General features: G+C 72.5%; 99 protein-coding genes, 4 tRNA genes, 24 pseudogenes and 1 riboswitch (2 of these 128 cut by a window edge). Of the genes and pseudogenes, 53 read left to right on the top strand and 74 right to left on the bottom strand.

Going from position 1 to position 110,046, the window contains the following annotated elements; translation table 11 throughout:
* The 7 genes and pseudogenes from ACQ86J_RS29475 to ACQ86J_RS29445 all read left to right on the top strand — a co-directional run.
* A protein-coding gene (locus ACQ86J_RS29475; RefSeq protein WP_431272578.1) for a transglutaminase family protein crosses the window boundary here: on the top strand, positions 1-80 show its 3' portion. Its footprint begins 1,600 nt before the window's first position; the window shows 80 of its 1,680 coding nt (coding positions 1,601-1,680); its start codon lies off the left edge, out of view; its stop codon occupies positions 78-80.
* Complete coding sequence (locus ACQ86J_RS29470; RefSeq protein WP_431268311.1) at positions 64-1,299, top strand: transglutaminase family protein; 1,236 nt, start codon at positions 64-66, stop codon at positions 1,297-1,299. The genes ACQ86J_RS29475 and ACQ86J_RS29470 overlap by 17 nt, the downstream gene beginning before the upstream one ends.
* Positions 1,197-1,484 carry a transglutaminase family protein gene (locus ACQ86J_RS29465; RefSeq protein WP_431272577.1) on the top strand — a complete coding sequence of 96 codons (288 nt, stop codon included), beginning with the start codon at positions 1,197-1,199 and terminating at the stop codon, positions 1,482-1,484. The genes ACQ86J_RS29470 and ACQ86J_RS29465 overlap by 103 nt, the downstream gene beginning before the upstream one ends.
* Before the next feature lie 121 nt (positions 1,485-1,605).
* A pseudogene (locus ACQ86J_RS29460) lies at positions 1,606-2,387 on the top strand (circularly permuted type 2 ATP-grasp protein).
* A 25-nt stretch (positions 2,388-2,412) separates the two neighbouring features.
* Complete coding sequence (locus tag ACQ86J_RS29455) at positions 2,413-2,889, top strand: circularly permuted type 2 ATP-grasp protein (RefSeq protein ID WP_431268310.1); 477 nt, start codon at positions 2,413-2,415, stop codon at positions 2,887-2,889.
* On the top strand, positions 2,886-3,242 hold the full coding sequence (locus ACQ86J_RS29450) for a hypothetical protein (RefSeq protein ID WP_431268309.1): 357 nt from the start codon (positions 2,886-2,888) through the stop codon (positions 3,240-3,242). The genes ACQ86J_RS29455 and ACQ86J_RS29450 overlap by 4 nt, the downstream gene beginning before the upstream one ends.
* Positions 3,125-5,023 (top strand): alpha-E domain-containing protein, encoded by a 1,899-nt coding sequence (locus ACQ86J_RS29445; protein WP_431272576.1) that lies wholly within the window; start codon positions 3,125-3,127, stop codon positions 5,021-5,023. The genes ACQ86J_RS29450 and ACQ86J_RS29445 overlap by 118 nt, the downstream gene beginning before the upstream one ends.
* A 415-nt stretch (positions 5,024-5,438) precedes the next feature.
* Here the strand turns inward: ACQ86J_RS29445 and ACQ86J_RS29440 are convergent, their stop codons facing one another.
* Positions 5,439-6,956, bottom strand: a complete 1,518-nt coding sequence (locus ACQ86J_RS29440) for a DHA2 family efflux MFS transporter permease subunit (RefSeq protein WP_431268308.1) — start codon at positions 6,954-6,956, stop codon at positions 5,439-5,441.
* An 82-nt stretch (positions 6,957-7,038) separates the two neighbouring features.
* Here ACQ86J_RS29440 and ACQ86J_RS29435 point away from each other — a divergent pair, with 82 nt between their 5' ends.
* From ACQ86J_RS29435 to ACQ86J_RS29425, 3 genes are all read left to right on the top strand, one after another.
* On the top strand, positions 7,039-7,554 hold the full coding sequence (locus tag ACQ86J_RS29435; protein WP_431268307.1) for a MarR family winged helix-turn-helix transcriptional regulator: 516 nt from the start codon (positions 7,039-7,041) through the stop codon (positions 7,552-7,554).
* On the top strand, positions 7,551-8,657 hold the full coding sequence (locus ACQ86J_RS29430; protein ID WP_431268306.1) for an HlyD family efflux transporter periplasmic adaptor subunit: 1,107 nt from the start codon (positions 7,551-7,553) through the stop codon (positions 8,655-8,657). The genes ACQ86J_RS29435 and ACQ86J_RS29430 overlap by 4 nt, the downstream gene beginning before the upstream one ends.
* A 103-nt stretch (positions 8,658-8,760) precedes the next feature.
* Entirely contained in the window at positions 8,761-10,113 is a 1,353-nt protein-coding gene (locus ACQ86J_RS29425; RefSeq protein WP_431268305.1) for a zinc-binding metallopeptidase family protein, read from the top strand.
* Here the strand turns inward: ACQ86J_RS29425 and ACQ86J_RS29420 are convergent.
* The 6 genes and pseudogenes from ACQ86J_RS29420 to pdxH form a co-directional block, all read right to left on the bottom strand.
* Positions 10,089-11,026: pseudogene (locus ACQ86J_RS29420) on the bottom strand (Ldh family oxidoreductase); the annotation flags it as partial. The gene ACQ86J_RS29425 and the pseudogene ACQ86J_RS29420 overlap by 25 nt on opposite strands.
* A 108-nt stretch (positions 11,027-11,134) precedes the next feature.
* Positions 11,135-11,846, bottom strand: a pseudogene (locus tag ACQ86J_RS29415) (pirin family protein).
* A 140-nt stretch (positions 11,847-11,986) separates the two neighbouring features.
* Positions 11,987-12,865: a universal stress protein gene (locus tag ACQ86J_RS29410; protein ID WP_431268304.1), complete on the bottom strand. Its 879-nt coding sequence runs from the start codon at positions 12,863-12,865 to the stop codon at positions 11,987-11,989.
* Between the two features lie 37 nt (positions 12,866-12,902).
* The gene (locus ACQ86J_RS29405; protein WP_431268303.1) at positions 12,903-13,766 is read right to left on the bottom strand and encodes an AAA family ATPase; all 864 of its coding nucleotides are present in this window, start codon (positions 13,764-13,766) and stop codon (positions 12,903-12,905) included.
* Positions 13,690-14,379 (bottom strand): phosphotransferase, encoded by a 690-nt coding sequence (locus tag ACQ86J_RS29400; protein WP_431268302.1) that lies wholly within the window; start codon positions 14,377-14,379, stop codon positions 13,690-13,692. Before ACQ86J_RS29400 ends, ACQ86J_RS29405 begins: the two co-directional genes overlap by 77 nt.
* Positions 14,380-14,523: 144 nt before the next feature.
* A complete protein-coding gene (gene pdxH, locus ACQ86J_RS29395) occupies positions 14,524-15,111 on the bottom strand; it encodes a pyridoxamine 5'-phosphate oxidase (RefSeq protein WP_431268301.1) in 588 nt (195 codons plus the stop codon).
* Positions 15,112-15,215: 104 nt separating this feature from the next.
* Here pdxH and fabI point away from each other — a divergent pair.
* The 4 genes and pseudogenes from fabI (at position 15,216) to aroC (ending at position 18,613) form a co-directional block, all read left to right on the top strand.
* Positions 15,216-16,050 (top strand): annotated as a pseudogene (gene fabI / locus ACQ86J_RS29390) (enoyl-ACP reductase FabI).
* Positions 16,051-16,216: 166 nt separating this feature from the next.
* On the top strand, positions 16,217-16,774 hold the full coding sequence (locus ACQ86J_RS29385) for a hypothetical protein (protein WP_431268300.1): 558 nt from the start codon (positions 16,217-16,219) through the stop codon (positions 16,772-16,774).
* Positions 16,686-17,474: a hypothetical protein gene (locus ACQ86J_RS29380; RefSeq protein WP_431268299.1), complete on the top strand. Its 789-nt coding sequence runs from the start codon at positions 16,686-16,688 to the stop codon at positions 17,472-17,474. The genes ACQ86J_RS29385 and ACQ86J_RS29380 overlap by 89 nt, the downstream gene beginning before the upstream one ends.
* 29 nt (positions 17,475-17,503) lie before the next feature.
* Positions 17,504-18,613: pseudogene (gene aroC, locus ACQ86J_RS29375) on the top strand (chorismate synthase).
* 12 nt (positions 18,614-18,625) lie between these two features.
* On the opposite strand, the gene ACQ86J_RS29370 reads toward aroC, so the two are convergent.
* Positions 18,626-18,967 carry a hypothetical protein gene (locus ACQ86J_RS29370; RefSeq protein ID WP_431268298.1) on the bottom strand — a complete coding sequence of 114 codons (342 nt, stop codon included), beginning with the start codon at positions 18,965-18,967 and terminating at the stop codon, positions 18,626-18,628.
* Positions 18,968-19,041: 74 nt separating this feature from the next.
* A complete protein-coding gene (locus ACQ86J_RS29365; RefSeq protein WP_431268297.1) occupies positions 19,042-19,575 on the bottom strand; it encodes a hypothetical protein in 534 nt (177 codons plus the stop codon).
* Between the two features lie 459 nt (positions 19,576-20,034).
* Between ACQ86J_RS29365 and ACQ86J_RS29360 the strand changes: the two genes are divergently transcribed.
* The 3 genes from ACQ86J_RS29360 (at position 20,035) to ACQ86J_RS29350 (ending at position 21,507) form a co-directional block, all read left to right on the top strand.
* Positions 20,035-20,364 (top strand): hypothetical protein, encoded by a 330-nt coding sequence (locus tag ACQ86J_RS29360; RefSeq protein ID WP_431268296.1) that lies wholly within the window; start codon positions 20,035-20,037, stop codon positions 20,362-20,364.
* Positions 20,349-21,257, top strand: coding sequence for a hypothetical protein (locus ACQ86J_RS29355; protein WP_431268295.1), 909 nt, complete (start codon positions 20,349-20,351; stop codon positions 21,255-21,257). Before ACQ86J_RS29360 ends, ACQ86J_RS29355 begins: the two co-directional genes overlap by 16 nt.
* A 106-nt stretch (positions 21,258-21,363) precedes the next feature.
* A complete protein-coding gene (locus ACQ86J_RS29350) occupies positions 21,364-21,507 on the top strand; it encodes a peptide chain release factor 1 (protein ID WP_431268294.1) in 144 nt (47 codons plus the stop codon).
* 75 nt (positions 21,508-21,582) lie between these two features.
* Here the strand turns inward: ACQ86J_RS29350 and ACQ86J_RS29345 are convergent, their stop codons facing one another.
* The 5 genes from ACQ86J_RS29345 to ACQ86J_RS29325 form a co-directional block, all read right to left on the bottom strand.
* On the bottom strand, positions 21,583-22,785 hold the full coding sequence (locus ACQ86J_RS29345) for an acetyl-CoA C-acyltransferase (RefSeq protein ID WP_431268293.1): 1,203 nt from the start codon (positions 22,783-22,785) through the stop codon (positions 21,583-21,585).
* Positions 22,786-22,986: 201 nt separating this feature from the next.
* The gene (locus tag ACQ86J_RS29340) at positions 22,987-23,454 is read right to left on the bottom strand and encodes a PaaI family thioesterase (RefSeq protein WP_431268292.1); all 468 of its coding nucleotides are present in this window, start codon (positions 23,452-23,454) and stop codon (positions 22,987-22,989) included.
* Positions 23,455-23,485: 31 nt separating this feature from the next.
* On the bottom strand, positions 23,486-23,881 hold the full coding sequence (locus ACQ86J_RS29335; protein ID WP_431268291.1) for an SAM-dependent methyltransferase: 396 nt from the start codon (positions 23,879-23,881) through the stop codon (positions 23,486-23,488).
* Positions 23,850-24,038, bottom strand: coding sequence for an SAM-dependent methyltransferase (locus ACQ86J_RS29330; protein ID WP_431268290.1), 189 nt, complete (start codon positions 24,036-24,038; stop codon positions 23,850-23,852). The genes ACQ86J_RS29335 and ACQ86J_RS29330 overlap by 32 nt, the downstream gene beginning before the upstream one ends.
* A complete protein-coding gene (locus ACQ86J_RS29325) occupies positions 24,020-24,217 on the bottom strand; it encodes a S4 domain-containing protein (protein ID WP_431268289.1) in 198 nt (65 codons plus the stop codon). Before ACQ86J_RS29325 ends, ACQ86J_RS29330 begins: the two co-directional genes overlap by 19 nt.
* Before the next feature lie 230 nt (positions 24,218-24,447).
* Positions 24,448-24,663, top strand: a riboswitch (cobalamin riboswitch).
* Between the two features lie 55 nt (positions 24,664-24,718).
* Between ACQ86J_RS29325 and metE the strand changes: the two are divergent.
* Positions 24,719-27,036 (top strand): annotated as a pseudogene (gene metE / locus ACQ86J_RS29320) (5-methyltetrahydropteroyltriglutamate--homocysteine S-methyltransferase).
* Positions 27,037-27,212: 176 nt separating this feature from the next.
* Here the strand turns inward: metE and dxs are convergent.
* From dxs to ACQ86J_RS29305, 3 pseudogenes are all read right to left on the bottom strand, one after another.
* Positions 27,213-29,048 (bottom strand): annotated as a pseudogene (dxs, locus tag ACQ86J_RS29315) (1-deoxy-D-xylulose-5-phosphate synthase); the annotation flags it as partial.
* Between the two features lie 53 nt (positions 29,049-29,101).
* Positions 29,102-30,015 (bottom strand): annotated as a pseudogene (locus ACQ86J_RS29310) (polyprenyl synthetase family protein).
* Positions 30,016-30,028: 13 nt separating this feature from the next.
* Positions 30,029-30,261 (bottom strand): annotated as a pseudogene (locus tag ACQ86J_RS29305) (exodeoxyribonuclease VII small subunit).
* Between the two features lie 379 nt (positions 30,262-30,640).
* On the opposite strand from ACQ86J_RS29305, the pseudogene ACQ86J_RS29300 reads away from it, so the two are divergent.
* From ACQ86J_RS29300 to ACQ86J_RS29280, 5 genes and pseudogenes are all read left to right on the top strand, one after another.
* Positions 30,641-31,009, top strand: a pseudogene (locus ACQ86J_RS29300) (Bug family tripartite tricarboxylate transporter substrate binding protein); the annotation flags it as partial.
* Between the two features lie 70 nt (positions 31,010-31,079).
* Complete coding sequence (locus ACQ86J_RS29295; RefSeq protein WP_431268288.1) at positions 31,080-31,610, top strand: Bug family tripartite tricarboxylate transporter substrate binding protein; 531 nt, start codon at positions 31,080-31,082, stop codon at positions 31,608-31,610.
* Between the two features lie 652 nt (positions 31,611-32,262).
* Positions 32,263-32,433 (top strand): annotated as a pseudogene (locus ACQ86J_RS29290) (MFS transporter); the annotation flags it as partial.
* A 94-nt stretch (positions 32,434-32,527) separates the two neighbouring features.
* Positions 32,528-33,097 carry an MFS transporter gene (locus ACQ86J_RS29285; RefSeq protein ID WP_431268287.1) on the top strand — a complete coding sequence of 190 codons (570 nt, stop codon included), beginning with the start codon at positions 32,528-32,530 and terminating at the stop codon, positions 33,095-33,097.
* Positions 33,028-33,186, top strand: a complete 159-nt coding sequence (locus tag ACQ86J_RS29280; RefSeq protein ID WP_431268286.1) for a hypothetical protein — start codon at positions 33,028-33,030, stop codon at positions 33,184-33,186. Before ACQ86J_RS29285 ends, ACQ86J_RS29280 begins: the two co-directional genes overlap by 70 nt.
* A gap of 145 nt (positions 33,187-33,331) precedes the next feature.
* Here the strand turns inward: ACQ86J_RS29280 and ACQ86J_RS29275 are convergent, their stop codons facing one another.
* Complete coding sequence (locus ACQ86J_RS29275) at positions 33,332-33,712, bottom strand: NAD-binding protein (protein WP_431268285.1); 381 nt, start codon at positions 33,710-33,712, stop codon at positions 33,332-33,334.
* Between the two features lie 28 nt (positions 33,713-33,740).
* Positions 33,741-34,214, bottom strand: a complete 474-nt coding sequence (locus tag ACQ86J_RS29270) for an NAD(P)-binding domain-containing protein (RefSeq protein ID WP_431268284.1) — start codon at positions 34,212-34,214, stop codon at positions 33,741-33,743.
* Between the two features lie 104 nt (positions 34,215-34,318).
* On the opposite strand from ACQ86J_RS29270, the gene maiA reads away from it, so the two are divergent.
* Together maiA and ACQ86J_RS29260 are read left to right on the top strand one after the other, a co-directional pair.
* The gene (gene maiA, locus ACQ86J_RS29265) at positions 34,319-34,969 is read left to right on the top strand and encodes a maleylacetoacetate isomerase (RefSeq protein WP_431268283.1); all 651 of its coding nucleotides are present in this window, start codon (positions 34,319-34,321) and stop codon (positions 34,967-34,969) included.
* A 14-nt stretch (positions 34,970-34,983) separates the two neighbouring features.
* Positions 34,984-36,351, top strand: coding sequence for an alpha/beta fold hydrolase (locus ACQ86J_RS29260; RefSeq protein WP_431268282.1), 1,368 nt, complete (start codon positions 34,984-34,986; stop codon positions 36,349-36,351).
* On the opposite strand, the gene ACQ86J_RS29255 is transcribed toward ACQ86J_RS29260, so the two are convergent.
* From ACQ86J_RS29255 to ACQ86J_RS29230, 6 genes and pseudogenes are all read right to left on the bottom strand, one after another.
* Positions 36,285-37,049 (bottom strand): hypothetical protein, encoded by a 765-nt coding sequence (locus ACQ86J_RS29255; protein ID WP_431268281.1) that lies wholly within the window; start codon positions 37,047-37,049, stop codon positions 36,285-36,287. The genes ACQ86J_RS29260 and ACQ86J_RS29255 overlap by 67 nt on opposite strands.
* Complete coding sequence (locus ACQ86J_RS29250; RefSeq protein ID WP_431268280.1) at positions 36,950-38,101, bottom strand: FAD-dependent monooxygenase; 1,152 nt, start codon at positions 38,099-38,101, stop codon at positions 36,950-36,952. The genes ACQ86J_RS29255 and ACQ86J_RS29250 overlap by 100 nt, the downstream gene beginning before the upstream one ends.
* 349 nt (positions 38,102-38,450) lie before the next feature.
* Positions 38,451-38,849 (bottom strand): annotated as a pseudogene (locus ACQ86J_RS29245) (ATP-binding cassette domain-containing protein); the annotation flags it as partial.
* Positions 38,797-39,288 (bottom strand): annotated as a pseudogene (locus ACQ86J_RS29240) (ABC transporter transmembrane domain-containing protein); the annotation flags it as partial. The pseudogenes ACQ86J_RS29245 and ACQ86J_RS29240, both read right to left, overlap by 53 nt.
* Positions 39,174-39,605: an ABC transporter transmembrane domain-containing protein gene (locus ACQ86J_RS29235; RefSeq protein ID WP_431268279.1), complete on the bottom strand. Its 432-nt coding sequence runs from the start codon at positions 39,603-39,605 to the stop codon at positions 39,174-39,176. The pseudogene ACQ86J_RS29240 and the gene ACQ86J_RS29235, both read right to left, overlap by 115 nt.
* Before the next feature lie 25 nt (positions 39,606-39,630).
* Positions 39,631-39,939: a hypothetical protein gene (locus ACQ86J_RS29230; protein WP_431268278.1), complete on the bottom strand. Its 309-nt coding sequence runs from the start codon at positions 39,937-39,939 to the stop codon at positions 39,631-39,633.
* 136 nt (positions 39,940-40,075) lie between these two features.
* On the opposite strand from ACQ86J_RS29230, the gene ACQ86J_RS29225 reads away from it, so the two are divergent.
* From ACQ86J_RS29225 to ACQ86J_RS29200, 6 genes and pseudogenes are all read left to right on the top strand, one after another.
* Positions 40,076-41,074: an isopenicillin N synthase family dioxygenase gene (locus tag ACQ86J_RS29225; protein WP_431268277.1), complete on the top strand. Its 999-nt coding sequence runs from the start codon at positions 40,076-40,078 to the stop codon at positions 41,072-41,074.
* A 185-nt stretch (positions 41,075-41,259) separates the two neighbouring features.
* Complete coding sequence (locus ACQ86J_RS29220) at positions 41,260-41,847, top strand: hypothetical protein (protein WP_431268276.1); 588 nt, start codon at positions 41,260-41,262, stop codon at positions 41,845-41,847.
* Positions 41,844-42,356 carry a hypothetical protein gene (locus ACQ86J_RS29215; protein ID WP_431268275.1) on the top strand — a complete coding sequence of 171 codons (513 nt, stop codon included), beginning with the start codon at positions 41,844-41,846 and terminating at the stop codon, positions 42,354-42,356. Before ACQ86J_RS29220 ends, ACQ86J_RS29215 begins: the two co-directional genes overlap by 4 nt.
* A gap of 3 nt (positions 42,357-42,359) precedes the next feature.
* Positions 42,360-44,356 (top strand): annotated as a pseudogene (locus tag ACQ86J_RS29210) (PAS-domain containing protein); the annotation flags it as partial.
* 129 nt (positions 44,357-44,485) lie between these two features.
* Complete coding sequence (locus ACQ86J_RS29205; RefSeq protein WP_431272575.1) at positions 44,486-45,379, top strand: response regulator; 894 nt, start codon at positions 44,486-44,488, stop codon at positions 45,377-45,379.
* 45 nt (positions 45,380-45,424) lie between these two features.
* Complete coding sequence (locus tag ACQ86J_RS29200; protein ID WP_431268274.1) at positions 45,425-46,348, top strand: polysaccharide deacetylase family protein; 924 nt, start codon at positions 45,425-45,427, stop codon at positions 46,346-46,348.
* Between the two features lie 35 nt (positions 46,349-46,383).
* Here the strand turns inward: ACQ86J_RS29200 and ACQ86J_RS29195 are convergent, their stop codons facing one another.
* The 6 genes and pseudogenes from ACQ86J_RS29195 to ACQ86J_RS29170 all read right to left on the bottom strand — a co-directional run bounded on the left by ACQ86J_RS29195 (position 46,384) and on the right by ACQ86J_RS29170 (position 52,472).
* Positions 46,384-46,680 (bottom strand): hypothetical protein, encoded by a 297-nt coding sequence (locus ACQ86J_RS29195; protein ID WP_431268273.1) that lies wholly within the window; start codon positions 46,678-46,680, stop codon positions 46,384-46,386.
* Positions 46,681-46,851: 171 nt separating this feature from the next.
* A pseudogene (locus ACQ86J_RS29190) lies at positions 46,852-46,956 on the bottom strand (hypothetical protein); the annotation flags it as partial.
* Between the two features lie 483 nt (positions 46,957-47,439).
* Complete coding sequence (locus ACQ86J_RS29185; RefSeq protein ID WP_431268272.1) at positions 47,440-48,702, bottom strand: hydantoinase/carbamoylase family amidase; 1,263 nt, start codon at positions 48,700-48,702, stop codon at positions 47,440-47,442.
* Between the two features lie 194 nt (positions 48,703-48,896).
* Entirely contained in the window at positions 48,897-49,640 is a 744-nt protein-coding gene (locus ACQ86J_RS29180; protein WP_431268271.1) for an enoyl-CoA hydratase/isomerase family protein, read from the bottom strand.
* The gene (locus ACQ86J_RS29175; RefSeq protein ID WP_431268270.1) at positions 49,637-50,497 is read right to left on the bottom strand and encodes a tripartite tricarboxylate transporter substrate binding protein; all 861 of its coding nucleotides are present in this window, start codon (positions 50,495-50,497) and stop codon (positions 49,637-49,639) included. Before ACQ86J_RS29175 ends, ACQ86J_RS29180 begins: the two co-directional genes overlap by 4 nt.
* Before the next feature lie 100 nt (positions 50,498-50,597).
* Positions 50,598-52,472, bottom strand: coding sequence for an acetate--CoA ligase family protein (locus tag ACQ86J_RS29170; protein ID WP_431268269.1), 1,875 nt, complete (start codon positions 52,470-52,472; stop codon positions 50,598-50,600).
* A gap of 437 nt (positions 52,473-52,909) precedes the next feature.
* On the opposite strand from ACQ86J_RS29170, the pseudogene cysK reads away from it, so the two are divergent.
* Positions 52,910-53,845, top strand: a pseudogene (gene cysK, locus ACQ86J_RS29165) (cysteine synthase A); the annotation flags it as partial.
* Between the two features lie 188 nt (positions 53,846-54,033).
* Entirely contained in the window at positions 54,034-54,417 is a 384-nt protein-coding gene (locus ACQ86J_RS29160; RefSeq protein WP_431268268.1) for a cupin domain-containing protein, read from the top strand.
* A 251-nt stretch (positions 54,418-54,668) separates the two neighbouring features.
* On the opposite strand, the gene ACQ86J_RS29155 is transcribed toward ACQ86J_RS29160, so the two are convergent.
* From ACQ86J_RS29155 to ACQ86J_RS29125, 7 genes are all read right to left on the bottom strand, one after another.
* Entirely contained in the window at positions 54,669-54,884 is a 216-nt protein-coding gene (locus tag ACQ86J_RS29155; RefSeq protein ID WP_431268267.1) for a hypothetical protein, read from the bottom strand.
* A complete protein-coding gene (locus ACQ86J_RS29150) occupies positions 54,881-55,492 on the bottom strand; it encodes a tripartite tricarboxylate transporter substrate-binding protein (RefSeq protein ID WP_431268266.1) in 612 nt (203 codons plus the stop codon). The genes ACQ86J_RS29155 and ACQ86J_RS29150 overlap by 4 nt, the downstream gene beginning before the upstream one ends.
* A 270-nt stretch (positions 55,493-55,762) precedes the next feature.
* Positions 55,763-55,945 (bottom strand): hypothetical protein, encoded by a 183-nt coding sequence (locus ACQ86J_RS29145; protein WP_431268265.1) that lies wholly within the window; start codon positions 55,943-55,945, stop codon positions 55,763-55,765.
* Between the two features lie 93 nt (positions 55,946-56,038).
* Complete coding sequence (locus ACQ86J_RS29140) at positions 56,039-56,854, bottom strand: uroporphyrinogen-III synthase (RefSeq protein ID WP_431268264.1); 816 nt, start codon at positions 56,852-56,854, stop codon at positions 56,039-56,041.
* Entirely contained in the window at positions 56,851-57,660 is an 810-nt protein-coding gene (locus ACQ86J_RS29135) for a class II glutamine amidotransferase (RefSeq protein WP_431268263.1), read from the bottom strand. Before ACQ86J_RS29135 ends, ACQ86J_RS29140 begins: the two co-directional genes overlap by 4 nt.
* A 166-nt stretch (positions 57,661-57,826) precedes the next feature.
* Positions 57,827-58,933: a hypothetical protein gene (locus ACQ86J_RS29130; protein WP_431268262.1), complete on the bottom strand. Its 1,107-nt coding sequence runs from the start codon at positions 58,931-58,933 to the stop codon at positions 57,827-57,829.
* A gap of 47 nt (positions 58,934-58,980) precedes the next feature.
* Positions 58,981-59,469: an MgtC/SapB family protein gene (locus ACQ86J_RS29125; protein WP_431268261.1), complete on the bottom strand. Its 489-nt coding sequence runs from the start codon at positions 59,467-59,469 to the stop codon at positions 58,981-58,983.
* 287 nt (positions 59,470-59,756) lie between these two features.
* On the opposite strand from ACQ86J_RS29125, the pseudogene ACQ86J_RS29120 reads away from it, so the two are divergent.
* The 5 genes and pseudogenes from ACQ86J_RS29120 to ACQ86J_RS29100 all read left to right on the top strand — a co-directional run.
* Positions 59,757-60,200: pseudogene (locus tag ACQ86J_RS29120) on the top strand (glycine betaine ABC transporter substrate-binding protein); the annotation flags it as partial.
* 109 nt (positions 60,201-60,309) lie between these two features.
* Positions 60,310-60,657, top strand: coding sequence for a glycine betaine ABC transporter substrate-binding protein (locus ACQ86J_RS29115; RefSeq protein WP_431268260.1), 348 nt, complete (start codon positions 60,310-60,312; stop codon positions 60,655-60,657).
* A 147-nt stretch (positions 60,658-60,804) separates the two neighbouring features.
* Positions 60,805-61,275, top strand: coding sequence for an ABC transporter permease (locus tag ACQ86J_RS29110; RefSeq protein WP_431268259.1), 471 nt, complete (start codon positions 60,805-60,807; stop codon positions 61,273-61,275).
* Complete coding sequence (locus ACQ86J_RS29105; RefSeq protein ID WP_431272574.1) at positions 61,275-61,922, top strand: ABC transporter permease; 648 nt, start codon at positions 61,275-61,277, stop codon at positions 61,920-61,922. Before ACQ86J_RS29110 ends, ACQ86J_RS29105 begins: the two co-directional genes overlap by 1 nt.
* Positions 61,919-62,353: pseudogene (locus ACQ86J_RS29100) on the top strand (ATP-binding cassette domain-containing protein); the annotation flags it as partial. The gene ACQ86J_RS29105 and the pseudogene ACQ86J_RS29100, both read left to right, overlap by 4 nt.
* A gap of 515 nt (positions 62,354-62,868) precedes the next feature.
* Here the strand turns inward: ACQ86J_RS29100 and ACQ86J_RS29095 are convergent.
* The 13 genes and pseudogenes from ACQ86J_RS29095 to thrS all read right to left on the bottom strand — a co-directional run bounded on the left by ACQ86J_RS29095 (position 62,869) and on the right by thrS (position 72,790).
* A tRNA-Arg gene (locus ACQ86J_RS29095) sits at positions 62,869-62,945 on the bottom strand.
* A gap of 47 nt (positions 62,946-62,992) precedes the next feature.
* A tRNA-Arg gene (locus ACQ86J_RS29090) sits at positions 62,993-63,069 on the bottom strand.
* Positions 63,070-63,097: 28 nt separating this feature from the next.
* Positions 63,098-63,174: transfer RNA gene (locus ACQ86J_RS29085), tRNA-Arg, on the bottom strand.
* 111 nt (positions 63,175-63,285) lie between these two features.
* The gene (leuB, locus tag ACQ86J_RS29080; protein WP_431268258.1) at positions 63,286-64,401 is read right to left on the bottom strand and encodes a 3-isopropylmalate dehydrogenase; all 1,116 of its coding nucleotides are present in this window, start codon (positions 64,399-64,401) and stop codon (positions 63,286-63,288) included.
* A 23-nt stretch (positions 64,402-64,424) separates the two neighbouring features.
* Positions 64,425-65,039 (bottom strand): 3-isopropylmalate dehydratase small subunit, encoded by a 615-nt coding sequence (gene leuD, locus ACQ86J_RS29075; protein ID WP_431268257.1) that lies wholly within the window; start codon positions 65,037-65,039, stop codon positions 64,425-64,427.
* Positions 65,039-66,484: a 3-isopropylmalate dehydratase large subunit gene (gene leuC, locus ACQ86J_RS29070; RefSeq protein ID WP_431268256.1), complete on the bottom strand. Its 1,446-nt coding sequence runs from the start codon at positions 66,482-66,484 to the stop codon at positions 65,039-65,041. The genes leuD and leuC overlap by 1 nt, the downstream gene beginning before the upstream one ends.
* Before the next feature lie 56 nt (positions 66,485-66,540).
* Positions 66,541-66,951, bottom strand: a complete 411-nt coding sequence (gene rplS, locus ACQ86J_RS29065; RefSeq protein WP_431268255.1) for a 50S ribosomal protein L19 — start codon at positions 66,949-66,951, stop codon at positions 66,541-66,543.
* Positions 66,952-66,974: 23 nt separating this feature from the next.
* Positions 66,975-67,712: a tRNA (guanosine(37)-N1)-methyltransferase TrmD gene (gene trmD, locus ACQ86J_RS29060; RefSeq protein WP_431268254.1), complete on the bottom strand. Its 738-nt coding sequence runs from the start codon at positions 67,710-67,712 to the stop codon at positions 66,975-66,977.
* A complete protein-coding gene (rimM, locus tag ACQ86J_RS29055; protein WP_431268253.1) occupies positions 67,709-68,230 on the bottom strand; it encodes a ribosome maturation factor RimM in 522 nt (173 codons plus the stop codon). Before rimM ends, trmD begins: the two co-directional genes overlap by 4 nt.
* 27 nt (positions 68,231-68,257) lie before the next feature.
* A complete protein-coding gene (gene rpsP / locus ACQ86J_RS29050) occupies positions 68,258-68,590 on the bottom strand; it encodes a 30S ribosomal protein S16 (RefSeq protein ID WP_431268252.1) in 333 nt (110 codons plus the stop codon).
* A 28-nt stretch (positions 68,591-68,618) separates the two neighbouring features.
* Positions 68,619-70,015 (bottom strand): annotated as a pseudogene (gene ffh / locus ACQ86J_RS29045) (signal recognition particle protein).
* A gap of 226 nt (positions 70,016-70,241) precedes the next feature.
* Positions 70,242-70,766, bottom strand: coding sequence for a translation initiation factor IF-3 (gene infC / locus ACQ86J_RS29040; RefSeq protein WP_431272573.1), 525 nt, complete (start codon positions 70,764-70,766; stop codon positions 70,242-70,244).
* Positions 70,767-70,834: 68 nt separating this feature from the next.
* Entirely contained in the window at positions 70,835-72,790 is a 1,956-nt protein-coding gene (gene thrS, locus ACQ86J_RS29035; RefSeq protein ID WP_431268251.1) for a threonine--tRNA ligase, read from the bottom strand.
* 139 nt (positions 72,791-72,929) lie between these two features.
* Between thrS and ACQ86J_RS29030 the strand changes: the two genes are divergently transcribed.
* Positions 72,930-74,432: an NYN domain-containing protein gene (locus ACQ86J_RS29030; RefSeq protein WP_431268250.1), complete on the top strand. Its 1,503-nt coding sequence runs from the start codon at positions 72,930-72,932 to the stop codon at positions 74,430-74,432.
* Positions 74,433-74,555: 123 nt separating this feature from the next.
* Complete coding sequence (locus ACQ86J_RS29025) at positions 74,556-76,445, top strand: PAS domain-containing protein (RefSeq protein WP_431268249.1); 1,890 nt, start codon at positions 74,556-74,558, stop codon at positions 76,443-76,445.
* Positions 76,446-76,572: 127 nt separating this feature from the next.
* On the opposite strand, the gene ACQ86J_RS29020 is transcribed toward ACQ86J_RS29025, so the two are convergent.
* The 11 genes from ACQ86J_RS29020 to ACQ86J_RS28970 all read right to left on the bottom strand — a co-directional run bounded on the left by ACQ86J_RS29020 (position 76,573) and on the right by ACQ86J_RS28970 (position 84,815).
* Positions 76,573-77,229: a glycosyltransferase family 9 protein gene (locus ACQ86J_RS29020; protein ID WP_431272572.1), complete on the bottom strand. Its 657-nt coding sequence runs from the start codon at positions 77,227-77,229 to the stop codon at positions 76,573-76,575.
* Positions 77,115-77,489 carry a glycosyltransferase family 9 protein gene (locus ACQ86J_RS29015; RefSeq protein WP_431272755.1) on the bottom strand — a complete coding sequence of 125 codons (375 nt, stop codon included), beginning with the start codon at positions 77,487-77,489 and terminating at the stop codon, positions 77,115-77,117. The genes ACQ86J_RS29020 and ACQ86J_RS29015 overlap by 115 nt, the downstream gene beginning before the upstream one ends.
* Positions 77,486-78,610: a glycosyltransferase family 4 protein gene (locus tag ACQ86J_RS29010; protein WP_431268248.1), complete on the bottom strand. Its 1,125-nt coding sequence runs from the start codon at positions 78,608-78,610 to the stop codon at positions 77,486-77,488. The genes ACQ86J_RS29015 and ACQ86J_RS29010 overlap by 4 nt, the downstream gene beginning before the upstream one ends.
* A 31-nt stretch (positions 78,611-78,641) precedes the next feature.
* Positions 78,642-79,727 (bottom strand): Ldh family oxidoreductase, encoded by a 1,086-nt coding sequence (locus tag ACQ86J_RS29005; RefSeq protein WP_431268247.1) that lies wholly within the window; start codon positions 79,725-79,727, stop codon positions 78,642-78,644.
* On the bottom strand, positions 79,724-80,449 hold the full coding sequence (locus ACQ86J_RS29000; protein ID WP_431268246.1) for a hypothetical protein: 726 nt from the start codon (positions 80,447-80,449) through the stop codon (positions 79,724-79,726). The genes ACQ86J_RS29005 and ACQ86J_RS29000 overlap by 4 nt, the downstream gene beginning before the upstream one ends.
* Before the next feature lie 101 nt (positions 80,450-80,550).
* A complete protein-coding gene (locus tag ACQ86J_RS28995; RefSeq protein WP_431268245.1) occupies positions 80,551-81,288 on the bottom strand; it encodes a hypothetical protein in 738 nt (245 codons plus the stop codon).
* Between the two features lie 120 nt (positions 81,289-81,408).
* Positions 81,409-81,549 carry a hypothetical protein gene (locus tag ACQ86J_RS28990; protein WP_431268244.1) on the bottom strand — a complete coding sequence of 47 codons (141 nt, stop codon included), beginning with the start codon at positions 81,547-81,549 and terminating at the stop codon, positions 81,409-81,411.
* The gene (locus tag ACQ86J_RS28985; RefSeq protein WP_431268243.1) at positions 81,543-82,235 is read right to left on the bottom strand and encodes a carbohydrate ABC transporter permease; all 693 of its coding nucleotides are present in this window, start codon (positions 82,233-82,235) and stop codon (positions 81,543-81,545) included. The genes ACQ86J_RS28990 and ACQ86J_RS28985 overlap by 7 nt, the downstream gene beginning before the upstream one ends.
* On the bottom strand, positions 82,232-83,149 hold the full coding sequence (locus ACQ86J_RS28980; RefSeq protein WP_431268242.1) for a carbohydrate ABC transporter permease: 918 nt from the start codon (positions 83,147-83,149) through the stop codon (positions 82,232-82,234). The genes ACQ86J_RS28985 and ACQ86J_RS28980 overlap by 4 nt, the downstream gene beginning before the upstream one ends.
* Positions 83,149-83,559 (bottom strand): GFA family protein, encoded by a 411-nt coding sequence (locus ACQ86J_RS28975; RefSeq protein WP_431268241.1) that lies wholly within the window; start codon positions 83,557-83,559, stop codon positions 83,149-83,151. Before ACQ86J_RS28975 ends, ACQ86J_RS28980 begins: the two co-directional genes overlap by 1 nt.
* Positions 83,559-84,815, bottom strand: coding sequence for an extracellular solute-binding protein (locus tag ACQ86J_RS28970; protein ID WP_431268240.1), 1,257 nt, complete (start codon positions 84,813-84,815; stop codon positions 83,559-83,561). Before ACQ86J_RS28970 ends, ACQ86J_RS28975 begins: the two co-directional genes overlap by 1 nt.
* A 246-nt stretch (positions 84,816-85,061) precedes the next feature.
* On the opposite strand from ACQ86J_RS28970, the gene ACQ86J_RS28965 reads away from it, so the two are divergent.
* Positions 85,062-86,231: a fumarylacetoacetate hydrolase family protein gene (locus tag ACQ86J_RS28965; RefSeq protein WP_431268239.1), complete on the top strand. Its 1,170-nt coding sequence runs from the start codon at positions 85,062-85,064 to the stop codon at positions 86,229-86,231.
* Positions 86,232-86,290: 59 nt separating this feature from the next.
* Positions 86,291-87,097, top strand: a complete 807-nt coding sequence (locus ACQ86J_RS28960) for an alpha/beta hydrolase (RefSeq protein WP_431268238.1) — start codon at positions 86,291-86,293, stop codon at positions 87,095-87,097.
* Here ACQ86J_RS28960 and ACQ86J_RS28955 read toward each other — a convergent pair.
* Together ACQ86J_RS28955 and ACQ86J_RS28950 are read right to left on the bottom strand one after the other, a co-directional pair.
* Positions 87,053-87,700: an SDR family NAD(P)-dependent oxidoreductase gene (locus tag ACQ86J_RS28955; RefSeq protein ID WP_431268237.1), complete on the bottom strand. Its 648-nt coding sequence runs from the start codon at positions 87,698-87,700 to the stop codon at positions 87,053-87,055. The two genes, ACQ86J_RS28960 and ACQ86J_RS28955, sit on opposite strands and share 45 nt — an antisense overlap.
* Positions 87,697-87,918, bottom strand: coding sequence for a hypothetical protein (locus ACQ86J_RS28950; RefSeq protein WP_431268236.1), 222 nt, complete (start codon positions 87,916-87,918; stop codon positions 87,697-87,699). The genes ACQ86J_RS28955 and ACQ86J_RS28950 overlap by 4 nt, the downstream gene beginning before the upstream one ends.
* 60 nt (positions 87,919-87,978) lie before the next feature.
* Here ACQ86J_RS28950 and ACQ86J_RS28945 point away from each other — a divergent pair, with 60 nt between their 5' ends.
* Positions 87,979-88,809, top strand: a complete 831-nt coding sequence (locus ACQ86J_RS28945) for a tetratricopeptide repeat protein (RefSeq protein WP_431268235.1) — start codon at positions 87,979-87,981, stop codon at positions 88,807-88,809.
* Positions 88,810-88,878: 69 nt separating this feature from the next.
* On the opposite strand, the gene ACQ86J_RS28940 is transcribed toward ACQ86J_RS28945, so the two are convergent.
* The 4 genes and pseudogenes from ACQ86J_RS28940 to ACQ86J_RS28925 all read right to left on the bottom strand — a co-directional run bounded on the left by ACQ86J_RS28940 (position 88,879) and on the right by ACQ86J_RS28925 (position 96,812).
* Positions 88,879-89,547, bottom strand: a complete 669-nt coding sequence (locus ACQ86J_RS28940) for a glutathione S-transferase family protein (protein ID WP_431268234.1) — start codon at positions 89,545-89,547, stop codon at positions 88,879-88,881.
* A gap of 71 nt (positions 89,548-89,618) precedes the next feature.
* Positions 89,619-94,163: pseudogene (gltB, locus tag ACQ86J_RS28935) on the bottom strand (glutamate synthase large subunit).
* A pseudogene (locus ACQ86J_RS28930) lies at positions 94,163-95,612 on the bottom strand (NAD(P)-dependent oxidoreductase). The pseudogenes gltB and ACQ86J_RS28930 overlap by 1 nt, the downstream one beginning before the upstream one ends.
* Before the next feature lie 239 nt (positions 95,613-95,851).
* Positions 95,852-96,812, bottom strand: a pseudogene (locus tag ACQ86J_RS28925) (complex I NDUFA9 subunit family protein).
* 181 nt (positions 96,813-96,993) lie between these two features.
* Between ACQ86J_RS28925 and ACQ86J_RS28920 the strand changes: the two are divergent.
* The 7 genes from ACQ86J_RS28920 (at position 96,994) to hpf (ending at position 102,799) form a co-directional block, all read left to right on the top strand.
* Positions 96,994-97,080: transfer RNA gene (locus ACQ86J_RS28920), tRNA-Leu, on the top strand.
* 161 nt (positions 97,081-97,241) lie between these two features.
* Positions 97,242-97,814, top strand: coding sequence for a ribonuclease D (locus tag ACQ86J_RS28915; protein WP_431272571.1), 573 nt, complete (start codon positions 97,242-97,244; stop codon positions 97,812-97,814).
* 206 nt (positions 97,815-98,020) lie between these two features.
* Positions 98,021-98,731, top strand: a complete 711-nt coding sequence (lptC, locus tag ACQ86J_RS28910) for an LPS export ABC transporter periplasmic protein LptC (protein WP_431268233.1) — start codon at positions 98,021-98,023, stop codon at positions 98,729-98,731.
* Positions 98,731-99,726, top strand: coding sequence for an LptA/OstA family protein (locus tag ACQ86J_RS28905; RefSeq protein WP_431268232.1), 996 nt, complete (start codon positions 98,731-98,733; stop codon positions 99,724-99,726). Before lptC ends, ACQ86J_RS28905 begins: the two co-directional genes overlap by 1 nt.
* Entirely contained in the window at positions 99,723-100,502 is a 780-nt protein-coding gene (gene lptB, locus ACQ86J_RS28900; RefSeq protein ID WP_431268231.1) for an LPS export ABC transporter ATP-binding protein, read from the top strand. The genes ACQ86J_RS28905 and lptB overlap by 4 nt, the downstream gene beginning before the upstream one ends.
* A gap of 76 nt (positions 100,503-100,578) precedes the next feature.
* Positions 100,579-102,063: an RNA polymerase factor sigma-54 gene (rpoN, locus tag ACQ86J_RS28895; RefSeq protein WP_431268230.1), complete on the top strand. Its 1,485-nt coding sequence runs from the start codon at positions 100,579-100,581 to the stop codon at positions 102,061-102,063.
* Positions 102,064-102,184: 121 nt separating this feature from the next.
* On the top strand, positions 102,185-102,799 hold the full coding sequence (gene hpf, locus ACQ86J_RS28890) for a ribosome hibernation-promoting factor, HPF/YfiA family (protein WP_431268229.1): 615 nt from the start codon (positions 102,185-102,187) through the stop codon (positions 102,797-102,799).
* 56 nt (positions 102,800-102,855) lie between these two features.
* Here hpf and ACQ86J_RS28885 read toward each other — a convergent pair whose 3' ends face one another.
* On the bottom strand, positions 102,856-103,110 hold the full coding sequence (locus ACQ86J_RS28885) for a DUF1150 family protein (RefSeq protein WP_431268228.1): 255 nt from the start codon (positions 103,108-103,110) through the stop codon (positions 102,856-102,858).
* Positions 103,111-103,243: 133 nt separating this feature from the next.
* Entirely contained in the window at positions 103,244-103,744 is a 501-nt protein-coding gene (locus ACQ86J_RS28880) for an Hsp20 family protein (protein WP_431268227.1), read from the bottom strand.
* 122 nt (positions 103,745-103,866) lie between these two features.
* Between ACQ86J_RS28880 and def the strand changes: the two are divergent.
* The 3 genes and pseudogenes from def (at position 103,867) to truA (ending at position 106,252) form a co-directional block, all read left to right on the top strand.
* A pseudogene (gene def, locus ACQ86J_RS28875) lies at positions 103,867-104,411 on the top strand (peptide deformylase).
* Positions 104,411-105,316, top strand: coding sequence for a methionyl-tRNA formyltransferase (gene fmt / locus ACQ86J_RS28870; RefSeq protein ID WP_431268226.1), 906 nt, complete (start codon positions 104,411-104,413; stop codon positions 105,314-105,316). The pseudogene def and the gene fmt overlap by 1 nt, the downstream one beginning before the upstream one ends.
* A 174-nt stretch (positions 105,317-105,490) precedes the next feature.
* Entirely contained in the window at positions 105,491-106,252 is a 762-nt protein-coding gene (truA, locus tag ACQ86J_RS28865; protein WP_431268225.1) for a tRNA pseudouridine(38-40) synthase TruA, read from the top strand.
* A 114-nt stretch (positions 106,253-106,366) separates the two neighbouring features.
* Here truA and ACQ86J_RS28860 read toward each other — a convergent pair whose 3' ends face one another.
* The 4 genes and pseudogenes from ACQ86J_RS28860 to dapD form a co-directional block, all read right to left on the bottom strand.
* Positions 106,367-107,653 (bottom strand): leucine-rich repeat-containing protein kinase family protein, encoded by a 1,287-nt coding sequence (locus ACQ86J_RS28860; protein ID WP_431268224.1) that lies wholly within the window; start codon positions 107,651-107,653, stop codon positions 106,367-106,369.
* The gene (locus tag ACQ86J_RS28855) at positions 107,650-108,012 is read right to left on the bottom strand and encodes a hypothetical protein (protein WP_431268223.1); all 363 of its coding nucleotides are present in this window, start codon (positions 108,010-108,012) and stop codon (positions 107,650-107,652) included. The genes ACQ86J_RS28860 and ACQ86J_RS28855 overlap by 4 nt, the downstream gene beginning before the upstream one ends.
* Positions 108,013-108,233: 221 nt before the next feature.
* Positions 108,234-109,371 (bottom strand): annotated as a pseudogene (gene dapE, locus ACQ86J_RS28850) (succinyl-diaminopimelate desuccinylase).
* Between the two features lie 64 nt (positions 109,372-109,435).
* Positions 109,436-110,046 carry the 3' portion of a 2,3,4,5-tetrahydropyridine-2,6-dicarboxylate N-succinyltransferase gene (gene dapD / locus ACQ86J_RS28845; RefSeq protein ID WP_431268222.1) on the bottom strand. It continues 229 nt past the right edge of the window, so only the last 611 of its 840 coding nucleotides appear in the window; its start codon lies beyond the right edge, outside the window; it ends in the stop codon at positions 109,436-109,438.

Here is a 110,046-nt window from a genome sequence, read left to right as displayed (position 1 = left end):
CCCGCGGCGGCCTGATCCATGTCTTCTTCCCACCGCTGCAGGCGGCCGAGGACTGGCTCGACCTTGCCGCCGCGGCTTGAGGCGACGGCAGCCGAGACGGGCCGCAAGGTCATCCTGGAAGGCTACCTGCCGCCGCGCGACGAGCGGCTGCTGAGCTTCTCCGTCACCCCCGACCCCGGCGTGATCGAGGTGAACATCCACCCCGCCGCCTCCTGGCCGGAGATGGTGGAGCGCACCGGACAGCTCTACGAGGAAGCCCGGCAGACCGGGCTCTCGGCCGAGAAGTTCATGCTGGACGGCCGGCATGTCGGCACCGGCGGCGGCAACCACGTGGTGATGGGGGCGGCCAGCCCGAAGGACAGCCCCTTCCTGCGCCGGCCCGACCTGCTGAAGAGCATGCTCGGCTTCTGGCACAACCACCCCAGCCTGTCCTACCTGTTCAGCGGGCTGTTCATCGGCCCGACCAGCCAGCACCCGCGCGTCGACGAGGCGCGGCAGGACAGCCTGGCCGAAGCTCGAGATCGCCTTCGGCAAGATCAGCGCCGGGGAGGAGACGCCGCCCTGGATGGTCGACCGGCTCTTCCGCAACATCCTGGCCGACATGACCGGCAACACCCACCGGACCGAGTTCTGCATCGACAAGATGTATGCGCCGGAGAGCAGCAGCGGGCGGCTCGGGCTGGTGGAGTACCGCGCGCTGGAGATGCCCCCCATCCGCAGATGGCTGCGGCGCAGATGCTGCTGATGCGGAGCGCCATCGCCGCCTTCTGGAAGACCCCCTACGACCGCCGCCTGGTCCGCTGGGGTACGCGGCTGCACGACGAGTTCATGCTGCCGCACTATGTCGCGCAGGATTTCGGCGACGTGCTGCGGGAGATGGCCGATCTCGGCTTCCCGCTGGCCGAGGACTGGTTCCGCGCCGCACCTCGAATTCCGCTTCCCGCTGATCGGCGAGGTGACGCTGCGCGGCGCCAAGCTCGAACTGCGCCACGCGCTCGAGCCCTGGCACGTGCTGGGCGAGGAGCCGGGCGGCGGCGGCGCACGGTGCGCTACGTCGACAGCAGCACCGAGCGCCTCCAGGCCAAGCTCCGCGGCTGGGTGGAGGAGCGCTATGCGCTGGCCTGCAACGGCTACGAGGTGCCGCTGACCCGGACCGAGACCGAGGGCGAGTACGTCGCCGGCATCCGCTTCAAGGCCTGGGACCCGCTCCTCCGCCCTGCACCCGACGATCCGGGCGCCAGACGCCGCTGGTCTTCGATATCTACGACCGCTGGACCGGGCGGAGCCTCGGCGGGCTGACCCACCATGTCTCCCACCCCGGCGGGCGGAGCTACGAGACGCTGCCGGTCAATGCCAACGAGGCCGAGGCGCGGCGCCGCACCCGGTTCCAGCCCTTCGGCCATACCCCGGGGCCGATGCCGCCGCCGCGGCCTTTGCCGGCGCGGGAATCGACCCGCTCGCTCGACCTGCGGCGCGCCGGCTGACGCGGCGGGAGGGCCGCAGTCCCGCTTCCCTTACGGGCCGCGGAACGACCCCGATGGTTGCGCCCGCGGCGCGCGCGGCCCCCTCGCCGCCGGACGCCGATCGCGGCATCACGGCCGGGACATGATCGATTCCGCCCCGCTCGATGAGATGGTCGACGGCGCCGGAGGCTTCCGCCCGCATTGGGGCGGGCTGCTCGGCGCCCTCTCCTCGCTCGGCAGGGGCGAGCTGGCGGAGCGCGCCCGGCTGCTCGACCGCCACTTCATCGAGGAAGGCGCCACCAGCCTGCTGCCGGGCGGCTCCAGCATCCCGGCCTGGCGCTGCGATCCGGTGCCGCTGATCATGCCGCCGGGCGAATTCGATGCGCTCGCCGCCGGCCTCGCGCAGCGCGCGACCCTGCTCGAGGCGATCCTGCAGGATGTCTACGGGCCGCAGGCGCTGCTGGCGGAAGGCCTGTTGCCGCCCGCCCTGGTCTATGCCAATCCCGCCTTCCTGCGCTCCTGCCGCGACGCCGCCGGGCATCGCCAGGGACCGCTGCTGCACCTCTACGCCGCCGACCTGCTGCGGGCGCCGGATGGAAGCTGGCGCGTGCTGTCGGACCGCACCGCGGGCGCCACCGGCCTCGCGCATGTGCTGGAGAACCGGCGCGCCCTGTCGCGCTACGTGCCGGAGCTGGTGCGGGCGCGCGAGCTCAGGCGGCACGGCCCTTCTTCGACATCTGGCAGGATGCCCTGCAACGGCTGGCGCCGCCCGCCGCCGATGGCCGCAACCCCGGCGTCGCCATGCTCACCGCCGGGCATTCCAGTCCGCATTGGTACGAGCACGTCATCCTCTCCCGCCGGCTGTCCTGCGCCCTGGTCGAGGGCGGCGACCTGACGCGGTGCGGGACGGCGCACTCTACCTGAAGACCCTGCGCGGGCTGCAGCTTCGGTGGACGTGCTGCTGCGCCGGGGTCGACGGCAGGCAGATGGACCCGCTGGAGGGCGACCAGAGCCCGGCGCGCATGGCGTCGCCGGCCTGCTGGACGCAGTTCGCAGCGGCACCGTCCGCATCGTCAACGACCCCGGCGCCGGCTTCGCCGAGGCCCCGGCGCTGGCCGCCTTTCTGCCCGCGCTGGCCGAGCGGCTGCTGGACGAGGAATTGCGCCTCGCCGGCGCGCGCACCCTTTGGCTCGGCGACCCGGCGGCCCGGGCCCTGGTCGGCGCCGATCTCGGCCGCTGGATGGTGCGCCGCGCGGTGGACGGCACCGTGCGCTCCATCACCGCCGCCGCCCTGCCGGAGACCGCGCGGGCCGAGCTGGCCCAGCGGATCCTGGCGGCGCCCGAGGACTATGCCGTCTCCGAGCGGATGCCGGCCTCGGTCGCGCCCTGTGTGCGGGGCCGGAGGGGCTGGAGCCGCGGCCAGTGATCCTGCGGCTCTTCCTGGTGCATGACGGCCGTGGCTGGCAGGCGCTGCAGGGCGGGCTCGCCCGCGCCTTCCCGGCGCCCGACCCGGGCACCGGCGCGCGTCCCGCCATGGGTTTCAGCAAGGATGTCTGGGTCCCCTTCGAGGACATGGCCGAGCTCCAGGGCCCGCGCCAGCTCAGCATCCCTCCTGCCGATCCGACGCGGCACCGGCGACATCCCGAGCCGGGTCGCCGACAATTTCTTCTGGCTGGGGGCGCTACCTCGAGCGGCTGGAAAGCGCGGCGCGGCTGCTGCGCGCCAGCGCCGCCCGCCTCGCCACCACCAGCCCCAGCCCGCGCGAGCTGGCCGAGCTGAAGAGCCTGGCCGCCTGCCTGGTGCGGGCCGACCTGCTGGACCCGGAGACCGCGCAGGAGATCGGTACCGTCCCGGTGACCCGCGCCCTCCTGCGCGCGGTGCGGGAGCGGGGCCGGGTGCAGTCGCTGCTGAACCAGGTCGGCCGCCTCGCCGGCCTGCTGCGCGACCGGCTGACCGGGGAGATGCACCTGGCGCTGAACCGCGGCCTGCGGCAGCTGGCCGAGGAGTTCAACGCGGTGCCGGCGGGGCGCGACGAGGCGCATGGGCTGGAGGCGCTCGGCAATGCCAGCGCCGGCGTCCTCGCCTTCGCCGCCACGGTTGCCGGCCTTGCCGCCGAGAACATGGTGCGCGGCGGCGGCCGGCTGTTCCTCGACCTCGGTCGCCGGGTGGAGCGCGCCCAGGCGATCGTCGCCGAGCTGACCCGGGCGCTGGACCAGCCCGGCGCCGCCAGCCAGCCGGCGCGGCTCGAGCCCGGCCTGCGGCTCGCGCTCGAGCTGCGCGATTCGGTCATCACCTATCGCAGCCGGTATCTCACCGTGCTGCAGGCCGGGCCGGTGCTGGACCTGGTGCTGGCCGACGAGGGCAATCCGCGCGGCCTCGCCTTCCAGCTGGTCGCGGCGCGCGACATGCTGGCGGACCTGGAGGGCAAGGCGGGATCGCCCCTGGCGCTGATGGCGGAATCGCTGATCGAGGAAGCCCAGGCGATGGTGCGGCAGGTGGCGGGGCGCCGGCCCAGGCCGAGGCGGCGGTCGGGTTGCGGCCGCGGCTGGTGGCGATGGAACGGTCGGTCGCCACGCTGTCGGACGGCATCACCCGGCGCTGGTTCGCGCTGCTGCCGGCCCCCACAGCCTGGGCCCCGCCCCGGCGATCCGGCTGCGGGGCGCCGCGTGATCTACCGGGTCCGGCACACCACCCGCTATGCCTATGGCAGCACGGTGGACCTGGCGGCGCATATGCTGCACCTGCGGCCGCGCGACCTGCCCTGGCAGCGGGTGGTCTCGGCGGCGATCTCGACGCTGCCGGAGGCGGCGCGCCGGCAGGACCGGCTGGACCATTTCGGCAATGCGGTCACCTGGCTGTTCATCGACGCGCCGCACGCGGCCTTCGAGGTGACGGCCGAGGCCGAGGTCGAGGTCTGCTACCCCGACCCGCCGGCGGCGGAGGCGACGCTGCCCTGGGAGGAGGTCGCGGCGCTGGCCCGGGCCGGCGGGCCGGGTGCCTGGCAGGCCGCCGAATTCCGCTTCGACAGCCCGATGTGCGCGGCGGTGCCGGCGGCCGGCGCCTATGCCGCCGAGAGCTTCCCCGCCGGCCGGCCGGTGCTGGCCGGGCTGGTCGAGCTCAACCGCCGCATCCGCGCCGATTTCCGCTTCCGCGCCGGCGTCACCGACCTGCACACCCCGGTCGCCGAGATCCTGCGGCGGCGGGAGGGGGTCTGCCAGGACTTCACCAACCTGATGATCAGCGGGCTGCGCGCGATCGGCCTGCCGGCCCGCTACATGTCCGGCTATATCCGCACCCGGCCGCCACCGGGCCAGCCGCGCCGGCGCGGCGCCGACCAGAGCCATGCCTGGGTCGGCGCCTGGCTGGGCCTGGAGGATGGTTGGGTCGAACTCGACCCAACCAACAACGTGGTGGTGAAGGACGAGCACGTGGTGCTCGGCTGGGGCCGCGACTACGGCGACATCAGCCCGGTGCGCGGGGTGATGCTGGGCGGTGGCGACCACGGGCTGGAGATCGGCGTGGACCTGGAGCCGGTGGGCGAGGACGCCGCCCCCGGCTGACCCGGCGCGGACCGCCTCTTCAGCGCGGCTGCGGCCTGTCGTGCGACGGCGTGGGCAGCGGCGGCGGAGCGGGCGCGCCCGGGGGCCTTCCAGCACCGCACCACCGCCGCGATGCGCCTGGTTGACCTCCGGGCTCGAGGGACCGCGGTCGAGCGGCGGCCCGGGCGAGCGGGCCTCGGCGTCGGCGCGCGACGCGCCGGCGGCGCCGCTCTCCCTGCCGGCCGACGGCGCCGGCCGCTCCGTCTCGCGGGTAGTCTGGGCGAGGGCGGGGCAGGCCAGCATGGAGGCGCCGAGGGCGAGGAGCGTCCTTTTTGCATGGCGATCTCCGGGGAGAGGATGATCCGGCCTCCAAACGTCGCTGTCGCGGGCCGGTTGCAGCCCGGCCCACGCGGCGGTCGTCCCCGCCCCGATCGGCTCAGCCCGTCGCCCGCTTCTTCCCCTTGGCCAGCAGCACGAAGAGGATGGCGATCGCCGAGGCCGCCATGTAGAGGCCGAAGGCGTTGAGATAGCCGATCATCGCCGCCTGCCGGTCGATCTCCTTCGCCAGCCGCGCCAGGCCCTGCAGCGTCTCCGTGCTCCAGCCGCCCATCAGGTTCGGCACCGAGAGCGCGCGGTTGTAGGGCGAGACCAGCTCGGTCATCCGGCTGTAGTTCATGGTGGTGGACCGCACGATCTCGGTCACGCTGAGCGAGATGAAGAGGCTCGACCCCAGGTTCCGCAGCAGGTGGAACAGCGACATCGCCTCGGCGGTGTAGCGGCTGTCCAGCGTCCGGAAGGTCAGCACCGTCAGCGGCACCCAGATGATCCCGACCGCCACACCCTGCAGCACCGCGTTCAGCAGCAGCGTGTCCACATCGACGTTGAGGTCGAGGCTCATCAGCCAGAGCCCCGAGACCACCAGCAGGCCGAAGCCGATCGTCATGCCGAGCCGCGGGTCCCAGCGGCCGATCAACAGCGTACTTCCAAAGCCGATGACGCCGCCGATGCCGCGGTAGCCGACGATCTGGCCGATGATGCTGTCGGGATAGCCGGCATAGGATTGCAGCAGGGTCGGCAGCAGCACGATGGGGGTGAAGTTCACCATCCCGTAGATCAGCACCAGCACCAGTCCGAGGGCGTAGTTGCGGTCCAGCAGCAGCCGCAGGTTCAGGAAGGGGCGCTCGGTGGTCAGCGAATGCGCCAGGAAGACATAGAAGGCGAGCGCGGCGATGCCGATCTCGACGATGATCTCGCTGCTCTCCAGCCAGTCCAGCCGCTGCCCGCGGGAGAAGACCAGCTGCAGGCCGGCGATGGCGGTGGCCAGCGCCAGGAAGCCGGTCCAGTCCATCGGCACCCGCTGGCCGGGCCGGTCCGCCGGCAGGATGACCGCGACCGCGGCGGCGGCCAGGGCGCCGGCCGGGACGATCATGTAGAAGGCCCAGCGCCAGTTGTAGGTCTCGGCCAGCATGCCGCCGAAGACCGGGCCGATCACCGGGCCGAGCACGACAGTCATCCCGAAGATCGAGCTGACCAGCCCGGCCTGCCGGCGGGGGAAGCTGTCCAGCACGATCGCATTGGCCAGCGGCACCACCGGGGCGCCGATGCCGCCCTGCAGGATGCGCCAGAGCACCAGCGTCTCCAGGCTCTCGGCCTGGCCGCAGAGCCAGGTCGCCAGGGTCGAGCCGATGACGGCGGTGAGCAGGATACGCTTCCGGCCGAAGCGGGCGGCTAGGAAGCCGCTGGTCGGGGTGGCGATGGCGGTGGCCAGGATGTTGAAGGTGGTGGTCCAGGCGATCTCGTCCGGCGTTGCCGCCATGCTGCCCTGCATCTGCGGCAGCAGGGTCGACGCCACCAGCAGGGTGGTGGCGTAGAGGGTCGAGCACAGCACCACTGCGGCCAGGATCAGGACCCGGCGGGCGACCGGCAATTCCTGGCCTTCGGCTGAATCGGACATTTCCCGGTGTGGACACCTCGTAACCTTGACGAAAGTGTGCCGGGCGATGATGACTTAGGCAACAAACGAGGGCGAGCCCCCGATGCCGCGTCCATCACCCGCCCAGGCGACGCATGCCCCGCCGGAGGACCGCCGCCATATCGGCTTCCTGATCGCCGACGTGGCAAGGCTGATGCGCTCCTCCTTCGACCGCCGGGTGAAGCGGATGGGGCTGACCCGGGCGCAATGGCTGGTGCTCAGCCGGCTGCACCGGCACCCCGGGATCAGCCAGTCCGAACTGGCCGAGATGCTGGAGGTGGAGCGCGCCACCGCCGGGCGGATGATCGACCGGATGGAGCGGCGCAACTGGCTGACCCGCCGCCCCGACCCCGGCGACCGCCGCATCAACCGGCTCTTCCTGACCGCCGAGGCAGAGGCGGTGCAGGTCGAGATGGGGCTGATCGCCGAGGGGCTGCTCGACGACGCCATGGCCTCGCTCGACGAGGGCGAGCGCGAGGCGCTGACCGACATGATGGAGCGGGTGAAGGCCCAGCTGATCGGCATGGGCGCGAGGCGCCCGGGCGTGGCGGCCGAGGACCGGCCGGGAGCCGCGGCATGAGCGCCAGCCCGGCCCGAAGACGCCTGCTGCGCGCCGTGCTCCTGCTCGGCGTCCCCGTGCTGGCCCTGGCCGGGGCGGCGCTGATCTGGGAGCGCGGCGGGCGCTACGTCACCACCGAGAATGCCTATGTGAAGGCCGACATCGTCCAGGTGGCGCCCGAGATCGCCGGCCGGATCCTCGAGGTCGCGGTGCGCGACCACAGCCATGTCGCCGCCGGCGACGTGCTGCTGCGGCTGGACCCGGAGCCCTTCCGCCTGGCGGTCGAGAAGGCGGAGGCCGAGCTCGACGCCGCCCGCACCCTGGTCGAGACCGCCCGCGCCACCTACCGCGAGACCCAGAGCGAGCTGGGCGAGTTGCAGGCCCGCTTCGACTACCTGCAGCGCCAGGCGCGGCGGCAGCAGGATCTCGCCGCCCGCGGCGTGGCGCCGGCCACCAAGCTGGAGGAGACCCAGAACGACGCGGACGTGGCGCGCGAGCGCATCAACGTGGTGCGCCAGCGCCTGGTGCGGCTGCTGGCGACGCTGAAGGGCGACCCCGACCTGCCGCTCGACGAGCACCCGACGGTGAAGCAGCGGCTGGCGGAGCGCGACCAGGCGCTGCTCGACCTGCGGCGCACCACCCTCACCGCGCCGGTCGGCGGCACCATTGTCAATATGCGGCTGCAGCGGGGCGAACAGGTGAAGGCGGCGACGCCGGTCTTCGCCCTGGTCTCGGAACGCCGGCCCTGGGTGGAGGCGAACCTGAAGGAGACCACCCTCACCCATATCGTCCCGGGCCAGACGGTGGACGTGGTGCTCGACCTCTACCCCGAGGTGACCTGGGTCGGCGTGGTCGAGAGCATCAGCCCGGCGACGGGCGCCGAGTTCGCCATCCTGCCGCCGCAGAACGCCTCGGGAAACTGGGTCAAGGTGGTGCAGCGGCTGCCGGTGAAGATCCAGCTTCGGCCCTTCGCCGGGGAGCCGCCGCTGCGCGCCGGCATCACCGCCACGGTCGCCATCGACACCGGCCGGCAGCGGCACCTGGAGGATCTCGCCACCGCCGTCGCCGGCTGGTTCCGCGGCAGTGCCAGCGCCGCCGACCGGCCGGCGGTGGCCAGCAAGTAGCGCCGGTCCGGCAACAACCCTTCGCACCTGCGAAACCAAGCAGGTCCTCGCGCGTCCTGCCGATGCCCGCGACCTGCCGCCGGGCACGTCCCGGAGGCTTCGCATGAGACTCTTCCGCTGCCAGCACTGCGACCAGGTGCTGTATTTCGAGAACACCAAGTGCGAGCGCTGCGGCCATCGGCTCGGCTTCCTGCCGGAGGTGACGCGGTTGTCGGCGCTTGAGCCTGGCGACAACAACGAATGGCAGCCTCTGGCCAAGCCCGAGCAGCGCCGGCTCTTCTGCACCAATGCGCAATACGATGCCTGCAACTGGCTGGTGCCCGAGGGCACCACGGATGCCTATTGCGTCGCCTGCCGGCACAACCGCACCGTGCCCGACCTGGGCGACCCGGCGAACCTGATCCCCTGGCGAAAGATCCAGGATGCCGAGCGGCGGCTGGTCTATGCCCTGCTCCGCCTTGGCCTGCCGCTGCAGGACCGGGTGCAGGACCCGCAGCACGGCCTCGCCTTCGACGTGCTGGCCGACCCGCCGGAGGGCGGCACCTCCCGCGTCATGACCGGGCATGACGAGGGGCTGATCACCATCGCCCTCGTCGAGGCCGACGATGCCGAGCGGGAGAAGCGCCGCACCGCCATGGGCGAGCCCTACCGCACTTTGCTGGGGCATTTCCGGCACGAGAGCGGGCATCACTACTGGGACCTGCTGGTGCGCGACGGCGGTCGGCTGGACGCCTGCCGCGCGGTCTTCGGGGACGACAGCCAGGACTACAACGCCGCCCTGCAACGCCACTACAAGGAAGGCCCGCCGGCCGACTGGCAGGCCTCCTTCGTCAGCGCCTATGCGACGACCCACCCTTGGGAGGATTTCGCCGAGACCTGGGCGCACTACCTGCACATCATCGACACGCTGGAGATGGCGGACGCTTTCGGGCTGCAGGTCTCGCCCAAGGTGGCGAAGACCGACGACCTGGATGCGGCGATCGACTTCGACCCCTATGCGCAGGAGTCGATCCAGCCGCTGGTGGAGGCCTGGCTGCCGCTGACCTTCGCGGTGAACAGCCTGAACCGCTGCATGGGCGCGCCGGACCTGTATCCCTTCGTGCTGTCGCCGCCGGCGATCGAGGAAGCTGGACTTCGTGCACCGGATGGTGCGCGAGTTCAGCCGGGACCGGGCCAAGCCGTAAGAAAGAAAGGCTGGGGAGAAAGTATTCTCCCCAGACCCCTCATCCATTTCTGTGGGTTGGCAGCCGCGCGCGCGGCGGCACCCGGACTCACAAAAAGGAAGGGTGGGGCTTGGGGAGGGAATACTTTTCCCTCCCCAACCTTTTCTTACTCCGGCATCGCCACGCCACCCGCCGCGGCCAGCTCGCCGAGCTTCTTCCAGGTCGCCGCCTCGATCTCGATGCCCTGGCTGCCGCGCGCCTGCTCGGCCCGGTGCTCCACCTCGCCCGGATAGAGCACGCCGCTGCTGCCCTTGGCCGGCGGCGTGTCCTTCAGGTAGTGGGCAAAATCGGCGACCTCCTTGCGGAAGGTCAGCAGCGGCCGGAAGGCCTCCACCTTGATGGCGATCAGGAAGCAGCCGTCATTGTGGCGCCCGCTCGGCTCCACGCCGAAGCCCAAGCCCGTGAGGATGCCGCAGAAGATCTCCCCCATCGCCGCCAGGGCGGTGCCCTTGTAGCCCTCGGTCCCGCCGAGCGGCATCAGCGCGCCGCCCTTGATCCCGGCAGGGTCGGTGGTCAGCTCGCCATCCTTGTCCACCACCCAGCCGAGCGGGATCTCCTGCCCGCGCGCCTCGGCCAGCTTGATCTTGCCCATGGCGACGGCGGAGGTGGCGAAGTCCATGCAGAAGGGCCCGTCCAGGTCGGAGGGAACCGCGATCGCCCAAGGATTGGTGCCGAGCCGCGCCTCCCGCCCGCCGAAGGGGGCGACGCCCTTGGGCGAGCGGCCGCTGTCGGCCCAGGCCATGCCGATCATCCCGCCTTCGCCGCCATCAGCGGGTAGCTCGCCAGGCGGCCGACATGGCCCTGGCGGAAGACGGTGGTGGCCGCGATGTTGTTCTTCTCGGCCTTCTCGATGGTCAGTGCCATCGCCTGCTCATTGATGACGTAGCCGAAGCCCCGATTGCCGTCGACCACGGTGGTGGTCGGGCTTTCCTGCACGATGGTGAAGGGCGCGCCGGGAACGATATGCCCGGCCTTCACCCGCTCGATGTAGTTGGGCAGCATGATCATGCCGTGGCTGTCATGGCCGGCCAGGTTGGCATTGACCACATGCCGCGCGACGGTCGCCGCCTCGCTCTCCGGCACGCCATTGGCGACCAGCAGCGCGCGGCCGAGCTCGCGCAGCGCCTCGGCCTGGATCTTCGGCATGGTGTCCTCCCGCATCTTGGTGGAGGCAGCGTCGCGCCAAAGCGGCGCGCAAGGAAGGGGGCGCCAAAGCGGACGCGACGAAAGAGGGCGGTCGCCCGCCCCTCCCCGCTACTCCTTGGCGACCTCGACCAGCACCAGCTTCGGCATCCTCCGAGGCGGTGATCTCGATCACCGGCTCGTCGACGATGCCGGCGCCGTCGCGGGCGCCCAGCGCCTGGCCGTTCACCGTCACCGCGCCCTTGGCCGGCACCAGGTAGGCGGCGCGGCCCTCGGCCAGCGGCTGGCGCAGGGTCTGGCCGGCCTTCAGCGTGGCGGCGAGCACCGCGCCGTTGACGTTCAGCGGCAGCGCGCCGGTCCCGGCATCCTGCTCGCGGCCGCTGGCCAGCACCTCGAACCCTGCCTCGCGGGTCGCCTTGGGAATTCCCTTGGCGCCCCAGTTCGGCTGCACGCCGCGGCGGTCGGGGATGATCCAGATCTGGAAGATCTTGGTCGTCTCCGGCTCCAGGTTGTACTCGCTGTGCACCACGCCGGTGCCGGCGGACATGATCTGCACGTCGCCGGCCTCGGTCCGGCCGGTATTGCCCAGGCTGTCCTTGTGGGTGATCGCACCCTCCCGGACATAGGTGATGATCTCCATGTCGCGGTGCGGATGCGGGTCGAAGCCGGTGCCGGCGGCGATCTCGTCGTCGTTCCAGACGCGCAGGCGGCCCCAGTTCATCCGGGCGTCGTCATGGTAGCTGGCGAAGGAGAAGTGGTGCTTCGCCTTCAACCAGCCATGGTTGGCGCCACCGAGGCTCTTGAAGGGGCGGACATCGATCATTGGATCCTCATGCCGGACGGGCTTGTCGTCCGTTGAGGCGGAAGATGGTCCAGCCGGCCCGCCGTCGCCATGGGGCGGCGGTGATCGCCATCATCAGGGACGGCTATGGCGGCCTGGCCGGGGCCAGACCGCCGGCAGCCTCACCGGCACATCAGCACGGGCATGTCGCTGTTCTCCAGGATGTGGCGGGTCACGCCGCCCAGGATCAGCTGCCGCAGCCGGGAATGGCTGTAGGCCCCCATGCAGAGCAGGTCGGCGCGGAAGTCGCGCGCCGCCCCCAGCAGCCCGGCGCCGACATCCTTGGTCAGCGGCTTGAACAGCTTCGGCTCGGCCTCGATCTCGTGCCAGCGCAGGTAGCTCCGAATGCCGTCCACGGTCGGGCCGCGCCGCTGGTACTCGTCGGCATAGAGGAGCTGGACCGCGTTCGCCCGGTGCAGCCAGGGCAGCGCCGCGGCGACCGCGGCGGCGCTCTCGGCCGAGCCGTTCCAGGCGCAGCAGACCCGGGTGCCGATGGTCGAGGGCGCCTCGCGCGGGGCGATCAGCACCGGCCGGCCGCTGTCGAACAGCACGGCATGCAGCGCGTCGCTCGAGGAGACGTCCTCATCCGCCTCCGGATGCGGCACCACCGCCATGTCGTAGAGGCGCGACTGCTGCGCGACCACGTCCTCCTCGCGCCCTGCGATGCTCTCGAAGGACAGGGTCGGGCCGTCGGTCTTCAGCGCGGTCTCGGCGCTGTTGGCGAGCGCCACGCCGCCGGCATGGCCGGTGAAGCGCTCGAACAGGGCGCGGACGCGGTTGGCCCGCTCGCCGCTCTCGCGCTCGGTCGCCGCCATCATCTCCTCGATCATCGCGCCCGACAGCCCCTCGCCGGCCAGCGGCGCCACGTCACGCGCATCCACCCGGACATGCAGGCAGTGGACATGGGCGTTCCAGATCTGCGCCACGCTGAGCGCGGTGGCGAGCGCGGCCTCCCCGGCGGCGGTGCCGGTCAGCGGCAGAAGCAGGCGACGGTAGGCCATGGCGCATCTCCCCAAAGGCGCATCGGAGACATGTCTATCACGGATCGTCCGGGTTCAAGCCCAGGGCGCGACGCGCTGCCGGAATGGGGTCGGCTGCGGCATCCAGCCGCTGCCAGCCGACCGGGCCGGGGTCGCGCGCCGCGGCCGCCGCCAGCACCGCGGCATCGGCGTCCGAGGCATCGCCGCGCCGGGCCTCGACCCGGGCGCGCAGCACCGCGATCGGCGCCTCCAGCCAGAAGCCCTGGAAGGGCGCGTTGCCGCGCGCCGCCTCGATCGCCGCGCGTTCCTCCGGCCGCAGGAAGGCGGCATCGGCGATCACGGCATGGCCGCCGCGCAGCGCCTCAGCGGCCAGGGCGGCGAGCTCGGCGAAGACCGCGGCGCTGGCCTCCCGCGCATAGGCAGCGGAGGGCAATCTTTCCTCGGGCGCCAGCCCGGCCAGGCGCTTCCTGATCTCGTCGCTGCGCAGCACCAGCGCGCCGGGCGCGGCGCCGAGCGAGGGCGCCAGGGCGCGGGCCAGGCGCGACTTGCCGGTGCCCTGCAGCCCGCCGACTGCGACGAGGCGGGGCGGCGGCGGCGCCAGCATCGCCTCGGCCAGGCCGAGATAGGGCAGGCCCTGCGCCACGCCTTTCGCCTTGGCCAGGGCATGCGCCCGGATCATCGCCCGCAGCGAGAGCCAGAGCGGCAGGGCGGCGACCAGCCCGGCATCGCCGGAACGCGCGACATAGCGGTTCAGCACCCGGTTGGCGGCCGGCCGGCCGACGCGGTGGTCGAGGTCCATCAGCAGGAAGGCGAGGTCGTAGCCGGTGTCGATGGTCGCCAGCGCCTCATCGAGATTCCAGCGCGTCGAAGGGCGTGACGCGCCCGTCCAGCAGGCAGAGATTGCCGAGGTGCAGGTCGCCATGGCAGCGCCGCACCCGGCCAGATGCCGCGCGGGCCGCCAGGATGGGCGCGAGGCGGGCGATCCAGCCACGGGTCGCCGTGGCCAGGGCCTCGACCCGCGCGGCCGGCAGGCCGGCGGCGAGCGCCGCGGCCGCATTGCCCTCCAGCACACGGCGCAGCGCCGCCGGCGCGTCGGGGCCGGGCAGCGGCGGCAGGGCGGCGTGCAGGGCGAAGGCGGCATCGGCAATGGCGTCCAGCAGCCGCTCGTCCAGCCCGCCGCGGGACGCGACGGCGTCGAGGAAGTCGCCGGCCGGGACCGGCGCCATGCGCAGCACCCAGTCGACCGGCTCGCCCGGCCCTTCCAGCGCCAGGCCGCCGTCCGGCGCCCGGGTCACCGGCACCACGTCGCGGTAGAGGGCCGGTGCCACGGGCTGGTTGAGCGCCAGCTCCCGCCGCAGGAAGTGCTCCCGTGCCGCCAGGCCGGAAAAATCGAGGAAGCCGAGCGCCACCGCCTTCTTCAGCTTCCACACCGTGTCCGGCCCGACGAAGACGGCGGAGATGTGGGTCTCCACCGGATCGGTGCCGGCCAGGCGGCGGAGCAGCGCCGCGACCTCGGCCTGCCCCGGCGGTATCATGCGGCCGCGCCCCTTCGGCAAAGCATCCCCGAGCGCCCCCGGCTGTGCATCCACGCGCGCCTCCGGCAGTGCGTCTCCGCGCGCCTCCGGCAGTGCGTCTCCCGCGCCTCCGGCAGTGCGTCTCCGCGCGCCTCCGGCGCGACATCACGGGTACAGCGCTTCGATCCGCCAGCCGGCGCCGTCGCGGTGGAAGACCTGCCGGTCGTGCAGGCGGAAGGGCATGTCGCGCCAGAACTCGATCCGCTCCGGCAGCACGCGGAAGCCGGACCAGGATTCCGGCCGGGGGATCTCGCCGATGCCGAACTTCATCGTGTATTCCGCCACCGCCTTCTCCAGCGCGAAGCGGCCTTCCAAAGGGCGCGACTGCCGGCTGGCCCAGGCGCCGATGCGTGAGCCCCGGGCGCGGGAGGCGTAGTAGGCATCCGCCTCGGCATCGGAGACGCGCTCGACCGCGCCCTCCACCCGCACGCTGCGCTGCAGGGTCTTCCAGTGGAAGCAGAGCGCGGCGAAGGGGTTGCCCAGCAACTCGCCACCCTTGCGGCTCTCGAGATTGGTGTAGAAGACGAACCCTTTTGGATCGACGCCCTTCAGCAGCACCATGCGGGCGGAGGGACGGCCCTCCTTCGTGCAGGTCGCCAGGCAGACGGCGTTCGGATCGTTCGGCTCGGATTTCGCGGCTTCCGCCATCCAGGCCTCGAAACGGGCGATCGGCTCGGCGGCGGTGCTGTCCATGGCGGTAATCCCGGGTCACGAAGCGTGCGGCCGGAATCCCTTGCCCGGCGTCCGGGGTGTGCCACCACGCCTGCCCATCCGCAACAAGCCGGTACTCCCTCCGTATGTCAGATGCGCCCCTCGCCGAAGCTCCCACCGGCACTCTGATGGCCGGCAAGCGGGGCCTCATCATGGGCGTCGCCAATGACCGTTCGATCGCCTGGGGCATCGCCCGGGCGCTGGCGGCGCAGGGCGCGGAGGTCGCCTTCACCTATCAGGGGAAGCGCTGGAGAAGCGCGTCCGCCCGCTGGCCGAAAGCCTCGGCTCCTCCCTGGTGCTGCCCTGCGACGTGACCGACGATGCCAGCGTCGACGCCGCCTTCGCCGCCATCAAGGACGCCTGGGGCGGGATGGACTTCCTGGTCCACGCCATCGGCTTCGCCAACAAGGACTACCTGCGCGGCCGCTACCTCGATACGCCGCGCGACGCTGTTCCCTGCAGGCGCTCGACATCTCTGCCTATTCCTTCGTCTCGGTGAGCCAGCGTGCGGTACCGCTCATGAAGCCGGGCGGATCGCTGCTGACGATGAGCTACCTGGGCGCGGAGCGCGTCACGCCTCATTACAACGTGATGGGCGTGGCCAAGGCGGCGCTCGAGGCCAGCGTGCGCTACCTCGCGGTCGATCTCGGCGGCGTAGGCATCCGGGTGAATGCCATTTCGGCCGGTCCGATCCGCACCCTGGCGGCCAGCGGCATCGGCGACTTCCGCTACATCCTCAAGTGGAACCAGTACAACGCGCCGCTGAAGCGGAACGTGACCATCGAGGAGGTCGGCGGCGCCGGGCTCTATCTGCTGAGCGACCTGTCCGCCGGCGTGACCGGGGAGGTGCACCATGTGGATAGCGGCTTCCACGTGGTCGGCATGAAGGCGGTCGACGCGCCCGACATCAGCACGGTCTGAGGCAGGGAGGCTTGGACCGGCCAGCGGCAGAGCCCGGCCGGCCTCGCGCTGGGCGCGGTGTCGCTCGCCGTCATCGCCGCCCATGGCCTGCTGCTGCCGCTCGGCGGCTGGCGGCCGGACGAGTTCCTGCAGTCTGCGCAGCACGGCCAGCTGGGCTGGGCTCAGGTTGCCGAACGCATCCTCGGCTGGAGCCCCCGGCCGGTATCGGAGGTGCTGCTCTTCGCCTATTGGCGCCTCGTCGCCTGGCAGGACGCGCCGGGCATCGTACCCGGGCTGGCCGCCGCCTGGGGCGCGCACGCTGCTGCTGCTGCTGACCGCGGCGCGACACGCGCGGCTGGGGCTGGCCATCCCGCTGGCCCTCTTCGCCGCCGCCCTGCTGCTCGCCCGGCCCGGGGAGATGTGGTTCTGGCCGGCGGCCAGCCTGGCCTACCTGCCCGCCTTCGCCGGCATCGGCGCGGCCGCCTTGCTGTCGATCGGCCGCGGCCATCCCGCCGCGCTCTGCGCCGTGCTGCTGCTGGCCGCCGGCAGCGTCGAGACGGGGGCGGTCTTCGTGCTGCTGTTCGGCACCCGCGCAGCTCGGCCGGCTGGGCGCGGCGCGGCTTTGGCCCGCATCGGCCGACTGGCTCGCGCCGGAGATGCCCGCCTGGGCCTGGCTCCTGCCGGCGCTGCTGGCCGGTGGCCTGCTGCTCGTCCTGGCGCTGAATCGCGCGGCGGCGACGCATGAGGTCCTGCTGCCCGGCCCGGCCGCCGGCAGCACCGCGGCGAGCTTGCTGGCGGGCCTGCCGGACTGGGCCCGGTCGGCGCTCGGCCTGCAGCGGCAGAATGGCAGGGTCGGCAACCTGCCGCTCGGTCTCACGCTCAAGCTCGTCCTGCTGGTCGGCTTCTGGGCATCGCTGCCGGTGCCGGCCTCGCGCTCCGCGCGGCTCTCGGCCTTGCTCGCCGCGCTGGCACTGCTCGGCACCAGCCTGCTGTCGGTCGCCATGGCGTATCGGCAATCCGGCATGCTCTGCTGCGACCGGCACGAGGCGCTGCGCCAGGGCATGTTCGCCGTCGCGCTGCTCTGCCTCGCGGCAGCCCTGCCGCCGCCCGCGCGCACCGCCGGCCCGGCCCGGCGGCTCGGCCCGCTGCTCGCCGCCATCGGGCTCGGCACGGCGCTCTGGCTGCGCCCGCCTGCGCTGCGCGCCGACCTCGCCCTGATCGATCCGGCGGTGCGGACCCGCGCCGCCAACTGGCATGCCGGCCGTGCCGCGGGCGATGCCATGGACTACCTGAACGAGCCGGTCGCCCGCCTCGCCGGCGGCTGGACCCTTGCCCCCGGCCTGCATGTCCGGCCCGGCCATGGTGGCGCGCTGCCGGCCGGCCTGCACTGGCACGCCTTCGCCATCCTGCTGTTCTTCGATAAACTCGAGTTGCGCAGCCCGTGAGGGTTCCGCCCCTCCGGCATCAGGCTTCCATGTCCCACAACAGCTTCGGCCACCTCTTCCGTGTCACCACCTGGGGCGAGGTCGCACGGCCCGGCCATCGGCTGCGTCGTCGACGGCTGCCCGCCCCGCCTGGCGCTGACCGAGGCCGACATCCAGCCCTTCCTCGACCGCCGCCGCCCCGGCCAGTCGAAATTCGTGACGCAACGGCAGGAGGCCGACGAGGTCCGCATTCTCTCCGGCACCTTCGAGGGGGTGACCACCGGCACGCCGATCGCCCTGCTGATCGAGAACACCGACCAGCGCAGCAAGGATTACGGCGAGATCAAGGACCGCTACCGGCCCGGCCATGCCGACCTGACCTACGACCTGAAATACGGCATCCGCGACTACCGCGGCGGCGGCCGCAGCAGCGCGCGGGGAGACCGCGATGCGGGTCGCCGCCGGCGCCGTCGCCCGCAAGGTGCTGGGGCCGGAGGTGACCGTCCGCGGCGCCCTGGTGCAGATGGGCCCCGACCGCATCGACCGCGCCGCCTGGGACTGGGCGGCGGCGGCGGGAGAACGCCTTCTTCTGCCCCGACCGCGCCGCCGCCGCCCGCTGGGAGGCGATGCTGACCGAGGCGCGGAAGTCCGGCTCCTCGCTCGGCGCCGTCATCGAGGTGGTGGCGGAGGGCATCCCGCCCGGCCTCGGCGCGCCGATCTACGGCAAGCTCGATGCCGATATCGCCGCGGCGCTGATGGGCATCAATGCGGTGAAGGGCGTCGAGATCGGCGAGGGCTTCGCCGCCGCCGCCCTGACCGGCGAGGGCAATGCCGACGAGATGCGGATGGGCCCCGACGGCCGGGTGGCCTTCGGCGACAACCATGCGGGCGGCGTGCTCGGCGGCATCTCCACCGGCCAGCCGGTCGTCGCCCGCTTCGCGGTGAAGCCGACTTCCTCGATCCTGACGCCACGCCGCTCGGTGGACCGCTTCGGGCAGGAGGTGGAGGTGCTCACCAAGGGCCGGCACGACCCCTGCGTCGGCATCCGCGCCGTCCCGGTGGGGGAGGCGATGGTGGCGCTGGTGCTGGCCGACCACCTGCTGCGGCACCGGGCGCAGAACCCGGATGCGCCGGCCGAGGCAAGGCTGCCGCGCAACTGAGGCCCGGCGCCGTCAGGCCATCCAGTCCGGCGGCGCGATCGGCACCGCGCCGTCGTCGAACAGCACCGCCTCGACCTTGACCAGAAGATCGCCCCCGCCCGGCCCGAAGGCGCACCAGCTCCCATTCGCCTGAGGCAGCAGCAGCGTCTCCGCCCGGGTTCCCGGCAGCGTGACGGTGTCCCAGCCGCCGCCGCCGAAAAGGATGTCGTTGCCCGGCCCGCCGGTCAGGCCGTTGTCGGCGGCATTGCCGATCAGCGTGTCGTCGCCGGCGCCGCCGACGGCGCCTTCGATCCCCACCCCCCAGGCGATCCAGAGATTGTCCCGCCCGTCATAGCTCGGCGTCGGCGCTGCCACCGCCCAGTCGGGCAGCTCCGCCCGCCGCTCCGCCTCCGTCGCGCGGATGCCGATGCTGCTGGAATGGCCCTCGTTCAGGTCGATGACGCAGGCCAGCCCCTGATTGCCCGCATCGATGACATCGCTGCCGCCGGCATCCCAGATGGTCTGCAGGAAGCGCTCCCCCGCCCCCAGGCGTAATGGGTGTCCCCGGAATTGGTCGTCAGGTTCGGGCCGTACAGGTACTGCGCCGCGGCGATGTCCACCTGCATCGGGCCGGCGGGATACAGGCTGGTCCCGATCCAGCGATAGGCCTCGGGCGTCCCTTCCACCGTCACCACCCCGAAATTGGCCGGGACGGCATAGGCCATGACGCTCAGCGCCGATGTGGCCTCGGCCGGTGGCAGGGTGTCGACGCCCTCGAAGGGATGCTTCAGCCCGATCGCATGGCCGATCTCGTGCACCATGGCGTAGCGGCCATAGGCGCCCGGCGCCTGCGCATCCAGCGACGGATCGGTCGAGAGCCGGACATCGCCGCCGCGGGCATAGGGCTCGGCCGCGGCGATCCGCCCCGCGGCATCGACCGAATAGGCGTAGTCGGGGAGCCAGGTGAAGCCGCCATAGGACATGTCGCTGCGGCCGAAGCGGATCGCGCCCCCTCCCCGGCATCCGGCACCAAGGCGAAGCCGATGCCGCAGACCGCGGACCAAGCCGCCAGCGCCGCCTGCGCCGCCGTCTGCAGCGCCGGGTCGAAGGGCTGGAAGCCGGGATGCTCGGTCGCGGTCTCATAGGCCGGCAGCGCCTGCATGAAGCTGTAGGTGACCACCACCGGGTCGCCGATGCCGCCCGGCGCCGCGGCCGGGCTGCCGATCGCATCTGGGAAATTCCAGCGCGCCGCCGCCCCGCCCGGCTCCGCGACGCGCAACAACGCGGTCATTCCTGCCATGCAACGCCCCACAGCTCTACGGCGAAACCGCCACGCCTGCACAACCTAGGCCAGCAGAGCGCGTTGCGCCGGTATCTGTGCCCTTGACGCCTGGTAAGAAGGTCGGGAAAGGTGCCAGCAACGAGGAGTGTGAGACGCGGCCATGCCCTTCGCCGACCCACCGACATCCGGCCGGCCCGGCGAGAGCCCGGCGCTCGACGCCTTCATCGCGCTGTGTGGCGAAGGCCCGTGGCAATCCCGCGTCGCCGAGCTCGGCCTGCGCATGCAGCCCGGCTCGCTCAGCGGCCGCGCCGCGCAGCAGCGGCACGCGCTGGAGCTCGCGCTTTCCCGCCTGTCGGACCCGCGCGCGCTGGCCAAGGCCGGCCCGGCCGAACGCCGCTTCTGCGCCCTGGCGCAGGATGCCGTGGCACTGGCCGCCAGCCTGCCCCCGCCGGCCGCGCCCGGCTGCAGGACCGGGTGCTGGCCGGGCTGACCGGCCCGGCGACGCTGATCCCCTTCTTCCACCTGCTGCGCACCGCGGCGCTGCTGCGTGAGCGTGGCTTCAGCGTGGCCTTTGACGGACTGGCCGAGGATGCCCCCTACGACCTGCTGGTCGAACGCGGCGGCGCCCGCGCCGAGGTGGTCTGCGAGAGCGTCTCGGCCGAGGAGGGCCGGCCGGTGAATCGCGGCGACTGGTGGGCGCTGGTCGATGCCATCAACCCGGGATTGCAGACCTGGCTGGCCGCCCATCCCGGCCGCTACCTGCTGAAGATGACCCTGCCGGAAGGCATCTCCGGCCCCGACCAGCTGGCCGAGCTGCAGCAGCGGATCAGCGCCATGCTGGTTGCCGAGAAGCGGCAGGACAGCGGCGCCCAGGCGGTGCTGAAGCTCGATCCGCTGATGCTGGCCGGCGCCCAGGCGCAGGACCACGTCGGCAGCGGCCTGCCCGCCCGGCTGCGGGCGCATTCGGCCCGGAAGCGCACCTGGCCGTCACTACCCAGCCCGGCAGCGGCAGTGTCTTCGCCATGGCGGCGCGGGCGGGGCGGGAGAACGAGATCGCCGCCGCGGTCTGCCGCCGCGCCAAGCTGGCCGCCGAGACCCGGCTTTCCGGCCGGCATCCGGGATCCTGGCGATCTTCCTCGACGATCTCGACCGGCTGGACTGGCGCGCCCTGCGCGGCGAGCAGCTGGAGCTCGAAGGGGCCATCCGCCGCTTCCTCACCACGCCGCCGGCGCGGCGAGGTCGTCGCGGTCGCCTGCACCTCCCGATCTCGAGATGTTCGGCGGACCCGATGCGGTGCCGGAAGGCGAGCTGCGCTTCCGCAACCCGGGCCATGCCGCGGCCAAGCATTCCGGGCTGGCGCCGGCGATCCTCTCCTCCGTTTGATCGAGGTTTCGGCGGATTGCGCAACGCAACCCGCGTGTTTCAGCCACGTTCCTCCGCAGCTTCGATGGATGCTGCTGCCGCAGCCGAACCGGGAGGACGGGGTTGCATGACCGAGCGTGAGTTCCAGGCCAAGCTTGCCGAGCTGGACCGGCTGCTGAACGACCCGGAGATCCGCATGGACCCGGACCGGGTCTGGGCCCTGCTGGCCGAGTTGAGCGCCCAGGAACTGCAGGGCGCCGCACGCGCCTGAACCGGCCCGCCCACCGCTGCGCCAGCAGGCGCGAAGGCCTGATGCGGGGCGCCGGGATGGCGCCCCACCCGATGGTCAGGCGACCTCGAACAACCCGGCGGCGCCCTGGCCGCCGCCGATGCACATCGTGATCACCACATACTTCGCGCCGCGCCGCTTGCCCTCGATCAGGGCATGGCCGGTCATCCGCGCGCCGCTCATCCCGTAGGGGTGGCCGACCGAGATGGCGCCGCCATCGACGTTCAGCAGCTCGCCGGGAATGCCGAGCTTGTCGCGGCAATAGATCACTTGACAGGCGAAGGCCTCGTTCAACTCCCAGAGCCCGATATCGCCGACCTTGAGCCCGTGCTGCTTCAGCAGCTTCGGAATGGCGAAGACCGGGCCGATGCCCATCTCGTCCGGGTCGGTGCCGGCCACCGCCATGCCACGATAGATGCCCAAGGGGTGCAGCCCGCGGCGGGAGGCCTCCCCCTCCTCCATCACCACGCAGGCGCTGGCGCCGTCCGAGAGCTGCGAGGCATTGCCGGCGGTGATGAAGCGGCCTTCCTTGACCCGCTGGCCGTCCTTGAAGACCGGCTTCAGCGACTTCAGCCCGTCCAGCGTGGTGTCGGCGCGGTTGCCCTCGTCCTTGGTGAGGGTGACCTCCTTCCGGGTGATCTCGCCGGTGGTCTTGTCCTGCACCGCCATGGTGCTGGGCAGCGGGACGATCTCGGCCTCGAACCGCCCGGCGGCCTGGGCGGCGGCGGTGCGCTGCTGCGACTGCAGGGCGTACTCGTCCTGCGCGTCGCGGCTGATGCCGTAGCGGTCGGCGACGATCTCCGCCGTCTCCAGCATGGTCATGTAGAGCTGCGGGACATGCTGCTCGAGCCAGGGGTCGCGGGTGCGGAAGCGGTTCACCTTGTCGTTCTGCACCAGCGAGATGGATTCCAGCCCGCCGCCGACCGCCACCTGCATGCCGTCCGCGATCACCTGCTTCGCCGCGGTGGCGATCGCCATCAGGCCCGAGGAGCATTGCCGGTCCAGCGACATGCCGGGGACGCTGTGCGGCAGCCCGGCCCGCAACGCGCATTGCCGGGCGAAATTGCTGCCCTGGCTGCCCTGCTGCAGGGCGGCGCCCATGACCACGTCCTCGACCTCGGCCGGGTCGAGCTTCGCCCGCTGCACTGCGGCCGCGATCACGTGCCCGCCCAGCGCCTGGGCCTGGGTGTCGTTGAAGGCGCCGCGATAGGCCCGCCCGATCGGCGTGCGCGCGGTGGAGACGATGACGGCGGTGCGCATGTCTGGTGTTCTCCCTTTTGTTCTTCCGAAGGCAGGCTGGGGGAGAAAGTATTCTCCCCCAGGCCCCCTCATCTATTTCTGTGAGGCGGCACCCTCCCTCGGCGGCACCGGACCCACAAAAAGGAAGGGTGGGGTTCGGGGAGGGAATACTTTTCCCTCCCCAATCTTGCCTTCCCTTCTCCCCGGACGGACCCCAACGCCTCAGGCGCTGCCGAGAATCTTCCACACCCCGTCGGCATGCGTCAGGACCTTGTCGCCCTGGGTCAGCATGCCACGGATGAAGACCACGCTGCGCGTCGCCCGCAGCACCTCGCCCCGGCCGATGATCAGCTCGCCAAGCTTACCGGGGGCGATGAAGTGGTTGTTGAGCTGCACGGTAGTCACCGGCTTGCGGCCGGCGGCTTCCCAGACCGTCATCCCCAGCACGTCGTCGACGAAGCTCATCAGCATGCCGCCATGCACGACGCCGCCGATATTGAGGTGCCGCTGCTCCGGCTGGAAGGCGTATTCCCAGCCCTCCCCGGCGCGGCGGGCCAGGAAGGGGCCGATCATGGCCGGGTAGTCGCGGGCCGGCACGGGCTTCCAGCCGGCCGCCTTCAGGTCGGGCGGGATGGCGTGGTCGGCCTTCAGGTCGGGGAAGCGGCGTTCGGGCGGGGCGATGTCGTTCATGCCGCCGGTATAGCGGCAGCGACGGGATGCGTCAGGCGGGCTTGCGGGCGGCGATCAGGAACTCGCGGTTGCCCTCCGGACCCAGCAGCGGGCTGGGCTCGACCCCAGCACCTGCCAGCCCGGCAGCCCGGCCCACCACTCCGATACCCGGTTGCAGACCTGGTGATGGACATTGGCATCCCGCACCACGCCGCCCTTGGCGATGGCCGGCCCGACCTCGAACTGCGTGCTTGATCAGCGCCACCGCCCAGCCGCCCGGCACGACCAGCCCGAGCGGCGCCGGCAGCACGGTGCCGAGGCCGATGAAGCTGGCATCGCAGACCAGCACCGCGGGCGGCTCGGCCAGGCTGTCGAGGTAGCGGGCGTTCACCCGTTCCATCACCACCACCCGGGGGTCATTCCGCAGCTTCCAAGCCACGCTGGCCATGGCCGACATCGACGGCGAAGACCTTGGCCGCGCCATGGTGCAGCAGCACGTCGGTGAAGCCGCCGGTCGAGGCGCCAACATCGATGCAGACGCGGCCCTCGGGCGAGAGCCCGAAATGATGGATGGCATGCGCCAGCTTCACCCCGCCGCGGGACACCCAGGGTGGTCCTGGCCGCGCACCTCGAGCGGCGCGCCGGCATCCAGCACCTGGCCCGCCTTGTCGATCCGCCGCGTGTCGGAGAAGACCTTGCCGGCCATGATCAGCGCCTGGGCGCGAGTCCGGCTTTCGACGAGGCCGCGATCGACCAGCAACTGGTCGGCACGGGCCCTGCCCACGGCACGCGGTTCCTTTTGATCCGGCATGGCCGCGCTTCTAGACCGCGATGGTCTCGAGTGGAAACACGAAGGAGGTGAATCGCCGGCTCAGCGACATGATCAGGGCAGGGTCGGTCAGGTGCAGGCATGGCACGCGGCGACTCGCGCCCTTGGCAGAGATCGTCGGGCGGGGGGCGGCCGGTGTCGCGGCAGCGTGACCCAACGGCGATTGCCAGTTACATCACATGCACATATCTTTATGTCATGTCGGTCCCGCGCGAGCGGGTGAAGAGGAACACCGTGCGGCGCACTCCGCCCAGTCGGTGGCTGCCCCAGCAACTGTCGGCGGTGAGCCGCCGGTCCCACGCCCTTCGGGGGCAGGCCACTGCGCGGGCGACCGCGCGGGAAGGCCGGGCCGGCGGCGGCGACCCGCGAGCCAGGAGACCTGCCGGCATCGGCGACCCCGGAGGGGCGCCGCAACCCTACCGCGGCTGGGTGCACCGGGGGCGGAGTGCATGACGCATGACCATCGCCGCCAATCTCGGCTTCCCCGGATCGGGCCCCGCCGCGAGCTCAAGACCGCCCTCGAGGCCTTCTGGGCCGGGCGCGGCACGGAGGACGACCTCCTGCGCAGCGCGGCCGGGCTGCGCGCCGCCAGCCGCCGGCTGCAGCAGGGCGCCGGCATCTCGCACATCCCGTCGGGCGACTTCGCGCTCTATGACCATGTGCTGGACACCGCCTGCGCCTTCGGCGCCATCCGCCGGGCTATGGCTGGTCCGGCGAGGGCCCGGCCTCGCTCGCCACCCGCTTCGCCCTGGCGCGCGGCGCCCGCGGCAGCGCGGCCGAGCAGGCCGCCGGGATCGCACCCGACGCGCCGGCGCTCGAGATGACCAAGTGGTTCGACACCAACTACCACTATCTCGTCCCGCCCATCGCGCCCGGCACGCGCTTCCACCTGGCCGAGAACCCCTGGGCCGAGGCGGTGCGGGAAGGCCTGGCGACGGGCTGCCGCACCCGGCCGGTGCTGCTCGGGCCGGTCTCCTTCCTGTTGCTGGCCAAGCCGGTGGATGGCAGCGACCCGCTGCGCCAGCTGCCGGCCTTGCTGCCGGCCTATGCCGAGCGCGCTGCGCGGCATCGCCGAGGCCGGCGCCTGCTGGGTGCAGCTCGACGAGCCCTGCCTTGCCACCGACCTGCCCGCCGGCGGCGCCGCCGCCTACCGGCTCGCCTATCGCCACCTCGCCGACGCCACGCCGGGGCTTCACCTGCTGATCGCCACCTATTTCGGCGGGCTCGGCGACAATCTCGGCCTGGCCTGCGGGCTGCCGGTGGATGGCCTGCACCTCGACATGGTCCGCGCGCCGGAGCAGCTAACGCCGGCGCTGGCGGCGCTGCGGCCGGAGCAGTGGCTCTCGCTCGGCCTGATCGACGGCCGCAATGTCTGGCGCCGCGACCTGCGCGCCGCCTTCGCCCTGGCGCAGCAGGCGGCGGGGCGGCCGGGTGGCGCAAGGCGGCTGATGATCGCCCCCTCCTGCTCCCTGCTGCACGTACCGCACGGCCTGCGCGGCGAGACCGCGCTGCCGCCGGTGCTGCGCAAGGCGCTCGCCTTCGCCGAGGAGAAGCTGGCCGAGGTGGCGCTGCTGGCCCGGGCGCTGGACGAGGGCGAGGCCGTGGCGCAGGCGGCCTTCGCCGAGAGCGCCGCGGCGTTGGAAGCGCTGCGGGCGGGCGGCGCCGACCCGGTGGTCGCCGCGCGCCTCGCCGCGGCGACACCGGCGATGGAGCGGCGCGCCAGCCCCTATCCCGCGCGGGCGGCGCGGCAGCAGGCGCGGCTCGGCCTACCGCCGCTGCCGGTGACCACCATCGGCTCCCTGCCGCAGACTGCCGAGGTGCGGCAGGCGCGCGCCCGCCTCGCCCGTGGCGAGACCGCCGTCGCCGATTACGAGGCGACGATGCGCCGGCTGATCGCCGAGGCGGTGCGCTGGCAGGAGGAAGCCGGGGTGGACGTGCCGGTGCATGGCGAGTTCGAGCGAAACGACATGGTCAAGTACTTCGCCGAGCAGCTGGCCGGCTATGCCTTCACCCGGCATGGCTGGGTGCAGTCCTATGGCAGTCGCTGCGTCGCACCGCCCATCCTCTGGGGCGACGTCTCCCGCCCCGCGCCGATGACGCTGGACTGGACCAGCTATGCGCAGTCGCTCACCGCGCGCCCGGTGAAGGGCATGCTGACCGGGCCGGTCACCATGCTGCAATGGTCCTTCGTGCGGGAGGACATCCCGCGCGAGACGGCCTGCCGGCAGATCGCCCTGGCGATCCGCGACGAGGTTCTGGCGCTGGAGGCGGCGGGGATCGCCATCATCCAGATCGACGAGCCCGCCTTCCGCGAGGGCCTACCGCTGCGCCGGGCGGCGCATGCGGACTACCTGCGCTGGGCGGTCGGCTGCTTCCGCCTGGCCGCCGCCGGGGTGCGGGACGAGACGCAGATCCATACCCACATGTGCTACGCGGGATTCGGCGACATCATCGCGGCGATCGCCGCGATGGATGCCGATGTCATCTCGATCGAGACGACGCGGAGCCGGATGGAGCTGCTGGCGAGCTTCGAGGGCTTCGCCTATCCGAACGGGATCGGCCCGGGGGTCTGGGACATCCACAGCCCGCGCGTGCCGCCGGCCGAGGAGATGGCGGGGCTGTTCCGCCGCGCGATGCGGCACCTGCCGACGGAGCGGCTCTGGCTGAACCCGGATTGCGGCTGCAAGACGCGGGCCTGGGCGGAAGTGAAGCCGGCCATCGCCAACCTGGTGCAGGCCGCGCGCAGGCTGCGGGCGAAGCTGGTGCAGCCGTAAGAAAGATTGGGGAGGGAAACAGGTATTCCCTCCCCCAGACCCCACCCTTCCCTTTTGTGAGTCTGGCGCTCGCCGCGCGGCGAGCGCCGGACTCGGAGAAATAGAGGAGGGTCCAGGGAGGATACTTCCTCCCTGGCCTTGCTACTGCCCGGGCCGGCGCCGCCGCGGAGGAGGGAGCCCAGCGCCCCGACCGCCATGGCGACGATCTGCGCCGCGTTCAGCCCGGCCTCGTCGTACTGCTTCTTCGGGTTGTCGTGGTCGAGGAAGCGGTCCGGCAGGCACATCGGCCGCACCTTCAGCCCGTGGTCCAGCATCCCGCGCAGCGCCAAGTGCTGCAGCACGAAGCTGCCGAAGCCGCCGACCGAGCCTTCCTCGATGGTGATCAGCACCTCGTGCTCGCGCGCCAGACGCTCGACCAGCTCGGTGTCCAGCGGCTTGGCGAAGCGGGCATCGGCGACGGTGGTGGACAGGCCGCGGGCGCCGAGTCTCCTCGGCCGCCTTCAGGCATTCCTGCAGGCGCGTGCCATAGGACAGGATGGCAACCGAGGTGCGCTTCCTTGATGATCCGCCCGCGGCCGATCTCGAGCGGCATGCCGCGCTTCGGCAGCTCGAGCCCGAGCCTCGCCGCGGGGTGGCGGAAGGCGGAGGGCCGGTCGTCGATGGCGGCCGAGGTCGCCACCATGTGCATCAGCTCGAGCTCGTCGCTGGCCGCCATCAGGACGATGTCCGGCAGGCAGCCGAGATAGGCGATGTCGAAGCTGCCGGCATGGGTCGCGCCATCGGCGCCGACCAGGCCGGCCCGGTCGATGGCGAAGCGCACCGGCAGCTTCTGCAGCACCACGTCATGCACGACCTGGTCGTAGCCGCGCTGCAGGAAGGTCGAGTAGATCGCGCAGAAGGGCTTCATCCCCTCGGTCGCCATGCCGGCGGCGAAGGTCACCGCATGCTGCTCGGCGATGCCGACATCGAAGCTGCGGCGCGGGAATTTCTTGGCGAAGGCATCGAGGCCCGTGCCGGAGGGCATCGCCGCGTTGATCGCCACGATCCGCTCATCGGCCTCGGCCTCGGCGATCAGGGCGTTGGAGAAGACCTTGGTGTAACTCGGCGGGCCGGGCGGGGCCTTCTGCTGCTCGCCGGTGATGACGTTGAACTTGACCACGCCGTGATACTTGTCGGCGCTCGCCTCGGCCGGGGCATAGCCCTTGCCCTTCTGCGTCACGACATGCAGCAGCATGGGGCCCGGCATCTCCGCGTCGCGCAGGTTGCGCAGCACGGGCAGCAGGTGCTCCAGGTCGTGGCCGTCGATCGGCCCGACATAGTAGAAGCCCAGCTCCTCGAACAGCGTCCCGCCGGTCAGCAGGCCGCGGGCATATTCGTCTGCCCGCTTGGCGGCGCGCTCGATCGGCCCGGGGAAGTGCCGCGCCAGCTTCGCCATCATCTCGCGCACCGAGATGAAGGGACGGGAGGAGACGACCTTCGACAGGTAGGCGCTCATCGCCCCGACCGGCGGCGCGATCGACATGTCGTTGTCGTTCAGCACCACGATCAGGCGCGACTTGTTGGCGCCGGCATTGTTCATGGCCTCGATAGGCCATGCCCGCGCTCATCGCGCCGTCGCCGATAACGGCGACGACGTTGCGCGGGTCGCCCTGCAGGTCGCTGGCCACCGCCATGCCGAGCCCGGAGGAGATCGAGGTGCTGGAATGCGCCGCGCCGAAGGGGTCGTATTCGCTCTCGGACCGCCGGGTGAAGCCGGACAGCCCGCCGCCGGTCCGCAGCGTGCGGATGCGGTCGCGCCGCCCGGTCAGGATCTTGTGCGGGTAGGCCTGGTGGCCGACATCCCAGATCAGCCGGTCGCGCGGCGTCTCGAAGACCGCATGGATGGCGACCGTGAGCTCGACCACGCCGAGCGAGGCGCCGAGATGCCCGCCGGTCTGGCTGACCGCATGGATGGTCTCGGCCCGCAGCTCATCCGCCAGCTGCTTGAGCTGGTCGGTCGAGAAATTGCGCATGTCGGCCGGGACGCGAACCCGGTCGAGGAGCGGAGTGGAGGGGGTACGGACATTCAGCTCCTCCGCTCGATCGTGAAATCTGCCAGCATCCGCAAGAGGTCGCCCCTCTCGCCGAAGCCGTCAAGGTGATCCTTGGCCTGGGCGACCAGGCGCTCCGCCTGCAGCCGGGCCCGTTCCAGGCCGAGCAGGCTGACCAGCGTGGCCTTGCCGGCTGCGGCGTCCTTGCCGGTCGCCTTGCCGGTCTCCTCGGCGCTGGCGGTGGCGTCCAGCAGGTCGTCGGCGATCTGGAAGGCGGCGCCGAGGTCGCGGCCATAGGCCAGCAGCGCGTGCCGCTGCGCCGTCGGCGCCTTGCCGAGCACCGCGCCGGCCTCGGCGGAGGATCTCGATCAGCTTGCCGGTCTTCAGCGTCTGCAGCCGGCCGACCGCCATCTCGTCCATCTGGCCGCCGGACTGCTCGGCCAGCATGTCGATCATCTGGCCGCCGCACATGCCGCGGGGACCCGCTGCCTTCGACAGGCAGCGCACAAGCTCGACCCGCACGGCGGGGTCGGGATGCGTCGCCTCCTCGGCCAGCACGGTGAAGGCGTGGGACTGGAGGGCATCGCCGGCGAGGATCGCGGTCGCCCTCGTCCCAGGCCTTGTGCACGGTGGGCTTGCCGCGGCGCAGGTCGTCGTCGTCCATCGCCGGCAGGTCGTCATGCACCAGGGAATAGGCGTGCACCATCTCGATCGCCGCCGCGACCCTGAGCGCCGCCTGGCGGGAGACGCTGAACTGCCGCGCCCCTTCCAGCACCAGGAAGCCGCGCAGCCGCTTGCCGCCACCGATCGCGGCATAGCGCATGGCAGCAAACAGCGGCGCCTCCGGCCCCTCGGCGGCCGGCAGCAGGATGTCGAGGGCCTGGTCGATCTCGGCGGCAGCCTCCGCCATGGCACGCGCCAGGCTGGGCGCGTCGGTCATCGTCGTCATCGCTCAGGAAACCTCATTCGACATCGCGCAAGGCCGGTCCGCCGGGCCCCTCGACGATGGCCTGCACCTTCGCCTCGGCCTCCGCCAGCTTGCGCTCGCAATGCTGCCGAAGGGCGGCGCCACGCTCGTAGTCCGCGATGGCCTGGGCGAGGCTGCCCTTGCCCCCTCCAGCGACCGCACGATCTCCTCCAGCTCCTGCAGCGCGTCCTCGAAGGACATGCCGGCCAGCTCGCGCTGCGCCGTCATCTCTCCCCTGCGGCACCGGGCTGGGCCCGCCCCTCTCCCATACGGGTCTCCTGGCTCGAACGCCCATCATACATCCGGCGGCGCCGGGGCCAAATCCCGGCCGGCACCGCCCCGAGCGGCCGCCGCGCAATCCTCCCCCGCGTGGCCCCAGCGTGACAGTCCAGCGGGGTGAAAAATCGATCCCCCGCAGAGACTTGCGGCGGATTCCGGGGAACCGTTCCGCATCGTGCCGGGGCCACCACCCGGCCCGGCGGCGGCGAGTCGCCAGCGCCCTCCCCAAAGGGGGGTAGGCCGGTTTCGGGACAGCGGGACCGCAGTGCCGCGTTCACCTCGGGGCAGGATCCGCTGTAGCCTCCGCGCAACGAAGCGGAGACCGTCCATGCCAGCCCTACCACGCCGCGCCCTGCTGGGTGCCGCTGCCGCCCTGCCGGCCGCCCGGGGCGCCCATGGCCAGGGCGAGCCCGGCCGGCCGATCCGCATGGTGGTGCCCTTTGCCCCTGGCGGCTCGGCCGATGTCGTCGCCCGGATCACCGCGCTCGGGCTGCAGGAGGCGCTGGGGCAGCCGGTCGTGGTGGAGAGCCGCGGCGGCTCCGGCGGGGTCATCGGCTCCGAGGCCGTGCTGGCCGCGCCGCCGGACGGCAATACCATCGCCTTCCACACCCTGTCCTCGGCGGTGCTGAATGCCGGGCTCTACCGCAACCTGTCCTTCGACGTGCGGCGCGCCTTCGCCCCGGTCGCGCTGGTCGGCACCCTGCCGAACGTGGTCATGGTGAACCCCAGGGTGCCGGCGCGGACGCTGGCGGAGCTTTCTGGCGCTGATGCGGCAGCGGCCGGGGCGGATTACCTACGCCTCCTCCGGCGCCGGGACGATCACTCATCTCTCGGCGCATCTGCTGGCCGGCATGGCAGGGGCGGAGGCGACGCATGTGCCCTATCGCGGCTCCGGCCCCGCCTTCGCCGACCTGCTGGCCGGCACGGTGGACATGATGGTGGACACCATGGCCAGCGTGATACCGCCCATCCGTGCCGGCCAGGTCCGCGCGCTCGCGGTCACCACCGGCACGCGTAGCGCCGCCCTGCCGGAGATTCCGACCGCCGCCGAGGCCGGGCTGCCGGGCTACGAGACGTACAACTGGCACGCCGTCTTTGCCCATGCGGCGACGCCCGCCCCGGCGCTGGCCCGGCTGGAGGCGGCGAGCCTCGCCGCGGTGAAGGCCCAGGCGGCGCGGCTGGAGGCCGCCGGGGTGGAGCCGCGGCCGGAGGCCGGCGCGGCGCTCGGCGCCTTCTGGGACCGGCAACTGGCACTGTGGATCCCCATCATCCGCGCCTCGGGCGCGACGGCGGACTGAATACTGCATTCTTGCGGCCGGCTTCCCTCCCGGCGCAGCATGGACCCAGGGCGGCGGCAGACCGCCCTGAACGACTGGAACCGATCCGCACGGCACGCCGTGCGGCCAAGCGTGAACACGCAAGCCGGGACCAAGGAGGGAACAGGTTCATCGAGCTCGACCGCAATCGGCGGCCGTCCGGCCAAACCGTTAGCCGGCGAATTATTTGCTGGCGATCCACCGCCGCTGACCGCTGGCGGCCCGCTGGAGGCCAGGCACCTCCGCTCCGCCGCCTACCGCAACGCCGCGCAGCAGGAGAAGCTGACCAGCACCCACTGGCACATCGCCTGGGCAAATGGCCTGGGCTGGGGGTTCGATGGCATGGATGGGGCGATCTTCTCGCTCGTCGCGCCGATGGTGATGCAGGAATTCACGGTGTCGCTGCCCGAGTACCGCACCGGCGTGCAGGTCGCCATGCTGGTCGGCATCGTCGGCCTCTATCTCTGGCCCTGGCTGGCCGACAAGTACGGCCGGCGGACGCTGCTGGCGCTCAACATCGCCATGTTCTCGCTGATGATGCCGCTGGTGGCGCTGGCCCCGACCTGGGGCTTCTTCGTCGCCGCCTACGCCAGTGGTGCGCTTCGCGCTGAACGGCGAATGGGCGATCGGCTCGATGCTGGTGGCGGAGACCTGGCCGGCCCGGCTGCGCGCCCGCATCGTCTGCTCGGATCGCGCCGCCTGGGGCGTCGGCGCCGCGCTGGCCGGGACCATCACCGCCATCGTGGTGCAGAACTGGGGATGGCGCGCCGCCTTCGTGCTGCCGGCGGTCGTGGCGCTGCTGGCGGTCTATGTGCGGTTCCTCTGCCCCGAATCACCCTATTGGGTGCGCACCACCGACCGCAGGCGCCGCATCCGGTGCGGACCTCGCCGCCGGCCGGGTGCTGAGCACGGAGGACCGCGCCTGGTTCGACAAGGCCGACAAGGTCGGCGTGCGGCAGCTCTTCCTGCCGGATATGCGGCGCAACACCATCCTCGCCACCTTCGTCGCGGTGACCAACCTGATCGCCTTCTCCACCGTCGGTCTCTGGATGCCGCTCTTCCTGAAGGAGGCGCATGGCTGGTCGGCGGCGGAATACGGCAGCTTCTACGTCGCATGGGGGCTGATCGGCGTGGTCGGCATCGCCGGCGCGGGCTGGATCGCCGATCTGCTCGGGCGGCGGCTCGGCTTCGTGCTGATGCTGGCGCAGGGCGCGCTGTTCCTGACGCTGTGGATCTACGCCGAGGGCCGCACTGAACTGTGGGTCTATGGCCTGCTCTGGAGCATCGGCTTCCTCGGCGTCTGGGGCCGGCGACGACCTACACGGCCGAGATGTACCCGACCCGCATCCGCGGCACCGGCAACGGCTTCTCCTGGGCAATCGGCTTCTTCATCGGCTACGTGCTCTGGCCCTTCGTCTCGGTCTGGATCCGCGAGGCGACCGGCAGCTTCCACCTGGCCTTCCTGCTGATCCCGGTGGTGATGCTGTTCCAGGCGGCGGTGGTGTGGTTCTGGAGCCCGGAGAATGCCGGCAAGGATCTCGACGGCATCCATGTGTGAGGCAGGAAGGCTGGGGAGGAAAAGCATTTCCCTCCCCGAACCCCACCTTTGCATTCCCGTGAGTCCGGCACTCGCCGCGCGGCGAATGCCAGACTCACAGAAATAGATGAGAGGTCCGGGGAGAATACCTTCTCCCCGGTCTTTCCTACTTTGTCTCCAGCCCGGCCATCCGCGCCAGCACGGCATGGATCGCCGCGGTATCCTCCCCGCCAAGCCCGGCGGCGAGCGTCGCCGCATGCAGCGGCAGCACGGCGCTGAACAAGGGTGTCGGGCATTCCAGCGCGGCGGCGAATTCACCGATCACCGCCAGGTCCTTCGACCACATGGCGTTGCGCATGGTCGGCGGCGCGTAGTGCTTCGCCGCCATCATCGGCGCCCGCAACTCGAAGACGCGGGAGGTGCCGACGCCGCTGGCCACAAGCCCGACCACCTGCGCCGGGTCGAGCCCCGCCTTCTCCGCCAGCACCATCGCCTCGGCCGCCGCCAGGTTGTGGATGGCGACCAGCAGGTTGGCGACGAACTTCATCCGCGTGCCGTTGCCGAAGGCGCCGAGGTTAGCGCGCGGCGCGGGCGAAGCCGGCGAAGAAGGGCCCGAGCGCCTCGATCGCCGCGGCCTCGCCGCTGGCATAGACGACGAGGTCGCGCGTGACCGCCTGCGACCCGGTGCCCGACAGCGGGCAGTCCAGCAGGGTGTGGCCGGCGGCGCGCAGCACGCGCCTCCGCCGCCTGCTTGTCCTCCAGCGTGAAGGTGCTGGTCTCGACCACGGTGCGCGGCGCCAGGCCGGCGCCGGCGATCGCCGCGGCGGTGGCGGCCAGCGCCGCCGGCTTCGGCAGGCTGCAGAGCAGCAGCGGCGCCGCCCGCGCCACCGCGGCGGCGTCCTCCGCGATGCCGATCCCCGCCTGGCCAGCGCGGCGCAGCGCGCCGCATCCGTATCGAAGCCGACCACCCGCCAGCCCGCATCCCGCAGGTTCCGCGCCATGGCCCCGCCCATGATGCCGAGACCGATGATGCCCACCACCTGGTCCATGCCGAGATCCCCTCCCCGCTGCGGTCCGACTGTGCCCCGGCCGCGCCGGCTTGGCGATCCCGCCGCCAGGCGCCACCCCTGGCCGGCCATGCGGGAGAAAGTGCATGATGCGGCTCTACGGGAATCGGCGGTCCCTGGCGGCGATGCGGGTGCGGATCGCGCTCGCGCTCAAGGGACTGGCCTATGAGGAAGTGGGCGTCGACATCTTCGGCGGCGAGCAGTTCTCGCCGGAATCCCTGGCGGTCAATCCGCAGGCCGCGGTGCCGGCGCTGGAGGACGGCAGCGGCCCGCCGCTGTTCCAGTCCATGGCGATCCTCGAATGGCTGGAGGAGACGCACCCGGCCCCTGCCCTGCTGCCCGGCGATCTGCGCGGCCGGGCCCGGGTGCGCGCCCTGGCGCTGATCGCCGCGGCGGACAGCCACCCGCTGCTGGTCCCCCGTGTCAGGGCGCGGCTCGGCGCTCAATTCGGCGCCGGGGAGCCGCAGCTCGTCGACTGGTCGCGGCATTTCATGCAGCTTGGCCTGCTGGCCGCGGAGGCGCACCTGGCGCGCGACGCGGTGCCCGGCGCCTGGTGCCACGGCGACGCACCGGGCCTGGCCGATATCGTGCTGTACAGCCTGCGCGCCGGGCACGAGCAGCGCGGCGGCACGCTGGACGGGATGCCGAACCTGGCGCGGGTCTTCGCGCTGTGCGAGGCCGATCCGCGCTTCGCCGCGGCACACCCGCTGCGCCAGCCCCGCGCGCCGAAACCCTGACCGGGGACGCCGAGATGCGCGCTGCGATCCGCGACACCGAGCTCTATTTCGACATCGACGGCCCGGGACTGGTGCCCGACGGCCCGGTGATGCGCGAGCGGCCCGTCGGCTTCGCCATCCATGGCGGGCCGGGCGGCGACCACAGCGGCTTCAAGCCGGGCTACGCGGCGCTGACCCAGGCGATGCAGGTGGTCTATTTCGACCATCGCGGCCAGGGCCGGTCGGCGCGCGGCGACCCGGACCGCTGGACGCTCGACGAGAACGTCGAGGACATGGAGGCGCTGCGCCGGCATCTTGGCTGCGGGCCCATCGTCTCCATCGGCACCAGCTATGGCGGCATGGTCGCCATGGCGCATGCGGCGCGCTACCCGGACGCCGTCTCGCACCTCGTGCTGGTGGTCACCGCCGCGCATGGCGGCTTCATCCCGCGCGCGCAGCAGATCCTGGCGGAGCGCGGCACGCCGGAACAGCAGGCGATCTGCGCCAAGGTCTGGTCGGGCGGCTTCGAGGACGAGGCGGAGCTCAAGCGCTACTACCGCATCATGGGCCCGCTCTACGCAGCCAGGCACGATCCGGCAAAGGCGGAGGACGGGCTGGCGCGGGCGATCCACAGCCCGGAAGCGCTGAACCGCGCTCTTCAAGCCGGACGGCTTCCTCCGCCGCTTCGACCTGCGGCCGGAACTGGCGCGGATCGCAGCGCCGACGCTGATCCTGGCCGGCGCCAGGGACTGGATCTGCCCGCCGGGATTCTCCGCGGAGATCCATGCGCTGATCCCCGGCTCGCGTCTCGTGGTCGTCGAGGAATCGAGCCATTCGATGCGCGTCGATGCGCCGGAGCGGCTGTTCGGCGAGATCATCGCCTTCGTGGCCGGGGGCTGAGCGCCATGGCCACCGAGATCGAGCGGAAATCCCTGGTCGCCGGCGAGGGCTGGCGCAGCGCGGCGCTCGGCCCCGGCCTGCGGCTGCGCCAGGGCTACCTGCCGAATGGCGGGGACGCGGCGACGCCGGTGGTGCGGGTGCGGCTGGCCGGGGCGGACGGCTTCCTCACCATCAAGGGCCCCGGCCTGCTGAGCCGGGCCGAGTTCGAATACCCGATCCCGGCAGCCGAAGCCGAGGCGATGCTGGCGACGCTCTGCGCCCAGCCGGTGCTGGAGAAGACCCGCACCCGCGTGGCGCATGGCGGGCTGGTCTGGGAGGTGGACGTCTTCGCCGGCCACCTCGCCGGGCTGGTGCTGGCCGAGGTCGAGCTGGCCTCGGCCGACCAGCCCTTCGCCCGGCCGGACTGGGCAGGGGCGGAGGTGACGGGCGACAAGCGCTACCAGAACAATGCCCTGGCCCGCGCCTCGGCTATGCCTGGACCAGGCCCAGCTCCGTCGCCTTGACCTGCATCGCCAGGTATTTCCGAGTACATCCGGCACTGCGCGAAGGACCCGCCGGTGAACCAGAGCCCGGGCTGCGGCGTGCGCATCCACATGTTGCGCAGTTCCTGCGCCTCGTCAAAGCCCCAGACCTTGCCGACCCGCGCCGCGACCTCCCCGCCGAACAGCGTGCCGACCAGGTGGTCCTGGCCCTTGTAGCCGGTGGCGAGCACGACCAGCCCGGCCTCCAGCACCCGGCCGTCCTTCATGCGCGGGCCGGCCGGGGTGGATTCCTCGATGTCCTGGTACTGCGCCAGGCCGATGGCGCCGGCGGCGACCAGGTCGGAGCAGCCGACGTTGAAGTAGTAGCCGCCGCCGCGCGTGCGGTACTTCAGCGGCCAACCCGTGCCGTCCTCGCCGAAGTCGAGCCGGAAGCCGACGCGCTCCAGCGCCGACAGCAGCGGCGCGTCGTATTCCCGCGCCTTGTCGGTCAGCAGCCGGTGCGCCCGCTTCATCACCGGCACGGGGAAGGAGGTATTGATCAGGTCGCGGTCGTCGAGCGTCGGGCCGCGGCCGTAATAGACCCCGTCATAGAGCTGCGCGCTCGGCTCGACATTGACGATCAGGGTCGGGCTGCGCTGCACCATGGTGACCTGGGCGCCGTTGCCGTGCAGGTCCTGGGCGATGTCGTGCGCGCTGGTGCCGGTGCCGAAGACCAGCACCGGCTTGCCGCGCGCCAGGCCGCGCCGTCCCTGAAGCCGCTGGAATGCACCACCTGCCCGGCGAAGCGGTCGAGGGTCGGGATCTCCGGGATGTTCGGCGTGCCGCTGACGCTGGTCGCCATGACGATGTGGCGCGGCCGCAGCACGCGTTCGCTGCCGTCGGCCAGCCGCAGCCGCGCGTTCCAGCAGCCCGCGGCCTCGTCCCGGGTCGCGCCCTCGAAGGAGGTCCGCGTCCAGAAGTCGATCTCCATGGCCTCGACGTAGAACTCGATCCAGTTGGCGATCTTGTCCTTCGGGATGTAGTGCGGCCAGGTCTTCGGGAAGGGCAGGTAGGGGAAGTGGTTGCTGTGCACCTGGTTGTGCAGCTTCAGCCCGCGGTAGCGCAGCCGCCAATTGTCGCCGATGCGGGCCATGCGGTCGACGACCAGCGCCTCCACCCCCAGCGCGCCGAGCGCGGCGGCGGCGGTGACGCCGGCATGGCCGCCGCCGACGATCAGCACCGCCGGGTCGCGGTCGGCATAGCGGGCGGAGTCGCGCCGGCGGTCGAGCCAATTAGGGCCCTCGAAGTCGCGCTCGAAGGCCGGCTCCTCCCGGGCGTCGCGGATCGTGGCCTCGTCGTGCCCGGCGATCGACTGCAGCGCGGTCAGCAGCGTCCAGGCCTGCGGCGGGCCAGCGGCGGCATCGGCGCACTGGATGCGCAGCAGCCCGGCGCCCTGCCCCACCGCGGTGCGGAACATCAGGATCGCCTCGATGCAGCGCTCGCCGGCGCGCTCCACCAGCCGCGGCGGGCAGCGGTCGGGGTCGATGGCGAAGTCGGCCGCGCCGGCGGCGACCGCGGCCTGCAGCAGGGCCGGCGCGACCGCGTCCCGCCCGCTGGTGGTGGCGATGGTCCAGCGCAGGCCGATGATGTCGCGCCAGTGCCCGTCCGGGCGGAACAGCGCGCCGAGCCGCGCCGTATCGCGCGCCTCGAGCGCCGCGGCGAAGCGGCCAAGCCAGTCGGCGGTGATCCGGCCGGGGTCTGGTTCCTGCATGGCAAGCGTGTCTGCGGTCATGGGCCTGTTGCTTGTCCTGGACTTGCCGCAGCCTAACGGAGGCGCCGGCGGCCCGGCAAATCAGGCCTCGATGCCGACATTGCAGCGCGGCCAGCCGGCCGTAGAGCCCGCCCTCCCGCACCAGCGCCTCGTGCCGCCCGCTGGCGACGATCCGCCCGGCCTCCATCACCACGATGCGATCCGCCCGCCGCACCGTCGCCAGCCGATGCGCCACCACCAGCGTGGTCCGGCCACGGGAGGCCACCGCCAGCGCCTGCTGCACCGCCTGCTCGCTCTCGGCATCGAGCGCGCTGGTCGCCTCGTCCAGCAGCAGCACCGCGGGGTCGCGCAGGATGGCCCGGGCGATCGCCAGCCGCTGCCTTTGCCCGCCCGACAGCATCACCCCCTTGCTGCCGAGGAAGGTCGAGAAGCCCTGCGGCAGGACGTCGAGGAAGCGGTCGGCCGCCGCGGCGGCCGCCGCCGCGCGCACCTCCGCCTCGCTCGCCCCGGGCCGGCCGAAGCGGATGTTCTCGAAGGCATCGGCGCTGAAGACGATCGGGTCCTGCGGCACCAGGCCGAGCCGCGCCCGCAGGTCGGCCGGGTCGACGCGCCGGATGTCGACGCCGTCCAGCGTCACCCGCCCCGATTGCGGGTCGTAGAAGCGCAGCAGCACATTGCAGCACCGTGGTCTTGCCGGCGCCGGAGGGCCCGACCAGCGCCACCGTCTCCCCCGGCTCCACCACGAGGGAAAAGCCGTCGAGCGCCGCATGTCCGGGCCGCGTCGGGTACTCGAAGCGGACATCCTCGAAGGCGATCCGCCCGCGCGCCGGGCTCGGCAGCAGGGCGGGCGCGGCCGGCGCGGCGATGGCCGGCGGCACCTCCAGCAGGTCGAAGATCCGCTCGGCGGCGCCGGCGGCGCGCTGGATCTCGCCCCAGACCTCGCTCAGCGAGGCGCCGGAGGAGGCCAGCATCACCGCATAGAGCACGAAGGCGGCGAGCTCCCCGCCGGTCATCCGCCCCGCGACCACGTCCCGCCCGCCGACCCAGAGGCTGAAGGTGATGGCGCCGAAGCCGAGCAGGATCACCATCAGGATCAGCAGGGAGCGGCTGTTGATCCGCCGCACCGCGGCGGCGACCGAGCCCTCGACCCGCGCGGCGAAGCGGGCGCGGTCGACCGGCTCATGCGTGAAGGCCTGCACGGTGCGCAGCCCGGCCAGCGTCTCCTCCGCCAGGTCGCCGAGATCGGCGATGCGCTCCTGCGCCGCGCGCAGAGGCGCTTCTCCCGCCGGCCGAACAGCACCAGCGGGGCGACCACGAAGGGCACCACCAGCGCGACGATGCCGGCCAGCTTCGGGCTGGTCACCAGCAGCATGCCGAAGGCGCCGATGCCGGTCAGCACGTTGCGGAGGCCCATCGAGAGGGCGGAGCCGATCAGCGACTGCAGCAGGGTCACGTCGGCGGTCAGGCGGGACAGGATGTCGCCGGTCCGCGCCGTCTCGAACCAGGCCTGCGACAGGCCGAGCACATGGTCGAAGACCTGCCGCCGCAGGTCACCCCGCCACCCGCTCCCCGAGCCAGGAGACCAGCCAGAACCGCGCGCAGGTGGCGCCGGCCAGGGCCGCCACCACGCCGAACAGGACCAGCGCGGTGCGGTCGAGCGCCGCGGCGCTGCCGGCGGCGAAGCCCTCGTCCACCAGGTGCCGCACCCCCTGGCCGAGGCCGAGCACCAGCCCGGCGGCCAGCAGCAGCGCGACGGCCGCCAGCAGAACCCGGCCGCGATAGGGCGCGAGATAGGGCAGCAGCCGGCGGAGCGCGGTGATCCTGGGCGGCGTGTCGTGTCGTTCCGTTGCCGCTGCCACCCCGATGCCCCTGCCCGCTTCGCTGCCACACTGGACCGCAGCCGGGCGGCGCGGCAACCGCCGCCGCAACGGGGTGGTTGGCCGAGGCGCGATCCCCGCCTAGGCTTCGCGCACCGCGCCGTCAGGGAACCCGACCATGGCCGACGAGATCCCCGTCCTCGACCTCGCCCTGCTGCTGCGCGGCACCCCGGGCGCGCTCGACGCGCTGGGCGCCCAGCTGCGCCGGGCCTTCACCGAGGTAGGCTTCTACTTCGTCCGCAACACCGGGGTGCCCGAGGCGCTGGTGCAGGCGGCCTTCGACGCCGCCGCGCGCTTCCATGCCCAGCCGCTCGAGGCCAAGCTGGCGCTGCCCTTCAATGGCAACAACCAGGGCTACCTGCCCTTCCGCGGCAACACCACGCGGATGAATGCGGTGGACGGCATCAAGCCGCCCAACGCCAACGAGGCGGTCTTCTTCAAGCGCGAGCTGCCGCCGGACCACCCGGACGTGCTGGCCGGCAAGCGCTTCCGCGGCCTCAACCGCTGGCCCGCTGGCCTGCCCGGTTTCCGCGACGTGGCGCTCGACTATGCCGCGGCGATGGAGGGGCTGGGCCGCCGGCTGGTGCCGATCTACGCCGCCGCGCTCGGCCTGCCGGCCGACTGGTTCGACGACAAGTTCCAGGAGCCGATGTTCACCCTGCGGATGACGCACTACCCGCAGCAGGAGCCGACCGCGCCGGCCGACGAGTGGGGGCTGGCGCCGCATGCGGATACCTCCTTCATGACCATCCTGGCGCAGAACAAGGTGCCCGGCCTGTCGATCCGCCTGCCGGACGGGCGCTGGATCGACGCCCCGGCGCTGGACGGGCATTTCCTGGTGAATGGCGGCATGATGCTGCGGCGCTGGACCAACCACGCCTTCCTGGCGACGCCGCACCGGGTCACCAACCGGTCCGGCCAGGAACGCTATGCGATCCCCTTCTTCATGGACTGCTCCTATGACGCGGTGATGGCGCCGGTTCCCACCTGCGTGGCCCCGGACAACCCGCCGCGCTACCCGCCCTTCACCTATCCGGAGTTCATGAGCCAGTATTCCGGCGCGAGATACGGGCAGCGGGGCCAGGCGGCGGCGGGGGTGGCGCTGCAGGGGGCCTGAGGCAGGCTGCCCCCATCGGCGCAACGGACATAGTGTGGAAACCCCTTTTTGTAACCAATCGCCCGTGTCCTGGCGATTTGTTTCTATATCTCCTCATCAATATAACCCTAAGTTTATCTTCGGCTCGAAGCTCATGGTGGATGGACGCGGCCCCCCAGCGCGTCCGGCCAGAACGGATGACAGGCATGCTCGCTCACCTCCTGCACCGGCGCGGCCGTCGCGCCCCGGGCGTCCGCGGCCTTCTCTGGGCGGCCTGCCTGCTCGCCGGCCTTCCCGGCGCCCGCCCCGCCGCAGCCGAGGGCCCGCCGCCGATCCAGATCAAGGTGGTCGGCGGCCTCGCCTCCATCAGCCAGTATGTCCGCTACGAGGCCCCCTTCTGGACCGACAAGGTCGCCGGCCTGACCCAGGGCCGCATCCGCGCCGAGATCGCCCCCTTCGACCGCAGCGGCATCCGCGGCCAGGAGATGCTGCAGCTGATGCGGCTCGGCGTGGTGCCCTTCGGCACCGTGCTGCTGGCGCTCGCCGCGGCCGACGAGCCGAAGCTGAACGCCATCGACCTGCCGATGCTGAACCCCGATATCGACAGCCTGCGGCAGACCGTGTCGCTCTGGCGCCCGCGGCTCGAGACGCTGCTGCGCGAGCGCTACGGCGTCAGGATGCTGGCGGTCTATACCTATCCGTCGCAGGTGATGTTCTGCCAGCGGGCCTTCACCGGCCTCGGCGACCTGGCAGGCCGCCGGGTGCGGGTCTCCTCGGTCGGCCAGGGGAGTTGATCGAGGCGCTGGGCGCGACGCCGGTGGTCACCCCCTTCGCCGAGATCGTCCCCGCGGTGCGCGACAATGTCGTGCAGTGCGCCGTCACCGGCACGCTGTCCGGCAACGCGATCGGGCTGCACGAGGTGACGACGCATGTCTCCCGCGTGGCGATCAGCTGGGGCGTGTCGATCTTCGGCGCCAACGAGCGCGCCTGGGCGGCGCTGCCGGCGGAGGCGCGCACCGCCATCACCGACGGCCTCGCCACCCTGCAGGAGGACATCTGGCGCGCCGCCCAGCAGGAGACCGAGGACGGGCTGAACTGCAATGCCGGCCGGCCGAACTGCATCGCCGGCACGCGCGGGCGGATGACGGTGGTCGAGGACCGGCCGCAGGACCGCACCCGCCGCCAGCAATTGCTCACCGACGTCGTGCTGCCGGCCTGGGTCCAGCGCTGCGGCGGCGACTGCGCCGAAACCTGGAACGCGATCATGGCGCAGCCCCGGGGCATCCAGGCCAAGGCGGACTGAGGCATGCAGGTCCGCCGGCTCCGCCTGGCCGTCACCCTCGCCTGCGGGCTGGTCCTGCTGACGATCGCCGGCGGCACCACCCTGCTACTGGACCGGCTGCGCGATACCGCGCGCACCAGCGCGGTGCAGCTGGTCCAGCGCGCCGCGCGGGTGGCCGAAGGCACGGTGAACCGGCATTTCCTCTCGGTCGACGGGACGCTGGCCGGGCTGGGCCAGGTGGTCGGCCAGATCGCCCGCGACGGAACGGTCGACCGCGGCGCCGCCAGCCGGATGCTGCGCGACCTGAATTTCCAGAACCTCAACTTCCGCGACCTCATCATCCTGCGCGCGGATGGCCGGCCCTGGGCCAGCGCCCTGGCCGGATCGCGCAGCCGGCCGCCGCCGATCGACCCGGCCCGGCTGGCCGAAGCGCGCGGCAACGGCGCGGCGGTGATCAGCGGGCCGGTCCGCAACAGCCAGACAGGCGAGTGGACGCTGTTCTTCCTGCGCAGCATCGACCTGCCGGGCACGGAGCCCCTGGTGGTGGCGGCGGAGGTCCCGGTCGCCCTGCTCGCCACCATGCTCTCGCCGCTCGGCGAGGTGCCCGGCCTGCGGCTTTCGGTCGAGCGCGCCGACGCCCAGCTGCTGGCCAGCCTGCCGCACGACGAGACGCGGATCGGCCGGCCCCTGGCGCGCAGCGCGGCGACCCTGCCGCAGGACGGCAGCGCGACCCAGATCCCCGGCCGGATCGCCCCGGTACCGGTCTTCGCCGCGGCGCGGCCGATGCTCTACCGCGACATCCTGGTGGTCGCCAGCCTCGAGACCGCGGCCGCCTATGCGGCCTATGAGCAGGACCAAGGCCGGCTGCTGGCGGTGGCGCTCGGCTCCGCCCTGCTGATCGGCGCGCTCGGCATGGCGCTGAACGCCGCGCTGCGCCAGCGCGAGCGGATCGAGGCCGAGCGCTCCGCCGCCCGCGGCGTGCTGGAGAGCGCGATCGAGAGCCTGCCGGACGGCTTCGTCATGTTCGACGCCGAGGACCGGCTGGTGATCTGCAACCAGCGCTACCGCGACTTCTACGGGGTCAGCGCGCCCTTCATCGTGCCCGGCGCGCTGTTCGAGGACATCATCCGCGAGGGCGCCTTGCGCGGCCAGTATCCGCAGGCCGGCGCGGACATCGAGGCCTTCGTCGCCGCGACCAAGGCCTGGCACCGCGGCGACCACCCGAGCATGGAGCGGCTGCTGCCGGATGGCCGCTGGGTGCTGGTGACCGAGCGCCGCACGCCGGATGGCGGCACCGTCGGCATCCGCACCGACATCACCGCGCTGAAGCGCGCCATGGCCGACCTGGCCCAGGCGCGCGACGCCGCGGCGGCGGCGACCGAGGCGAAGTCGCGCTTCCTGGCACGAATGAGCCACGAGCTGCGCACGCCGCTGAACGGCGTGCTCGGCCTGGCCCAGGTCCTGGCGCGCGACCCGGCGCTCTCGGGCCAGCAGCGGAGCCAGGCGGAGACGCTGGAATCCGCCGGCCGCCACCTTGTCGCCGTCGCCAATGACGTGCTCGACCTGGCCAAGGTCGAGGCCGGGCGGCTCGAGCTGCGCCTCACCCCGGTGGACCTCGCCGCCCTGCTCGGCGACTGCGCGACGCTGGTGCGCCCGGCCGCCGAGGACAAGTCGGTGGCGGTGGCGCTCGACCTCGCCGCCGGCTTGCCGAAGCTGCTGGAGACCGACCAGACCCGGATGCGCCAGCTGGTGCTCAACCTGCTTTCCAACGCGGTGAAGTTCACCCCGCATGGCGGCCAGGTCGCGCTCGCGGCACGGCCGCTCGGCCCGCCCGATGCCGGCGGCCTGGTGCCGTTGCGGATCGAGGTGCGGGATACCGGCCCCGGCGTGCCGGAGGCGCAGCGCCAGGCCATCTTCGGCGACTTCGTGCAGCTCGACCGCGGCCAGGCGGGGGCACCGGCCTTGGCCTGGCGATCGCCGCCGGCATCGCCGAGCAGATGGGCGGCCGGATCGGCTGCGAGGCCAATGCGCGGTCGCGCGACAGCCAGGGCGCCACCTTCTGGGTCGAGCTGGCGCTGCGCCCGGCGGCGGCGGCCACGCCGGCGCAGCCGGCCGCGGCCGATGCGCCGCGCCGGTCGCTGCACGTGCTGGTGGCGGACGACGTGCCGGCCAACCTGGCGGTGGCGCGGGCGCTGCTGGAAGCGGCCGGCCACCGGGTGCACTGCGTCGCCGACGGCGCGCTGGCGGTCCGCGCCGTGCAGGAGGCACAGGAGGCGTTGCCCTTCGACGTGGTGCTGATGGACGTGATGATGCCGAACCTCGACGGGATGGAGGCGACGCGCCAGATCCGCGCCCTGCCCGGCCCCGGCGCCCGCGTGCCGATCCTGGCGGTGACCGCCAGCGCCTTCGTCGAGGACATCGCCGCCTGCAGCGAGGCGGGGATGGACGCGCACCTTGCCAAGCCGATCGAGCGCGAGGCGCTGATCGCGGCGCTCGGCCGGCTGACCGGCGCGCCGCCGCCTGGCGCCGTGGCCCCGTCGCCCGGGCACGAGAGCTTCGCCCGCCTGCCCCTGCTGAGCCGCCGCGCCGGCGAGGCGCCGGCGGTGCCGGGCCTCGACCCCGAGGCGGCGCGCAGCCTGGCGGGCGAGTTCGTCCGCGAGATGCGCGACGCGGCGGAGCAGCTGCGGGGGATCGACCAGGCCATGCCGGACCGCATGGTGCCGGCGGCGCACCGGCTGGCCGGCGCCGCGGCGACCCTCGGCGCGACGCGGCTGGCCGCGGCGGCGCGGCAGTTCCAGGCCGATGCGCGCCGCCTGCCGCCGGAGGCGATGCTGCGGCAGCGCGAGGGTGCTGCTGGAGATCGCGGCCGACTCGATCGCGGCGCTGGAGGTCCCGGCCGGCGATGCGCCGGATGGCGGGGCCGAGGTGGCGATGGCCGGCTGAGCCCTGCCCGCCGCCCGCGCAGCCTGGGCAGGGATGCGCCAGGGCGGGCGACCTGGCCGGGTGCGGCGCCGCGCACCGGTGGTCCTCACCCGCTGGCATGACGATTGCTGCCTCCGGGACAAGCAACCGGCCAGCGGAGACGCCACGTGACCCCATTGCCCGGCGGGATGCCGCCGCAGGACCGTGACCTTGCGGGCTATGGCCGCAACCCGCCCGATCCGCGCTGGCCGGAGGGCGCGCGGCTCGCGCTGTCCTTCGTCGTCAATGTCGAGGAGGGCGCGGAGCTGTCGATCGCCAGCGGCGACGAACGCAACGAGGCGGTGCCGGAGACGAAGCAGCTGGTCGAGCATGCGCCCGACCCCTGCATGGAGACGCATTTCGCCTATGGCTCGCGCGTCGCGCTCTGGCGGGTGCTCGACCTGCTCGACCGCTTCGGGGTGAAGGCGACCTTTTCCTGCTGCGGCCGGGCCGTGGCGGCGACGCCGGCCCTGGCCGCGGCGCCGGCGGCCTCCGGGCATGAGGTCAGCGCGCATGGCTGGCGCTGGGAGATGCATGCCAACATGCCGGAAGCGACCGAGCGCGCGGTGATCGCCCGGACCGTCGCGGTGCTGGGCGAGGCCGCCGGCACCCGGCCGGTCGGCTGGCACACCAAGTCGGCGCCCTCGGTCAACACGCGGCGGCTGCTGCGGGAGGAAGGCGGGTTCCTGTACGATTCGGATGCCTATGACGACGACCTGCCGCGGCTGGTGCAGGTGGCGGGGCGGCCGCACGTCATCCTGCCCTATGCCTTCGACACCAACGACATGCGCTTCGCCCCGGGCCAGGGCTTCGTGCAGGCCGAGGATTTCTCCACCTACTGCATCGGCGCCTTCGACCAGCTGATGCGCGAAGGGCGGACGACGCCGAAGATGATGTCGGTCGGGCTGCACCTGCGGACCATCGGCCGGCCCGGCCGCATCCGCGGGCTGGAGCTGCTGCTGCAGCACGTCACGCGGCATCCCGGCGTCTGGATCGCCCGCAGGATGGACATCGCGCGGCACTGGCGGGCGATCTCGGGCCTGCCGGCATGAGCCAGGACAACCCGGTGGCGCGCTGGCTCGCGCGGCTAACCCACGGGTAGCGCCGCGCGGGCATGCGCGGCGATATCCTTCCGGCGCGCCACCCAGACCTTGCCGCCGCGCGCCGCCAGCACGCGCAGGATGCCCTCCACAGCGCGGAACCGCGCCGGGCGGCCGCAGATCCGCAGGTGCAGGCCGATGTTCAGCAGCTTCGGCACGCCCCTCTCGCCCTCCTCGATCAACTGGTCGATCGCCGCCTCGGCATAGTCGACGAAGTGCTGCGGCACGACGAATCCGTTGGGGTGGAAGAACTTCATGTCGTTGCAGTCGAGCGCGTAGGGCATCACCAGCAGCGGCCCGCCCGGGACGTCCCTGTCCCAATAGGGCAGATCGTCGTCGAAGGCGTTGCTATCGTAGAGGTACCCGTGCGCGGCGAGCAATCCGCGGGTCCAGGGGCTCTGGCTGCCGCGGCAGAAGAAGCCGACCGGACGCTCGCCGGTCGCCGCCTCGATCGCCGCGGCGCTGCGCAGCAGGCTCGCCTCCTCCTCCGCCCGGCTGGTGAAGTCGGCATGCGGCCGCCAGACCCAGCCATGGTTCGCCGCCTCATGCCCCGCGGCGATGCAGGCGCGCGCGCAAGCTCAGGCGAGCGTTCCGCCGCCCGGCCGCACATGAACCAGGTGACCTGCACGCGGTGGCGGTCGAAGGCCTCGAGGAACCGGCCGACTCCGGCGCGTGTGCCGTAGGAGAAGATGCCCTCCTGCCCGAAATCGCGGCGGCCAGGGGGTACGACGCTGATCACCTCGCCGATCCGCTCGTTCTCCGCATCGCCGGCTTCCAGCGCCATCTCGGCACCTTCCTCGTAGTTCACCACGATGGAGACGGCGAGCTTCGCGCCGCCGGGCCAGGCGATGCGGGGCGGGTTCAGGCCATAGCCCATCAGGTCGCGACGCATGGCAAGGCTCCTCCCGGTTCGGCACCGATCCTGCGCCGCAGTCTGGAACCGCACCATGGGCGCGGCGCGCGGCCACGCGATGTCCTGACCGCAATGGCCCGCCGATCCAGGCCTGCGCGCCGGTCGGCGCGCCGGCCGTCGGCGGGCGCCGTCAGGCGGCGATCTCCCCGATCGCCGCCGTCAGCACGTCCAGCGCCGCGGCGAAGTCGGCCAGCTCCATCGCCTCCTCCGGGTTGTGGCTGCCGTGCTCGTTCCGGATGAACAGCATTGCCGTCGGCACGCCAAGCCCGGCGAAGGTCAGCGCGTCATGCCCGGCGCCGGAGGCCATCTCCAGCACCGGCACGCCGGCCGCCTCGGCCCCCTGCCGCAGCGCGGCGCGCAGCCGCGCATCCATCGACGCGGGCGGCACCGGCAGCGGCGTGCCGTAGTCGATCGCGACGCCCCGCTCCGCCTCGATGCGCGCGGCCTGGTCGCGCAGCAGCGCCTCGGCCGCCTGCAGCACCGCCGGGTCCTCGCTGCGGATATCGAGGCTGAAGCCGACGGCGCCGGGGATCTTGGTCGGGCCGTGCATCACCGGGTCGGTCGAGAACTCGCCCATGGTCAGCACCAGGTCGCGCCCGCCCGATTCCGCGACCTTCCAGAACTCCTCCAGCGCATGCGCGAGGGCTGCGACCGCCAGCACGGCATCCTTGCGGCCCTGCCGCGGCACCGCCCCGGCATGCGCCCAGGCGCCCGTGGCGGTGCAGGCGCGGTAGCGCAGGCTGCCGCGGATGCCGGTGACCACGGCGGCCGGCAGCCCGGCCTCGACCAGCACCGGCCCCTGCTCGATATGCGGCTCGATGAAGGCGTGGATATAGGCGGGGTCGAGCAAGCTGCGGCCCTGGCGGATGAAGTCCGGATCGAACCCCTCCTCCGCCATGTGCTCGGCCAGCGTGCGGCCGCTGTCGGTCCGCCGCAGCGTGTCCGGCGCATCCGGCGCCAGCAGGCCGAAGGCGGCGCGGCTGCCGAGATAGAGCATCGGGAACCAGCACATCTCCTCTGCCCGGATGCCGAGGATGACCAGGTCGCGCCGCAGCACCTGCCCCGCCGCCTTCAGCCGCGCCGCGAGCGCCAGGCCCATCACCACGCCCGCCGCGCCGTCGTAATTGCCACCATGCGGCACGGCGTCGAGATGCGAGCCGATGACCACCGGCGAGGCGCCGCGATCGACGCCGGGCAGCGTCATCGACAGGGTGCCGACCGGATCGGTCTCGACCTCGAGCCCCACCTCCTCGGCCGCCGCGCGCAGGATGGCATGCGCCGCCCGCTCGCCGGGGCCGTAGCTGGCGCGGCTGACGCCCGGCGGGTCCAGCGAGGCCTCGCGCAGCGCCGCGAAGACCAGCCCCGCCATCCGCACCGCCGCATCCTCGCCCATGCCCCGCCCCCTCGCTGCCCGTCCCTTCTGGCGCGGCGGCGGGCGCCGGGCAATCGGCCGCGGCGGTCACGTTTGTGCCGCGGCGTGCGGGGCCTAGACCGAGGTTGCCCTGACCCTGTCAGGACAACCTCGGTCTGGCTTTCGTTGAGCCAGCGATTCACGCCCTGAGTGTTTCCACTCAGGACGATCGCAGGCTACCGCCCCTTGAAGACCGGCGGCCGCTTCTCGCGGAAGGCCGCGCCGCCCTCCCGGAAATCCTCGGACTCGCGGATCGCCGCCAGCCGCTGGCCCTGCAGCGCCCATTGCTCGGACGGGCCGCGCGGCAGGATGTCGTCCAGCACCATGCGCTTGATGCCGCCGAGCACCATCGGCGCGTAGCCCGCCATCTCCTTGCCCCACTCGATCGCCCTCGCCAGCGCCTCGCCTTCCGGCACCACCTCGTTCACCAGGCCGACGCGCTCCGACCGCTCGGCGTCGAAGACGCGGCAGAGCAGCATCAGCTCCATGGCGATCTTGTGCGGGATGCGCGACGGAAGTGCTGCGATCATCCCGCCGGTCAGGCCGATCTTGGCCTCGGGGTAGTAGAGCCGCGCCTTGGCGCCGCAGACCGCGAGGTCGGCCATCATCGCCAGCACCAGCGCGCCGCCGATGCACCAGCCCTCGAGCGCCGCGATCAGCGGCTTGTCGCACTGCCAGCCGACATTGGGCACGGCGCGCCAGAGCTCCGGCGGCTCGGTGACATCGGCGCCGAAGGAGAAGGCCTTGGTGCCCATCGCGGTCAGCACGGCGCATTTCTGCTCCGACGCGGCGAAGGCGGTCATCGCCGCCTGGATCTCCTCCGCCATCCGCTTCGAGATGGCATTGCCCTTGTCCGGCCGGTTCAGCGCGACGATCGTGACCGGGCCGTCCTCCCAGACCTTGATGTGCTCGTAGCTCATTCGACTCTTGCTCCCGTCCTGCGCACGGCCTCGGCGAAGATGGCGCGGTCCTGCGTGATTCGCCGGGCGAAGGCCGCGCCGGTCTCGAATTGCGGGCGGAGGCCCACCGGCGCCATGGCGCGCGCGACCTCCGGCAGCGCCAGCACCTGGCGGAGGGCCTCGGCCAGCCGCGCGACGATCTCGGGCGGCAGGCCGGCGGGACCGGCCAGGCCGAAGAAGGACAGGCCGCCCGGCCCGTACATGCCGAGCTCGCGCAGGGTCGGCAGGTCCGGCAATCCCGGGCTGCGCGTTTCGCCGGTGGTCGCCAGGCCGATCAGCCTGCCGTCCTTGATCGCGGGGATGGCGATGGGGTCGGATCGCAGCTCCACGTCGCCGGCCATGACGGCGGTCAGCGCCGGCGCCGAGCCGCGATAGGGCACGTGCTCCAGCCGGATGCCGACGCTGCTCGCAAAGATCTCCCCGGTCATCTGGGTGATGGTGCCGTTGCCGGCGCTGCTGAAGCGCAGCTTGCCGGGATCCGCCTTGGCATAGGCGACCAGCTCCTGGATCGTCCGCACCGGCACGGAGGGGTGCATCGCCACCGCGCCGTCCGAGATGCCGAGCAGCGCGACGGGGGTGAAATCCTGCGCCGGGTCGTAGGGCAGCCGCATCATGTGCGGGCTGATGGTCATGATCGCGGTCGGGAAGACCAGCAGCGTGTAGCCGTCGGGCCTCGCCTGGGCGACCGCGGCGGCGCCGATCGACCCGCCGGCGCCGCCGCGGTTCTCGATCAGCACGTTCTGCCCGAGCAGCGCCGAGAGCGGCTGCTGGATGGGGCGGGAGACGTTGTCGGTGCTGCCACCCGGCGGATAGGGCACGATCAGCGTGACCGGCCGCTGCGGCCATGCCCCGGATGCTCCCCCTGGGCCCGCACCACCGCCGGCAAGGCCAGCGCGCCCAGCACCGCGCGCCGCGGGATCATCGCAGCACCGCCCGCGCATCGACGGCGATGCAGCCCTCGCCGACGGCGCGCAGCAGGATCGGATTGAGGTCCATCTCCACCAGCCCTTCCCCGAGCTCGGCCGCCAGCCAGGACAGCCGCACCAGCGCATCCACCGCCGCGGCCACGTCCAGCGCCGGCCGCCCGCGCACGCCCTCCAGCACCGGCCACAAGGCCAGGCGTTGCAGCATCATCAGCGCATCCTCCGGCCGCAGCGGCGCGGGCGCGAGCTGCACGTCCCGCAGTACCTCCACCAGCACGCCGCCGAGGCCTGCCAGGACGAAGGGGCCGAGGCCCGGCTCGAAGCGGGCGCCGAGGATCAGCTCCGCCTCGCCCCGCGCCATCTCCTGTACCAGCACGCCGTCCAGCGGCACCGGCCCGGCCAGCAGCGCGGCCTGCGCGGCGCGGACCGCCTCGGCGTCGCGCAAGCCGAGCTTCACCAGGCCGAGGTCGCTCTTGTGCACAACCGCGCGGCTGACGCCCTTCAGCACCACCGGGAAGCCGATCGCCTCGGCGGCGGCCACCGCCTCCGCCGCGGTCGCGGCGAAGGCCTCCCGCGTCACCGGGATGCCGTAGCCGGCGGCGAGGCGCTTCGCCTCGGCCTCCAGCAGCGCGCCCGCGGGCAGGCCCTCGGCCAGCGTGAGGCCGGCGGGGCGCGCGGGCGGCGGCAGCGCCGCGCGGTCGCGGCCGGCGGCTTCCGCCTCCAGCGCCCGCAGCACCGCCAGCGCCTGGGCGACATGGTCGAAATAGGGGAAATCGGCCGCGCGCATCGCCTCCCGCGCCGGGTCGCCCACCTCCCCCGCCATCATGACATACAGCAGCGGCCGGGTACCCTCCCGCGCCAGCGGCGGCAGCATCGCGGCGCGCCGCGCCATCGCCGGCTGCGTCGTCATCGGCACCAGGATGGCGCCGATATCCGGGTCGCCCATGAAGGCGCGTAGGCAGCCGCGCAGCGCATCCTCGCTGGTATTGTCGTGGAAGCTGCCGGTATCGAGCGGTAGGTGGACATGGCTCTCGGGCATCCAGCGCGCCATCTCGGCCCGCGTGGCAGCCGACATCGCCGCGGTGCGCAGGCCGTAATCGGCCAGCATGTCGGTGGTGGTGACGGTGCTGCCGCCGGAGGAGGCGACGACCGCCACCCCCATCCCGGACCGCGGCAGCCCGCCCAGCCGCGCCAGCACATCGGCCGCCAGCACCATCACCGCCGGATCGTCCAGCAGCACCGCGCCTGCATCGCGGCAGAGCGCGGCGAAGGCGGCATGGCTGCCGGCGAGGCTGGCGGTGTGCGACCGTGCCGCCTGCGCCCCTGCCTCGCTCCGCCCCGCCTTGACGCACAGCACCGGCTTGCCCGCGGCGCGGGCCCGGCGCAGCAGCGGGGCGAAGCGGGCGGCATCCTTCAGCCCCTCGACATAGAGGGTGATGACCCGCGTCGCCGGGTCATCGATCAGGAATTCCAGGAAGTCGCAAAGCTCGAGGTCCGCCTGGTTGCCGACCGAGACGCAGCGGCTGAACCCCGCCCCGTGCTGGTGGCCGAGCGAGACCAGCGCCCCCATCAGCGCGCCGGACTGGCTGACCATGCCGATCCCGCCCGGCTTCACCCGCGCGACCTCGAGCGCGAGGGAGGAGGAGAGCATCGCGGCATCGGTGACGTTGAACAGGCCGAGGCAGTTGGGCCCGACCAGCCGCATCCCCGCCGCCCGCGCCACCGCCGTCACCTGGGTTTCCAGCGCCGCCCCGGCCTCTCCCGCATCGGCCAGCTTGCCGGTGATGACGACGCAGGCGCCGACCCCGGCCGCGGCGCAGGCCTCGATCTCCCGCAGCAGGGCCGCGGCGGGCACCGCCAGCACGGCCACGTCGATCGGCCCGGGCGCCGCCGCGACGCCTCGGATAGGCCGGCAGGCCGCGGATGGTCGCCCGCACCGGGTTGATCGGCAGCAGCACCCCGGGGAAGCCATGCCGGATCAGGTAGTGGATCACCCGCCCGCCGAGATTTCCCGGCGTCGTCCGAGGCGCCGATGACGGCGATCGAGCGCGGGTTCACGATCTGCGCAAGCGGAATCCGGTCCGGCGGCGTCTCTGGCATGGCTTTGGCGTTCCCTCGGGCGGAAGCTTGGCACGCGGAAAGACCCGCCGCCCAGCCCCGCCGGATTTTCCGCCGCAACGCTTCATTTTCCCGCGCCTTGCCCCTGAACTACGGCGGGGAACGGTGATATTGCAGTCGCATGCCGGATATTAACCAGCTGCCCCGCCGCGCCCCCGCCCGGAACCCGACCCGCACGGGGCCGAGCCCCTGCCGGCGCATGGCCGCATCTACGACAGCGTGCTCGACATCGTCGGCTCGACGCCGCTGGTCCGCCTGCAGCGGCTGCGGGCGGCGGAGAACCTCACGGCCGACCTCGCCATCAAGCTCGAATTCTTCAACCCGCTCGGCTCGGTGAAGGACCGCATTGGCCTGGCGATGGTCGAGGCCGCGGAGCGCGAGGGGCTGATCGCCCCCGGCCGCTCGACGCTGGTCGAGCCGACCTCGGGCAATACCGGCATCGCGCTGGCCTTCGTCGCCGCCGCCAAGGGCTACCGCCTGATCGTCGTGATGCCCGACGGCGCCAGCATCGAGCGCCGCAAGATGATCCGGCTGATGGGCGGGGAGGTCGAGCTCACCCCCGCCCGCCGCGGCATGGCCGGCGCCATCGGCCGGGCCGAGGCGATCGTCGCCGCCACCCCCGGGGCCTGGATGCCGAAGCAGTTCGACAACCCCGCCAACCCCGACATCCACGCCGCCACCACGGCCGAGGAGATCTGGGCCGATACCGCCGGCGCGGTCGATGTGGTCATCGGCGGCGTCGGCACCGGCGGCACCCTCACCGGCATCGCCCGCGCCCTGAAGCCCTCGCAAGCCGGGACTCCGGGTCATCGGGGTGGAGCCGGCGGAATCCGCGGTGCTGTCCGGCGACGAGCCCGGCCCGCACGGCATCCAGGGCATCGGCGCCGGGTTCAAGCCCGCGGTGCTCGACCTCGAGCTGATCGACGACGTGGTCCGGGTGGGCGAGCGCGAGGCGATCGCCGCCGCCCGCCGCTGCGCCCAGACGGAGGGGCTGCCGGTCGGCATCTCCTCCGGCGCCATGCTGCATGCGGCGCTGCAGGTGGCCCGCGACATGCCGGGGGGCTGGTGGTCGGGATCGCGCCGTCCTTTGCGGAACGCTACCTGTCCACCGAGCTTTTGCCGGGCTGTAGGGAAGCAAGGGCCGGGGGCAGGTATCCCCCAGGCCCGTTTCATTTCAATGAGTCTGGAGGATCGCAGCCATGCCGCATGATGGGCACCATAGCCACGACGTCCCGCCCGATGGCTGGAAGGCCACCGGCGTCCGCGTCATCCCGGGCGACAGCCTGGACACCAACACCGCGCAGACGCCGGGCATGAACCGCGCCGCCGCGATCAACGCCGCCCGCGTCGGCGCGCAGAAGATCTGGGCCGGCACCGTCCACATCCACCCGGATGCCAAGACCGGCGCCCACCATCACGGCGCGCTGGAAAGCGTGATCTACATCGTCTCCGGCCGTGCCCGCATGCGCTGGGGCGAGCGGCTGGGATTCGTCGCCGAGGCCGGGCCGGGCGACTTCATCTTCGTCCCGCCCTATGTCCCGCACCAGGAGATCAACGCCAGCACGGATGAGACGCTGTCCTGCGTCCTGGTCCGCTCGGACAACGAGGCCGTCGTGGTGAACCTCGACATCGAGCCGGTGGAGAAGCCGGAGCAGGTCCTCTGGATCGACCCGATCCATAAGAATGGCGGCGTCTGAACCAGGGTTCTTGAGGGGCATAAACCCTGAATTCCGCTCAATCCGCCTCAGGAAAAATCTGAGGCCGAAGCGGGCCGGTTCCGCGCCGGGCCGCACCCGGCCTGGCGTCGCGCCGGGCAGGGTTTTGGATTTTCGGATTTGAGGATTTGAGGCGCCGCCGCCGGCATCGGGCATGGACCGGCCGCGGCGGCACCATCGCGATGCAATCCCGCAAGGTGGGGTGACGCGTCCGGGACATGACCGGGCCTTGACTATATTCCTATCGCACGCCGCCTGCCGGAAGGCAAGCGTGGCGGATCAGTCCAGCCGCGCCCCGGCCAGCCGCACCACTCCCGGCCAGCGCGGCACGTCCTCGGCCAGCCGCGCCGCCAGCACCTCGGCGCGCCGCCGACCGGCTCGAACCCCTGCGCGCCGAGCTGCGCCGCCACCTCGGGCAGCGCCAGGATGCGCGCCACCTCGGCATTCACCCGCCGCAGGATCGCCGCCTCGGTCCCCGCCGGCGCCAGCAGCCCTGCCAGGAGGTCACCTCGAAGCCGGGAAAGCCGCTCTCGGCCAGGGTCGGCACCGCCGGCGGCGCCGGCGACCGGGCCGCGGTGGTCACCGCGAGCGCCCGCAGCCGCCCGGCCCGGACATGCTCCGTCGCGGCCGGCAGGGTCAGGCTGACCGCGTCGATATGCCCGGCGATCAGGTCGGCCATGGCTGGCCCGCCGCCGCGATAGGGCACGTGCGTCCATTCGGCTCCGGCCCGCGCCTGCAGCAGCGCCGCCGCCAGATGGCCGATGCTGCCATTGCCCGGCGAGCCGAGCGTCAGCCGCCGCCGCCGCGCCAGGTCGAGGAACCCCGCCAGGTCGGCCGCGCCGAGCGCCGGCCGCACCACCAGCAATTGCGCCGTCCGCACCGTCTGGATGATCGGCGCGAAGTCGCGCAGCGGGTCGTAGTCCACCCGCGGGAAGATTGCCGGGTTGATCGCCAGGCTGTCCCAGCCGACCAGCAGCGTGGTCCCGTCCGGACGGGCGCGGGCCACCATCTCGAAGGCGATGTTGCCGCCCGCCCCGGCATGGTTCTCCACCACCACCGGCTGGCCCAGCGCCTCCCCAAATGCCGGCCGATCAGCCGGGCCAGCGGGTCGACGCTGCCGCCGGGCGAGACCGGGACGACGAAGCGGATCGGCCGGTCGGGCCAGGGCTGGGCGCGGGCGGGGCTCGCCAAAGCGGCGAGGGGGAGCGCGCGGCGGGGGAAGGCAAGGCCAGGGGAAGGCATTCGCCCGGTCCCCCATCCATTTCTCTGGGGCGGCCCCCTCCGCGCGGCGGCTGCCGATCCGCGGAACGAAGGGGTCCGGCCGTCCTCAGACATGCCCGTGCAGCGCGAAGATCGCCGCGGTGGTGACCTCCTCCGACGGCGGCGGCTCGGCCGGGCCGAGCCTCCCCAGGACGGCCAGGAGCACGGCCGGCGCCAGCGGCAGCAGCGCCTCGGCCGGCAGCGCGCCGAGCCAGTGCGGCAGGGACAGGGATGCGGTGAGCGCAAGCACGTCGCGGGGCCTCCGTTGGCGGGTCCTGCCCGCCGACGGATGTTCCACGCTCCAGATACGCAAGTCAATGAATTGGACGATGATCCAAAGCGGTTATGCCCGGGCCTCGGCCCCCATCGCCGCCAGGATGGCATTGACCATCGGCTTCATGTGGAAGCTGTCCTCCGGCATGACGGAAACCTGGCCGCCCGCAGCCTCCAGCGCCTGGCCGACCAGCGGCCCGACGGCGGCGATCCGGGTGCGGCCGAGCGCCGCCCGCAGCCGCTCCGCCCCCGCCAATTGGGCCAGGCGCTTGACCTGCGGGGTCGAGGTGAAGACCGCCAGGTCGATCCGCCCCGCCTCCATCTCGCCGAGCATGGCCTCCACCCGCGCGTCGTCCTCCCGCGTCGCATAGGCGTAAGGCAGGACGGGATCCGGCTCCGCCCCGGCGCCGCGGAGGAAGTCGAGCAGCGCGTCGTTCGGGTTGTCCGGGTAGAGCTGCACCCCGACCCGGCGCCCCTGCAGCTCCTGCGCCGAGAGGGTGGCGATCACCCCCGCCGTGGTCGGCGCCTCCGCTGCGATATCGGCCGAGAGCCCGATCGCGCGCAGCCGCGCCTGCGGCTTCGGGCCGCGGACGATCCGCCGGACGCCGGCCAGCGCGGCGCGGAATCTCGCCTCGATCCCCGCGCGCTCCGCGACGCCCTGCAGGCGCGACAGCCCCTCCCCGGTCAGCAGGATCAGGTCGTCGGGCGGGGTGGCGATGAAGCGGCGCAGCCGAGCCTCGATCGGGGCGGGGTCGGCGGCATCGACGATGGCGACCAGCGGGCAGCGCAGCGCCGCGGCGCCGTGGCGTTCCAGCATCTTCGCCAGGACCTCCAGCTCGCGCGTCTCGGGCACCATGACCCGCCGGCCGGCCAATGCGTCGCTCATGCCGCCTTCCTTCTCGCCATTGAAGCCACCCGCCGCTTCGGCAGGGGCACCGGGTTGCCCTGACGGAACACCACGCAGCTGCCGGGTTCCATCACCGTCCAGGCCTCGTCGCGGGTCAGCGGCCGGGTGGCCACCACGGTGACGACGTCGTCCCGCGTCGTCTCCTTCTCGAAATCCGCGGTGAGGTCGGCATCGATCAGCGTTGCCGGGCCGAAGGGCGCGCGCCGGGTCAGCCAGGCGAGCTTGGTGGAGCAATGGCAGAACAGGCTCCGCCCGTCCGAGAGCAGCATGTTGAAGACGCCGAGGCCCGAGAGCCGCCGCGCCAGCTCCTCGACCGCCGCCGCGAGGTCGCGGTCGGCGGGGGCGGTGGGGAAGCGGGCGCGCAGCGCCTCCAGCAGCCAGCAGAAGGCATGCTCGGAATCCGTGCTGCCGATCGGGGCGAAGGCGCCGAGCCGCCAGCGCTTCACCCCGCGGAGCTGGCCGTTATGGGCGAAGGACCAGGGCCGGCCCCAGAGCTCGCGCTGGAAGGGATGGGTGTTCTCGAGCGCGATGCGGCCGCGATTGGCGCGGCGGATGTGGCAGATGACGATGCGCGACTTGATCGGGGTGTCGCGGACGAAGCGGGCGACCTCGGACCGGGCGGAGGGGCGCGGGTCGTGGAAGGCGCGGCAGCCCTTGTCCTCGTAGAAGGCGATGCCCCAGCCATCGGCATGCGGCCCGGTCTCCCCGCCGCGGCGCATCAGCCCGGAGAAGCTGAAGACGATGTCGGTCGGGACATTGGCGCTCATGCCGAGGAGTTCGCACATCGGGCGAGGGTAGACCGGGGGCCGGCGGGCCGGAAGCCGGGCGGGTGCGATCGAGGCCCTGGCGCGGGCGAGGGCCGCGCCAGGGCCCGCCGGCCGGGCCTGCCGCGCCCGCCGGGGCTCAACCCCGTGCGGGCGCGGGCCGGAGGCGGCGCCTTCCGCCGCCCCGTCAGACCGGGTAGCGCAGGATCGCCGCCAGCGGGCCGCCGCCCGGGATCTCGCCCGGCCGGGCCGCCAGCACGCGCCCGCCCGCGGCCAGCGCCCGGCGGGCGATCTCGTCGGTCAGGCTGCCCGCGCCGGCGAAGTCCACCGCGCCGTCCTCCTCCCCCAGCGTGCCGGGCAGCGCCGCATCCAGGTCCACCAGCAGCGTATCCACCGCGCCGAAGCTCGCCGCCCGCGCCGCCCGCGCGACGTCGGTCGTCGCGCGGTCCTGCGCCTCCCGCTGCGCGAAGAGCCCACCCAGCGCCGCCAGCTCGGCCGCGCGCAGCCCCTCGAGCACCTGCCGCGCCGCCGTGCCCAGCGCCTGGTCGGCGACGTCGTCGGGGCTGCCGGCGATGCCCTCGGCCGCGAGGCGGGGATAGGTGCAGACGCTGCGGAAGACCGAGGCCATGGGCTCCGCCGCGGCGAGCACGAGCGGCACCTCCAGCCCCGCGAGCACCGGGCGCAGCGCGCGGTCCACCGCCCGGGCGTAGTGCGACAGCAGCGCATTCTCGCTGGTGGCCAGGCCGCTCGCCATGTCGCCCTTGCGCGCGACATGGCTGCCGCGGCCGGCCGCGTCGGCGGCGCCGCGCGGCAGGTCCGGCACGCGGACCGCCTCGGCCGGCATGCCGGCCGTCACCTCCAGCAGCCGCACCGCGCCCATGCCGATCGCCAGCACCATCGCTTCCTGCGGCGTGGCGAGCGCCTGGAGCAGCGGCTTCAGGCCGAACCGGTCGGCGACCTGGACGCGGGCCTCGACGCGGCCGGGCAGCCGGTAGGCCCGCACGCCCTCCGGCGTCGCGTAGATGGCCAGGCCGTTCGCCTGGTGCGCCCAGAAGGCGTCATCCTCGGCCAGCGGGGCGAGCAGCGCCTCGACGGCGCGCCCGACGCGGACATTCGCCCCGGTGGCATCGATCTCCGCGACGGCCGCGCGGATCAGGTTGCGCAGCACGGTGCGGTCGGCCTGCGCCTCCTGCGTCAGCGGCGTCGTGGGCAGCGCGATGGAAACCGCGGGCCAGCCGCGGTGCTCGCCGAGGGCCTGGATCTCCGCACGGCTGGGAAGGTCCACATGCAGCATGATGTCTCTCCTTTTTGGTGTAGCGCGGGACGCGGCGGGGCACCGCGTCAGCCGTCGAGCACATCGTCCTCGGGCTTCTGCTGGGCGCGGTGGCGGTCGATCCAGGCGGCGACGGGCCGCAGCAGCAGGTTCACGGCGAGCACGAGCGCGGTGACGAGAAAGGCGGGCGCGGATTCCCGCGTGCCGACGAGCAGGCCGATGATGGCGACGCACCAGATCGTCCCCGCCTCGCCCAGCCCGCGTGCGGCGCGGCGGCCCTGGCCCTTGATGATGGCGCCCGCGCCGAGGAAGCCGACGCCGGTCGCCACGGCGCCGAAGGCATTGCCCCATTGCACATCCGGCACCCGGCGCACCACGAGGTCGGCGAAGGCCGCGCTGGCCAGCGCCACGAGGGTGCAGGTGCGGATCCCGACGGAACTGGTGCTGAAGCCCCGCTCCACCCCGACGGCGGCGCCGATGGCGAAGGCGACGACGAGCACCGCCGTCGTCCCGCCCTGGCCGAGCGTGGCCAGCCACGCGATGACGGAGGTTTCCATGCTGGCTCCACGGCACGCACAGGGAAGCGCGCCCGCATCCCCGGGCCGCGACGCGGACATCCGCAGGGCGATCGCCGTCACGCCGCCGCTGCCCGGCCCGACCGGGCAAGCTGGCCCTAGCGCGGGACGGCGCCACTCGCCACGCCGCCGCCCGGTCGGGTGGACGCGGGGAACAGCCCTGGCATGCGGCGCATATCCCTGCCGAGCCATGGGCGTGGCCGCGCGCCCCATCCCGATGTTGCACCGCGCCGGTTTCCCCCGGCGCGATCCCGGCCTAGTCTGCCGGCATGAGACGCCAGCCGCGCATCTGCGGGCTCCTGGGACGCCGCGGGCTGCTCGCCCTGCCGGCCCTGCTCGCGCGTCCGGCCGGCGCCGCGCCCCTGCTGCGCATCGGCTCGAAGAACTTCACCGAGCAGCTCGTCGTCGCCGAGCTCTTCGCCCAGGGGCTGGAGCAAGCCGGCGCGAAGGTCGAGCGCCGGGTCAATCTCGGCGGCACCGCCATTGCCCAGGCCGCGCTGCTCAGCGGCGAGATCGACCTCTATCCCGAATACACCGGCACCGGCCTCGGCGTGGTGCTGAAGCAGGCGCCGGAGGGCACCGCCGAGGAGGTCCTCGCCAAGGTCCGCGCCGGCTACCGGGCGCAGTTCAACCTGACCTGGTTGGACCCGAGCGGCATCGACAACGGCAATGCCCTGCTGGTCCTGCCGCGGACGGCGCAGCGGCTCGGCCTCGTGACCCTCTCCGACCTCGCCCGCGCCGCGCCGCAGCTCACCCTGGCGGCGGGCAACGAATCTCGCCGACCGCGCGGACGGGCTTCCCGGGCTGAAGCGCGTCTATGGGATGGGATTCCGCCGCTTCCGGCAATTCGCCGCGCTCGGCCTGCGCTACGCCGCCCTGCAGCACGGCCAGGCCGATGTGGTGAACGCCTATGCGACGGACTGGCAGATCGCCGTTGGCGGCTACACCGTGATGCGGGACGACAAGCATCTCTGGCCGCCCTACCAGCTCGCCGCCGTGGTGCGGAACCAGGCGCTGGAGGCCTGGCCGGGGCTGGCGCCGCCTCTGCTCGCCATCGGCGCCAAGCTCGACAACCCCGTGATGCAGGAGCTGAACCGCCAGGTGGACCAGGATGGCGAGGAGCCGCGCGAGGTCGCCGCCCGCTTCCTCAAGCGGCACGGCTTGGCCTGATGCGCTGGACCGCGCGGAACCTCGACACCATCGGTGCCGCGGCGCTGACCCATCTGGAACTGGTCGCCGCCGCCCTGGCCCTGGCGCTGGTCGTGGCCCTGCCGCTCGGCCTGCTGGTGGCGCGGCGGCCCGCGCGCGCGCGGCGCCGTGCTGGGCACCGCCTCGGTGCTCTACAGCCTGCCGACGCTGGCGGTCTTCGCCCTGCTGGTGCCGGTCCTGGGCCTGGGCTTCTGGCCGGCCCTGCTGGCGCTGGTCAGCTACGCCGTGCCGATCCTGCTCCGGGCGCTGGTCGCCGGCCTCGCCGCCCTGCCGCCCGCGGTGGTCGAGGCCGCCACGGGCATGGGGCTGACGCCGCTGCAGCGGCTGTGGCGGGTGGAGCTGCCGCTCGCCCTTCCCGCCCTGCTCGGCGGGCTGCGCGTCGCCTCGGTCACGCTGGTCTCGGCGGCCACCGTCGCGGCCTATATCAGCGCCGGCGGGCTCGGGACGCTGATCCTCACCGGGCTGGACCAGGGCCATACGGAGAAGATCCTGGTCGGCGCCGGGCTGGTCACCGCCATGGCGCTGCTGCTGGATGCCGGGATCGGCGCGGTGCAGCGCCGCCTGCCGGCGGTCGCCTGATGGAGGCGCTCACCGGCGCCGCCGCCTGGCTCGGCGCCCATCCCGCGGCCTTCCTGGCCACGGTCGGCGAGCACCTGCTGCTGTCGCTGACGGGGCTTGCCATCGGGATCGCCATCGCCCTGCCGCTCGGCATCGCTGTCGCCCAGCGGCCGCGCCTGGCGGAGGCCGCGATCGCCGTCGCCGGTGCGCTGCGCACCATCCCGAGCCTGGCGGTCCTGGCGGCGCTGCTGCCGCTGCTCGGCGTCGGCTTCACGCCTTCCGTCATCGCCCTCGCCTTGCTGGCGCTGCCGCCGGTGCTGGTGAACACCGTCACCGGCCTGCGCGGCGCCGACCCGGCGGCGCTGGAGGCGGCACGCGGCCTGGGCATGACGCCGCTGCAGCGGGCCTTGCGGGTGGAGCTGCCGCTGGCCGCCCCGCTGGTCTTCGCCGGGCTGCGGATCGCGGCCGTGCAGGTGGTCTCGGCCGCGGCGCTGGCGACCTTCATCGGCGGCGGCGGCCTCGGCGACCTGGTGACCCAGGGGCTGGCGCTGCTGGATACCGGGCGGATGCTGGTCGGCGCGGTCGCCATCGCCCTGCTGGCGCTGGCCACGGAGGCGGGGTTCGGCGTGCTGGAACGGCGGCTCGCGGCGAAGGTGCAGGGCGCATGATCGAGCTGGAGGGGCTGACCAAGCGCTGGCCCGGCGCCACCACCGATGCGGTGCACGACCTGACCCTTGTGGTGCCGGAGGGGACGAGCTGCGCCCTGATCGGCCCCTCCGGCTCCGGCAAGACCACCACGCTGCGGATGGTCAACCGGTTGATCGAGCCGAGCGGCGGGGGCCTGCGGATCGCCGGGCAGGACGCGCTGCGGATGGACGCCGTCACGCTGCGCCGGAGCATCGGCTACGTCATCCAGGAGGTCGGGCTCTTCCCGCATTGGAGCATCGCCGAGAACGTCGCCACCGTGCCGAGGCTGCTGGGCTGGCCGGCGACGCGGATCGCCGCGCGGGTCGAGGAGGTGCTGGCGTTGACCGGGCTTGACCCCGCCGTCTTCGCCAGGCGCCGCCCGCACCAGCTCTCGGGCGGCGAGCGCCAGCGGGTCGGCGTCGCCCGGGCGCTGGCCGGAGACCCGCCGGTGCTGCTGATGGACGAGCCCTTCGGCGCGGTGGACCCGGTGGTGCGGGGACGGCTGCAGGAGGAGGTGCTGCGGCTGCTGAAGACGCTGCGCAAGACCGTGCTGATCGTGACGCATGACCTGGATGAGGCGGTGCGGCTGGGCGATGCGGTCGCCGTGCTGCGCGACGGGCGGCTGGCGCAGCACGCCCCGGCGGCGGCGCTGCTGGCGCGGCCGGCGGACGGCTTCGTCGCCGAATTCCTCGGCCACGACCGGGCCCTGCAGCGGCTGGCGCTGATCCCGGCGGAGACGGCACGGCAGGAAGGCGAGGCCGGGGGAGGCGCTGCCCGCCGGGTCCACCCTGCGCGACGCGCTCGCGGCGATGCTGGCCCGCGGCGCGCAGGCGGTGCCGCTCGCGGGCGGCGGCAGCGTGACGCTGGAGGCGCTGCTGCGTGCCGGCGCGCCCGGCCCGGGCTGACGGCAAGCCGCCTGAGGCCGCGTGGCGCGCCCGGAGAGGTTCGAACTCCCAACCCCCAGATCCGAAGTCTGGTGCTCTATCCGGTTGAGCTACGGGCGCCTGCCAAGCAGGCTAGGGCGAAGGGCGGGGAAGGAAACAGGTCCGGCTGGCGCGCCCGAAGAGATTCGAACTCCTGACCCCCAGATTCGTAGTCTGGTGCTCTATCCAGCTGAGCTACGGGCGCCTGGACCAGTATCGTGCAAGAAGCGGAGTGGCGCGCCCGAAGAGATTCGAACTCCTGACCCCCAGATTCGTAGTCTGGTGCTCTATCCAGCTGAGCTACGGGCGCGCATTCCGCCTTGCGGCAAGGCGGGCGAGATAGCGGAGGCGGCCCGGCGGCGCAACCCCTTTCCCGCGCCCGCGGCGGTTTGGCCCAGCCTGCGGCGGGCCGGCGGGCGGGTCAGGCCGCGAGCTTCTCCAGCTCGCGCACCACGGCCTCACCCATCACGCTGGTGCCGACGCGGGCGCGGCCCGCCTGCATGATGTCGGCGGTGCGGAGGCCACCGGCCAGCACCTTCTCCACCGCCGTCTCCAGCAGCTTCGCGTCTACCTCGAGCCCGAAGGACCAGCGCAGCAGCATGGCGAAGGAGAGCATCTGGGCGCAGGGATTGGCCACGCCCTTGCCTGCGATGTCGGGCGCCGAGCCGTGGATCGGCTCGTATAGCGCGTAGCGCTTGCCCGTCGTGGCATCGACCGCGCCGAGCGTGGCGGAAGGCAGCATGCCGAGCGAGCCGGTCAGCGCCGCCGCCAGGTCGGACAGCACGTCGCCGAACAGGTTGTCGCCGAGGATGACGTCGAACTGCTTGGGACGGCTGCAGAGTTGCATGGCGCAGTTGTCGGCATACATGTTCTCGAGCTCGACATCGGCGAACTCGGCCTTGTGCACCTCGCCCACCACGGCCCGCCAGAGCCGGCCGGACTGCATGACATTGGCCTTCTCGACCGAGGTCACCTTGTTGCGGCGCTTGCGCGCCAAGTCGAAGGCGACGCGGGCGACGCGGGCGATCTCGTCCTCGAAGTAGACCTGGGTGTCGAAGCCGCGGCGACGGCCGTCGGCGCTCGTCTCGACACCGCGCGGCTCGCCGAAATAGACGCCGCCCACCGTCTCCCGCACCACCATGATGTCGACGCCGCGGACGATGTCGGGCTTGAGCGAGGAGGCGTCCACCAGCGGGTCGAGCACCACCGCGGGGCGGAGGTTGGCGAAGAGGCCGAGATCCTTCCGCAGCCGCAGGATGCCGAGCTCCGGCCGCTGGTCGAAGGGCAGGCTGTCCCATTTCGGGCCGCCGACGCTGCCGAACAGCACCGCATCCGCGGCGCGGGCCTTGGCCACCGTCTCGTCCGGACAGGGCGAACCCACGGCGTCGATCGCGGCGCCGCCGACCAGGCCCTCCTCGATCTCGAAGGAGAGGCTGCGGCGGTGCTGCATCCAGTCGATGACGCGGCGGACCTCGTGCATCACCTCGGGCCCGATGCCGTCACCCGGCAGGACCAGAAGCTTCTTGTTCGCGGGCATGGACGGTTTCCTCGGTGGGCGGGTCAGCCGGCGTGGAGCCAGGGCTGCGCGGTCTTCTGCTTCGCCTCATAGGCGTCGATGGCGGGGGCGTGCTGCAGGGTCTGGCCGATGTCGTCGAGACCGTTCAGCAGCAGGTGCCGGCGCAGCGGGTCGATCTTGAAGGGGATCTCCTCGCCGTTCGGCCGCACCACCACCTCGCGCTCGAGGTCGACGGTGATGCGGGCATTTTCGCCCATGCGCGCATCCTCGATCAGCTGCTCGCAGACCGCGCGCGGCAGCTTCACCGGCAGGACGCCGTTCTTGAAGCTGTTGTTGTGGAAGATGTCGGCGAAGTCCGGCGCGATGACGCAGCGGATGCCGAAATCCAGCAGCGCCCAGGGCGCGTGCTCGCGGGAGGAGCCGCAGCCGAAATCCTCGTAGGCGACCAGCACCTCGGCACGCCGATACGGCTCCTGGTTCAGGACGAAGTCGGGGTTCTCCGTCCCGTCCGGGTTGTAGCGGAAATTGGCGAAGAGGTTCTTGCCGAAGCCGGTCCGCTCGATCGACTTCAGGAAGCGCGCCGGGATGATCTGGTCGGTGTCGACGTTGGCCTTCGGCAGCGGCGCCGCGATCCCCGTCAGGGTGGTGAAGGCCTGCATCACACACCCTCCTCTTTCGGCTGCCCCATGGGCTGATATTCGCGGACGTCGACGAGATGGCCGGCGATCGCCGCCGCCGCCGCCATGGCGGGGGACAGCAGGTGGGTGCGGCCGCCGGGGCCCTGGCGGCCCTCAAGATTGCGGTTGCTGGTGGAAGCGCTGCGCTGGCCCGGGGTCAGCTTGTCCGGGTTCATGCCGAGGCACATCGAGCACCCCGCCTCGCGCCACTCGAAGCCAGCCTCGGTCAGGACGCGGTCGAGCCCCTCGGCCTCCGCCTGCTTCTTCACCAGGCCGCTGCCCGGCACCACCAGGGCGCGGACATGGTCGGCGACCTTGCGGCCGCGGGCGATCGCCGCGGCGGCGCGGATGTCCTCGATCCGGCTGTTGGTGCAGCTGCCGATGAAGGCGACGTCGATCTTCAGGTCCTGCAGCTTCTGGCCGGGCGTCAGGCCCATGTACTCGACCATGCGCTGCAACTGGGCGCGGCGCGCCTCGTCCGCCGCCTCGGCCGGGTTCGGCACCACGCCGGTGATCGGCAGCACGTCCTCGGGGCTCGTCCCCCAGGTGACCTGCGGGACGATATCCTCGGCCCGCAAGGTGACCACCGTATCGAAATGCGCGCCGGGATCGGAGGGCAGCGTCCTCCAGTAGGCGATCGCGCGCTCCAGCGCCTCGCCCTTCGGGCCGTTCGGGGTCTGGCGGATGTAGTCGAAGGTGGTTTCGTCGGGGGCCACCATGCCGGCCCGGGCGCCGCCCTCGATCGCCATGTTGCAGAGCGTCATGCGGCCGGCCATGCCAAGCGCGCGGATCGCCTCGCCGGCATACTCGATCACATGGCCGGTGCCGCCGGCGGTGCCGATCTTGCCGATGACGGCCAGGGTGATGTCCTTGGCGGAACACCCGACCGGCAGCGTGCCGTCGACCACGACCTGCATGTTCTTCGCCGGCTTCTGCAGCAGCGTCTGGGTGGCGAGCACGTGCTCGACCTCCGACGTCCCGATGCCGAAGGCCAGCGCGCCCATGGCGCCATGCGTCGAGGTGTGGCTGTCGCCGCAGACGATGGTCATGCCGGGCAGCGAACGGCCGAGCTCCGGCCCGATGACATGGACGATACCCTGCCGGTCATCCAGCAGCGGGATCAGCGGCATGCCGAATTCGGCGGCGTTGCGCTCCAGCGTCTCGACCTGCAGCCGGCTCTCGGGGTCGACGATGCCGGTGTAGCGGGAGCTGTCGGTGGCGATGTTGTGGTCGATGACGCCGAGCGTGGCATCGGGGCGGCGCAGCTTGCGGCCCGCGGCGCGCAGGCCGGCAAAGGCCTGCGGCGTCGTCACCTCATGGGTGAGGTGGAGGTCGATGTAGAGAAGCGCCGTGCCGTCCGGGAGGGTGTCCACCACATGGGCGTCCCAGATCTTGTCGAATAGCGTGCGAGGCTTCTGCCCTGACATCGTTCATCCCCACCCATACTGGCACCCCGCGCCCTGCGGCGCGGGGTGGTCTCTCATCAGGCCTGCGCGGCGTCCGCGGCCGGCGCGGCGGCGGCCGGCGCGTCGCGGTTCACCTTCAGCTCGGCGATGCGGGCCGACTTGCCGGTGCGGCCACGCAGGTAATACAGCTTCGCACGGCGCACCTTGCCGCGGCGGACCACGGCGATCTCGGCGATCGACGGGCTGTAGAGCGGGAAGACGCGCTCCACGCCCTCGCCATAGGACAGCTTGCGGACGGTGAAGTTGCTGTTCACACCCTTGTTGCTGCGGGCGATGCAGACGCCCTCATAGGCCTGGGTGCGGGTGCGCTCGCCTTCCACCACCTTCACCATCACGCGGACGGTGTCGCCCGGCGCGAAGGCCGGCACGGCGCGGGCGGCGAGGAGGCGGGCCATCTGCTCCGCCTCGAACTGCTGCAGCAGGTTCATCGTCTCAGTCCTTTCCTTGATATCTAGGCGGCGGCCGGGCGGCCGTCCATGGCCCCCGGCGCCGCGGCGTTTTCGGTGTATCGCGCCCACAGATCGGGGCGCCGTTCGCGCGTGATTCGCTCCGCCTCGGCCCGGCGCCAGCGCGCCACCTCGGCATGGTGGCCGGAGAGCAGCACCGGCGGCACCGCGCGGCCCTGCCAGTCCGCCGGCCGCGTGTAATGGGGGTATTCCAGCAGGCCGTCGGAAAAACTCTCTTCCACCCCGCTCTCGGCCGCGCCCATGACGCCGGGCAGCAGCCGCACGCAGGCATCGAGCAGCACCATCGCCGCCGGCTCCCCACCCGAGAGGACGTAGTCGCCGATGGAGACCTCCTGCAGGCCGCGCGCCTCGATCACCCGCTCGTCCACGCCCTCGTAGCGTCCGCAGAGCAGGACGAGGCCGGGACCGGCGACGAAGTCGCGCACCATGGCCTGGTCCAGCCGGCGCCCGCGCGGCGTCAGGTAGACGGCCGGGCGGTCGCCACCGGTCGCCAGCGCGGCGCCGAGCGCCGCGTCCAGCACGTCGGGCCGCATCACCATCCCCGCGCCGCCGCCGAAGGGCGTGTCGTCCACCGTGCGGTGGCGGTCGGTGGCGAAGCTGCGGATGTCGAGGCTGTCGATCGACCAGCGCCCGTCGCGCAGCGCGCGGCCGGCGAGGGACTGGCCGAGCGGGCCGGGGAACATCTCGGGGAAGAGGGTGAGGACGGAGGCGTGCCAGCTCATGCCGCATCCTCCGCGTCACCCGGTTGGGGCTGCACCACGACCTCGTCCGGCAGCGCCACCACCAGCCGCCCGCCGGCGATGTCCACCACCGGCACCACCGCGCGGGTGAAGGGCAGCATCCGCTCGGGCGGGCCGTCCAGCACCAGGAAGGCGCCGGCGCCGTGGTCCTCCACCGCACGCACCGTGCCGAGCGGCTGCCCGGCCTCCGTCGCGGCGGCGAGGCCGACCAGGTCGGCGAGGTAGTACTCCTCCTCCTCCGGCGGCGGCAGGCGGTCGCGCTCCACGTAGAGGCGGGTGCCGGTCAGCCGCGCCGCGGCGTCGCGGTCGGCGACGCCCTCGATGCGGCCTAGGCCGTCCGCCAGCACGGTCAGCGCGATGCGCCGCGTGCCGGCCTCGTCCGTCAACGGGCCATAGGACGCGATGGCCTCCGGGTCGGCGGTGAAGCTGCGCAGCTTCACCAAGCCGCGCACCCCGTGCGGCCTGCCGATCTCCCCCACCAATATCCGCTTGCCCGTCATCGGCTATGGCCCGCCGCGCGTCCCGTCTCAGCCGGCCGCGGCGGCGGCGCGTTCCTGCGCCTTCTTCTTCGGCGCGGACTGCTTCGGCTGCTCCGGGAAGACGGGCATCGGCGCCAGGCCGGCATGGCCGAGGAACTTCGCCACGCGGTCGGTGGCCAGCGCGCCGTTGCTCAGCCAATGCGCGATGCGCTCGCCTTCCAGGCGCACGCGGTCGGCGTGGTCGGAGGGCAGCATCGGGTTGTAGCTGCCCACCTTCTCGATGAAGCGGCCGTCGCGCGGGCTGCGGCTGTCGGCCACCACGATGTGGTAGTAGGGGCGCTTCTTGGCGCCGGCGCGCGCGAGGCGGATCTTCAGGGCCATGGTCTCAGGTCGCTCCGTGTGAAAGGTCTTAGAAGGGTTTCCGGCCACCGGGGAGCTGCATCCCCTTGGGCATCAGCGCGCCTAAGCCGCCGCGCATGAGCCCCTTCTGGCCGAGCTTGTTCATCCGCTTCATCATCGCGGACATGTCGTCGAAATTCTTCAGCAGCTTGTTGACCTCCTGCACCGAGGTCCCGCTGCCGGCGGCGATGCGCTTCTTGCGGCTGGCCTTGATCAGGTCCGGCGTGCGCCGTTCCTTCGGCGTCATCGAGCCGATGATCGCCGCCTGCCGCTTCAGCATGGTGTTGTCGAGGTTGGCGCCCTCGATCTGCTGCTTCATCTTCCCCATCCCCGGCAGCATGCCGAGGATGCCGGAGAGCGAGCCCATCTTGCCGATCTGCTTCAGCTGTGAGGCATAGTCCTCCAGGCTGAACTGGCCCTTCTGCATGCGGGCCGCCATCTTCTCGGCTTCCGCCTGGTCGATGGTCTCGGCCGCGCGCTCGACGAGCGAGACGATGTCGCCCATGCCGAGGATGCGGCCGGCGATGCGGTCGGGGTGGAAGTCCTCGAGCGCATCGAGCTTCTCGCCGGCGCCGAGCAGCTTGATCGGCGCGCCGGTCACCGCGCGCATCGACAGCGCCGCGCCGCCGCGCGCATCGCCGTCGATCCGGGTCATGACGATGCCGGTGACGCCGACCGTCTCCTGGAAGGAGCGCGCGGTGTTCACCGCGTCCTGGCCGGTCATGGCGTCGACCACCAGCAGCGTCTCGTGCGGCCTGGTCGCGGCCTTCACCGCGGCGACCTCGGCCATCAGGATCATGTCGATCGCCAGGCGCCCGGCGGTATCCAGGATGACCACGTCGAACAGCTCGCGCCGGCCGAGATCCATCGCCCGCTCGGCGATCTGCAGCGGGGTCTGGCCGGCGACGATCGGCAGGCTGGTCACGCCCACCTGCTTCGCCAGCGTCTCCAGCTGCAGCTGCGCCGCCGGGCGGTGCACGTCGAGCGACGCCAGCAGCACCTTCTTCTTGTCGCGGTTCTTCAGCCGCAGCGCGAGCTTGCCCGAGGTGGTGGTCTTGCCCGAGCCCTGCAGGCCGACCATCAGGATCGGCACCGGCGCCGCGGCGTTCAGGTCGATGCCGCGCGCCCCGGTATCGCCCTCGCCGCCGCCCAGCGCCTCGACCAGCGCGTCGTTGACGATCTTGATGACCTGCTGGGCGGGGAGACGCTCTTCAGCACCTCGACGCCCACGGCCCGCTCACGGACCTTCGTGGTCAGGTCCTTGACCACCGGCAGGGCGACGTCGGCCTCCAGCAGCGCCACGCGGACCTCGCGCAGCGCCTCCTGGACATCGGCCTCGGACAAGGCGCCGCGCCGCCGCAGACGGTCGAAGACGCCGTTCAGCTTGCCGGAGAGGGCCTCGAACATGCGGCCTGGGTCACCCTTCGCGCGGTGGAGGCAGCGATGCCCCCAAGACAAAACGCGCCGCTGCGCGAGCCTTCGCGGAGCGACGGAGCCCCCTGCCCGGCAGGGGACCGCAACCGGGGAAACCCGGGAGGCAGGCTGCTACGCCCGCGGGGCGCCCAGTCAAGGGAAAGCAGGCGGCAGGCAGGTCCGGGGCGGCGCCCCGGGCCCGCGTGACGCGGCGGGCGCCTTACTTCGGCGCCAGCACCATGATCATCTGCCGGTTCTCGAGCCGCGGCATCTGCTCGACCTTGATGGTCTCGCCCAGTTCCACGCGGATCCGCTCCAGCACCTTGATGCCCAGGTCCTGGTGCGCCATCTCGCGCCCGCGGAACCGCAGGGTGACCTTGACCTTGTCGCCCTCGCCGATGAAGGACTTCATCTGGCGCATCTTCACGTCGTAGTCGTGGTCGTCGATGTTCGGGCGAACCTTGACTTCCTTGATCTCGACGACCTTCTGCTTCTTGCGGGCCTCGTTGGCCTTCTTCTGCTGCTCGTACTTGAACTTGCCGTAGTCGGTGATCTTGCAGACCGGCGGCACGGCATTCGGGCTGATCTCGAGCAGGTCCAGCCCGACGTCATAGGCGCGCTGCATCGCCTCGCGCGCGGACATGACGCCGATCATCTCGCCATCCTGGTCGATCAGCCGCACCTGCGGGACGCGGATGTCCTCGTTGACCCTTGGGCCATCGCGCGTCGGCGGCTGATTGGAAATGGGTCCTCTTGCTATGGTCGGCTCCTGTCGCTGTGGGAACGGCTTGGTCGTCTCTTATGGGGCTTGACTTATCCGACTGCAACCATGCGGTCAGGTAGCAGATCGGGCGGCGTCGCCTCGGTGGCCAGGCTGGCCACCGCCTCGGCCAGCGGCAGGGTCGCCTGCTCGCGGCCCGGCAGCCGGCGCAGCACCAGGGACCGCTCCTCCGCCTCCCGCCGGCCGACCACGGCCAGCACCGGCACGCGCTGGTCGATGTGGTCCACCACCTTGCGATTGATTTTCTCGTTCCGCAGATCGAGTTCCACGCGCAGCCCGGCCCGCTGCAGCGCCGCCGCCGCCTCCCGCGCGAAGTCGTCGGCGTCGGAGACGATGGTCGTCACCACCACCTGGACCGGGGCGAGCCAAAGCGGGAAGCGCCCGGCATGCTGCTCGATCAGGATGCCGATGAAGCGCTCGAAGGAGCCGAGGATGGCGCGGTGCAGCATCACCGGGCGCTTCCGGCTGCCGTCCTCCGCAACGTATTCCGCGTCGAGCCGCTCGGGCAGCACGAAATCGACCTGCAGCGTGCCGCACTGCCAGTCCCGGCCGATCGCGTCGCGCAGCACGGATTCCAGCTTCGGGCCGTAGAAGGCGCCCTCCCCCGGGTTCAGCGTGTACTCGACCCCGGCGACCTTGCAGGCCTCCTTCAGCGCGCCCTCGGCCTGGTCCCAGACCGCGTCCGTGCCGGCCCGCGTCGCCGGCCGGTCGGAGAACTTCACCCGGAATTCGGTGAAGCCGAGGTCGCGGTAGATCGAGGAGAGCAGCGCCACGAACTCCACCGTCTCGGCGGCGATCTGCTCTTCCGTGCAGAAGATGTGCGCGTCGTCCTGGGTGAAGGCGCGCACCCGCATGATGCCGTGCAGCGCGCCCGAGGGCTCGAAGCGGTGGCAGGAGCCGAATTCGGCCATGCGCAGCGGCAGCTCGCGGTAGCTGCGCAGCCCCTGGTTGAAGATCTGCACGTGGCAGGGGCAGTTCATCGGCTTCAGCGCCAGCACGCGGTCCTTCTCGGCCTCGTCCTCGACGCGGGCGATGAACATGGCGTGGCGGAACTTCTCCCAATGGCCCGACTGCTCCCAGAACTTGCGGTCCAGCAGCTGCGGCGTCTTCACCTCGCGGTAGTCGGTCGCGTCCAGCCGGCGGCGCATGTAGTCCTCCAGCACCCGGTAGAGCTTCCAGCCCTTGGGGTGCCAGAAGATGCTGCCCGCCGCCTCCTCCTGCAGGTGGAAGAGATGCATCTCGCGGCCAATCTTGCGGTGGTCGCGCTTCTCCGCCTCCTCGACCTGGTGCAGGTAGGCGTCGAGCTCCTTCTGGTCGCGCCAGGCGGTGCCGTAGATGCGGCTCAGCATCGCGTTGCGGTGGTCGCCGCGCCAGTAGGCGCCGGCCACCTTGGTCAGCTTGAAGGCGGTGCCGACATCGCCGGTGCCGCGCATGTGCGGGCCGCGGCAGAGGTCGATCCAGTCGCCCTGCGAATAGAGCGAGATCTCCTCGCTCACCGGCAGGTCCTGGATCAGCTCGGCCTTGTACTTCTCGCCGCGGTCCTTGAAGAACTCGATCGCCTCGTCGCGCGGCACGACCGACCGGACGAAGGGGGCATTCCGCGCGACGATCTCCCGCATCTTCGCCTCGATCGCCGGGAAATCCTCGGGCGTGAAGGCCTCGTTGCGGGCGAAGTCGTAGTAGAAGCCGTTCTCGATCGACGGGCCGATCGTCACCTGGGTGCCGGGGTAGAGCGCCTGCACAGCTTCCGCCAGCACATGGGCGGCGTCGTGCCGGATCATCTCCAGCGCCTCCGGGTCGCGCCGGGTGATGAAGCGCACCGCGGCGTCGGCGGCGACCGGCATCGCCAGGTCGCGCGTGACGCCGTCCACCTGCATGGCCAGCGCCGCCTTGGCGAGTCCTGGCCCGATCGCCGCCGCGATCTCGGTGCCCGTCACCGGCGCATCGAACTGGCGCACGGATCCGTCGGGCAGGGTGATCGCAGGCATGGGCGGGCTCATTCGGTCCAGGGGTCGCGGGGCGCGGACCATGGGCAGGCCGCCCCCGCGTCAAGGACGCCGCGCTGCAACCAAGCCTGGACAAGCCCCGCGGGCGGCATAGACAGGACCCGACACGCCAGGAGACAACATGGCCCCCGATACGGCTCCCATCGGCACCCCGTTGCGCGCCGCCCTCTATATCGACTTCGACAATGTCTATTCCAGCCTGGCGGCGATCGACGAATGGGCGGCCTGGAGCTTCGGCGCCGAGCCGGGCCGCTGGCTCTCCTGGCTCGAGGCCGGGGCCGGCGGCGGCCCGCGCCGGCTGCTGGTGCGGCGCTGCTACCTGAACCCCGCCGGCTGGACGGAACCCGAGCGCGGCGGCGGCCTGGCCGCCTGGCTGCAGCAGCCGCGGGTCTATTTCAGCCGCTTCCGCCCGGCCCTGGTCCGCGCCGGCATCCAGGTGGTGGACTGCCCCCGCCTGTCGCGCCTGAAGAACGGCGCCGACATGGAGATGGCGCTGGACATCCTGGATGCGGTCCAGCACCCGACCCGGTTCGAGGAATTCCTCATCCTCTCGGGCGACAGCGACTTCACCCCGCTGCTGCACCGGCTGCGGGCGCATGACCGGCGCAGCGTGGTCGTGACCCACCCGCTCTCGGCCCAGGCCTTCCGTGCCTCGGCCGATGCGGTGATCCCCTTCGACGACTTCGCCGAGGCGGCGCTGGCCGGCGAGGCCCCGGCGGACCCGCCGGGCGAGGCGCGTGGGGAGGGCCGCCAGGCCGGTCCGCCCGCCCGCCCGGCCATGGCCCATCCCGCCGCGGCCGCGCCGCCGGCCGACGTCCCGCCCGATGCGACGCTCGATCCGGGCGACCCGGCGGCCCAGCGCGCCGCCATCCTGGTCATGCTGCGGCAACTGGTCGCCGGCTCGGCGGGCCCGCTGCACCTGCCCGCGCTCGGCAAGCGCATCCACCTGCTGGGCGGCAGCTGGGTCCGGCAGTCCCGCTTCGGCGGCGCCGGGACGCTCGCCAAGCTGATCGAGGGCGCCGAGGGGCTGGCGCTGGAAGCCGGGCCCGGCGGCGGCTGGCTCTACGACCCGGCGCGGCACGCGCGCCCTCGCTCGAGCAGCCGGGCCTGCCCGCCGGGCTCGCGGACGACCCGCTCGGCCGCCTGCTGGCGGAGATTGCACGCCGCCATCGGCCCCGGGCCGGAGGTGCCACCGCTGGCGCCCGAGGCGCTGGACTTCGCCCTGCGCGGCCTTGCCGGGATGCTGCCGCTGGAGGCCGCGCCGGGGCCGGAGCAGCGCGGGGCCCTCGCCGCCGAGGCGGGCGCCGCCGGGCTCGACCTGCCGGCCCGCGCGGTCGAGGCGCTGGTCGCCTGGCTGCAGCGCGCCCGCATCGACTGGCGCGCGGCGCCGGATGCCGAGACCCCCGCCCGCCTGGCCCGGGCGCTGTTCGCCGAGCTGACCCGGGCCGCCGCGGCGGCCGGCGCGCGGCTGCCGCCCGACATGCTGACGGCGTTGCGCGACTGGGTCGGCCTCGCCTCCCGTTCCGGCGCCGAGCCGCCGGCCGAGGATGCGGCGGCCCCGCCGGAGCGGCCGCCCGGCGAGGAGAGCGGCCAGCAGCCGGCCTGGCCGCTACGCCGCGCCTGACCTTTTGTCAGCGCGGCGGGGCCCGGCCTATGCTTCCGCCCATGACCGGGCCGCAGGGGCGGCCGGGCGGAACCGCATGGCCATGGCTGCACGCCTCCTCCTTCGCCGTGGCGCAGCCGCGGCATGACCGACCGGGCCCCCGGCGCGGCTGACGCACTCGCCGCCTGCACCGCCGCGCTGCGCGCGGCGGAGGCGGCGAATGCGGCGCTACGCGCGGAGAATGCCGCGCTGCGGGCCCACCAGGCCGCGCTGGCGGCCAGCGAGGCCCGGCTCCGGCTGGCGCTCGACGCCGCCCGGATGGCGCATTGGGACTGGGACGTGGTGGGCGCCCGGACCACCGGCTCGGCCGGGCGGGAGGCGCTCTATGGCCGCCCCGAGGGCTCGCTCGAGACCACCCAGGCGGTGCTCGACGCGGTGCATCCGGCCGACCGCGAGCGCTGCGCCGCCACCATCCTGAACGCCCTGCAGCGCCCGCCCGGGGAGCAGCCCTTCGACCTGGTCGAGTTCCGCGTCATCGACCCGGACGGCACGGTGCGCTGGCTCTGCTCCCAGGGCCGGGTGACGCAGCGCGACCCGCAGACCGGCCGGGCGCTGCGCGCCGCCGGCGTCACCTACGACATCACCCAGCGGCGGGAGGCCGAGACGCGCTACCGCGCGCTGTTCGACAACGCGCCCTTCGCCATCATCGTCATCGACCCGGCCAGCCACCGCATCCTCGACGTCAACGCCCAGGCCTGCGCCGACTATGGCTACGACCGGGCGGAGTTCCTGGCGCTGACGATCGGCGACATCGACGCGCTGGGCGACCGGGAGGCGATCCGCGCGCGCGGCCGGGCGCACCAGGCCGCCGCGGGCACCCAGGAATTCGAGGCGCTGCACCGCACCCGCAGCGGCGAGCTGCGCGACGTGCTGGTCCGGGTGCAGGGCGTCGATCTCGGCAGCGGCCGGGTCACCTATGGCGCGCATGTCGACATCACCGCGCGGAAATCGGCCGAAGCCGCCCTGCGCCGGAGCGAGGAGCGGCTGCGGGTGGCGATGGAGGCCGGCGGCCTCGGCGCCTGGGAGATCGCGCCGGACAGCGGCCAGGCGAGCTGGGATGCGAGGATGGCGGCGATCCTCGGCGACCCGCCGGCGCCGGGCCGCGCCGCGCTGGCCGAGCTGGAGGCGCGCATCCACCCCGAGGACCGGCCGCGGGCGCGGGCCGCCTTCCGCGCCGCGGCGGCGGGCGAGGCGGAGTATGCCGAGGAGTTCCGCATCCGCCGCCCGGATGGCGAGGAGCGCTGGCTCCGCAGCTGGGGGCGCCTGCTGCCGCCCGGCCGGCCCCAGGCCAGGCCGGGGGACGTGGCCGAGGCGCGGATGGCCGGGGTGATCGCCGACGTCACCGAGCGCCGCCGCGCCCAGGAACGCCAGTCCCTGCTGGCGCGGGAGGTCGACCACCGCGCCAAGAATGTCCTGGCGGTGGTCCAGGCGGCGCTGCGGCTGACCCCGCGGCACGACCCGGCGGCCTATGCGCGGATGGTGGAGGGTCGCATCGCGGCGCTGGCCCGGGCACATGCGCTGCTGGCGGACAACCAGTGGTCGGGGGCCGACCTGGCCGCCCTGCTGCGGGCCGAGCTGCAGGCCTTCCTGCCGGAGGACCTGGCCAGGCCGGGCCCGCACCGCATCGCCATCGATGGCCCCGCGCTGCTCGTCGCGCCGCAGCCCGCCCAGGCGATCGGCATGGCGATGCACGAGCTGGCGACGAATGCGATGAAATACGGCGCCTTCTCCTGCGCCGGCGGCCGGGTGCGGCTGGGCTGGCAGCTGGAGGAGGCGGCCGGGCGGCTGCTGCTGTGCTGGGCGGAGACGGGCGGGCCGCCGGTCGCGGGCCCGCCGGCGACCAGCGGCTTCGGCACGCGGGTGGTGGATGTGACGATGGAGCGTCAGCTCGGTGGCCGGATCCGGCGGAGCTGGCGGCCGGAGGGGCTGCTGGTCGAGGTCGAGCTGCCCCTGGCGGCGGTCCGCGCCGGCTGAAGTGCCGGGCGAGACCCCGGGGTCATGCCCAGCTCAGGACGGGCCCGCCCTCCTGCCCCCGGGACGCCGGGCGCCGCATCGGCGCATCGGCCCTTCCGGCCGCGGGTCGGAACCCGGTGCGCGGGTTTCAGGCGGCGACCAGCGCCGCGAGCGCGGTACGCGCCTCGGCCACCGTCAGTCCTGCCAGGCTGTCCCGCTGCAGCACCGCCACCGCCCGGCCGCGCGGGGCGCAGAGCGCCGGGTCGCTCTCCGGCCCGAACAGCGCCAGGGTCGGGCAGCCGGTGGCGGCGATCAGGTGGGTCGGGCCGGTGTCGTTGCCGAGCGCGAATTCGGCCCGCCGGGCAACGGCGCCGAGCGCGGCGTAGCCGGTGCGGCCGGTCAGGTCCACGCCGCCCGGCGCGGCGGCCAGGATCTCGGCCGCCAGCGGCGCCTCGGCCGGGCCGCCGACCACCGCCACCGGCAGGTCGAGGCCGGCGGCGAAGGTGGCGAAATGCCTGGCCGGCCAGCGCTTTCCCGGCCGCGCCGGGGAGGCGCCGGGGACCAGCAGGGCGAAGCGCGGCGGCAGCCCGAGGCCGGAGACGTCCCCATCCAGCCAGCCCAGCTCCGGCATGGGGAAATCGGCGATGCCGGCCATCGCCAGCTGCTCCCGCTGGCGCTCGACCGTGTGCATCAGGTCGCGCCGCGGATTGGCGTGCGGGTGGCTGGCGCCGCGGCCGATGCCGGACCATTCCACGCCGCGCCCCAGCACCCAGCGATAGCGGGAGGAGCGGGTGGAGGTCTGCAGGTCGTAGACCCGGGCGAAGCCGGCGCCGCGCAGCCGGCGGGCCAGCCGCCAGATCGCCGCAGGGTCCGACCAGGACGGCCGGCCATCGGTCCAGACCCGGTCGAACCAGGGGAGAGCCGCGCCAGCCCGGCATAGGGCGGCGTGGTCAGCAGGGTGACCTCGGCGCCCGGGTGGTGCGCGCGGATGGCGGCGAAGGGCCCGAAGGCCTGCACGAAGTCGCCGAGCGCGGCGAGCTTGATGACCAGGATCCGCTGCATCATGCGAGGTCTCGGTAGAGGTCGAGCGTCGCCGCCTGCATGGCTGCGGTGGTATAGGCCTGCAGCACATGCGCTCGGGCCCGGGCGCCGATCGCCGCCCGCGCCGATGCTGGCAGGTCGAGCACCTGGCGCAGCAGCGCGGCCAGCGCCACCGGGTCGCCCGGCGTCACCCGCCAGCCGGTGACGCCCTGCTGCACCGTCTCCCGCGGCGCGCCGAGATCGGCGGCGATCACCGGCCGGGCCATGGCCTGGGCCTCGATCACCGTGCGGCCGAAGGCCTCCGGGTCGGTCGAGGCATGCACCACCACATCGGCGAGCAGCAGGGCCGCCGGCATGTCCTCGGCATGGCCGACCAGGCGCACCCGGTCCTGCAGGCCGAGCGCGGCGATGCGGGATCCGAGCTCCCGCGCATGGGCCGCGCCGCCGCCGACCAGCACGGCGACCGCGTCCGGCACCTGCGCCATGGCCTCGACCAGCACGCCCTGGCCCTTCCAGCGGGTGAGGCGGCCGGGCAGCATGATCGCCGGGCGGCCGGCGGGAAGGCCCCAGGCGGCGCGCAAGGCCTCCAGCCGCGCCGGCGCCACCAGGGCCGGGTCGAACAGCGCGGTGTCGACGCCGCGCGGGATGACGCGGATGCGGCAGGGCTCGGTCCGATGGCGCTCGCGGATATGGCCGGCGATGAAATTGCTGATGGCGATCACCCGCTCGCCGCGCGCCATGACCGAGTTGTACCAGCGCTTGCCGGGGAAGTTCTCGTTGTAGGTGCCGTGATAGGTGGTGACGAAATGCGCCGCGGTGCGCCGCGCCGCGAGCAGCGCCGACCAGGCCGGGGCGCGGGAGCGGGCATGGATGATCCCCACCCCCTCCGCCCGGATCAGCGCCGCCAGCCGCCCGGCATTGCGCAGGATGCCGAACGGGTTCTTGGTCCCCAGCGGCAGGGTCACGTGCCGGGCGCCGAGCGCCTCCAGCGGGGCGACCAGCGGCCCGCCAGCGGAGGCGACCAGGGCGCGGCCGCCTGCGCGGATCACCGCATCGGCGATCTCCAGCGTGCCGCGCTCCACCCCGCCGGAGACGAGGGCGGGCAGGACCTGCAGGACGGTCGGCATGGCGGGCGCGGCGGGCATGGCAGCGTGGTAGCCGCCGCACCCGGCCGCGTCACCCCTGGCCTATTGGCCGTGGCGCGGCGATGCCGGCCGCGGCCGCCCGCGCCGCCAGCATCGGCGGGATCGAGGGATGCAGCACCACGCCCTCCGCCAGCGCCTGGGCGCGGCGCTGCCAGGCGCGCTCGCCGGGCAGGCGTGGCGGCGGGCCGCCGGCGACCGGCGGATTGCCGTGCACGGCCTCCGTCATCCAGCCGGTCTCGCGCAGGAAGGCCTCCGTCCCGCCGAAGCGCGCGGGGTCGATCACCAGCACCAGGACCGAGGCGCCCCAGCCGGCCGGCGGGTCGGCCCGGCCATGCCCACCCAGCGCCGAGGTCAACGCCTCCACCATCAGGCCGAGGCCGAAGCCCTTGTGCCCCGCCGCCATGCCGCCGAGCGGCAGCAGCGTGCCGGCAGGCTCGGCGAAGAAGACCTCGGGATCGCCGGTCGGCCGGCCCTCGGCGTCGAGCAGCGCATCGAAGGGGAAGCGCGTCCCCTCCGCCCGGCGGCGGCCGGTCATGCCGTTCGTCGTGATGGACATCGAGACGTCGATCATCACCGGCCCGACGGGGCTCGGCCAGCCGGCCGCCAGCGGGTTCGGGGTGATGATCCGCCGCGTGCCGCCCCAGGGCGCGACCGAGGCGGTGCCGGGATCGGAGGAGAGCAGCTGCACCACCTGCCCGCGCTCCACCACGCGCGGCAGGTAGGCGGCGAGGCAGCCGATATGGTGCGCCCGGCGGATCGCGACCGCGGCGAGGCCGAAGATCGCCGCGCGCTCGGAAGCCAGGTCGGCGGCGGTGCGGACCAGCCAGGGACCGGGCAGCTTGTCGCCCTCCCAGGTCTCGGCCACCGGGGTCGAGGACAGCACGGCGGGCCTTCCATCGCCCTTCATGTCGCCCGAGGCGAGGCCATCGAGGTAGGGCGCCAGCAAGGCGAGGCCATGGGTGTCGTGGCCCATCAGGTCGCCCTCGACGAGGATGTCGGCGACCGTCGCCGCCTTCGCCGCCTCCATCCCGCCGGCCTCGAACAGGGCGGCGGCGAAGCCGCGCAGCGCGCCAGGGTCGAACCGCAGATTCGCGGTCGTGTCGTCACGCAGGCTCACGCGCGGGCCAGCCTGGTGGTGCGCACCGGCTCCAGCGTGTCGATTGCCTCGGGCGCGGCGTGCCGCCAGGTGAAGTATCGCAGGGTCATGTCCTCCGGCGTCACGTCGACGATGGTGAAGCCGTTCTCCTCACGGGCGGGGAAGGTTTCGTCAACCACCAGCCCGCCCGGCGTCTTCGGCACCATGCCGCGGAAGGCCGAGGCCCAGCCGGCCCCGGCGGTGCCGAGCGTGCCCGACAGCACCGAGACCACCGGGTTGGCCGAGAGGTCGTGCGTCCCGGTGCGGGCGATGCGGGTCTCGCCGCTGGCATGCAGGTCGCCGCTGATGAAAAGCGGGATGCGGTCGCGCCGCGCGCTCGCGGCGGCCAGCAGGCGGTCGTGCTGGGCGCGCCAGCCGGGCTGCCAATAGGGCTTGGGCTTCGCCGTGCTCAGCCGGCCTCCGGCCTCGATATCGCCGTACCATTCGCCCCATTTGCCGGCTGACCAGCCGGGCGGGGTGGAGGGGGCGTTGATCAGGTGCGCGGTCTCGCCTTCCCGCATCCGGCGGAGCAGCCAATCCTCGGTGGTCTGCGGGACGAAGGCGCCGGTGGGCCCATGCAGGGCCATCCAGCGGCGGCAGTCGTAGAGCAGCACCTCGAGCAGGCGGCCGTAGCGCAGCGTGCCGAGAATTCTGCGACACGCCATCGACCCGCGTGCCGCCGAGGCCGAGCGGGCGCGCCGCATCGGGCAGGAATTCGGGGTAGTAGAGCCGCTGCGTCGCCCGCGAGGCCGCCCGCATGAAGGGGTCGGGCGGGAAGGTGATGAGGGTGTCGTCGGCCTCGTCATTATCGAAGTAGTCGTGGTCGTCCTGCAGGAAGAAGGTGGGGATGGAGCGGCAGCGGGTGCCGTAGAGCGGGACGATCTGCGGCGCCACGGCGCGCTTCAGCACCGCCTCGTTGTGGCCGCCGTCGAGCACCGGCGCTTCCCGGGCGAATTGCCCGACCTCGGCGATGGCGCGGGGATGCTCGCCATAGGCGCCCTTCGCCCGGCTGCGCAGGTCCCAGTAGACATGGTCGCCATTGGCGACGAGGACGTCCGGCGCGAAGGACAGCGCGCGGTCGAGCAGCCGGGTGCGGATCGCCATGGGCAGCTGCCGGCCGAGCAAATCCGTTGCCGCCGGCACAGGTGTAGAAGAGCACCCGCAGCCTGCGTGGCTGATCGCCCGGCGATGGGAAGGTCACCAGTGGCCAGGGGTCGCAAAGCGGCTTGTCGTCGGCATCCACCAGGGTCAGGCGATAGTCCCAGGCCGGCTGCAGCCCCTCGGCATCGAAGGTCCAGCAGGTGCCGACCAGGTCCTGCCGGTCCCCCGGCACCCGGATGCCGTCCAGGTGCAGCACCGGCGGCCGGTGCAGCGGGTCGCGCAGCGAGATCTTCAGCAGCGCGCGGTCATGGCTGACGGTGGGCAGGATGTGCAGCACGCCGCCGGCGTTCCAGGGCTCGGCCGGGACGGTGCCGGTCTGCGCCGAAGCCGGGCGGCCGGCCGCCAGCGCGGCGGCGCCCGCGAGAAGATCCCTGCGTCGCATTCCGTGTCCCCCGTGATGGCGCCAGGGTGCGATTCCGGCCGGCCGGTTGCAACCCGGCCGTGGCGTGCCGGGCCGGCGATTCACGCCTTGCGTGTTGCCCCGGCCGGGCGGGTCGCGGCCCTACCCGCCCTTGACCCCGCCGGCGGTGAGCCCGGCGACGATCTGCTTCTGCGCGACCAGGGTCAGCACCAGCACCGGCAGGGTGACCAGCAGCGCCGCGGCCGAGAGCGGGCCCCAGCTGATCTGCTCGAAGGTCAGCATGTTGTTGACCGCGACCGGCAGGGTCCGCGTCTCCCGCCCCGCCAGCACCATGGCGAAGACGAAGTTGTTCCAGGAGAAGATGAAGGCGAGGATCGTCGCCACGGTGATCCCCGGCCGCGCCAGCGCAGCGCGACATGGCGGAAGGCCTGCCAGAGCGTCGCGCCGTCGACCAGCGCCGCCTCCTCCAGCTCCCCCGGCAGCCCCTCGAAGAAGGAGATCATCACCCAGACCACGATCGGCACGGTGATCACCAGATGGGCGATGACGATCGGCAGCAGGGAGCCGGTCAGCTCCAGCCACTGGAACAGCAGGAAGAGCGGGATGAGGTAGGAGAGGCCGGGCGTGATGCGGGCGATCAGGATCAGCGCCGCGGCGCGCATGGCCCGCATCCGGGCGATGCCGTAGCCCGCGGGGACGCCGACCAGCAGGGCGAAGCCGGTGGCGGAGAAGGACACCACCACGCTGTTCCAGGCGTACAACAGGAAGTCGTTGCGGGCGAAGACGTCGCGGTAGTTGTCGAGGGTCGGCGGGTCGGGGAGGAAGACCGGCGGCCAGGCGGTGTTGTCCAGCTCGTTCTTCAGGGACAGCGACAGCATCCAGAGGAAGACGAGCACCGCCGGGGAGACCAGGGCGATGACCGCGAGGCCGAAGCCGGCGCGTTCCAGCAGCCGCATGGCCTTCCTCATGTCACGCGCACCCGCTGCCGGGTCCAGAGCAAGAGCGCGGCGAGCAGCATGATGATGGCGAAGAAGACCACCACGACGGCGCTGGCATAGCCCACATTGTAGAAGGCGAAGGCCTGCAGGTAGAGGAAGATGTTGATCGTCTCGCTGGCCTGGCCCGGCCCGCCCTGGGTGATGACGTAGATCGTGTCGAAGGCCTTCAGCGCGTCGATGGTGCGGATGATCAGCGCCACAACGATGAAGGGCGCCAGCAGCGGCAGGGTGATGTGGCGGAAGGCCTGCCAGGGCGAGGCGCCGTCGATCTTCGCCGCCTCGTAGGGGTCGACCGGCAGGGAGGCGAGGCCGCCGAGGATCAGCAGCATCACCAGCGGCGTCCAGTGCCAGACCTCCACCAGTACCAGGGTCGGGATGACGGTGTCGGCGGAATAGACCCAGAGGCTGGGCGGCAGCCCGACCTGGGCCAGCAGCCAGTTCAGCACGCCGAGCTGCGGGTGGAACATCATGGTCCAGACCAGGGCGACCGCCACCGGCGTCGCCATCATCGGCAGGATGAAGACGGTGCGCGCCAGGCCGCGCAGCGGGAAGCGGCGGTGGAAGCAGAGCGCGGCGGCGAGGCCGAGCAGCATCGGCGCGACCACCGCCAGCGCGGTATAGGCCAGGGTGCGGACCACCGCCCAGCCGAAGCGGGCATCGGTGAAGAGCGCCGCGTAATTGCCGAGGCCCACCCAGCGCCGGTCGCCCCCCAGCCGCCAGTCGAACGCGGAGACATAGAGGGTGAAGGCCCAGGGGAAGACGATGACGGCGATGACGACGACCGCCGCCGGCACGACGAACCAGGCATAGCGCCGGGCATAGTTGCGCCGCCGCGGCAGGGCGGCGGCGCCGGCGCCGTCCAGCACGGCGGCGTCGCGCGGCATCAGCCCTTCTCCTCCAGCACGCAATCCGCGGGCAGCGCCACCCAGTCCCGCCTCGACCGGGTCCAGATATGCCGGTCCACCCTGAACCAGCCGGGATCGTCGAAGCAGCCGCCGGCGAGGATGCGGCCCTGCGGCGCGCGCTCGACCCGAAGGCCGGTATTGGTGCCGCAGCGCGGGCAGAACTCGATCTCAAGCCAGCGGCCGCTCTCGTCCGAGACGTGCCGGTAGGTGGCGGGCGCCTCCCCGGTCATCTCCACCGCCTCTGCCTTGAAGAAGGGCAGCACGGCGAAGGCGCTGCCGCTGCGCCGCTGGCAGAAGGCGCAATGGCAGACCGAGGTGCGGACGGGGTCGCCGGTGACGCGGAAACGGATGCGGCCGCAGAGGCAGCCGCCCTCGTGCATCCCGGACATCAGCTCTCCCGCTCGGATTGCTCGAGCACCGGGCGGAACTCGGCAGTCGCCCGCTTCAGCTCGGCGGCCACGTCGGCGCCGCCCAGCGTATTGGTCAACGCGGTGCCGATCACGTCGCGGAACTGGGTGACCGGGACGATCTCCGGCAGCCCGGCGCGGGCGATCTTCGCGCTGGCCTCCAGCGTCTGGAAGAACTCGCGCGGGAAGTGGCTGCCGGCGATCGCTTCCTCGTTGCGGAAGGGGCTGCTGCGGGCCGGCACGCCGGCGCCGGAGGTCAGCCATTTCAGCTGGTTCGCCTTGCCCAGCGCCCACTGGATGTAGAACCAGGCCGGGCCCTTCTTCTTCGACGCCTCGGGGATGCCGTAGCCGGCGCCGAACAGCGCGCAGTGGTGGTTCGGCCCCGGCCCCCGCGGCACCACGGCATAGCCGACCTTGCCGGCGATGCGCGACCGCGCCTTGTCCTCCAGCGGGGCGGCGAAGCCGATGCCGTCCACCCACATGGCGGCGCGGCCCTGCATGAAGGTGGTCTGGCACTCGTTCCAGTTGAAGCCGATCGAGCCGGGCGGCGAGAGGTCGCGGATGAATTTGCGGTAGGTCTCGCCGGCCCAGATGGCGTCCGGCGTGTCGGTGATCAGCTGGCGGTTGGCGTCGATCATGTCGCGCTGCGCGGTGCCGAGCAGGTAGCTCGACCACAGCACCACATTGGCGTTCTTCACCCCGCGGCCGACATGGCCGTGGATCTGCTTCGACGGGTCGGCCAGGCGCTTCGCGGCCTCCGCCATCTCGTCCCAGGTCTTCGGGATCCCGATGTTCTTCGCCGCGAAGAGTTCCTTGTTGTAATAGAGGATGAAGTAGTCGGCGCCCGCCGGGCAGCTGTCGAGCCTTCCATCCGCCTGGGTCGCGTAGGTGACCATGCCCTGGCCGTAATCGGCGAAATCGAAATCCGGCGAGGTCAGCGAGGCGTCCGCGATCAGCGCCTTGATGTCGGTGTTCCAGCGGGCCTTGCCGACCTGCCGCTTGTTCACGTGCAAGCTGATCTCGGTGACGTCGAAGGAGGGCCGGCCGGAGGCATATTCGACGATGATCTTCTGCCGGTGCTGCTGTTCCGGCACCACCTCGAGCCCGACCTTGATGCCGGTCAGCTCCTCGAGATTCCGCGTTGTTCTTCTGCAGGAACTGGCCGCGCGGCGAAAGCTGCACAGTCGCCTCGATCCGCTCGCCGCGGAAGCGGCGCCAGTCGAAGCCGCTCTGGGCATTCGCCCGCTCGACCAAGGCGGGGGCGGCCAGTGCCGCCGCGCCCGCCTGCAGCGCCCGACGGCGCGTCATGGCCACCATGGACCTCTCCCCCAATCCGGGGCGGATGCGTGCCCGCCCCTGTGCGCGGCGATCGTCGGCCGAAACCCGCCCCCGCGGCAAGCCCGTTCCGATCCCGCCCCGGGGGGTGCCCGCCCGCCCCGGCTCGGCTAGGCTACGCCGCAGAAACCTTGGGGAGGATGGGACGCATGCCGCGGCTCGATGGGATGGCGCTGCCGGAGGATTGGCGGGACGGCTGCTTCGCCGCGCGGGTGATGACGCGGGAAGGCCCTTCGGCCGTCGCGGTGCTGCGCGGCGCCGCCTTCGACATGACCCCGGCCTTCGGCACGGTCAGCGCCTGGCTCAACGAGCCCGACCCGATCGCCGCGATCCGGGCCCGCGGCGTGCCGATGCCGATCGATCTGCCCGCGGCGCTGGCCAACAGCGCGCACAACAAGCGCGATGCAAACAAGTCCTGGCTCCTGGCGCCGGTCGACCTGCAGGCGGTGAAGGCCTGCGGCGTGACCTATGTGCGGTCGATGCTGGAGCGGGTGATCGAGGAGCGCTGCCGCGGCGATGCCAGCCAGGCCGAGGCGGTGCGGGCCGAGGTCCGCGGCATCATCGGCGACGACCTCTCGGCGGTGAAGCCCGGCAGCGCCGAGGCGATGCGGCTGAAATCGGCGCTGGTGCAGAAGGGCTGGTGGAGCCAGTACCTGGAAGTCGGCATCGGCCCGGATGCCGAGATCTTCTCCAAGTGCCAGCCCATGGCCGCGGTCGGGCCGGGCGCGCTGATCGGCGTGCACCCGATCAGCCAGTGGAGCAACCCGGAGCCCGAGGCGGTGCTGGCGGTGAATGCCAAGGGCGCCATCCTCGGCGCCATGCTCGGCAACGACGTCAACCTGCGCGACGTCGAGGGCCGCTCCGCCCTGCTGCTGGGGCGCGCCAAGGACAACAACGCCTCCTGCGCGCTCGGCCCGGTGCTGCGGCTCTTCGATCCCGGCTTCGGGCTGGAGGATGTGCGCGGCGCCGACATCACCCTCTCGATCGAGGGCACCGACGGCTTCCGGCTGGAGGAGACCGGCGCGGTCGGGCTGCTCAGCCGCGAGATGAAGGACATCGTCGGCCAGCTGATCGGCCCGCACCACCAGTACCCGGACGGCGCGGCGCTGTTCCTCGGCACGCCCTTCTCGCCGTCCAAGGACCGCGGCGCGCCGGGCCAGGGCTTCACCCACAAGCCCGGCGACATCGTCCGCATCGCCACGCCCCGGCTGGGCGCGCTGGTGAACGAGGTGGCGCGGACCGATGCCTGCCCGCCCTGGAGCTTCGGCACCGGCGCGCTCTTCGCCAACCTGGCGCAGCGCGGGCTGCCGCGGCGGTGAGCGCGTCCGATGACCGCAGCGCCGACCGGCGCGAAGGGGTGAATCGGCCGCGCCAGACGATGACCGAGGAGGTCGGGCGCCTCGATCGCGGCGACGGCGTCGAGCTCGCCTGGCGCCGCCAGGCCGGGCGGGGACCGGGCGTCATCTTCCTCGGCGGCTTCAACAGCGACATGACCGGCAGCAAGGCCGAGGACCTCTCGGCCTTCTGCGCCGCGCGGGGCCAGGCCTTCCTGCGCTTCGACTACAGCGGCCACGGCGCCAGCGGCGGCCGCTTCGTCGACGGCACCATCGGCCGCTGGGCCGCGGATGCCGAGGCGGTGCTGGACGCGCTGACCGAGGGGCCGCAGATCCTCATCGGCTCCTCCATGGGCGGCTGGATCTCCCTGCTGCTGGCGCTGCGGCGCGGCCTGCGATCGCGGAGCGCCGACGGCGCGGAGCGTGAATCGCAGGCTCAGGGATGGCGGCTGGCCGGCCTCATCGGCATCGCCGCGGCGCCCGACTTCACCGCGCGGATCGAGGAAGCCCTGCCGCCCGGGCCCCGCGCCGCCATCGAACGCGACGGCGTCTGGCACCGGCCGAGCGCCTATGGCGACCCCTACCCGATCACCCGGGCGCTGCTGGAGGACGGCCGGCGCCACCTGCTGCTGCACGCGCCGGTGCCGGTCGCCGCCCCGGTCCGGCTGCTGCAGGGCCAGCAGGACCCAGACGTGCCCTGGGACACCGCGCTGCGCATCGCCGCCGCCATCGCCGGCCCGGACGTGCAGGTGACGCTGGTGAAGGATGGCGACCACCGGCTGTCGCGGCCGCAGGACCTGGCGCTGCTACGCCGGACCCTGGCCGCGCTCCTCGGCGAGGATGGCGGCTAACCCCTCCCGGTAGGTCGGGTAGCGCCAGGCGATGTCGAGCGCCGCCTTGGTCACGGCATTGGCGACGCGGCGGTTCTCCGACCAGAAGCTGCGCGCCATGGCGGACAGGCCGGGCAGCGCCTGCTCGAAGGACACCGCGGGTGGCGGGGCGATGCCGAGCAGCCGCGCCGCTTCCTCCACCACCACGGCGCTCTCGGCCGGTTCGTCATCCACCAGGTGCAGCACCCGTGCGCCCGGCGGCCGGTCCTGTTCCATGGCAGCGATCACGGCCAGGGCGATGTCGTCGCGGTGGATGCGGCCGAACAGATGCCCGGGCTTCAGCGTGCGCCGGGCGGTGCCCGCCCGCAAATCGTCGAAGGCGCTGCGGCCCGGCCCGTAGATGCCGCCGGTGCGGAAGATGTCGAGCGCGCGACCAGCCGCCAGGGCAGCCCATTGCCGTTCGGCGTCCAGCCGCCGCTGGCTGCGCGGCTGGCCGGGGGCGGGCGGCGTCGCCTCGTCCACCTCGGCCCCGCCGCGGTCGCCATAGACGCCGGTGGTGGACAGGTAGCCGATCCAGCGCAGGGCCGGCGCGGCACGGATCGCCGCGGCATGGGCGGCGATCACCGGGTCCCCGCCTCCCCCGGCGCCGCGGTCACCAGCAGGTGGGTGGCGGCGGCGATCGCCGGGCCGGCCGCATCGAACGGCACCACGGCCGCGCCGGCCGGCGCCGCCGCCCGGGCCGGGTCGCGCGCCGTGCCCTGCACGGCCCAGCCGGCCGCCGCGGCCTGCCGCGCCACGGCGCTGCCGCAGTAGCCGAGGCCGGCGACGACGAGCCTGCTCATGTGCTGATCCCTCATCCCGTCGATCTGGCGCCGATTCGCGCATCCGGCTAGAGTACAGCCGTGACGCGCATCCGCCCCGTCCTGCTCGGTGCCGCTGCCGGCGCCTTCCTCGCCGTCGCAGCCGGTGCGGGCCTGTTCCTGCTGAACGGCCCGGAAGCCGAGGCCGCCGGCGAGCCGCTGCCCCTGCCGCCCGACATCCCGCGCATCGCCGCCGGCCCGCAATACGAGGAATGCCTCGGCCTGCTGCGGCAGGACCCGGATGGCGCCCTGACTTTCGCCGAGACCTGGGAAGCCGCGCAGGGCGGCGAAGGCGCCCGGCATTGCGGCGCGCTGGCCCTGCTCGGCCTCGGGGAGCCGGAAAAGGCCGCCGAGCGGCTGGAAGCGCTGGGCCGCAGCAGCCAGGGCAGCGCCGCGGCGCGGGCCGCCATCTTCTCCCAGGCCGTGCAGGCCTGGATGCTGGCCAACCAGTCCGGCCGGGCCTTCGGCGCGGCGACCATGGGCCTGACCATCGCGCCCGGCGACCTCGACCTCATGCTGGACCGGGCGGTGGCGCTCGGCACGCTCGGCCGCTACGCCGATGCGCTCGAGGACCTGGGCCGGGTGCTGGACGCCGACCCGGACCGCGCCGAGGCCTGGGTGTTCCGCGCCGCCTCCCTGCGCCACCTGGAACGGGTGGACCAGGCCGCCGCCGCGGTGGACCGGGCGCTGCGCCTGGCGCCGGAGAATGCCGAGGCGCTGCTGGAGCGCGGCATCATCCGCCAGCTGCGCGGCGATGCCCGCGGCGCCCGGGCGGATTGGGAACGGACGATCGAGGTGGCGCCGGACAGTGCCGCGGCCGACCTGGCGCAGCAGAACCTGGCGCTGAACGAGGCTGGGCCGAAGCGGCGGTAGCCTGCGATCGTCCTGAGTGGAAACACGCAGGGCGTGAATCGCCGCCTCGACAAAAGCCGGACCGGGCCGTCAGAAATCCAGGTCGGCGTAATGCGTCGGCGGGGTGACCCCGCTCACCCGTTCCGCCAGCAGCGCCCGGAAGCAGGGCCGCGACTTGCAGCGCGCATACCACTCCTTCGCCGCCTCGTTCATCGACCAGTCGATGTCGCCGATATAGTCCAGCGCCGAAAGCTGCGCCGCGGCGGCAAAATCGGCCAGGCTGACCTGCGGCCCGGCCAGCCAGGCCCGCGTCTCCGCCAGCCAGCCGATGTATTCGAGATGCGGCTTGAGGTTCTGGTAGCCGGCGCGGATCGCCGAGGCATCCGGGTTGCCGCGGCCGAGCAGCCGCTTCATCTGCTTCTCGAACAGCAGGTTGCGGGTGACCTCGGTGGCGAACTTGCCGTCGAACCAGGCGACCAGCCGGCGGGTCTCGGCGCGTTCGGCCAGGGTCCGGCCGAACAGTCCGGTATCCGGATAGGCCTCGTCCAGGTATTCGCAGATGGCGTAGCTGTCGGCGATCGACAGCCCGTTCGGCTCCTGCAGCACCGGGACGGTGCAGGCGGCGTTCATCTCGAGGAATTCGGGCCGCCTTTCCCAGACCCGCTCGACGCGGAGCTCGAAGGGGATGCGCTTCTCCGCGAGCGCAAGGCGGACCTTGCGGGCGAAGGGCGAGAGCGGGAGGTGATACAGGATTCGCACGGGACGGCTTATGCCATCGGCGCCGGGCCTGGGAAAGCGCCGCAGGCACGGCGCCTTCCCTTATCCCCGTCTTATTCCGCCGCGACCGCCGCCGCGTCGGCCATCGGCTGGGCCAGGTAGCGGGCATATTCCTTCGGCACGACGTGCCAGAAATGCCCTCTCTCCTGCGCCCAGTTGTTCAGCAGCCGGGCGGCGAGGCGCGAGCCCGTCTCCTGCACATGGCGCTCCACCAGCCCCTTCAGCACGCCGTCCCAATGCGCCGAGGCGAGCCGCGACCAGAGCAGCGTGTCGGGATTGACCCGGCGCTCGAAGGTCGCCTCCGGGTCGTAGACGAAGGCCACGCCGCCGGTGAAGCCGGCACCGAAATTGTCGCCCACCGCCCCGAGTATCACGACCGTGCCGCCGGTCATGTACTCGCAGCCACTGGCGCCGCAGCCCTCGATCACCGTCGTCGCGCCACTGTTGCGGACCGCGAAGCGCTCGCCGGCCAGGCCGCCGGCGAACAGCTCGCCGGCCGTCGCGCCGTATAGGCAGGTATTGCCGATGATGCTGTTCTCGTTCCAGACGAGGGACGAGGAGGGCGCCGGGCGAACCACGATGGTGGCGCCCGACAAGCCCTTGCCGACATAGTCGTTGGCATCGCCGAAGACCTCGAGCTTGAGGCCCTGCACGGCGAAGGCGCCGAGCGACTGGCCGGCGGTGCCGCGCAGGCGGACCGTCCAGGTGGCCCGGCTGCAGCCCGGTCATGCCGAATTTCCGGGTGATCTTGCTGCTGATCTTGGTGCCGATGGCGCGGTGGGTGTTCCGGATGTTGTACTGCAGCTGCATCTTCTCGCCGCGCTCGAACAGCGCCGCGGCGTCGCGGATCATGTCGGCATCCAGGGTCTCCGGCACCTCGGTGCGGCCTTCCTGGGTGCAGTAGCGGGCATGCGGCCCGGCATCGGCCTGGACCAGCAGCGGATTGAGGTCGAGGTCGTCGAGATCCTCCGACCCGCGGCTGACCTGCTTCAGCAGGTCGGTGCGGCCGATCACGTCGGTCAGCTTGCGGTAGCCGAGCGAGGCGAGGATCTCCTCACCTCCTCCGCCACGAAGCTGAAGAGGTTGATCACCTTCTCCGGGGTGCCGGTGAATTTCTGCCGTAGCGTCTCGTCCTGGCTGCAGACGCCGACCGGGCAGGTGTTGCTGTGGCACTGCCGCACCATGATGCAGCCCATGGCCACGAGCGAGGCGGTGCCGATGCCGAATTCCTCGGCACCGAGCATCGCCGCGATCACCACGTCGCGGCCGGTCTTGAGCCCGCCATCGGTGCGCAGCTTCACCCGGTGGCGCAGGCGGTTGAGCTGCAGCACCTGGTGGGTCTCGGACAGCCCCATCTCCCAGGGCAGGCCGGCATACTTGATGGAGGATTGCGGCGAGGCGCCGGTGCCGCCCGAATGGCCGGAGACCAGGATGGCATCCGCCTTCGCCTTGGCGACGCCGGCGGCGATGGTGCCGATGCCGGACCGGCTGACCAGCTTCACGCAGACCGTCGCATCCGGGTTGATCTGCTTCAGGTCGTAGATGAGCTGCGCCAGGTCCTCGATCGAGTAGATGTCGTGGTGCGGCGGCGGCGAGATCAGCGTCACGCCCGGCGTCGAGTGCCGCAGCCTGGCGATCAGCCCGGTCACCTTGAAGCCCGGCAGCTGCCCGCCCTCGCCGGGCTTCGCGCCCTGCGCCACCTTGATCTCGATCTCCTTGCAGGCGTTGAGGTACTCGGCGGTGACGCCGAAGCGGCCCGAGGCGATCTGCTTGATGGCGCTGTTGGCGTTGTCGCCGTTCGCGCGCGGCTTCGCCCGCGCCGGGTCCTCGCCGCCCTCGCCGCTATCGGACTTGGCGCCGATGCGGTTCATGGCGATGGAGAGTGTCTCGTGCGCCTCGGGGCTGAGGGCACCGAGCGAGATGCCGGGCGCGACGAGGCGCTTGCGGATCTCGGTGATACTCTCGACCTCCTCGAGCGCGATCGAAGTCCGGCCCTCGGTGCGGAAGTCGAGCAGGTCGCGCAGCGCCACAGGCGGCAGCTTCCGCACCGCGTCGGAATAGCGCTTGAAGGTGGTGTAGCTGTCGGTCTCCACCGCCTTCTGCAGGGCGTGGATCAGCCCGCCATCGAAGGCGTGGCTCTCGCCGCGCTTCCGCAGCTTGTAGAGGCCGCCGACCGGCAGGGTGACAGCATCGGCATCCCAGGCGGTGCGGTGCAGCGCCAGCACGCGCCGCGCGATGCCGGAGAGGCCGATGCCGGAGATGCGGGACGGGATGCCGGGCAGGAATTCGGCGACGAGCGCGCGCGACAGGCCGATCGCCTCGAAATTCATCCCCCGCGGTAGCTGCTGATGACCGAGATGCCGATCTTGGACATCACCTTCAGCAGGCCCTTGTCCACCGCCTTCTTGTAATGGGCGACGCAGTCCTGCAGCGAGGTCTCGCCGAACAGCCCGCGGCGGTGCCGGTCGGCGATGCTCTCCTGCGCCAGGTAGGCGTTCACCGTGGTGGCGCCGGCGCCGATCAGCACGGCGAAGTAGTGCACATCCACGCATTCCGCGCTGCGCACGTTCAGGCTGGTGAAGGTCCGCAGCGAGGTCTTGACAAGGTGCGCATGCACGCCGGCGACGGCCAGGATCATCGGGATCGGCGCGCGCTCGGGCCCCTGCTGCTCATCGGTCAGGATGATGTGGGCGCAGCCGCTGCGGACGCCCTCCTCCGCCTCGCGGCGGATGCGCTCCATGGCGCGGCGCAGGCCGGGCTCGCCCTCGGCGACCGCGAAGGTGCAGTCGACCTCGCAGGCCGTGGCGCCCATGTAGTCGCGCATCGCGGCGAATTCGGCGTTGGACAGCACCGGGCTGTCCAGCATCAGCATGTCGCACTGGGTCGGGTCCTCGTCGAGGATGTTCCCGAGATTGCCGAGCCGGGTCTTCAGCGTCATCACCCGCGTCTCGCGCAGGCTGTCGATCGGCGGGTTCGTCACCTGGCTGAAGGTCTGGCGGAAATAGTGGTGCAGGCCGCGATACTGGCCGGACAGCACCGCGATCGGCGTGTCGTCGCCCATCGAGCCGATGGCCTCGGCGCTGTCCTCCACCATCGGGTGCAGGATGGTCTCCAGCTCCTCCAGCGTGTAGCCGACCGCAAGCTGGCGGCGGCGCAGGCGCCTCCCCGGTATAGGTCACCGGCTCGCCCTGCTCGGCCTTGACGATACCGTCGATGCGGATGGTGCGCTCGGTCCACTGGCCATAGGGCCGGCGCGCCGCCATCATGTCCTTGAGCGCGGCGTCGGAATAGGATTTGCCCTCGGCGAGGTCGACGCCGATGCACTGGCCGGGTCCGACCCTGCCCTTGGCCACGATCGCCTCCTCGGCGATCTTCACCATGCCGGTCTCGGAGCCGACGATCAGCAGCCCGTCCGCGGTCTGGGTGTAGCGCAGCGGCCGCAACCCGTTGCGGTCGAGCCCGGCGATCATCCAGCGGCCATCGGTGCCGCAGATCGCCGCCGGCCCGTCCCAGGGCTCCATCACGGCGTTGCAGTAGAGGAAGAACTCGCGATGCGCGTCCGGCATCGTGGCGTTGTTGCCGATGCTCTCGGGGATCAGCATGGCCTTGGCCATCGGCGCGTCGCGGCCGCCGCGCACCAGCAGCTCGAAGACGTTGTCGAGCGTCGCGGTGTCGGACCCGCCGGCCTGCACCACCGGCTTGATGTCGTCGAGATAGGGGTCGAGCAGCGGGTGGCTCAGCCGCGTCTCGTGGCTCTTCATCCAGTTGGCGTTGCCATGGACGGTGTTGATCTCGCCGTTATGCGCGATCATGCGGAAGGGCTGCGCCAGGCGCCAGGTCGGGAAGGTGTTGGTGCTGTAGCGCTGGTGGTAGACGGCGAAGCGCGAGACGAAGCGCGCGTCGAGCAGGTCCGGGTAGGATCCCGTCAGGCTCTCCGCCAGGAACATGCCCTTGTAGATGATCGAGCGGCTGGAGAGCGAGCAGAGGTAGAGCTCGGGGATCTGCGAGGCGATGGCCTGCTTCTCGATCCGCCGGCGGATGACGTACATGTCCCGCTCGACGATCGCCTCCTCGCGCTGCTCCGGATCGTAGATCAGGATCTGCTCGATCTCCGGCCGCGTCGCATTGGCTTTCTCGCCGATGCAGGCGGTGTCGATCGGCACCTGGCGCCAGGAATAGATCCCGTAGCCGGCGGTCAGGATCTCGGTCTCGACGATCTGCCGGCAGCGCTCCTGCGCGCCGAGATCGGTCTTCGGCAGGAAGACCATGCCGACCGCGATTCGGCCCGGGCGCAGCCGGTCACCGCCGCGCTGCACTACCTCGGCGAAGAAGTCCTGCGGCACCTCGATATGGATGCCGGCGCCGTCGCCGGTCTTGCCGTCGGCGTCGACGGCGCCGCGGTGCCACACCGCCTTCAGCGCATCGATGCCGGCCTGCACGACGCGGCGATGCGCGCGCCCGTCGAGCGAGGCGACCAGGCCGACGCCGCAGGCATCGTGCTCCACCGTGTCCACGCCGGCGGATTCGAGGCGGGCCTGGTTGGCCAGGAAGCTTTCGACGAAAGCCGCGCCGGTCTCGCTGCTGCTGTCCATCGCCATCACTCCGCCGCCACGGCCAGCTTGTCGCCGACCTTCGCCCTCACATAAGCATCGATCTGGTCGGCCGCGTCGCGGCCGTCGCGGATCGCCCAGACCACCAGGGAGGCGCCGCGGACGATGTCGCCGCCGGCGAAGACGCCGGGCAGGTCGGTCATCATGGTGCGGTGGTGCACCTTCAGCGTGCCCCATCTCGTCACCGGCAGGGCCGGCTCGTCGAAGGCGCGCGGCAGGTCCTCCGGGTCGAAGCCCAGCGCCTTGATCGCCAGGTCGCAGGGGATGGTGAAGGCGCTGCCGGGGATCGGCGCCACCTGCTGCCGGCCGGTGGCGTCGGGCAGGCCGAGATGCATGCGGACGGCGCGCACGCCGGTCACCTGGCCATCGCCCACGAAGGCTTCCGGCGCCGCGAGCCAGGCCGGATCCCACGCCCTCCTCCTCGGCGTTCTTCACCTCGCGCATCGAGCCCGGCATGTTCGCCTTGTCTCGCCGGTAGAGGCAGGTGACGGCCGCCGCGCCCTGGCGCACCGCGGTGCGGACGCAGTCCATGGCGGTGTCGCCGCCGCCGACCACGACCACCCGCTTGCCCTGCGCGTTCAGCGCGCCGGAGGCGAAGTCGGGCACCGGGTCGCCCAGGTTGTCGCGGTTGGAGGCGGTCAGGTAGTCGAGCGCCGCGACGATGCCGCCGAGGCCGCTGCCGATGCCCTCGATGTCGCGCGCCTTGTAGACGCCTGTGGCGATGAAGACGGCGTCATGCCGCTCCCGCAGCTCGGCGAGCGTTAGGTCGCGCCCCACGGCGCAGTTCAGGTGGAAGTGGATGCCGCCGGCCTCGTACTGCTGCCAGCGGCGGAGGACGACATCCTTCTCCAGCTTGAAGTTCGGGATGCCGTAGATCATCAGCCCGCCGACGCGGTCGTAGCGGTCGTAGACATGCACCTGGTAGCCGCGCAGCCGCAGCTTCTCGGCCGCGGCCAGGCCGCCCGGACCGGCGCCGATGATGCCGACGCTCCAGGGCAGCTCCGCCCGCGGGGTCGGCGGCTTGACCCAGCCCTTCTCCCAGGCGGTGTCGGTGATGTAGCGCTCGACCGCGCCGATGGTGACGCTCTCGAAGCCTTTCTCGATGACGCAATTGCCCTCGCAGAGCCGGTCCTGGGGGCAGATGCGGCCGCAGATCTCGGGGAAGGTGTTGGTGGCGGCGGAGACCTCGTAGGCCTCCTCCAGCCGGCCCTCGGCAGTCAGCTTCAGCCAGTCCGGGATGTTGTTGTTCAGCGGGCAGTGGACGGAGCAGAAGGGCACGCCGCACTGGCTGCAGCGGCTGGCCTGCTGGGCGGCCGCGCCGGTGTCGAATTCCTCGTACTGGTAGATCTCGCCGAAATCGGACCGGCGGGCGGCGACGTCGCGTTTCTCCGGCTGGGCCTGGGAGAGACGCACGGATTGCAGCATCCGTTCGGCCATGGCGCGGTCCTTGCTTGCACAAAAGGCGAGATCGGCGAGCCGCGCAGCGCCGGGATTGCCCCGGCGCGCGCATCCGGCCGCCCACCGGGGCGTTGTGCGCAGCAATAAGACCGCTGCCCGCTGCAGGCGAAGTCTTTTTGGCGTTAGGGCAGCTTCAATGCCCTATCTGGACCCAGTAGGCTTGCCTCCCTACGCACCGACGTGGCCAGCTGGTCAGAGATAGGACCAGATCGGACCAATCATCCCGCGACCACGGGCCGGCGGCCGCCGCCCGGCCGGAACCGTGCCAGGTAGCCCGGCACCACCGCCTCGACCGATTTCGCCGCGATCCCGAGATCGGCCAACCCCTTCGCGCCGGGCGAGACGACATTGTCCCGCTGCAGCATCACCAACTGGTCCCGCGTCAGCGGCGGGTTGGGCAGGAATTCCGACAGCCGCGCCTGCAGCCGCACCAGCCCGTCCGGCATGTCCAGCATCGGTCGGCGATGCCCGGTGGTGTCGAGGATGAAGCGCAGCAAATCGCGGAAGCTGATCGCCCGCGGCCCGCCTAGCTCGTAGGTCTGCTCCCGGCGCGTCGTCGCGCGTCGCCGCCGCCACCACCGCATCGGCCACGTCGCCGACATAGACCGGCTGGAAGCGCGTCGCCCCCGCCACCACCGGCATGAAGGGCAGCAGCCGTGCCATACCGGCGAAGCGGTTGAAGAACTGGTCCTCCGCCCCGAAGACGATGGAAGGCCGCAGGATCACCGCGCCGGGGAAGGCCGCGCGCACCGCCGCCTCGCCCGCGGCCTTGGTCCGGCCATACTGGCTCGGGCTGTCCGCGGCGGCGCCGATCGCCGAGACCTGCACCAGCCGCTCCACCCCCGCCTCGGCCGCGAGCCGTGCGACCGTGCCGGCGCCCTCGGCCTGCAGCCGCTGGAAGTCGCCGGGGCGCCGCTCGTGCAGGATGCCGACCAGGTTGACCACGAGGTCGGCGCCGGCGACCGCGCGGGCCACCGCGCCCGGATCGGCGACGCTGGCCGCCAGCGGCACGATCTGCCCGACGCGGCCCTGGGTCTGCAGGAAGTGCCCGGCATTCGGATGGCTGGTGGCGACGCGGACGACATAGTCCATGGTCGCCAGCCGCTGGACCACGTAGCGGCCGATGAAGCCGGTACCCCCGAAGACCGTGGCGACCTTGCGTACCGTGGTTCCGCGCATGCTGTCAGCTCCCATCCAGGCAGCCGGACGATATGGCGCGCCGGCCGGGAGCGCCAACCGGCCGCCGATGCAGCCGCCGCGGATCGCCGCAAAAACCCGCCCCGGGGGCGCTTGACGCCCCCGGCCATCGCTCTATTTCCGCGCTCCCGGCGGACAACACCCCGCCGGCTCCGCACCCTGTGCCCAGGTGGTGGAATTGGTAGACGCGCTGGCTTCAGGTGCCAGTGACCGCAAGGTCGTGAAGGTTCGAGTCCTTTCCTGGGCACCATTCTCCCGCAGCGAGTATCACCCCTCCGGGGTACCGGCTTCGCTGAGCATCATTCGGGCCCCGTGCGAACCTTTCTTTTCCCGCGCGGCACCCGGTCGAGGAGCCGCCCCGTGATCACCCTGCACCGGCACGACCTGCCCGACGGCCTCTCGCTCGGCCCCATGGTGGCGATCGATACCGAGACGATGGGGCTGAAGCCGCAGCGCGACCGGCTCTGCCTGGTGCAGCTCTCCTCCGGCGACGGCAACGCGCACCTGGTGCAGATCATCCCGCCCGGGCTCGGCGGCCGCGGCGCGGACTGCCCGAACCTGAAGGCCATGCTGGCCGACCCGGCGGTCACCAAGCTGTTCCACTTCGCCCGCTTCGACTGCGCCGCCCTGCAGCACAACCTGGGCGTCACGGTGGCGCCGGTGATCTGCACCAAGGTCGCCGCCAAGCTGGTGCGCACCTTCACCGACCGGCACGGGCTGAAGGATCTCTGCAGGGATCTGCTGGGGGTCGACCTGTCGAAGCAGCAGCAGAGCTCCGACTGGGGGGCGCCCGAGCTGACCGCCGAGCAGATGGCCTATGCGGCCTCCGACGTGCTGCACCTGCATGCGCTCTGGGCCCGGCTCGAGGGCCTGCTGCAACGGGAGGGGCGGCTGGACCTGGCGCAGGCCTGCTTCGGCTTCCTGCCCACCCGCGGCGCGCTCGATCTGCTCGGCTATGCCGAGCCGGACATCTTCGCCCACTAGCGCCGCCGCCCCGGGGCGGGACGCCTTCTTCCGAGCCGGCGGTCACATCCTGGCACGATTCTTGTCCGATACGGGAACGGCTCATTGACCCCCGGCACGCCCCAGCCCATACATCCGGCCGTGGACCTGACCCATCGCGCCCTTTCGCCGATCCGTGACCGCAACACCGGGCGCCCCGCCCGGGCCGCCGCGGTATGCCGCCGGTGATGCCGGACCACACCCCGCCCTCGCGCCCCGCTTCCCGCAGCCAGGCTCCCGCCTCCCTGACCGCCGGGACCGCGCCGCGGCACATGCTGCCGCCTTCCCGCGCCCGTGCAGCGCCGACCGTCGGCCAGATGGCCAGGCGCCGCTTCGTGGTCGCCTGGACCAAGCGGCTGCTGCCGGCGCTCGCCCTGGTCCTGCTCGGCGCCGTCGTCTTCTGGCCGGAGATCGAGGGGAACGAGGAACGCTCCCGCGTCTCCTTCCGCCGCACCGTCCAGCCGCGCGCCGAGGCGCTGCGCGTGGTCAACCCGCGCTACCAGGGGGTGGACGAGCTGAACCGCCCCTTCACCGTCACCGCCCGCGCCGGCCAGCAGGAGGGCGCCGCCGAGATCCTGAACCTCGAGGAGCCGCGCGGCGACATCACCATGAGCGACGGCGCCTGGATCTACGTGCAGTCCCATACCGGCCGCTACGACAAGCCGGCCGGCAAGCTCGATCTCGCGGGGGATGTCACGATCTACCATGACAACGGCACCATGCTGCTGACCCAGGAAGCCAAGGTGGAGATGGAGGCCGGCACCGCCGAGGGCGACGCTCCCGTCGCCGCCCAGGGCGGCTTCGGCACCCTGACGGCTGAGGGCTTTCGCATCCGCGACCGCGGCGCGGTGGTGGTCTTCACCGGCCGCGCCCATGCGGTGCTGGAAGGCGGCCGCTGATGCGCCGCGCGCTGCTCCTCGGCGCGGCCGTGCTGGCCCTGCCGCTCTGCGCCGCGGCGCAGAACATCGACCTGTCGCAGGGCGGCCCGGTGGACGTCACCGCGACCGATGGCATCGAATGGCGGCAGGCCGAGCAGGTCGTGATCGCCCGCGGCAATGCCCGCGCCGTCCGCGCCGGGGTGACGGTCGATGCCGACAGGCTGCTGGCCCGCTACCGCCCGGCCGGCCAGCAACCCGGCCAGCCGGCCGCGACCCGGCCCGCCTCGCAGCAGGCCGCCGCGCCGATGGATGCCGCGCCCGGCGGCAACAACGAGATCTGGCGGCTGGAGGCCGAGGGGCGGGTGAAGATCACCACCGCCACCGACACCGCCCGCGGCGACCGCGCCGTCTACGACATCGACCAGGCGGTGCTGGTGCTGACCGGCCGCGACCTGTCGCTGACGACGCCGAGCCAGGTCATCACCGCAAAGGACAGCCTGGAATACTGGTCGCAGAAGCGCATGGCGGTCGCCCGCGGCGGCGCCGTGGTGACGGAGCCGGCGGAAAACCGCCGCGTCGCCGGCGACACGCTCGTGGCCTATTTCCTGGAAGGTGCCGGCGGCCCCGGCGCGCCGCCGCCCGCGCCGCGCCCGGCCCTCGCCCCGGGGGAGAAGGAGCCGCCCGGCGCCGGCCGGATGGACCGGGTCGAGGCCTACGGGAATGTCGAGATCCGCACCGCGACCGAAGTGGTCCGCGGCGATCGCGGCGTCTACAACGCGCAGACCGGCATGGCCCGCCTGCTCGGCGATGTCCGCATCACCCGCGGCGACAACCAGATCAACGGGCGGGAAGCCATCGTGAACATGCGGACCGGCGTCGCCCGGCTGGTTTCCTCGCCCGGCGCCCGGGTGCAGGGGCTGATCGTGCCGAACCAGCAGGAGGGCGCGGCCGAGAAGGGCCAGCCCGACAAGTCCCAGCCCGCCCCCGGCGCCGGCTCGGTGAGGATCGGCCGATGAGCGAGACGCTGAGCCAGGCGCTGGCCACGCCGATGCTGAAGTCCCTGCCCGGCGAGGGCGGCCTGGCCGCCTTCGGCCTCGGCAAGCGCTACCGCAAGCGGCCGGTGGTGCGGAACGTCTCGATCAACCTGAAGCGCGGCGAGGCCGTGGGCCTGCTCGGCCCGAACGGCGCCGGCAAGACCACCACCTTCTACATGATCACCGGCCTGGTGCAGCCGGACGAGGGCCGCGTGGTGATGGACGGCCACGACGTCACCACCCTGCCGATGTACCGCCGCGCCCGGCTCGGCCTCGGCTACCTGCCGCAGGAAGCCTCGATCTTCCGCGGCCTGTCCGTCGAGGACAACATCCGCGCCGCGCTCGAGGTGGTGGAGCCGGTGCGCGACCGGCGCGAGCAGATGCTGGACGCGCTGCTGGCCGAGTTCGGCATCGCCCATCTGCGCCGGGCCCCCGCCCTGGCCCTGTCGGGCGGCGAGCGGCGGCGCTGCGAGATCGCCCGGGCGCTCGCCACTCACCCTTCCTACATCCTTTTGGACGAGCCTCTGGCCGGGATCGACCCGATCGCGGTCGGCGAGATCCGCGACCTGGTCAAGCACCTGAAGGACCGCGGGATCGGCGTGCTGATCACCGACCACAACGTGCGCGAGACGCTGGAGATCATCGACCGCGCCTATATCCTGCATGACGGGCAGGTGCTGATGGAAGGCGCGCCGCGCGATATCGTCGCGCATGAGGGCGTGCGGCGGGTCTATCTCGGCGAAAGGTTCAGTCTGTGAGCTTGCCACCGCGCGCAGCGCGCCACCGCCCGGTACGCGGGGTTGGCGTGGCGGCTGCGTACCGGGCGGCATAAAGATGAGCATGGCGCCGCGCCTCGACCTGCGGCAGTCGCAGTCGCTGGTGATGACGCCGCAGCTGCGGCAGGCGATCAAGCTGCTGCAGTCGAGCAACCTCGAGGTCGCCGCCTTCGTCGAGGAGGAGCTGGAGCGCAACCCGCTGCTGGAGCGCGACGAGCGCATCCTGGCCGGGCCGGATGACGGCCACCGGGTCGATCCGCTGCCGGCCGTCGCCGCGGCGACCGACAGCCACAGCGCGGCGGTGTCGGATCTGCTGCCGCAGGACGGCGCCGCGCCGCTCGATGCGGATTGGAGCAACGTCTACGACGCCGGCAGCGGCTACGAATCGCCCTATGGCCGCGGCGGCCGGGCCGATTTCGCCGACGATCTCTCGGGGGTCGAGGACCTGGCCGCTTCGGGGCAGACGCTGCGCGAGCACCTGGGCGAGCAGGTCCGGCTGACCTTCCAGGATGCGCGCGACCGGCTGATCGCGGCGCAGCTGCTGGCCATGGTGGATGCCGCCGGCCGCCTGCCTGTCGAGGATGCGGCGATCGCGGAGGCCATGGGCTGCGCGGTGGAGAAGGTCAGGGCGGTGCGCGCCCGCATGCAGCGCTTCGACCCGCCCGGCATGTTCGCGCGCAACCTGGCGGAGTGCCTGGCGATCCAGCTGGCCGAGCAGAACAGGCTGGATCCTGCGATGCAGGCGCTGCTCGACAACCTCGACATGCTGGCACGGCGCGACCGGGCGGGGCTGATGGCGGTCTGCGGCGTCGATGCCGAGGACATGGCGGAGATGATCGCCGAGCTGAAGCGGCTGGACCCGAAGCCGGGCGCCAGCTTCGACCAGCTGCCGGCCCCGGTGGTGGTGCCCGATGTCCTGATGCGCCGGGCCGAGGATGGCGGCTGGCTGCTGGAGCTGAACCCCGAGACCCTGCCCCGCGTGCTGGTCAACCGCGGCTTCTATGCCCGCTGCCAGGTCGGCAGCCGCAGCCGGGACGACAAGGTCTTCCTGGCGGAGAAGCTGCAGAGCGCCAACTGGCTGCTGAAGAGCCTCGAGCAGCGCGCCAACACCATCATCCGGGTGGCGCAGGAGATCGTCCGCCGGCAGGACGGCTTCTTCCGCCACGGCGTCGAGTACCTGCGGCCCCTGATCCTCCGCGACATCGCCGAGGAGGTGCAGATGCACGAGAGCACGGTCAGCCGCGTCACCGCCAACAAGTACATCGCGACGCCCCGCGGCACCTTCGAGCTGAAATACTTCTTCACCACGGCCATCGCCGGCACCCGTGGCGGGGAGCAGCACAGCGCCGAAGCCGTGCGCTGGCGGATCCGCGGCATGATCGCCGCCGAGGAGGCCGAGTCCGTCCTGTCCGACGATGCGATTGTCGAGCGATTACGCCAGGAAGGCGTAGACATCGCCCGGAGAACGGTGGCCAAATACCGCGAGGCGTTGCGGATCCCATCATCCGTGCAACGTAAACGGGAGAAGGCCGTCCCGGCCTGATCCTGCCGGACGGCCCAGGTCTTCCGCAGCCGGACGGCACGCACATGGTGCGCAACCCCTTGCGTCACCCTGGGCCCAGCCGGGCGCCCCTCCCCATCTTGGGACAGGAGGGATTGCCCCCATGCATGTCACCGTCGCCGGCAAGCAGGTCGAGACCGGGGAAGCGCTGCAGACCCATGTCCGCGAGGGCCTGGCCACCATCACGCAGAAGTACTTCGACCATGCGCTGGAGGCCAACGTCACCTTCCGGCGCGACGTGAAGGGGAAAGCCGGCGCCTTCGCCTGCGACATCAACCTGAAGGCGGGGCGCAACCTGTTCATGCGGGGCGAGGGCGAAGGGGCGGACGCGCATCGCGCCTTTGAGGTGGCGGCGGAGCACGTGGCCAAGCGCCTGCGCCGCTACCGGCGGCGGGTCAACGAGCATGCGCGCAGCCTGGCCGATACCCGGGCGCCCGAGCCGGAGGCCGAGACCGCCACGCAATACGTGCTGCAGCCCGAGGACGAGGCCGAGGCGGCCGGGACCGCGCCGGTGGACGGCGCGCGGATCGACCACAGCGTGATCGTTGCGGAGCAGCCGACCGCGATCGCCCGGCTGAGCGTGAGCGAGGCGGTGATGCGTCTCGACCTCACGCACCAGCCGGTGCTGATGTTCCGCAACAGCGGCTCCGGGGTGCTGAACGTGGTCTATCGCCGCGCCGATGGCTGCGTCGGCTGGATCGACGCCCCGGCCGGTTAACGCACCTCAGATAGGCGGCCCCGGCGCGGCGGCCCGCCGCCGCGCCGCAGGGCGGTTCAGTGCACCAGGGCGGGCGCCATCTCGTGCTGCAGGATGGCGGCGATCGCCATGTCGGCATTCGGCGCGGCGCCGATCGGGGTGCCGTCCGCGGCGTGGATCGCCATGGCATGCACGCCGTTCACCAGGACCGGCCGGATATAGGCGATCTCCTGCGCGCCGAAGCGCTGCCAGTCGGCGACGGACAACTGCCGCAGGGACAGCGCCACGGTGCCGGTGTCCATCTGACCATTGTCGGAATTGCTGCTCTTCATCTCACATTCTCCTGCCGGCATGGCCGAAGCCCATGCGGTGGGGAGCGTTCAAGGAACCTAGCGCCGTGCAGCGCGCCGGGTTCGCTTGTCAGCCCCGGATGTCAGTCTAATCCTTGGCCTGCTTTCCGCGGCGTCAACCCCGGGTCACCCGGCCCTCCACGATCGGCCGGGCGCTGCCGTTCAGCTTGGGACCAGGGGCGATCCCCTCGCCACCGGCGGCGGCGTTGCCGCCACCGATCGGGATGGTCTTCACCCGCACCTCCGGCTGCGGCCGGCGCAGATCCACGTGCAGCAGGCCGTTGTCGAGCCAGGCGCCTTCCACGTCGATCCCCTCCGCCAGCACGAAGGCGCGCTGGAACTGCCGCGCGGCGATGCCGCGATGCAGGAAGATCCGGCCGTCCGAATCGTCCTTCTGCCGGCCACGGATCACCAGCTGGTTGTCCTCCTGCGTGATCTGCAGGTCGTCCATCGCGAAGCCGGCGACGGCCAGCGTGATGCGCAGCCGGTTGTCGCCGGTCTGCTCGATGTTGTAGGGCGGGTATCCGTCGGCGTTCTTGGCGACCCGGTCGAGCATCTGCTCGAGGTGGTCGAAGCCGAGGAACAGGGGCGATCCGAAGACCGATGGGCGGGACATGGGGGCCTCCTCATGTGGAGCGAAGCGGTGGGCCGGGCCCGAAGCACCCGGTCTCGGCTGGGAATGTCGTCAGGCGGGGCGGCCGTTGCAGGGGGTCGCCCGGCGGCTACTTCCGCCGCATCATGCCCGACGACGATCCGAACGCTGATCCCCTGGCCATCCTCCTGGTGCCCGACCCGCGGCTGCGCGCCAAGGCGCGCCCGGTCGGCCCCGCCGATGCCGATGCCGTCCGGGCGCTCGCGCCGCGGATGCTGGACGCGATGTACAAGGCGCCGGGGATCGGGCTGGCGGCGCCGCAGGTCGGCAGCCTGCTGCGGCTATTCGTGGTCGACATCCAGAAGGGCGACAAGCCGGATCCCATGGTCCTGGTCAACCCCGAGATCGTCGCAGTCAGCGACGAGCTGGCGGAGCGGGAGGAAGGCTGCCTCTCCCTGCCCGGCCAGTATGCCGACGTGACGCGGCCGGCGCGGGTCAAGATGCGCTACCACGACCTCGGCGGCGCGAAGCGGAGATCGAGGCGGACGGGCTGCTGGCGACCTGCCTGCAGCATGAATACGACCACCTGAACGGCGTGCTCTTCGTCGACCACATCAGCACGCTGAAGCGCAACATGCTGCTGCGGAAGTTGGCCAAGGACCTGAAGAACAAGGCGCGCGAGGGCGCGTGATGCGCCTCGCCTTCATGGGCAGCCCGGACTTCGCCGTGCCGGCCCTGCGGGCGCTGCATGCGGCGGGGCACGAGATCGTCGCGGTCTATTGCCAGCCGCCCCGCCCGGCCGGCCGCGGCCAGCGGGAGACGCCCTGCCCGGTCCACCAGGCGGCGCTGGCGCTGGGGCTGGCGGTGCGGACCCCGGCACGGGTGCGGAAGGACGTCGCCGCGCATGCCGCCTTCGCCGCGCTCGATCTCGATGTGGCGGTGGTCGCCGCCTATGGGCTGATCCTGCCGAAGGCCATGCTGGACGCGCCCCGGCGCGGCTGCCTCAACATCCATGCCTCCCTGCTGCCGCGCTGGCGCGGCGCGGCGCCGATCCAGGCGGCGATCCTGGCCGGGGATGCCGAGAGCGGCGTCACCATCATGCAGATGGAGGAAGGGCTGGATACCGGCCCGATGCTGCTGAAGGGCGCCACCCCGATCGGCCCGCGCACCACGACGCCCGAGTTGCACGACGCCTTGGCCGGGATCGGCGCGGGGCTGATCCTGCGCGCCCTGGCCGAGCCGCCCGCGCCGGTGCCGCAGCCGGAGGCGGGGGTGACCTATGCTGCCAAGCTCGCCAAGGCGGATGGCGTGCTCGACTGGGCGCAGGAGGCCGCGGCGCTCGACCGCCGGGTGCGGGCGCTCAATCCCTGGCCGGGCACCTTCTTCACCCATGCCGGGGAGCAGATCCGCGTGCTGGCGGCCGAGCCGGCGCCGGGGAAGGCACCGCCCGGCACGGTGCTGGACGATGCCGCGACCATCGCCTGCGGCGCCGGTGCGCTGCGCCTGCTGCGGCTGCAGCGCCCGGGCCGCGGCCCGCTGCCGGCGGCGAATTTCCTGCGGGGGTTCCCCTTGCCCTCCGGCACCATCCTGGGCTGATGCCGGCCCGCCGATTCACGCCTCCGCGCCAGGCGGCGCTTCGACGATCGGGGGCTGATGTCGGCCCGCCGATTCACGCCTCCGCGCCAGGCGGCGCTCCGACGATCGGGGGCTGATGTCGGCCCGCCGATTCACGCCTCCGCGCCGGGCGGCGCTCCGACGATCGGGGGGCCGATGCCGCTCTACGCCCTGACCCTGGAATATGACGGCGGGCCCTTCGTCGGCTGGCAGCGGCAGGCGAACGGGCTCTCGGTCCAGCAGGTGCTGGAGGAGGCGGCGGCGCGGCTGAATGGCGGGGTGGTGCCGGCCACCATCGCCGCCGGACGGACGGATGCCGGGGTCCACGCCGAAGGCCAGGTGGCGCAGCTCGACCTCGACCGCGACCTCCCGCCGGACCGGCTGCGCGAGGCGCTGAATTTCCACACCAAGCCGCATCCCGTGGCGGTTGTCTCGGCGGCGCGGGCGCCTGAGGGCTGGAACGCGCGCTTCTCGGCGGTCCACCGCGGCTACCGCTACCGCATCCTCAACCGGCGGGCGCGGCCGGCGCTGGAGCTCGGCCGGGTCTGGCACGTGGCGCAGCGCCTGGACGTGCCGGCGATGCATGCGGCAGCGCAGCGGTTGCTGGGGCGGCACGATTTCTCCGCCTTCCGCGCGGCGGCCTGCCAAGCCAAGAGCGCGATCCGGACGCTGGACCGGCTGGAGGTGCGCCGGCAGGGGGATGAGGTGGTGATGGTCGCCGAGGCGCGCAGCTTCCTGCACCACCAAATCCGCAACCTCGCCGGCACGTTGCTCGAGGTCGGCCAGGGGAAGCGCGGCGTCGACTGGCCCCGGCGGGTGCTGGAGAGCGCGGACCGGACCCAGGCGGGGCAGACGGCACCGGCCGAAGGGCTCTGCTTCAGTTTCGTGCGGTATGCGCAGGAGCCGGACTGGGGGTAGGGCCGACGGCCGCAGGGCGTGAACGCCCGAACGCCTGGCTCTGCCCGAGAAACAACGCGTTCTGGCGGCGCCGCGTTCACCTTTGAACGCAGGCCGCTGTCGCCGTGATCGAGGTCAGGCCGGCAGCATCGCCAGGGCCTCCGCCAGCGCTGGCCGGGCTGCCACCTCCGGCTGCACGCAGGCGCGTTCCACCGCCCGGGCAAGGTCCGGCACCGCGTCGTCGCAGCGATCCAGCAACTCGCCCAGCAGCAGGCCCCAGGCCCGCACCTCCAGGCGCCTGAGCGCCACCCCCGTCGCACCGGGCGGCAGGAAGGCTGCGGCGCCGAGGTCGCTGAGCACCGCCGCCCCCACCGTGCCGTCCCACAGCACGTTGTGGGCGTAGAGGTCGCCATGCAGCAGCCCCTGGCCGTGCAGATGCGCCGCCGCCGCGCCGATGCCCCGGGCAAGGCGAAGCGCCACCGCCGGCGTCAGCCGCAGGCCGGGGTCGTAGATGTCGCGGCTGCAGCTCTCAAGGCTTGGCGGGCCGGCAAGGACCCGCCAGCCCGGCGGCAGCAGCGGCATCACCAATCCCTGCGATCCATCCGGATGCCCTGCCAGCCGCCCCAGCGCGCCGACCAGATGGGGGTGCGCGCCGGCGGCGAGGCAGGCGGCCATCTCGCGCTCCGGCAAGCCATCGCTGGTCATGGCGCCCTTGAAAAGCTTGAGCGCGACGGGGCGGCCCGCCCAGAGCGCAGCATGGACGCGGCCCGAGGCCCCCTCCCCCAGCAGCGTGCCGGGGCGGAGGGTGGACCAGTCCACCGCCGGGGCGGCCGGGGCCATGCCCGCGCCCTCGCAGGGATTGCCGGCCATGGCCAGCCAGGCAAGCCGGGGCAGGCCGTCCAGCCAGGGCGGCAATGCCTCGAAGCGGTTGGCGGCGATGCGCAGCAGCTCGAGCCTGCCGGCGCCGGCCAGCCCCGCCGGCAGGCGCTCCAGGCGGTTGCCGGAGAGCATCAGCTTCTGCAGTGCCGGACGCTCCCCGAGGGCCGGCGGCAGCGTGGCGAGGTGGTTGTCGGTCAGGGTCAGCCAGCGCAGCCCAGGCGGCAGGGCCTCGGCCGGGACCTCCGCCAGGGCGCTACCGCGGCAACCGACCTGGCTGAGCGCCGGGCATTCGCCCAGCACCGGCGGCAGCCGGCCGAAGCGGTTGCCCGAGCCGAAGAAGACCGCCAGGCGGCGGCAGCGGGCGAGGCCTGGCGGCAGCGCCTCCAGCGCATTGCCGCTGAGGTCGAGCAGTTCGAGGGTCTCGGCGAGGCCGAGGATCTCGGCCGGGAATCCACGCAGGCCGAGGCCGGCAAGGCGCAGCACCCGGGTGCCGGCAAGGTCGCCGCGGCGGAGCGCGGCCAGGGTGTCCGCCGCGGCAGTCACCCGCCCGCCAGCCGGCCGACCAGCCCGCCGATGAAGATCCCCAGCATCAAGTCGAGCCCGACGAAGAGCACCGCCGTGCCGCCCGGCAGCCGCAGCGCCGTCTTCGCCACGAACCATTCGAGCCATAGCGCGTAGCCCAGCGCCGCCAGCCCCAGGCCCTGGGCGACGGCTTCGGGCAGGCCGAAGGCGGCGGGCACGGTGAGCGCGATCAGCACCAGGTACTGCACCGCGTTGGCCCAGTTCCAGGCCGCGATGAAGCGCGGCCACTCCGCGCGGCGCCCCTGCGCCTCGGCCAGCGGCAGGGAGGCGAGCGCGAAGCCGGCCCAGGCCGCGGCATAGCCGATCAGCTCGGCCGTCATGGCACGCGCGAAGCCCGCCGCAGGCACGCCGTCGCCGGCCCAGGACAGCAGCTTGAGCGCGAGAAAGCCGGGCAGGCAAAGCGCCGCCGCCCAGAAGCTGCGGGCCAGGCCCTCGGGCGAGGCCTCGACCAGCAGCAGCCCGTCCGGCTTGCCCTGGGCCAGGCGGAAGGCGCCGCGCAGCCCGGCGGCGACGATGCCGCGGGTCGTCGGCGGCGCGCCGCTCAGGCGAAGGCCTCCTCGAGCACCATGCGGTACAGCGCGGCGCAGGTCGCGCAGCTCGGCCACCGGCGCCGCCTCGTTCACCTTGTGCATGGTGGAGCCGACGGCACCGAGCTCCGCCACCGGGCAGAACCGCGCGATGAAGCGGGCATCCGAGGTGCCGCCGCCGGTATCGAGCGCCGGCTCGGCGCCCGTGGCGCGCAGCACGGCGCGGCGCAGTGCGTCGACGAAGGGGCCGGGCCGGGTGAGGAAGCTCTCGCCGGAGCAATCGACGCGCATCTCGTAGCGGGCGTCCTCGGCCCGCAGCGCGGCGTGCAGGTGCTCGGTCAGGGACGCGCTGGTGTGGAGGTCGTTGAAGCGGATGTTCAGCATCGCCCGGGCCTCGCCGGGGATGACGTTGTTCGCCACGTTGCCGACATCGAAGCCGGTGACCTGCAGGGTCGTCGCCTCGAAGAACTGGCTGCCCTGGTCGATCGGTTCAGCGGTCAGCCGGTGCAGCACGCGGATCAGGCGGTGGATCGGGTTGTCGGCCCTCTGCGGATAGGCGCTGTGGCCCTGCGTGCCAAAGAGCGTGATATAGGCCGTCATGCTGCCGCGGCGGCCGACCTTGATCAGGTCGCCGAGGGCGACGCGGGAGGTCGGCTCGCCGACCAGGGCCATGTCGGGGATCTCGCCCCGCGCCGCCATCCAGTCGAGCACCTTGGTGGTGCCGTCCTTGGCCGGGCCTTCCTCGTCGCCGGTGATCAGCAGGCTGATGCTGCCAGGGGCGTTCGGGTTGGCGGCGAGGTAGTCGGTCAGCCCGGCGACGAAGGCGGCGATGCCGCCCTTCATGTCGCAGGCGCCGCGGCCGTAGAGCACCCCGTCCTTCACGACGGCGTCGAAGGGCCCGTCCGCCCAGGCCTCGGCCGGGCCGGTCGGCACCACGTCGGTATGGCCGGCATAGCAGAAATGCGGCCCCTCGGTGCCGCGGCGGGCGTAGAGGTTGGGCGTCTCGCCGAAGGTCAGCCGGTGGCAGGTGAAGCCGAGGGCGGTCAGCGCATCCTCCATCACGCCGAGCGCCCCGGCATCGGCCGGGGTGACGCTCGGGCAGCGGATCAGCGCCCGCGCCAGCGGCACCGGGTCGGTCGGCGTATTCCTCATGGCCAGGCGGTGCGATTCACGCTTCGCTCCTCACGTCGTTCCGGGGCTCCGCGATTGCGCGGCGTCAGTCCCGCAGCAGCTTGTTGATGCTGGTCTTGGCCCGGGTCTGCTCGTCCACCCGCTTGACGATCACCGCGCAATAGAGCGACGGCCCCGGCGTGCCATCCGGCAGCGGCTTGCCCGGCAGGCTGCCCGGCACCACGACGGAGTAGGACGGCACCCGGCCCATGTAGACCTGCCCCGTGGCGCGGTCGATGATCTTGGTGCTGGCGCCAAGGAAGACGCCCATGGACAGCACCGCGCCGCGCTCGACCACGACGCCCTCGGCCACCTCGGACCGCGCGCCGACGAAGCAGTCGTCCTCGATGATCACCGGGTTGGCCTGCAGCGGTTCGAGCACGCCGCCGATGCCGACGCCGCCCGAGATGTGCACGTTCTTGCCGATCTGCGCGCAGGACCCGACCGTCGCCCAGGTATCGACCATCGTGTTGCGGTCGACATGGGCGCCGAGGTTCACGAAGGACGGCATCAGCACCACGCCCGGCGCGATATAGGCGGACCGCCGCACCACGGCGCCCGGCACCGCGCGGAAGCCGGCCTCCTTGAAGCGGTTCGGGCCCCAGTCGGCGAATTTCAGCGCCACCTTGTCATAGGCGCCGGTGCCGACCTCCATCG

Origin of the sequence: Dankookia sp. P2, from assembly GCF_050632255.1 — a bacterium.
GTDB lineage: Bacteria > Pseudomonadota > Alphaproteobacteria > Acetobacterales > Acetobacteraceae > Paracraurococcus.
The sequence above is the reverse complement of the archived record's forward strand: the minus strand, read 5'-3'. Positions and strand labels throughout refer to the sequence as shown.

Excerpts from the sequence above, each read along its gene's own strand:
- ACQ86J_RS29015 (WP_431272755.1), bottom strand. The coding sequence starts at position 77,489 with ATGATGCAGCGGATCCTGGTCATCAAGCTCGCCGCGCTCGGCGACTTC.
- ACQ86J_RS29380 (WP_431268299.1), top strand. The coding sequence starts at position 16,686 with ATGCCCGCCTGGGCCTGGCTCCTGCCGGCGCTGCTGGCCGGTGGCCTG.
- ACQ86J_RS28980 (WP_431268242.1), bottom strand. The coding sequence starts at position 83,149 with ATGCCGCGCGACGCCGCCGTGCTGGACGGCGCCGGCGCCGCCGCCCTG.
- ACQ86J_RS29185 (WP_431268272.1), bottom strand. The coding sequence starts at position 48,702 with ATGGGCGAGGATGCGGCGGTGCGGATGGCGGGGCTGGTCTTCGCGGCG.
- ACQ86J_RS29025 (WP_431268249.1), top strand. The coding sequence starts at position 74,556 with ATGACCGACCGGGCCCCCGGCGCGGCTGACGCACTCGCCGCCTGCACC.
- trmD (WP_431268254.1), bottom strand. The coding sequence starts at position 67,712 with ATGAGCTGGCACGCCTCCGTCCTCACCCTCTTCCCCGAGATGTTCCCC.
- ACQ86J_RS29010 (WP_431268248.1), bottom strand. The coding sequence starts at position 78,610 with ATGCCCGCCGCGCCCGCCATGCCGACCGTCCTGCAGGTCCTGCCCGCC.
- ACQ86J_RS29410 (WP_431268304.1), bottom strand. The coding sequence starts at position 12,865 with ATGGCCTACCGTCGCCTGCTTCTGCCGCTGACCGGCACCGCCGCCGGG.
- ACQ86J_RS29135 (WP_431268263.1), bottom strand. The coding sequence starts at position 57,660 with ATGTGCGAACTCCTCGGCATGAGCGCCAATGTCCCGACCGACATCGTC.
- rpsP (WP_431268252.1), bottom strand. The coding sequence starts at position 68,590 with ATGGCCCTGAAGATCCGCCTCGCGCGCGCCGGCGCCAAGAAGCGCCCC.
- ACQ86J_RS29435 (WP_431268307.1), top strand. The coding sequence starts at position 7,039 with ATGCCGCGTCCATCACCCGCCCAGGCGACGCATGCCCCGCCGGAGGAC.
- ACQ86J_RS28975 (WP_431268241.1), bottom strand. The coding sequence starts at position 83,559 with ATGTCCGGGATGCACGAGGGCGGCTGCCTCTGCGGCCGCATCCGTTTC.
- ACQ86J_RS28985 (WP_431268243.1), bottom strand. The coding sequence starts at position 82,235 with ATGAGGAAGGCCATGCGGCTGCTGGAACGCGCCGGCTTCGGCCTCGCG.
- ACQ86J_RS28905 (WP_431268232.1), top strand. The coding sequence starts at position 98,731 with ATGCGCCGCGCGCTGCTCCTCGGCGCGGCCGTGCTGGCCCTGCCGCTC.
- ACQ86J_RS29440 (WP_431268308.1), bottom strand. The coding sequence starts at position 6,956 with ATGTCCGATTCAGCCGAAGGCCAGGAATTGCCGGTCGCCCGCCGGGTC.
- pdxH (WP_431268301.1), bottom strand. The coding sequence starts at position 15,111 with ATGGACAGCACCGCCGCCGAGCCGATCGCCCGTTTCGAGGCCTGGATG.
- ACQ86J_RS29030 (WP_431268250.1), top strand. The coding sequence starts at position 72,930 with ATGGCCCCCGATACGGCTCCCATCGGCACCCCGTTGCGCGCCGCCCTC.
- ACQ86J_RS29335 (WP_431268291.1), bottom strand. The coding sequence starts at position 23,881 with ATGGCCAGCGTGGCTTGGAAGCTGCGGAATGACCCCCGGGTGGTGGTG.
- lptB (WP_431268231.1), top strand. The coding sequence starts at position 99,723 with ATGAGCGAGACGCTGAGCCAGGCGCTGGCCACGCCGATGCTGAAGTCC.
- ACQ86J_RS29195 (WP_431268273.1), bottom strand. The coding sequence starts at position 46,680 with ATGCCCTACGCGCTCGACTGCAACGACATGAAGTTCTTCCACCCCAAC.
- ACQ86J_RS29220 (WP_431268276.1), top strand. The coding sequence starts at position 41,260 with ATGCTCGCTCACCTCCTGCACCGGCGCGGCCGTCGCGCCCCGGGCGTC.
- ACQ86J_RS29360 (WP_431268296.1), top strand. The coding sequence starts at position 20,035 with ATGCCCTTCGCCGACCCACCGACATCCGGCCGGCCCGGCGAGAGCCCG.
- ACQ86J_RS29250 (WP_431268280.1), bottom strand. The coding sequence starts at position 38,101 with ATGACCGCAGACACGCTTGCCATGCAGGAACCAGACCCCGGCCGGATC.
- hpf (WP_431268229.1), top strand. The coding sequence starts at position 102,185 with ATGCATGTCACCGTCGCCGGCAAGCAGGTCGAGACCGGGGAAGCGCTG.
- ACQ86J_RS29295 (WP_431268288.1), top strand. The coding sequence starts at position 31,080 with ATGCGGCAGCGGCCGGGGCGGATTACCTACGCCTCCTCCGGCGCCGGG.
- ACQ86J_RS28855 (WP_431268223.1), bottom strand. The coding sequence starts at position 108,012 with ATGACGGCCGAGCTGATCGGCTATGCCGCGGCCTGGGCCGGCTTCGCG.
- ACQ86J_RS28915 (WP_431272571.1), top strand. The coding sequence starts at position 97,242 with ATGGTGGCGATCGATACCGAGACGATGGGGCTGAAGCCGCAGCGCGAC.
- leuC (WP_431268256.1), bottom strand. The coding sequence starts at position 66,484 with ATGTCAGGGCAGAAGCCTCGCACGCTATTCGACAAGATCTGGGACGCC.
- ACQ86J_RS29275 (WP_431268285.1), bottom strand. The coding sequence starts at position 33,712 with ATGAAGTTCGTCGCCAACCTGCTGGTCGCCATCCACAACCTGGCGGCG.
- ACQ86J_RS29000 (WP_431268246.1), bottom strand. The coding sequence starts at position 80,449 with ATGCGGCGCGCCCGCTCGGCCTCGGCGGCACGCGGGTCGATGGCGTGT.
- ACQ86J_RS29340 (WP_431268292.1), bottom strand. The coding sequence starts at position 23,454 with ATGAACGACATCGCCCCGCCCGAACGCCGCTTCCCCGACCTGAAGGCC.
- ACQ86J_RS29225 (WP_431268277.1), top strand. The coding sequence starts at position 40,076 with ATGGCCGACGAGATCCCCGTCCTCGACCTCGCCCTGCTGCTGCGCGGC.
- ACQ86J_RS29350 (WP_431268294.1), top strand. The coding sequence starts at position 21,364 with ATGACCGAGCGTGAGTTCCAGGCCAAGCTTGCCGAGCTGGACCGGCTG.
- ACQ86J_RS29365 (WP_431268297.1), bottom strand. The coding sequence starts at position 19,575 with ATGTCCTATGGCGGCTTCACCTGGCTCCCCGACTACGCCTATTCGGTC.
- ACQ86J_RS28880 (WP_431268227.1), bottom strand. The coding sequence starts at position 103,744 with ATGTCCCGCCCATCGGTCTTCGGATCGCCCCTGTTCCTCGGCTTCGAC.
- ACQ86J_RS29260 (WP_431268282.1), top strand. The coding sequence starts at position 34,984 with ATGCGCGCTGCGATCCGCGACACCGAGCTCTATTTCGACATCGACGGC.
- ACQ86J_RS28965 (WP_431268239.1), top strand. The coding sequence starts at position 85,062 with ATGCCGCGGCTCGATGGGATGGCGCTGCCGGAGGATTGGCGGGACGGC.
- ACQ86J_RS28970 (WP_431268240.1), bottom strand. The coding sequence starts at position 84,815 with ATGCCCAGAGCGGCTTCGACTGGCGCCGCTTCCGCGGCGAGCGGATCG.
- ACQ86J_RS29105 (WP_431272574.1), top strand. The coding sequence starts at position 61,275 with ATGGAGGCGCTCACCGGCGCCGCCGCCTGGCTCGGCGCCCATCCCGCG.
- leuD (WP_431268257.1), bottom strand. The coding sequence starts at position 65,039 with ATGCAGGCCTTCACCACCCTGACGGGGATCGCGGCGCCGCTGCCGAAG.
- ACQ86J_RS29160 (WP_431268268.1), top strand. The coding sequence starts at position 54,034 with ATGAACCGCGCCGCCGCGATCAACGCCGCCCGCGTCGGCGCGCAGAAG.
- ACQ86J_RS29430 (WP_431268306.1), top strand. The coding sequence starts at position 7,551 with ATGAGCGCCAGCCCGGCCCGAAGACGCCTGCTGCGCGCCGTGCTCCTG.
- ACQ86J_RS29115 (WP_431268260.1), top strand. The coding sequence starts at position 60,310 with ATGGGATTCCGCCGCTTCCGGCAATTCGCCGCGCTCGGCCTGCGCTAC.
- rpoN (WP_431268230.1), top strand. The coding sequence starts at position 100,579 with ATGAGCATGGCGCCGCGCCTCGACCTGCGGCAGTCGCAGTCGCTGGTG.
- ACQ86J_RS29270 (WP_431268284.1), bottom strand. The coding sequence starts at position 34,214 with ATGGACCAGGTGGTGGGCATCATCGGTCTCGGCATCATGGGCGGGGCC.
- fmt (WP_431268226.1), top strand. The coding sequence starts at position 104,411 with ATGCGCCTCGCCTTCATGGGCAGCCCGGACTTCGCCGTGCCGGCCCTG.
- leuB (WP_431268258.1), bottom strand. The coding sequence starts at position 64,401 with ATGCCCGCGAACAAGAAGCTTCTGGTCCTGCCGGGTGACGGCATCGGG.
- ACQ86J_RS28995 (WP_431268245.1), bottom strand. The coding sequence starts at position 81,288 with ATGCGACGCAGGGATCTTCTCGCGGGCGCCGCCGCGCTGGCGGCCGGC.
- maiA (WP_431268283.1), top strand. The coding sequence starts at position 34,319 with ATGATGCGGCTCTACGGGAATCGGCGGTCCCTGGCGGCGATGCGGGTG.
- ACQ86J_RS29140 (WP_431268264.1), bottom strand. The coding sequence starts at position 56,854 with ATGAGCGACGCATTGGCCGGCCGGCGGGTCATGGTGCCCGAGACGCGC.
- ACQ86J_RS28960 (WP_431268238.1), top strand. The coding sequence starts at position 86,291 with ATGACCGAGGAGGTCGGGCGCCTCGATCGCGGCGACGGCGTCGAGCTC.
- ACQ86J_RS29425 (WP_431268305.1), top strand. The coding sequence starts at position 8,761 with ATGAGACTCTTCCGCTGCCAGCACTGCGACCAGGTGCTGTATTTCGAG.
- rplS (WP_431268255.1), bottom strand. The coding sequence starts at position 66,951 with ATGAACCTGCTGCAGCAGTTCGAGGCGGAGCAGATGGCCCGCCTCCTC.
- ACQ86J_RS29400 (WP_431268302.1), bottom strand. The coding sequence starts at position 14,379 with ATGATACCGCCGGGGCAGGCCGAGGTCGCGGCGCTGCTCCGCCGCCTG.
- ACQ86J_RS29180 (WP_431268271.1), bottom strand. The coding sequence starts at position 49,640 with ATGAGCTACGAGCACATCAAGGTCTGGGAGGACGGCCCGGTCACGATC.
- rimM (WP_431268253.1), bottom strand. The coding sequence starts at position 68,230 with ATGACGGGCAAGCGGATATTGGTGGGGGAGATCGGCAGGCCGCACGGG.
- ACQ86J_RS28950 (WP_431268236.1), bottom strand. The coding sequence starts at position 87,918 with ATGAGCAGGCTCGTCGTCGCCGGCCTCGGCTACTGCGGCAGCGCCGTG.
- lptC (WP_431268233.1), top strand. The coding sequence starts at position 98,021 with ATGCCGGACCACACCCCGCCCTCGCGCCCCGCTTCCCGCAGCCAGGCT.
- thrS (WP_431268251.1), bottom strand. The coding sequence starts at position 72,790 with ATGCCTGCGATCACCCTGCCCGACGGATCCGTGCGCCAGTTCGATGCG.
- ACQ86J_RS28885 (WP_431268228.1), bottom strand. The coding sequence starts at position 103,110 with ATGAAGAGCAGCAATTCCGACAATGGTCAGATGGACACCGGCACCGTG.
- ACQ86J_RS29130 (WP_431268262.1), bottom strand. The coding sequence starts at position 58,933 with ATGCTGCATGTGGACCTTCCCAGCCGTGCGGAGATCCAGGCCCTCGGC.
- ACQ86J_RS29125 (WP_431268261.1), bottom strand. The coding sequence starts at position 59,469 with ATGGAAACCTCCGTCATCGCGTGGCTGGCCACGCTCGGCCAGGGCGGG.
- ACQ86J_RS29405 (WP_431268303.1), bottom strand. The coding sequence starts at position 13,766 with ATGGCGACCTGCACCTCGGCAATCTCTGCCTGCTGGACGGGCGCGTCA.
- ACQ86J_RS28990 (WP_431268244.1), bottom strand. The coding sequence starts at position 81,549 with ATGCTGACCTTCGAGCAGATCAGCTGGGGCCCGCTCTCGGCCGCGGCG.
- truA (WP_431268225.1), top strand. The coding sequence starts at position 105,491 with ATGCCGCTCTACGCCCTGACCCTGGAATATGACGGCGGGCCCTTCGTC.
- ACQ86J_RS29345 (WP_431268293.1), bottom strand. The coding sequence starts at position 22,785 with ATGCGCACCGCCGTCATCGTCTCCACCGCGCGCACGCCGATCGGGCGG.